Origin of the sequence: Flavitalea plasmicola (assembly GCF_030546645.1) — a bacterium.
GTDB lineage: Bacteria > Bacteroidota > Bacteroidia > Chitinophagales > Chitinophagaceae > Puia.
The window spans coordinates 115,343-230,685 of the sequence record NZ_JAUOTO010000010.1 but is presented as its reverse complement, the minus strand read 5'-3'; the positions used below and the strand labels follow the sequence as shown (position 1 = coordinate 230,685).

At 53.4% G+C, this 115,343-nt stretch carries 78 protein-coding genes (2 of these 78 running past the window's edge); 32 read left to right on the top strand and 46 right to left on the bottom strand.

Going from position 1 to position 115,343, the window contains the following annotated elements; all coding sequences use genetic code 11:
• A protein-coding gene (locus Q4E93_RS31875; RefSeq protein ID WP_303592001.1) for a rhamnogalacturonidase crosses the window boundary here: on the bottom strand, positions 1-491 show its 5' end (the start). It extends 1,027 nt beyond the left edge of the window; only the first 491 of its 1,518 coding nucleotides appear in the window; its start codon is at positions 489-491; its stop codon lies off the left edge, out of view.
• Positions 492-495: 4 nt separating this feature from the next.
• Positions 496-2,388 (bottom strand): glycoside hydrolase family 97 protein, encoded by a 1,893-nt coding sequence (locus Q4E93_RS31870; protein ID WP_303592000.1) that lies wholly within the window; start codon positions 2,386-2,388, stop codon positions 496-498.
• A gap of 197 nt (positions 2,389-2,585) precedes the next feature.
• Between Q4E93_RS31870 and Q4E93_RS31865 the strand changes: the two genes are divergently transcribed.
• From Q4E93_RS31865 to Q4E93_RS31855, 3 genes are read left to right on the top strand one after another with little or no spacing between them, the layout of a single operon-like run.
• Complete coding sequence (locus Q4E93_RS31865) at positions 2,586-4,238, top strand: hypothetical protein (RefSeq protein ID WP_303591999.1); 1,653 nt, start codon at positions 2,586-2,588, stop codon at positions 4,236-4,238.
• Positions 4,239-4,248: 10 nt separating this feature from the next.
• Positions 4,249-5,508: a glycoside hydrolase family 88/105 protein gene (locus Q4E93_RS31860; RefSeq protein ID WP_303591998.1), complete on the top strand. Its 1,260-nt coding sequence runs from the start codon at positions 4,249-4,251 to the stop codon at positions 5,506-5,508.
• 7 nt (positions 5,509-5,515) lie between these two features.
• Positions 5,516-6,715 (top strand): PQQ-dependent sugar dehydrogenase, encoded by a 1,200-nt coding sequence (locus Q4E93_RS31855; protein WP_303591997.1) that lies wholly within the window; start codon positions 5,516-5,518, stop codon positions 6,713-6,715.
• Between the two features lie 45 nt (positions 6,716-6,760).
• Here Q4E93_RS31855 and Q4E93_RS31850 read toward each other — a convergent pair whose 3' ends face one another.
• Complete coding sequence (locus Q4E93_RS31850; RefSeq protein WP_303591996.1) at positions 6,761-7,948, bottom strand: serine hydrolase domain-containing protein; 1,188 nt, start codon at positions 7,946-7,948, stop codon at positions 6,761-6,763.
• A gap of 283 nt (positions 7,949-8,231) precedes the next feature.
• Between Q4E93_RS31850 and Q4E93_RS31845 the strand changes: the two genes are divergently transcribed.
• Positions 8,232-9,932: an alginate lyase family protein gene (locus Q4E93_RS31845; protein WP_303591995.1), complete on the top strand. Its 1,701-nt coding sequence runs from the start codon at positions 8,232-8,234 to the stop codon at positions 9,930-9,932.
• A gap of 474 nt (positions 9,933-10,406) precedes the next feature.
• Positions 10,407-11,174, top strand: a complete 768-nt coding sequence (locus Q4E93_RS31840; protein WP_303591994.1) for an ATPase — start codon at positions 10,407-10,409, stop codon at positions 11,172-11,174.
• Here the strand turns inward: Q4E93_RS31840 and Q4E93_RS31835 are convergent.
• From Q4E93_RS31835 to Q4E93_RS31765, 15 genes are all read right to left on the bottom strand, one after another.
• Positions 11,143-12,192 (bottom strand): NHL repeat-containing protein, encoded by a 1,050-nt coding sequence (locus Q4E93_RS31835; RefSeq protein ID WP_303591993.1) that lies wholly within the window; start codon positions 12,190-12,192, stop codon positions 11,143-11,145. The genes Q4E93_RS31840 and Q4E93_RS31835 overlap by 32 nt on opposite strands.
• An 83-nt stretch (positions 12,193-12,275) precedes the next feature.
• The gene (locus Q4E93_RS31830) at positions 12,276-14,000 is read right to left on the bottom strand and encodes a RagB/SusD family nutrient uptake outer membrane protein (RefSeq protein ID WP_303591992.1); all 1,725 of its coding nucleotides are present in this window, start codon (positions 13,998-14,000) and stop codon (positions 12,276-12,278) included.
• A gap of 19 nt (positions 14,001-14,019) precedes the next feature.
• Positions 14,020-17,121 carry a SusC/RagA family TonB-linked outer membrane protein gene (locus tag Q4E93_RS31825; protein ID WP_303591991.1) on the bottom strand — a complete coding sequence of 1,034 codons (3,102 nt, stop codon included), beginning with the start codon at positions 17,119-17,121 and terminating at the stop codon, positions 14,020-14,022.
• Positions 17,122-17,247: 126 nt separating this feature from the next.
• Complete coding sequence (locus Q4E93_RS31820; RefSeq protein WP_303591990.1) at positions 17,248-17,952, bottom strand: fasciclin domain-containing protein; 705 nt, start codon at positions 17,950-17,952, stop codon at positions 17,248-17,250.
• 17 nt (positions 17,953-17,969) lie between these two features.
• Complete coding sequence (locus Q4E93_RS31815) at positions 17,970-19,406, bottom strand: RagB/SusD family nutrient uptake outer membrane protein (RefSeq protein ID WP_303591989.1); 1,437 nt, start codon at positions 19,404-19,406, stop codon at positions 17,970-17,972.
• A gap of 17 nt (positions 19,407-19,423) precedes the next feature.
• On the bottom strand, positions 19,424-22,582 hold the full coding sequence (locus Q4E93_RS31810) for a SusC/RagA family TonB-linked outer membrane protein (RefSeq protein ID WP_303591988.1): 3,159 nt from the start codon (positions 22,580-22,582) through the stop codon (positions 19,424-19,426).
• 127 nt (positions 22,583-22,709) lie between these two features.
• Entirely contained in the window at positions 22,710-25,343 is a 2,634-nt protein-coding gene (locus Q4E93_RS31805) for a hypothetical protein (RefSeq protein ID WP_303591987.1), read from the bottom strand.
• Between the two features lie 47 nt (positions 25,344-25,390).
• Positions 25,391-26,764, bottom strand: a complete 1,374-nt coding sequence (locus Q4E93_RS31800) for an alpha-L-fucosidase (RefSeq protein ID WP_303591986.1) — start codon at positions 26,762-26,764, stop codon at positions 25,391-25,393.
• Positions 26,765-26,781: 17 nt separating this feature from the next.
• Positions 26,782-29,880 carry an alpha-L-fucosidase gene (locus Q4E93_RS31795; RefSeq protein ID WP_303591985.1) on the bottom strand — a complete coding sequence of 1,033 codons (3,099 nt, stop codon included), beginning with the start codon at positions 29,878-29,880 and terminating at the stop codon, positions 26,782-26,784.
• A gap of 5 nt (positions 29,881-29,885) precedes the next feature.
• Complete coding sequence (locus tag Q4E93_RS31790; RefSeq protein WP_303591984.1) at positions 29,886-33,182, bottom strand: alginate lyase family protein; 3,297 nt, start codon at positions 33,180-33,182, stop codon at positions 29,886-29,888.
• A gap of 1 nt (position 33,183) precedes the next feature.
• Entirely contained in the window at positions 33,184-35,721 is a 2,538-nt protein-coding gene (locus Q4E93_RS31785; protein WP_303591983.1) for a glycoside hydrolase family 95 protein, read from the bottom strand.
• A 2-nt stretch (positions 35,722-35,723) separates the two neighbouring features.
• On the bottom strand, positions 35,724-38,114 hold the full coding sequence (locus Q4E93_RS31780) for a glycoside hydrolase family 2 TIM barrel-domain containing protein (protein WP_303591982.1): 2,391 nt from the start codon (positions 38,112-38,114) through the stop codon (positions 35,724-35,726).
• An 80-nt stretch (positions 38,115-38,194) separates the two neighbouring features.
• Positions 38,195-39,793 carry a T9SS type A sorting domain-containing protein gene (locus Q4E93_RS31775; protein WP_303591981.1) on the bottom strand — a complete coding sequence of 533 codons (1,599 nt, stop codon included), beginning with the start codon at positions 39,791-39,793 and terminating at the stop codon, positions 38,195-38,197.
• Entirely contained in the window at positions 39,793-45,144 is a 5,352-nt protein-coding gene (locus Q4E93_RS31770; RefSeq protein WP_303591980.1) for a beta strand repeat-containing protein, read from the bottom strand. Before Q4E93_RS31770 ends, Q4E93_RS31775 begins: the two co-directional genes overlap by 1 nt.
• A 27-nt stretch (positions 45,145-45,171) precedes the next feature.
• Positions 45,172-46,821: a hypothetical protein gene (locus Q4E93_RS31765; protein WP_303591979.1), complete on the bottom strand. Its 1,650-nt coding sequence runs from the start codon at positions 46,819-46,821 to the stop codon at positions 45,172-45,174.
• Positions 46,822-47,066: 245 nt separating this feature from the next.
• Here Q4E93_RS31765 and Q4E93_RS31760 point away from each other — a divergent pair, with 245 nt between their 5' ends.
• The gene (locus tag Q4E93_RS31760; RefSeq protein ID WP_303591978.1) at positions 47,067-48,644 is read left to right on the top strand and encodes a putative Ig domain-containing protein; all 1,578 of its coding nucleotides are present in this window, start codon (positions 47,067-47,069) and stop codon (positions 48,642-48,644) included.
• A gap of 512 nt (positions 48,645-49,156) precedes the next feature.
• Here Q4E93_RS31760 and Q4E93_RS31755 read toward each other — a convergent pair.
• The 3 genes from Q4E93_RS31755 to Q4E93_RS31745 form a co-directional block, all read right to left on the bottom strand.
• Entirely contained in the window at positions 49,157-49,540 is a 384-nt protein-coding gene (locus Q4E93_RS31755) for a hypothetical protein (RefSeq protein WP_303591977.1), read from the bottom strand.
• A gap of 153 nt (positions 49,541-49,693) precedes the next feature.
• The gene (locus Q4E93_RS31750; protein WP_303591976.1) at positions 49,694-50,056 is read right to left on the bottom strand and encodes a hypothetical protein; all 363 of its coding nucleotides are present in this window, start codon (positions 50,054-50,056) and stop codon (positions 49,694-49,696) included.
• Positions 50,057-50,545: 489 nt separating this feature from the next.
• Positions 50,546-51,136: a hypothetical protein gene (locus tag Q4E93_RS31745; RefSeq protein WP_303591975.1), complete on the bottom strand. Its 591-nt coding sequence runs from the start codon at positions 51,134-51,136 to the stop codon at positions 50,546-50,548.
• Positions 51,137-51,389: 253 nt separating this feature from the next.
• Here Q4E93_RS31745 and Q4E93_RS31740 point away from each other — a divergent pair, with 253 nt between their 5' ends.
• Both Q4E93_RS31740 and Q4E93_RS34510 read left to right on the top strand, forming a co-directional pair.
• Positions 51,390-51,653, top strand: coding sequence for a RidA family protein (locus Q4E93_RS31740; RefSeq protein WP_303591974.1), 264 nt, complete (start codon positions 51,390-51,392; stop codon positions 51,651-51,653).
• Positions 51,598-51,777, top strand: a complete 180-nt coding sequence (locus tag Q4E93_RS34510) for a RidA family protein (RefSeq protein WP_368501910.1) — start codon at positions 51,598-51,600, stop codon at positions 51,775-51,777. Before Q4E93_RS31740 ends, Q4E93_RS34510 begins: the two co-directional genes overlap by 56 nt.
• 7 nt (positions 51,778-51,784) lie before the next feature.
• Here the strand turns inward: Q4E93_RS34510 and galA are convergent, their stop codons facing one another.
• On the bottom strand, positions 51,785-54,238 hold the full coding sequence (gene galA / locus Q4E93_RS31735; RefSeq protein WP_303591973.1) for a beta-galactosidase GalA: 2,454 nt from the start codon (positions 54,236-54,238) through the stop codon (positions 51,785-51,787).
• A 7-nt stretch (positions 54,239-54,245) separates the two neighbouring features.
• A complete protein-coding gene (locus tag Q4E93_RS31730; RefSeq protein WP_303591972.1) occupies positions 54,246-56,384 on the bottom strand; it encodes an alpha-L-fucosidase in 2,139 nt (712 codons plus the stop codon).
• 83 nt (positions 56,385-56,467) lie between these two features.
• Between Q4E93_RS31730 and Q4E93_RS31725 the strand changes: the two genes are divergently transcribed.
• A complete protein-coding gene (locus Q4E93_RS31725) occupies positions 56,468-56,785 on the top strand; it encodes an ArsR/SmtB family transcription factor (RefSeq protein ID WP_303591971.1) in 318 nt (105 codons plus the stop codon).
• 60 nt (positions 56,786-56,845) lie between these two features.
• Here the strand turns inward: Q4E93_RS31725 and Q4E93_RS31720 are convergent, their stop codons facing one another.
• Positions 56,846-57,727: an inositol oxygenase family protein gene (locus Q4E93_RS31720; RefSeq protein ID WP_303591970.1), complete on the bottom strand. Its 882-nt coding sequence runs from the start codon at positions 57,725-57,727 to the stop codon at positions 56,846-56,848.
• 152 nt (positions 57,728-57,879) lie between these two features.
• Here Q4E93_RS31720 and Q4E93_RS31715 point away from each other — a divergent pair, with 152 nt between their 5' ends.
• Complete coding sequence (locus Q4E93_RS31715; protein WP_303591969.1) at positions 57,880-58,890, top strand: LacI family DNA-binding transcriptional regulator; 1,011 nt, start codon at positions 57,880-57,882, stop codon at positions 58,888-58,890.
• On the opposite strand, the gene Q4E93_RS31710 is transcribed toward Q4E93_RS31715, so the two are convergent.
• Complete coding sequence (locus Q4E93_RS31710) at positions 58,850-60,289, bottom strand: glycosyltransferase family 39 protein (protein WP_303591968.1); 1,440 nt, start codon at positions 60,287-60,289, stop codon at positions 58,850-58,852. The genes Q4E93_RS31715 and Q4E93_RS31710 overlap by 41 nt on opposite strands.
• A gap of 322 nt (positions 60,290-60,611) precedes the next feature.
• Positions 60,612-63,590 carry a DUF2135 domain-containing protein gene (locus Q4E93_RS31705; RefSeq protein WP_303591967.1) on the bottom strand — a complete coding sequence of 993 codons (2,979 nt, stop codon included), beginning with the start codon at positions 63,588-63,590 and terminating at the stop codon, positions 60,612-60,614.
• 207 nt (positions 63,591-63,797) lie between these two features.
• Between Q4E93_RS31705 and Q4E93_RS31700 the strand changes: the two genes are divergently transcribed.
• Entirely contained in the window at positions 63,798-64,580 is a 783-nt protein-coding gene (locus Q4E93_RS31700; RefSeq protein WP_303591966.1) for a hypothetical protein, read from the top strand.
• Here Q4E93_RS31700 and Q4E93_RS31695 read toward each other — a convergent pair.
• Positions 64,564-65,418: a DUF6515 family protein gene (locus Q4E93_RS31695; protein WP_303591965.1), complete on the bottom strand. Its 855-nt coding sequence runs from the start codon at positions 65,416-65,418 to the stop codon at positions 64,564-64,566. The two genes, Q4E93_RS31700 and Q4E93_RS31695, sit on opposite strands and share 17 nt — an antisense overlap.
• 124 nt (positions 65,419-65,542) lie before the next feature.
• On the opposite strand from Q4E93_RS31695, the gene Q4E93_RS31690 reads away from it, so the two are divergent.
• Positions 65,543-65,986, top strand: a complete 444-nt coding sequence (locus Q4E93_RS31690; protein WP_303591964.1) for a YHS domain-containing (seleno)protein — start codon at positions 65,543-65,545, stop codon at positions 65,984-65,986.
• A gap of 38 nt (positions 65,987-66,024) precedes the next feature.
• Here Q4E93_RS31690 and Q4E93_RS31685 read toward each other — a convergent pair whose 3' ends face one another.
• A complete protein-coding gene (locus tag Q4E93_RS31685; protein ID WP_303591963.1) occupies positions 66,025-67,551 on the bottom strand; it encodes a glycoside hydrolase family 32 protein in 1,527 nt (508 codons plus the stop codon).
• A 146-nt stretch (positions 67,552-67,697) separates the two neighbouring features.
• Here Q4E93_RS31685 and Q4E93_RS31680 point away from each other — a divergent pair, with 146 nt between their 5' ends.
• The gene (locus Q4E93_RS31680) at positions 67,698-68,483 is read left to right on the top strand and encodes a PhzF family phenazine biosynthesis protein (protein ID WP_303591962.1); all 786 of its coding nucleotides are present in this window, start codon (positions 67,698-67,700) and stop codon (positions 68,481-68,483) included.
• A gap of 32 nt (positions 68,484-68,515) precedes the next feature.
• The gene (locus tag Q4E93_RS31675; protein ID WP_303591961.1) at positions 68,516-69,649 is read left to right on the top strand and encodes a DUF3472 domain-containing protein; all 1,134 of its coding nucleotides are present in this window, start codon (positions 68,516-68,518) and stop codon (positions 69,647-69,649) included.
• Here the strand turns inward: Q4E93_RS31675 and Q4E93_RS31670 are convergent.
• Positions 69,634-70,269, bottom strand: a complete 636-nt coding sequence (locus tag Q4E93_RS31670; protein ID WP_303591960.1) for a DUF6624 domain-containing protein — start codon at positions 70,267-70,269, stop codon at positions 69,634-69,636. The two genes, Q4E93_RS31675 and Q4E93_RS31670, sit on opposite strands and share 16 nt — an antisense overlap.
• A gap of 164 nt (positions 70,270-70,433) precedes the next feature.
• Between Q4E93_RS31670 and Q4E93_RS31665 the strand changes: the two genes are divergently transcribed.
• Positions 70,434-72,443, top strand: coding sequence for a T9SS type B sorting domain-containing protein (locus tag Q4E93_RS31665; RefSeq protein WP_303591959.1), 2,010 nt, complete (start codon positions 70,434-70,436; stop codon positions 72,441-72,443).
• Here Q4E93_RS31665 and treS read toward each other — a convergent pair.
• From treS to Q4E93_RS31650, 3 genes are all read right to left on the bottom strand, one after another.
• Positions 72,383-75,766, bottom strand: coding sequence for a maltose alpha-D-glucosyltransferase (gene treS / locus Q4E93_RS31660; RefSeq protein WP_303591958.1), 3,384 nt, complete (start codon positions 75,764-75,766; stop codon positions 72,383-72,385). The genes Q4E93_RS31665 and treS overlap by 61 nt on opposite strands.
• A 199-nt stretch (positions 75,767-75,965) precedes the next feature.
• Entirely contained in the window at positions 75,966-77,033 is a 1,068-nt protein-coding gene (locus Q4E93_RS31655; RefSeq protein ID WP_303591957.1) for a mandelate racemase/muconate lactonizing enzyme family protein, read from the bottom strand.
• A complete protein-coding gene (locus Q4E93_RS31650) occupies positions 77,030-78,118 on the bottom strand; it encodes an N-acetyltransferase DgcN family protein (RefSeq protein WP_303591956.1) in 1,089 nt (362 codons plus the stop codon). The genes Q4E93_RS31655 and Q4E93_RS31650 overlap by 4 nt, the downstream gene beginning before the upstream one ends.
• Positions 78,119-78,794: 676 nt before the next feature.
• On the opposite strand from Q4E93_RS31650, the gene Q4E93_RS31645 reads away from it, so the two are divergent.
• The 4 genes from Q4E93_RS31645 to Q4E93_RS31630 all read left to right on the top strand — a co-directional run bounded on the left by Q4E93_RS31645 (position 78,795) and on the right by Q4E93_RS31630 (position 83,949).
• Positions 78,795-79,643, top strand: coding sequence for a MurR/RpiR family transcriptional regulator (locus tag Q4E93_RS31645; protein WP_303591955.1), 849 nt, complete (start codon positions 78,795-78,797; stop codon positions 79,641-79,643).
• 5 nt (positions 79,644-79,648) lie between these two features.
• Positions 79,649-81,829 carry a serine hydrolase gene (locus Q4E93_RS31640; RefSeq protein ID WP_303591954.1) on the top strand — a complete coding sequence of 727 codons (2,181 nt, stop codon included), beginning with the start codon at positions 79,649-79,651 and terminating at the stop codon, positions 81,827-81,829.
• A 103-nt stretch (positions 81,830-81,932) separates the two neighbouring features.
• Positions 81,933-82,766, top strand: a complete 834-nt coding sequence (locus tag Q4E93_RS31635; RefSeq protein WP_303591953.1) for a hypothetical protein — start codon at positions 81,933-81,935, stop codon at positions 82,764-82,766.
• Positions 82,767-83,304: 538 nt separating this feature from the next.
• Positions 83,305-83,949, top strand: coding sequence for a 3-keto-disaccharide hydrolase (locus Q4E93_RS31630; protein ID WP_303591952.1), 645 nt, complete (start codon positions 83,305-83,307; stop codon positions 83,947-83,949).
• 13 nt (positions 83,950-83,962) lie between these two features.
• Here Q4E93_RS31630 and Q4E93_RS31625 read toward each other — a convergent pair whose 3' ends face one another.
• From Q4E93_RS31625 to Q4E93_RS31615, 3 genes are read right to left on the bottom strand one after another with little or no spacing between them, the layout of a single operon-like run.
• On the bottom strand, positions 83,963-84,736 hold the full coding sequence (locus Q4E93_RS31625; protein ID WP_303591951.1) for a LytR/AlgR family response regulator transcription factor: 774 nt from the start codon (positions 84,734-84,736) through the stop codon (positions 83,963-83,965).
• Entirely contained in the window at positions 84,733-87,774 is a 3,042-nt protein-coding gene (locus tag Q4E93_RS31620; protein ID WP_303591950.1) for a ligand-binding sensor domain-containing protein, read from the bottom strand. Before Q4E93_RS31620 ends, Q4E93_RS31625 begins: the two co-directional genes overlap by 4 nt.
• A 22-nt stretch (positions 87,775-87,796) precedes the next feature.
• Positions 87,797-88,207 carry a globin domain-containing protein gene (locus tag Q4E93_RS31615; RefSeq protein WP_303591949.1) on the bottom strand — a complete coding sequence of 137 codons (411 nt, stop codon included), beginning with the start codon at positions 88,205-88,207 and terminating at the stop codon, positions 87,797-87,799.
• 352 nt (positions 88,208-88,559) lie between these two features.
• On the opposite strand from Q4E93_RS31615, the gene Q4E93_RS31610 reads away from it, so the two are divergent.
• The 6 genes from Q4E93_RS31610 to Q4E93_RS31585 are packed head-to-tail and all read left to right on the top strand — an operon-like array spanning position 88,560 to position 93,765.
• Entirely contained in the window at positions 88,560-90,017 is a 1,458-nt protein-coding gene (locus Q4E93_RS31610; protein WP_303591948.1) for a tail fiber domain-containing protein, read from the top strand.
• Between the two features lie 34 nt (positions 90,018-90,051).
• Positions 90,052-91,410 carry a T9SS type A sorting domain-containing protein gene (locus tag Q4E93_RS31605; protein ID WP_303591947.1) on the top strand — a complete coding sequence of 453 codons (1,359 nt, stop codon included), beginning with the start codon at positions 90,052-90,054 and terminating at the stop codon, positions 91,408-91,410.
• Positions 91,411-91,421: 11 nt separating this feature from the next.
• On the top strand, positions 91,422-91,790 hold the full coding sequence (locus Q4E93_RS31600; RefSeq protein ID WP_303591946.1) for a hypothetical protein: 369 nt from the start codon (positions 91,422-91,424) through the stop codon (positions 91,788-91,790).
• A gap of 43 nt (positions 91,791-91,833) precedes the next feature.
• Complete coding sequence (locus tag Q4E93_RS31595; protein ID WP_303591945.1) at positions 91,834-92,454, top strand: hypothetical protein; 621 nt, start codon at positions 91,834-91,836, stop codon at positions 92,452-92,454.
• 8 nt (positions 92,455-92,462) lie between these two features.
• Positions 92,463-93,122: a hypothetical protein gene (locus Q4E93_RS31590; RefSeq protein WP_303591944.1), complete on the top strand. Its 660-nt coding sequence runs from the start codon at positions 92,463-92,465 to the stop codon at positions 93,120-93,122.
• A 4-nt stretch (positions 93,123-93,126) separates the two neighbouring features.
• On the top strand, positions 93,127-93,765 hold the full coding sequence (locus Q4E93_RS31585; protein ID WP_303591943.1) for a hypothetical protein: 639 nt from the start codon (positions 93,127-93,129) through the stop codon (positions 93,763-93,765).
• Positions 93,766-93,774: 9 nt separating this feature from the next.
• Here the strand turns inward: Q4E93_RS31585 and map are convergent, their stop codons facing one another.
• Positions 93,775-94,539: a type I methionyl aminopeptidase gene (gene map / locus Q4E93_RS31580; RefSeq protein ID WP_303591942.1), complete on the bottom strand. Its 765-nt coding sequence runs from the start codon at positions 94,537-94,539 to the stop codon at positions 93,775-93,777.
• Between the two features lie 68 nt (positions 94,540-94,607).
• Complete coding sequence (locus Q4E93_RS31575; RefSeq protein ID WP_303591941.1) at positions 94,608-95,456, bottom strand: haloalkane dehalogenase; 849 nt, start codon at positions 95,454-95,456, stop codon at positions 94,608-94,610.
• Positions 95,457-95,532: 76 nt separating this feature from the next.
• Here Q4E93_RS31575 and Q4E93_RS31570 point away from each other — a divergent pair, with 76 nt between their 5' ends.
• Together Q4E93_RS31570 and Q4E93_RS31565 are read left to right on the top strand one after the other, a co-directional pair.
• A complete protein-coding gene (locus tag Q4E93_RS31570; RefSeq protein WP_368501911.1) occupies positions 95,533-95,958 on the top strand; it encodes a GntR family transcriptional regulator in 426 nt (141 codons plus the stop codon).
• 88 nt (positions 95,959-96,046) lie between these two features.
• Positions 96,047-96,574, top strand: a complete 528-nt coding sequence (locus Q4E93_RS31565) for a GNAT family N-acetyltransferase (protein WP_303591940.1) — start codon at positions 96,047-96,049, stop codon at positions 96,572-96,574.
• A 22-nt stretch (positions 96,575-96,596) separates the two neighbouring features.
• Here the strand turns inward: Q4E93_RS31565 and Q4E93_RS31560 are convergent, their stop codons facing one another.
• Complete coding sequence (locus Q4E93_RS31560; RefSeq protein ID WP_303591939.1) at positions 96,597-97,952, bottom strand: glycosyltransferase; 1,356 nt, start codon at positions 97,950-97,952, stop codon at positions 96,597-96,599.
• Positions 97,953-98,142: 190 nt separating this feature from the next.
• On the opposite strand from Q4E93_RS31560, the gene Q4E93_RS31555 reads away from it, so the two are divergent.
• Positions 98,143-99,003, top strand: coding sequence for an SDR family oxidoreductase (locus tag Q4E93_RS31555; protein WP_303591938.1), 861 nt, complete (start codon positions 98,143-98,145; stop codon positions 99,001-99,003).
• Between the two features lie 11 nt (positions 99,004-99,014).
• Complete coding sequence (locus Q4E93_RS31550) at positions 99,015-99,941, top strand: helix-turn-helix domain-containing protein (protein WP_303591937.1); 927 nt, start codon at positions 99,015-99,017, stop codon at positions 99,939-99,941.
• A 164-nt stretch (positions 99,942-100,105) separates the two neighbouring features.
• On the opposite strand, the gene Q4E93_RS31545 is transcribed toward Q4E93_RS31550, so the two are convergent.
• A complete protein-coding gene (locus Q4E93_RS31545; RefSeq protein WP_303591936.1) occupies positions 100,106-100,528 on the bottom strand; it encodes a putative quinol monooxygenase in 423 nt (140 codons plus the stop codon).
• Between the two features lie 249 nt (positions 100,529-100,777).
• The gene (locus Q4E93_RS31540; RefSeq protein ID WP_303591935.1) at positions 100,778-101,620 is read right to left on the bottom strand and encodes a dienelactone hydrolase family protein; all 843 of its coding nucleotides are present in this window, start codon (positions 101,618-101,620) and stop codon (positions 100,778-100,780) included.
• 190 nt (positions 101,621-101,810) lie between these two features.
• On the opposite strand from Q4E93_RS31540, the gene Q4E93_RS31535 reads away from it, so the two are divergent.
• Complete coding sequence (locus tag Q4E93_RS31535) at positions 101,811-103,058, top strand: PepSY-associated TM helix domain-containing protein (RefSeq protein ID WP_303591934.1); 1,248 nt, start codon at positions 101,811-101,813, stop codon at positions 103,056-103,058.
• Positions 103,059-103,102: 44 nt separating this feature from the next.
• Here Q4E93_RS31535 and Q4E93_RS31530 read toward each other — a convergent pair whose 3' ends face one another.
• Together Q4E93_RS31530 and Q4E93_RS31525 are read right to left on the bottom strand one after the other, a co-directional pair.
• Positions 103,103-103,891: a DUF5602 domain-containing protein gene (locus Q4E93_RS31530; RefSeq protein WP_303591933.1), complete on the bottom strand. Its 789-nt coding sequence runs from the start codon at positions 103,889-103,891 to the stop codon at positions 103,103-103,105.
• A 59-nt stretch (positions 103,892-103,950) separates the two neighbouring features.
• Positions 103,951-105,288: a glycosyltransferase gene (locus Q4E93_RS31525; RefSeq protein ID WP_303591932.1), complete on the bottom strand. Its 1,338-nt coding sequence runs from the start codon at positions 105,286-105,288 to the stop codon at positions 103,951-103,953.
• Between the two features lie 129 nt (positions 105,289-105,417).
• Between Q4E93_RS31525 and Q4E93_RS31520 the strand changes: the two genes are divergently transcribed.
• Positions 105,418-106,353 carry a TolB-like translocation protein gene (locus tag Q4E93_RS31520; RefSeq protein WP_303591931.1) on the top strand — a complete coding sequence of 312 codons (936 nt, stop codon included), beginning with the start codon at positions 105,418-105,420 and terminating at the stop codon, positions 106,351-106,353.
• A gap of 2 nt (positions 106,354-106,355) precedes the next feature.
• On the opposite strand, the gene Q4E93_RS31515 is transcribed toward Q4E93_RS31520, so the two are convergent.
• Positions 106,356-107,690 carry an alpha-L-fucosidase gene (locus Q4E93_RS31515; RefSeq protein ID WP_303591930.1) on the bottom strand — a complete coding sequence of 445 codons (1,335 nt, stop codon included), beginning with the start codon at positions 107,688-107,690 and terminating at the stop codon, positions 106,356-106,358.
• Positions 107,691-107,927: 237 nt separating this feature from the next.
• Between Q4E93_RS31515 and Q4E93_RS31510 the strand changes: the two genes are divergently transcribed.
• Entirely contained in the window at positions 107,928-110,285 is a 2,358-nt protein-coding gene (locus Q4E93_RS31510; protein WP_303591929.1) for an ABC transporter permease, read from the top strand.
• A gap of 6 nt (positions 110,286-110,291) precedes the next feature.
• Here the strand turns inward: Q4E93_RS31510 and Q4E93_RS31505 are convergent, their stop codons facing one another.
• From Q4E93_RS31505 to Q4E93_RS31495, 3 genes are all read right to left on the bottom strand, one after another.
• Positions 110,292-112,958 carry an alpha-L-rhamnosidase gene (locus tag Q4E93_RS31505; RefSeq protein ID WP_303591928.1) on the bottom strand — a complete coding sequence of 889 codons (2,667 nt, stop codon included), beginning with the start codon at positions 112,956-112,958 and terminating at the stop codon, positions 110,292-110,294.
• A 66-nt stretch (positions 112,959-113,024) separates the two neighbouring features.
• A complete protein-coding gene (locus tag Q4E93_RS31500; protein ID WP_303591927.1) occupies positions 113,025-115,250 on the bottom strand; it encodes a c-type cytochrome domain-containing protein in 2,226 nt (741 codons plus the stop codon).
• A gap of 8 nt (positions 115,251-115,258) precedes the next feature.
• Positions 115,259-115,343, bottom strand: the end of a protein-coding gene (locus tag Q4E93_RS31495; RefSeq protein WP_303591926.1) for a DUF1501 domain-containing protein. The gene runs 1,361 nt beyond the window's last position; only the last 85 of its 1,446 coding nucleotides appear in the window; its start codon lies off the right edge, out of view; the stop codon is at positions 115,259-115,261.

Sequence of the window (115,343 nt, the reverse complement as noted above, 5' to 3'; positions counted from 1 at the left end):
TTATAGCACAGCTTTAAGCCGATGGCCTTATTGCCGCCTCCTTCCGGAACATTGGTGCTCCTCGTCAGGTCCTTCCCCCAGATGCGTCCCGGTCCCAGGATAGAAATATCGTGCAGGCCTTCTCCATAGATGAGGCTGTTCTTCCAATGGCTGTGCCCGTAGTCCTGGTATTGATCGAAGGCATTGGGCTCCGGCTTGTCATAACCCACTTTGTTCACCGGGGCGGCGGCGATGATGGTAGCGCCCTGGTCGATATACAGCGATATATTGTTTGCCAGCCGGATGGTGTAGGTAAGATAGTTGCCGGCAGGGAAATACACCGTGCCGCCGCCGGCCCCCGCAGCTGTCGAGATGGCCTTGTTAATAGCGTCGCCGTCGATGGCTTTCCCATCGCCTTTGGCGCCATAGTCCAGGACATTGTAGACAGGGGGGGCGGCAGAGGCTGTATAACTAACAACAAAAAGAAGCAGGATGATCAGGGATCTATGCATATCATTATTTTAACACCAACAAATAACCGCCCCCGGCGGCCAGGTCGAGGTCCACCGTGTCGGCGGGCCTGAAAGAAGCCTGCGCCAGCTCCACGGCCACCGGATTGCCGGGCGTATCCTTCACCATAGTCGCGGCGGCGGGGTTCTTCAGAAAGCCGAGTGAAATTTTTATTTTGCGGGGAGCCGTCCCATTCATAACGGCGACGAACCATTGCGTTCCTTTCCGCCGTGCAAAAGCAGCCAGCTCCCCTATTTCGGAGCCGGGGAGGACGATGGTCTCATCCCACGCTGCGGGGATCTCTTTGATGATATTCACCGCGGGATTGGCGAGCAGATTTTCCGGACTGGCGGCATAGGTCAGCATGGGCTCTCCTCCCATTACGACGGCGCTGGCGATCTGGTGCGCCCAGCTGGTATTGCGGCGCCGTTCTCCGAAATGCACGACCGTATATTCTGCCGGCCCCGCCAGCATCCGGGTGAAAGGTATCGTGGTCTGCAGCGTGGCCCTGTCCTCCAGCTTGCTGGATTCCATGCCTTTCACCGCTTCTCTTGTCATCTCGTTCGGCCAGGTGCGGGAGAGTCCCGTGGGCTTATTGCTTCCATGGAAATCCACCAGCAAGTGCTGCTCCGCCGTCTCCTTCAGGATCGCATCATACAGATCGATGACGGCTTTGGCCTCGTGGTCGAAGAAGTCGATCTTCAGTCCTGCGATGCCCAGGTCATGGCAATGTGAAAAAAGCGTGGCACGGGTGGCCGGATCATGCAGGTCTTTGGAATGCATCCAGAGCCAGATGCCGACATGCTTTTTGCCGGAGTACTCTACCAGGTCCCTGATCTGCGCGTCTGTCCATTTGCGCCAGAACCCTTCCAGGATATTGTATTCAAAGCCCAGCTCGGCCGCCTGATCGGTGAATTTCTTCATGACTTCCGGCGTCCCCTCTCCTCCCCCGTCCAGGTACTTCCAGACGGCGCGCCCGGGACGTATCCAGCTGGTGTTGATGCCCTGGGGGAACAGGGAAGGATCAGGCGCGGGGCAAAGGTCCTGGAGGATGTCATTATTTACCATCGTATTCAGGTCCTTTCCTACCATCACCACCCGCCAGGGCGTGGTGATGACGCCCCTGACGGCCGCGGGTTTGGAAAGCCGGGCCACGTCCTCGGCGCTGTAGCGCAGCACATATGGATGGGAGGCGGGCTGATGCTGTGCCATTCGCAACACCAACCCGTTGTTCCCATCTGCCTGTAAAGCCATGCCACTATAGCCCCAAAGGGCCGCCTCAGTAACGGCAATATATACTCCTTGCGGCAGTCGCAGGGTGGCAGGGGGCGCCACCCACTGTCCTGCTGCCAGCTGGGATAATTGTTTTTTTATGTGTACGCCCTCGTAATGTCCCACCATGTCATGGTACCAGATGGAAGCGGCGCCGGGAAAATTAAATACGGTGGCCTCATCCGGCGTGCGGGCGGCGGAGTCGGCGCCGGGAACGATGATGCGGAAAGCCGCCCCGTCATTGAATACACGAATATCAAGCCGATAGGCCACTGCGCCATGCGCCAGCTGCAGCTCCAGTCCATTGCATTCATTGACGGCCACGGCATGCACGCCCCGCCAGGGATATTTTTCCCGGACCTGGTATTTGCGATCGCTGCTGATCACCGCACCTTCCGTAAGTGAAACGCCGTCCAATGAAAACCTAAGCGGGGACTGGCCGACCACCGGCAGTCTGCCGGAACGGATCGTAAAAGTCAGCTCCTTCCCCGGCATCAGCTCGAAGGTGAGGAGGCCATCCGGACTTTTAACGATATAGGAAGGAACGGAAGCTCCCAGGATGGAGAAGTGAAAAGATAATAGGAACAGGAAGAGCATAAGGACGCGCAAACGCCGGGACTCTATCATATGGCTGTCGGTTTCATCAGTGAAAAATAGTTATTCGATCCGCCCGTAGCGGTAATGCAATTGAATACTATTTTCGGGGCGATTAATTTGTGTAATTAGCAAAATATTCAACAATTCTGGCATAAGCTTCCCGGTGATTCAAATTTATCGGAATATTATGCTGAAATAGCTTCACTAATAATTGTATTGCCATGGATATGCCCGGTCGATCTGCCAAGAATATCCCGCTGCTGCTGGCGGCGGTGCTGCTGTCTTTCCAACCATTGGTTCCGCCAGCGGGCCGCCCCGGTCGCCAGCGGTCGGACGCCACCTCCGGGCCAAAAGTATGGCAGTCAAAGCTCCTCCATGTGGACAAGGATGGCAAGCTGCAATATATCCCCGACGAAAAAGGGAATATCCTTCCTGATTTCAGCCGGGTAGGCTATGAGCAGGGGGATCAGCCCGTTCCCGACCTGCCCGTGGTAAAGACAGTGTCCCCGTCTGAGGTAAAGACAGTGTCTCCGTCTGCGGTAAAGACAGTGTCCCCGTCTGAGGACGCACAGCAGGCCATCCAATCCGCCATCGACGAAGTATCGGCGCGAACGCCCGATGGGAATGGCTTCCGGGGCGCCATTCTTTTAAAAAAAGGATTGTATACAATACCAGGCGCCCTCCATATCCGGGCCAGCGGCGTGGTGCTGCGCGGGGAAGGGAACGAAACGAAGCTGGTCGCCGCGGGAAAAGGACAACGGGCGCTGATCGACGTATCGGGCAGTGGCGGCATCGAAGAAGAAGCGCATAGCCACGTACCCATTATCGATGATTATGTACCGGCGGGGGCTACCTCTTTCAAGGTGCAGGCCGCGGAGGGTTTCAGGGTTGGCGACCGGATCATTGTCTTCCGTCCGGGCACGGATGCCTGGATCAGGGACCTGAAAATGGATGTCATCGAAGAGCGGCAGGGCACCAAACAATGGCAGGCCCATGAGTTCGACTTCCGATTTGAAAGAACGGTCACTGCCGTCCGGGGCAACACCATCTTCATAGACAATCCCATGGTGATGCCGCTGGAAAAAAAATACGGCGGCGGCGAGATCTTCAAATACCGTTTTGACGGTCGCATCACCCAGGTGGGGGTGGAACGGCTGTATTGCGAATCAGAATATGCCAGCGACACGGCCGAAGACCATGGATGGGACGCGGTCTCCTTCAATAAGGTAGAGAATGGATGGGTAAGGGAGGTGACATCCCGGTATTTTGGCTATTCCTGCGTCAACCTGGGGAGCCTCGCGCGCAATATCTCCGTGCTGCGCTGCAGCTGCCTCGACGCAAAGTCACAGATCACGGGCGGGCGGCGTTATTCGTTCTGCAACACGGGACAGATGAACTTCTTTGCCGATTGCCATGCCACGGAAGGCCGCCACGATTATGTGACGGGGGCGCGGGTCTGTGGTCCCAATGTATTTTATCACTGCAGCGCGGAGAGAACACATGCGGACATCGGCCCTCATCACCGGTGGGCCATGGGCACGCTGTACGATAATATCGCCACTGATGGCGAGATCAATATCCAGGACAGGGGCAATTGGGGCAGCGGCCATGGCTGGTCGGGCGTGTGGCAGATCTTATGGAACTGTACGGCAAAAAGAGCGGCAGTGCAGAGTCCATGGGTCTCCGGCAGGAACTATTGCATAGGATTGAAGGGAGATAAATACGAAGGCCGGCTCAAAGGCCGGCCCGATGGAGAATGGGAAGGACAAAACCAGGATGGGCTGGCGCCGGCGTCCTTGTACCTTGCGCAGTTGAAGGCGCGCACCTCTCCCGGCAAACCGCCAGGTGACCAGGAGAACAAACAACTGATCAATAAATAAAAACTGAAACATGCAAGTGAATCATCTCAGGCTTTTAGTGTTCGCATCCCTTCTTTATGCAGGCGGCGCACGGGCACAATCATCCGTCGCAACGGACGCAGAGGCGCTGGTGCGCAAAGTGGCCGATCATATTATCCAGACCACCAGTTTCCGCTTTGTCAACAGCAAGACGGGCGAGAAATTCGAAACCCTGAAAGGGATCACATCCTCCCCGGATGTCAAGGCTGAAAGCAAGTTCAATAAATGGCAATATGTCAATGGCGTGCTGACGGTGGGCATGGTGCAGGCATCCGCCGCGCTGAAGGACCCGAAATATGCCGCTTATTCCCGGAAGAATTTCGACCTCATCTTCAGCAATCTCGATTTCTTCAAAAAACAATTCGATGCAGGTGTAAAGAACGTGGAATACCGGCCGGTGTTCCGCATCGGCTCCCTGGACGACTGCGGCGCCATGTCGGCGGGCTTGCTGGATGTCTATGCCTTCGACAAGCGGAAGGATTATATGGACTACCTGGAACGGGTAGGCGATTATATTTTGAACAAGCAGATCAAGTTGCCCGATGGCACCCTGTCCCGCGACCATCCGCATAATATGACCCTCTGGGCGGACGACCTGTACATGAGCGTGCCTTTCCTGGCCCGGATGGGGAAGGTCACGGGCGACCGGCGGTATTTCGATTTTGCCATCCAGCAGGTGGAAAACTTTAACAAGTACCTGTATGACAGCACCACCGGTCTCTTTTTCCACTGCTATTACAGTGACGAAGGTCTCAATGGCGTGGGACGCTGGGGACGCTGCAATGGATGGCTCGCCCTGGCCCAGACGATGCTATTGGACTACCTGCCCGCGAATCATCCCAAACGCGCCGCCCTCACGCGGCTGCTGCTGCGGCAGATCAAAGGCTTCGCCCGGTACCAGGATAGCAGCGGTCTCTGGCACCAGGTGCTGGACAGGCCCGACTCTTACCTGGAGTCTTCCGTCACCGCGATGTTCACTTATACCGTAGCGCATGCCGTCAACCAGGGATGGATCGACAAGAGCTATATCACCATTGCCCAGAATGGGTGGGAAGGACTGGGCACGAAGGTAACGGCCGAAGGCGAGCTGCAGGATGTCTGCATCGGCACCAATATCGCTGAAGATATCCGCTTTTATTATACCCGTCCCCGGGAGACGAATGACACGCACGGACTGGGCGCTTTCCTCCTGGCAGGCACGGAGATCGTGCTGGCGAAAGATAAATTGGTGGACCTCACCAAAAAACGCTGATCCCTTTATGAAAAGAACCTGCCTGCTCCTCGTTGCAACGACAATTTTAGGTATCGCCCATGCCCAGCAATTGCCGGAGCCCTATGCCACGACGCCCACCAAGCGCAGCAGTAAGGTCATCGGATGGCCTGAAGGCAAAACGCCCATTGCTCCCGCTGGTTTCACCGTCACCCGGTATGCCGGCCGGCTGAACAGCCCGCGGTGGTTCTATATCCTGCCCAATGGGGATCTCCTGGTCTCGGAGTCACAGACGAGCCGTAAAAAGAGCGCCAACGACATCCTTCTATTCCGGGATGCGGACCAGGACGGCGTGCCCGAGCTGCGGGACACGTTCATGACGGGCCTCAATCAGCCGCTGGGCATGTTGCTGCTGCATGGCTGGTTCTATGTGGGCAATACGGATGGCGTCTACCGCTGGCCTTATACGGCGGCCCAGCTGCACATCACGGGCAAGGGACAAAAGATCATGGACATGCCGCCGGGCGGCTATAACAATCACTGGACGAGGAACCTGATCGCTAATGCGGATGGATCGAAGATCTATGTGTCGGTGGGGTCCGGCAGCAACAATGCGGAGCATGGGATGGCCCAGGAAGCGAGAAGGGCGGATATCCTGGAGATCAATCCCGACGGGTCAGGAGAGCGTATCTTCGCATCCGGCATCCGCAACCCCGTGGGCATGGACTGGCAGCCGGGGACAAAAGTTTTGTGGACGGCAGTCAATGAAAGAGATAGTTTGGGAGACGACCTGGTGCCTGATTATTTCACCAGCGTGAAGGACAGCGGGTTTTATGGCTGGCCTTACGCTTATTTCGGTCCGCATGAAGACCCCCGGCTGAAAGGTCAGCGACCGGACCTGGTGGCCAAAACGTTGGTACCGGATGTATCCGTAGGCGCTCATACGGCCTCGTTAGGGCTGGCTTTCTATACGGGCCGGGCTTTCCCGGAGAAGTATCGGGGCGGCGCTTTCATCGGGCAGCATGGATCATGGAACAGGAGTGAATTTTCAGGATACAAGGTGATCTTCGTGCCTTTCCGTGACGGGAAGGCCGGCAGGCCGGAGGATTTCCTCACGGGGTTCATTGCGGATGCTGCTAAGAACGAGGCGTATGGCCGGCCGGTGGGGGTCATCGTGCTGCGCGATGGGTCGCTGCTGGTGGCGGATGATGCGGGCAATACGGTGTGGCGGGTGCGTGTAGGGAAATAGGCTCTCCGCACATATGTGCCAGCTTCGAAGGATCTCCGTGCTATGTTAAAATTGATCTCTATCCTCCCAGGGGGTTGATGTACCATTCACCGAGGGCCAAAGCAGATTGTCGAGATCGGCATCCATCTGGCTGTCAAGGCTTCTTGTATTGCAGAGCATGACCCAGCAAAAGCCATTGCTGGCCCGGACGATCTCAGTAAGCGTACCCGGCAAACTGCCATTGTGCCACCAGTTATTCTGGTTGTTCACAGCCCAGCCGCAAGCATAATTCGGGTTGCCGGAGGAGGGTGTCGTCATTGTCGTTATCGTTGCCGGATTCAGGATATCCGCCACCCCGGAAAAACCATCGACATGCGCCAGGAACCGTGCAAGGTCGGTGGCTGTTGCAATCCAGCCTCCATGACTATCCATACGGGTGACATTCATACTGTATGGATCTTCGTTGCTCTGCCCGTTATAGATCACTTCGCCGGACTTTCTATCGGCCAGGGTATTGCCGCCGATTACCATATCCGAAATACCGCAGGGGCTAAGTACGACGTCCTTGCAATACTGTTCATAGGACTTCCCGCTAAGCTTCTCGATGACCCGTCCCAGTATGCAATAACCGAAATTGCTGTAATAATACTGGCCCCGCCTGTTGCGATCGGTATAATTATTAAAAGTCCAGTTGATCAGCTGCGGCTGGCTATAAGATGTATGTTGAAACATTGGGTCAGAACCGTCATTCGGCCAATTGCCGGTGGTGTGATGTAATAGTTGATCGATGGTGATATCATTTAACTGGCCCAGGTAGGTTCCTGCGTAATCATTCGCTAATATTCCGCCCGTACCGAATACTTTGGAGTCAAGCGTTAGTTTGCCGTCTTGTAATAGTTTCATGATCGCCGCGGAGGTGATCTGTTTAGAGACGCTTGCCAGGCGGAACAGGCTGGTATTCTTAATTGAAGTGGTATCTGTTGCGCTCATTTTACCGTAAGACTTAACATATATCAACTTGTCGTTATGGATGACCGCGATGCTCATTCCGGGAACAGACCAGGTCGACATAAATGTCTTAACCGCATTATCCACTGCCGGGACATCCTTCTGAACCGGGGGTTGGGTGGGATTCGTTGTCCCACCGCCAGGGTTAGTGCCTGTTGCAGGGGTTCCGCCGCTTTTCGAGCACCGTACGAAACAAGCGATAAGAAGAAACATGCATCCCCATTTCAATAAAGGCGCCTTTCTCATATTTAGAATTTAGTTGCCGCAAAATAAGCCGGAGCATTGCAAAAAAAATGGTCATTTAGCAGTAGGTGGAATTCACTACGCAATTCCCAGAAAAAGCCGCCGAAAAGGCAGCCTCTTTGCCCCTTGTCAGACAGAGATGCAATGGGAGATAACTCCGGACGCCCATTATTTCTGGCACATTAGTTGCCACTACCCGTCTCAATATTTTACACATCTTTTTAATGCCATGTTCCTACGCTTACACAGTCAGCGGTAGGTGAACCCGTATAATGTATTGTACCTTATGAGAACAATTGTATACCCGCTTCTTTTTTTGATGGCTTTTCCCGCACTGGGCCAATCCTTTATTCATCCCGGACTCCTGCAGAAGCAGTCCGATTTCGAGCGCATGCGGGAAAAGATCAGACAGGGCGCAGAACCCTGGGTTTCGGGCTGGAATATATTACAGGCCAACAGGCACGCCTCTGCTGGTTATATCGCCCGCCCCACCAGCATCGTATACAGGGGATTCGACGGTGTCCATCCTGAAAATTACAGTATCCTCTACAATGATATTGCCGCAGCATATGCGCTGGGCATTCGCTGGAAAATATCCGGCGACACCGCCTACGCCAATGCATCCATCCGGATACTGGATGGGTGGTCGGACTCCCTGAAAGCCCTCGGAGGTACCAACGACCGGGTGCTGGCGGCAGGTCTTTACGGATATGAGATGGCCAACGCGGGAGAGATCATGCGTACTTATTCAAGCTGGGATACGGCTGCATTTGCCCGGTTCCGGCAAATGATGTTATCTGTATTCTATCCCGTCTGCCATGGGTTCCTTACCCGCAAAGAGCGCTGCATGACACATTTTTATGCCAACTGGGATCTCTGCAATATGGACGCTGTCATGGCCATCGGCGTGCTCTGTGATGACCGCAGCATCTACAGGGAGGCGATCGACTATTTCAAGAATGGCCCCGGCAATGGGAATATCCTGCGGACCATCAGTCCCGTTTATGGGGACAGCCTGGGGCAATGGCAGGAGAGTGGAAGGGATCAGGGGCATACCACCCTGGGAATAGGTGAGATGGGAGCCCTTTGCGAGATGGCCTGGACCCAGGGTGACGACCTGTACAGTTATGATTCCAGCAGATTTTTAAAAGGCGCGGAATATGTGGCCAAATATAACCTGGGGGATTCCGTTCCCTATACCACTTACACCAACTGTGTGGGGGTGAACCAGCCTGTGATCAGCTCCGGCTCAAGGGGAAATATCCGCCCTGTCTGGGAACTCGTCTATAACCACTATGTGAGACGGAAGGGATTGCAGGCGCCCAACTGTGCGAAGATGGCCGCTGCTTTACGGCCGGAGGGCGGCGGCGGCAATTACGGCCCCAACAGCGGAGGGTATGACCAGCTGGGATATGGGACCCTGTTATATACATTGGATCCCACCGCGGCTGCTCTTCCTCTCACCCTCCTCGCTTTCGACGGTCACCGCCAAGGCACGGACGCGCTGCTCAACTGGACCACGGCCGACGAGATCAACGTCAGTCGCTTTGAAGTGCAACGCAGCCTCCATGGCGGCAGCTTCGCCTCCATCGGAACGGTCGCGGCAAAAGCAGATGTGCACAGCTATACCTATACGGATGCCGCCGCACAGGATAGGGCCTGGTTCTACCGGCTGAAGATGATCGATATGGATGGGAAATACAGCTACAGCAGGATCATCGCCCTTTCCGCCAGCAGCAGCCTGGATGGCGTGGGCCTCTTCCCCAACCCCGCCCATGGCTTTGTGACCGTGCGGCATGCATTGGCAACAGACAACAACGCACTGGCACAGGTGCTGGATATGAGCGGGCGTGTGCTCCGCACTGTGAAGCTGGCTCCCGGCGCCTCGCAGACCACGCTTACCCTGGATGGGCTGGCGGAGGGCCTCTACCAGGTCCGCTGGACCAATAAGAGCCAATCGGTCACAAGATCGTTGCTGGTGCAATAGTTTTTTTTCTCTCTTTGGGCAGGGCAGCCAGGATTTGGCTGTCCTGCTTTTTTTATAGGGCCATGGCTTCTTTAGGTGGCTAGGGCTTCTTCTGGGATACGATCGTCTCATATATCTCTTCAAAATTAAACGCAATACAACAAATTGACTAACAAATATTTACATCATCATCCTCTCGACGTTTAAATTCAATATCAAATCCTTTTTTATGAAGATTTGAAACTTTTGGCCGAGAACTGAACCAAGGCTGAAAGCAGATGTAATTATCTTATAAAAATGTTTAAATTTGAAATATGAATCGTCGCACAAATATAAGTTTTAGGGAAGCTATTGCAGGAGCCGGAACTTCCGCCAGGAAAAAGGCATTTCGCAAAAAACTTCCAGTAGCGATCTCCGAGAATGGTAAGACAATTCTCGTCTATCCGGATGGCAGCCGTAAACCTTTTACAAAAAAGGCCTTACAGGAACTTCAGTATGCCCAAGCCTAAGTTTCGGTTATTTGGAGGCCCAAATGGATCTGGCAAAACCCATTTGTTCAAGAAATTCAAGCGCCTGGGTTATATTCATACAGAGATCTATGTGAATGCAGATAAAATTGAAGCGGAACTCAGGAACAAACGAAAGTTTAGTTTTAATGCCTATCGCGTAAAAGCAGACAACGAAAGTTTCAAACAACATATTGTTGATTCGGGCCTTTATCAAAATAAACTTAAAGATAAAAGCTTCGTAAACCATTTCACCATTCGGTCGGGCGTATTACGCATTGATCGGCTCGTGGCGGTTAACTCCTATCATGGATCGTTTGTTGCCACTTATCTCGCAGAAAAATTAATCGAAACCAAACAGCCATTTGCCTTTGAAACTGTAATGTCCCATATCTCAAAAGTAGAATTGATGCGGGCTGCCAGGAAAGCAGGATATAAAACATATCTCTATTTCATATTTACGGATACCATTGAAACAAATGTTGCAAGAGTACAATTAAGAGTATTAAGGGGCGAGCATGCCGTAAACGAAGAGACAATAAAAAATAGGGCTCCCAGGACTTTTGATCTTTTACCAGCGGCATTTAAAGAAGCAGATAGCGCATACATAATTGACAACTCAGATGAGGCAAAAGCAATTCTGATAAAAGAAGGACATACTATACATAAGGCCGGGGTAATTCCAAGAATTATAAAAGAACCGCTCCGAAAAATAATAAGAGCTTTTAAAGGTGAGATTCTAGAAATGAAAAATTAACTTCATCCAGCACCTGTATACACGACGAAGGCCCCAGATCCGGCTCCTTCCACTGATAAAGCGCCCATACAACTTTTTTATCCGGCGTCACCTCGATGACCTGCACCACTTTATCCCAATCCTCTTTCCGGAGAAATCCTCCCCAGTTGGAGATCACGGTATTGCCGTTGGAGAGCCGCGCTACGCCATGCACGGTATAGAGTGGGAATCCGGGCAGGTCGTCCTTGTTGATCTCCCAGACGATGTCGCCTTTGGGGTTTACCTCCCGCACATATCCATGCTGGTTACCGCTGATCAGCGTATTTCCATTGCCTAGCCGAACGGCGCCCCAGGTGGAAGGCGCCTCCACGGACCAGATGGAGTCCCAATTCTTATTGTACTCCACTACCCTTCCCAGGTTGAGATGCGCAATAAGATAAGTACCTGCCGGCGTCATGCGGATATGACGGAATTGTCCATGCACGCTTTTGGGGTCGTCGGGGCGGGCAGTAGGCAGCTCGTGCTCCATCTCCACCCTGCCCGTGACCTTATTCAGCAGCAGCGCTCTGGCGGGCGTGCCATTGAGACAAAGGAATACTTTATCTGTTCCAATCGGCTGGGCCGAATGGCATTCCACGCCGGGCGGGCATTCGTAGCTCCATACGATCTTTTTCTCCGGGCTGACCTCGGCGGCGCCCGTTTTGCAGGCATAGAGCACGTGCCCATCCGGCAGCAGGTGGATATCGCTGAACTCCTGCAGCTGATTGCGTGTATCCTTGTTGGGTATGCGCCATGTCCAGGCAACTTTTCCGTGACGGACCAGGAATACTGTTTGAGAATCCTTTCGCGTGTCCCATTCCCCCGCATAGAGGAAATCGTGTTGCGCCATGCCTTTGCCGGGCAGGAAGGCAGGCGCGGGAGCGCGGGCGGCCGGGCGTGAAGGCCTGGGGGCCGCCCGCGATGAGTCCTGGGCATAAGCGCAGGTAAGGAGCGGCCCCGAGAGCATAGCCAACAAATAGCAACGGCCTGTGAAGTGCATTTTATATCAATTATACATTTCTCGACTATAACCCAATGCCATAACACCACTAATTCCTCCACTACAAACCATACTGTATCCGATTAATTCCACAACGGATCCCCCATTGGTCCATATGGATCGCCGGACGTCACCGCATTCATCTGTGTCTGGGGTATGGGCCGTAAGGTATCCTTCGGTACGATGTTGAATCTCCCGTCGGAATTGTGCGCGATGACACGGGGCAGCAGCTGGTGCGTCCTCACGAGGTCCCACCACCTTACCATTTGTCCGCAAAGCTCGCGGGAGCGTTCATTCAGGATAAAATCCAGGGACAGGTCGGCTTCCGTCACATCCATTGCCGCCGCATTACCCGTGGGATAGGCGGCCCTTTCGCGGATGGTGTTGATATATCCCAGGGCTGTCGTGGGCTGGTTCATCATGTAGGCGGCTTCCGCTGCGATGAGGTAGGTCTCCGACAAGGTCCATACGATGACGGGACGAATGGAAGGGGAATTCATATCGGGCCGTTTGGTATCCACATATTTCCGCATATAGGGAGACAGCTTGATATTATATTTCCGGGGGGGTATCAGCAAATAGCGGGTAGCCTTGATCGTTGCATCCGAAACATCGACACCGGGCATATAGCAGGCCGTATCGCCCAGGGCGAACCTGGGTTGGCCTGCCAGGGAGGGGTCGACGCCGGGAGGGACGGGACTGGGCCATTTCGGGATACCGGGACCATTATTGGCATACCATACGGTCTGGAAGGTCTTGCTATACCGGGTATCGTTGACCCTTTCCTTAAACACGGTGTCTGTCAGCCAGCGAGTGGGGACGGCGCGGATATAGGGCCTTCCGTCCAGGATATCCCGCTGCATGCCCGGGACTTCCGTCTCATATTTCGGCACCCACATATGCACCAGCACATTGTCTGGGCCGCTGCTGTTCTGCGTGGCGGAGCCGTTGTAGGCGATGTTGGACGTATGCTGAACGGTCCAGAGCACTTCCTTATTGGTTTCATTGCCTTCCTGGAATACGCTGCCGAAATCGGGGAGCAGGTCCAATCCCAGGGAGGCCCTGTCGTTGATCAATCCGGAAGCCATCGCATAGGCATTCTGGTAATCATCCGCATGAGCGGCGGGGGAGCTGGCCCTCGTCAGGTACACTTTCGCCAGGATATGCCTGGCGGCGGCGGCGGTGGCCTTACCCGGCGCCACACCACCCAGCGTTGGGCTGGCGGGGAGACCGGCGATGGCATCCTTCAGGTCCTGAACTATGAAATCATAGACGTCCGACCGGGGATCCCGCTTGGCCGCCGTGGTGGGTGTGCCCTGAAAATGTTTGTTCAGGGTGACGTTGCCCCAGAACTGCACGAGGATAAAATAATAATTGGCCCGGAGGAACTTGGCTTCCGACAGCATTACCAGTTTCTTGGCGCTGTCGATGCCCGGGATAGCAGGACCGAAGTCGATCAGCCCGTTGCACGTGTTGATGAAGGTATAAGCGTTGTTCCAGAGCGGCGTCAGCTTGCCATCGGAGGGCGTATAGCCGCTGCTGTAATAATTGCTATTATTCCCCGTGCCGTCATTGCCCGTGATGAACTCATCCGTGCCGATGCAGGTCATGGTGAAGAGGTTTTCCGTACCCCAGTTATTGCGCATGCCGGCATAGGCAGCGTCGAGGCCCGATTGAAACCCTTGCGCCGTCTTGAAAAAATCAGGCGTCACAATGGACTGTGGATTTTCTTTCAGCTGTTTGTTGCAGGCAGGTCCCACGATGGCCGCTGCCAACATCAGCACGTATATTTTTTTATGCGTATTCATATTCGTTGATTTGACAGGTTTAAAAAGTTACGTTCAGGCCGAAAAGCATGGACCAGGATGGCGGCGTATCCAGGTTCAACGTCACCGTCGGATCGGTGGATGACTTGGAGCCGCTGGCTTCGGGATCCAGGCCATGGTATTTATTCCTGTATGGAGAGAAAAGGATGAAGGGATCTTTTGCCGTGGCATAGAATCGCAGCGACTTCATACCCCATTTTTTGACGATGTTGCCAGGTATGGTATAGCCCAGTCCCATGCTCCTGATCTTCAGGAAGGTGGAGCTAAAATAGCCGAAGGTCGAAAGGTTGGGCGGATTGGTCTGTGCCGAGTTGGCTTTGGGCCATAAATTGGTTGGATTGTTGGGCGTCCAGTAAGCGACGTTCAGGTTGTTATAGTTCGCCTGCATGGTGTTGGTGAAGCCGGCTCCGAATAAGGCGGAAGAGATCATACCACCGACCCGCGCGAATGCCACGATGGTAAAGTCGAAGTTACGGTAGCTGATCCGCTGGGTAGTACCGCCCTGCCATTTAGGCTCCGGCGTGCCGATGATGTATTGGTCGCCGGCATCGATGACGCCATTCCCGTTCCTGTCGACGATCCTTGCCTGCCCGATGACGGATTTGGTGCCCGTGATGGTCAGGCCCAGCGCCTTGGCGGCAGCTGAATCTTTGCCGGTGGCCTGCCAGATGCCTGACCGCTGATAGTCATAGATCGATCCGATGGGCCGTCCGACGAACCATTTATTGGCGATGTCCGCCGGCCGGCCGTCCACCTTCGTATTGATGCTGGGCAGCAGCTGGGTGATCTGCCCCCTGTTGATAAAGAAATTGACATCCATCGACCAGCCGATGTCATGGCTGCTCTTTGCCTGCAGGATGTCGGCTGCAAGATGCAGCTCGACGCCTTTGTTCTCGCTCTTCCCGATGTTGGTCAGTATCTGTCCGGGGATGCCGGAAGTGGCGGGCAGGCTAACGGGCATGATCATGTCCTTCGTATAGGAATGATACAGGTCGATGGAGCCTGAGAGCCTGTTCTGGAAAAAGCCGAAATCCAGGCCGACGTTGGCCGTGGCGGTGTACTCCCAGGATAGGTTTGGATTGGCCACGGTATAGGGATAAAGCCCTGTCGTCACGGCGGAGCCATAGTTATAGGAAACGGTCGTCAGTGAGCCCAGCGTCTGGAAAGGATCGATCGCCGGGTTGCCCACTGATCCGTAACTTCCTCTCAGCTTGAGGTTCGAAAATGCCGCCATGTTGCTCATGAAAGGCTCTTTGATGATATTCCAGGCTGCGGCGGCGGAAGGGAAGATATGGTATTTATTCCCCGGGGCCAGGCGGGAAGACCCGTCCGATCGCATGGTGAGGGTCAGCAGGTACTTATCATTGTAAGTGTAGTTGATCCTGCCCATATAGGAAATAATGGACCAGGGCAGCAGGGCGCCTCTTCCCGTGAAATTAGTGCCCAGCGCCGGATTGTAATATTGCGCCTGGTCGGACAGGATACCAGTGTATTTGAAGTCCGTGCCCTGCGGGGTGAATTTCTGGAAGCTGTACAGGCCCGTGAAATTGAGCTTGTGCTTTTCGGCGATGGTCTTATCGTAGATGATGAGGTTTTCCAGGGTATAGCTGGTGGATTGGGAAGTGGAGTCCTCGCCTGCGGAGGTAACGCCCAGGTTATTGGTCGTATTCTTGGCGTAAAAGCTACCGTATACACCTGACCGGATCTCGGCGCCGCCGTTGAAGCGATATTTCAATCCTTTGACGGGACTGAACTCCAGGTAGAAAGTAGAGAAGGTGCCGAGCCTGCTGCTATTCTCCGCCGTGGCGCCGGGTAAAAAGTCCGCCAGGGGATTCCAGACCTGGTTGGCGCTGCCCGGCAGGAAGCCATTGATCAGCTTGCCTGTCGTATCGTAAGGGGACGCCAGGGGGCTGGCCCGTAAGGCCTGTCCCATCGGATTGACACTTGCCCCTTTGGTGACGTTGTAGCTATTGAGGGAGCTGAGCCCTATTTTGACATAATTTCCCAGCTTCTGATCGACGCTCATTTTTAAGGTGTAGCGCTGGAAGGCCTGACCGGGATATACGCCCGTTTCGTCATAGTAGCCGGCGCCCAGGGCATATTGTGTATTCTCCGAGCCGCCGGAAACACCCAATTGATGGTTGGTGCTGACGCCCGTCTTGTACACGAGCTTCTGCCAGTCCGTGTTGCGTCCCAATGCGACGCCCTGTCTTTCTTCGGGCGCCAGGGCCGAGGTCAGTATGGCCGGATCATCGACCGAGGTATACGTCCCGGGATTGCCGATGTAAGTGGCCCATTTCTTCAGCTGCAGGTATTGCGTAGCATTCATCATGGGATATTCTCCCATCCAATTGGTGAAGCCCGCATACGCGCTGTAGGTCACGGTGGGTTTTGCACCTGCCCTACCCCGTTTGGTCGTCACGAGAATGACCCCGTTGGCGCCGCGGGAGCCATAGATGGCTGTGGAGCTGGCGTCTTTCAGCACTTCCACGGAAGCGACGTCGTCCTGATTGATATCGTCTATCTCTCCCTGGAAAGGGATCCCATCGATGACGAAGAGGGGACCATTGTTCGACTTTACGCTCCGGGTGCCCCTGATAAGTATGCTGGGGGACTGGCCGGGCTTGCTGTTGCCATTCCTTTTCTGGATGTCGATGCCGGCGCCCTGGCCCTGCAGCGCCTGGCTGAGGTTGGCGGCCGGAACATCCTGGATGGACTTCTCCGTGATGGAAGTAATGGAGCCCGTCACATCGGATTTTTTCCGGGTGCCGTATCCCACGACGATCACCTGGTCCAGGTCGTTCTTATTCTCTACCAGGGCGATGTTGAGATCGGAACGATCGGCCGCGCCGATCTTCACTTCCCTGGTGAGATAGCCGGTGTAAGAGATGACGAGTGTGCTGTTGGGGGGCGCGCTGATATGGAAGCTCCCATCGCCTTCGGTGGCCGTTCCGCCACTTTTTGATTTAATGACGATGGAGACCCCTGACAGCGGCTCGCCCGAGATGCCCGTGACCTTTCCCCGGACCGTTATGGCCGGGGCCTGGGCTTGCAGCATGGCCGCATAGAGGAAGAAAATGCAGACGCAGCGTAATTTTTTCATTATGGCAGTGTTGTTGTAGAAATCTAGTTTTGATCCTACTGCAACTAACCAATTTTTACCATATGTGTGTTTTGCTAAAACTGCTATTTATTCAACTATTTTGGCATATAATGGCTCCGGGAGTATTTACAGGAGCTTATACACCACACATTGATCCACCACATGGACGGGGCCATTGGTGGTCAATATGCCCCCGGTGCGCACCTCCACATAGTTGGAAGAGTTGACAAAGTTATTGATCCTGATCTTGCCGTCACTGGTCTTTACTCTTTCCAGGACCATGATGCTCTTCGGGTTCAGCGTATCCGTCCCCGGCGGCAGCAAGGTATTCACCGTCACTTCGGTGGGGGTCAGGTTGTCATAGGAATAAGTCCCCTGCACGATGAGGTACTGCAGCCAGCTTTTCACCTGGGCGGGCGTATAGTCGCTCCAGGATTTGGCGGGACGGATCGTATCCCCCGTCGGGTCCGTCACCGTGTAGTACCCCCAGTAGCAGGCGCTGGAAGGCACGATGGGAACCGTAGCGGTATAGTTGATGACGGCAAGGTTATGCAGGAAGATAAAGGTCCTGTCGGTCTTTGTATATTCATTGGTATCGATGCCGGAATACAGCACGGCCTGGTACATCAGGTAAAGCACCGAATCGGCACCGGGGGCGTTGTCTCCCCCACTTCTGTGCCGGAGATATTGCCAGGCATTCATCTTCACATGCGGGTCCAGTAAATAAGGATGGTGCTGGGTGTCCTCCTGCAGGCCGAGACCGGCAAACTTTTTACACCCGGTGAGCAGCAGGAGCAGTAAGGCTGGGATCAGGAACAATCTTTTTGTCATATCATTTTTTTTATCGGTCAGTTATAGGGCTGGTTTTGAACAAGCTTGGGGTTGGCGTTGAGCACGGTGATGCTCAGCGGCCAGAGAACGGTCCGCATGTCGGCGCCGAAGCCCTGTGCATCGGGCTTACGGATCCTGATCAGCGGATCCATCACCTTCGCCACGACGCCGTTGCGCACCAGGTCGAAGAACCGGCGGCCTTCGGCAAAGAACTCATACTGCCGCTCCTTCAGGATGGCGTTGCTCATGGTAGTCGAGTCAGTCAGCGTGGTGTCTGCATACGCCGTAAGGCCGGCGCGGGTATGTATCTGGTTCAGCAGGGCCAGGGCCGTGGGCAGATCATGCAGATTGTTGGCCGCTTCGGCTCGCAGCAGGGTCATATCCGCAAATCGATAGATAGGGAAATAAACGTTGGCCTGGTTGTTGGCGGGATAGAGCTGGTTGCCGGAGCCATCCAGGTTCACGGGATAATATTTCAGGGTCTTGTCATGGGCCTTTACTTTCAGGTCGATGGACTGTGCGCCCCGGATGTCTTTTGCATTGGCGGCGGCGGAAAAATAATTCCAGATGACATCGGAGATCTTGAAGGTGCTATTGGTATTGCCGGCGCCGATCTGGCCGGAAATGCCGGCGCCTCCATCCGTCGTCCAGTCCCAGTAGATGCTCCAGATATTCTCCACTGTCTTACTGGGTGCTATGAAAAGATTTTTCCAGGTGGCAGTGGGCTCGATCTTGTATCTTTTCAGATTGGTCAGCTTGTTATACCATTCGATGGCCCCGGCATTGTCGTGTCTCCACATGCTGATATCCATCAGCAAGGCATAGGTGAGACCCAGGTTGGCTTCCCATACTGTTTTCTGATCGGGATTCGTCAGTGACTCCGCTGTGAGCAGGTCGGGAATGATCAGTTTGTCCAGCAGGTCGTTCACCGGGGTCCTTGCCTTATAGGGATCCATCCCGATGCTGTCGAAGGGGACGGTCCAGAGCGGCGCGTCTCCCCATACTTTCACCAGTTGGAAATAGCAGTAAGCTCTTACATTATAGGCTTCGGAAAGGTAATAGTTGATGAGCTTCGGATCAATGCCGGGCTGCAGCGCTTTTACCTCCGGTACATGTTTGAGCAGGTCGTTCGCCCTTCCGATCACCGTATACAAGGGACTCCAGTCGGAGCCATTGATGGAGGAGGTGAGGCCATTCGTGTAGTAGGATACATTCCCATATTTGGGATTGTCAAAGTAATTATCGCTGCGGGCGTCCCCCCAATATAAAAAGTTGGTGCCGCAGACATCCTGCATGCCGCTGTACATTCCGGCAATGGCGGCTTTGATATCGTCCTCCGTCTTCCAGAAGGAGCTGGTCCTGATCTGCGTCTGGGGCTTCTTGTCGAGGAATTTGCTGCATCCGGACATGGCGATGGCCGATGCCAGGATCAAAAGACAAAATAATCGGTTCATGTCAGTATAATTTTTTTTCAGAAGTAAATGTTGATGCCCAGGCCTATTTCCCTGCGACGGGGATAGTTCCCCCCGTCCTGTCCCAATTGCAGCGGGTCGGAGGAAGTGAATTCCGGATCATACCAGGTGTAGTTGGTCCAGGTCAGCAGATTGCTGCCGTAGATATAGCAGTTGGCGCTCTGCGCAAACATTTTCCGGGAGAGTGCGGGCGGCAGTGTATAGTTCAATTGTAAATATGCCAGGCGGATAAAAGAGCCATCCTCGATGAAGCGGTCGCTGACGCGCACATTGCCTACGCTGCTGGACCTGTATACCGGTACGTCCGTGACGTCGCCTTGTTTTCTCCACATATTGTGAATGACATAAGGCTGAGGGATGATGTTGGAAGTGCCGTAGTCATCCAGCACCCTGGCCGCGTTGTTGTAGATCTTATTGCCCCACTGGGTATTGAAAGTGAAGGAGAGCGTGAACTGCTTATAATGCAGGGTATTCATCAGGGCCAGGTAAAATTTGGGCTGCGCATTGCCCAGCACTGTCCTGTCCGCATTGTCGATGACGCTGTCTTTCGTGAGGTTGGCGAACTCGACGTCCCCGCCTTTCAGCTTTGTCGATCTGCCGTAAACGCTGTGCACGGCGCCTGTGTACGGCTGGCCTTTGAAAGTATATCCCTGGAAGACCCCATTCTTGTCAAAATTCGGCGTAAGCCGTTCCCAGTTGTCATTGTAGGCATTGGACTGGTCGTAAGCATAGACGCCCACCTGCTTCCATCCATAGAAATCGCCCAGCGCGCCGCCTTCCCGGATGAGCCATGCAGCATTGCCCGCATCGCTGCTGTTACCCGAAATGAAGGATTGTCCGCCGTTGAGCTTTTTCACGACGCCCCGCTCGATGGAGAGGTTGGAGCTCACCAGCCAGTCGAAATCCCGCCGCACCAGCGGTCTTCCCGTCAGGGTCAGTTCGAAGCCTTTGTTCTGGACAGTGCCCACGTTCACCCGGACACTGGAGTATCCCGTCTCTCTGGGCAGGGGCCGGCTGTACAGCATGTCGCTGGTGGTCTTGACATAATAATCGGCGACTACCAGCAACCGGCCTTTAAAAAAGCTGAGGTCGAGGCCTACATCGCTTTGGAGCGTGCTCTCCCATTTGAGGTTGGGGTTGCCGACTGCGCTGTTGGGAGCGACGCCGGACTGCGCGTTATAGAAATAGGTGCCGAAGTCATATTTACTCTGTGCGTCGAAGTTACCGATCCGTTCATTGCCCGTCTGGCCGACGCTGACCCGCAGCTTGCCGTCGTCGAGCACATTACCGGACCAGTTCATGAAACGTTCGTCGGTGAAGCGCCAGGCTACAGCTCCCGAAACGAAATTGCCCCAGCGATTGTTGGCGCCAAACCGGGAAGAGCCGTCCCGTCTGACGAGCGCGTTCAGGATATACTTCCCTTTATAGCTGTACGATGCCCGCCCAAACAGGGACGCCAGGGAATTGCCGGTGGCGCTGGTCGTTGTCCCCGAAGGCACCAGGGTACCCGAATTGAGGGTGAGGATCTCTTCGCTGACATAGTTGACATCGGCCAGCGTGGCGCTGTTGGTCTGGGTATTCTCGGCGCTGAAACCGGCAAGACCCGTGACAGCATGATCCTTTCCGAAGGTCTTGTTATAGTTGAAGAACGCCTGATATTGCCAGTTGACTGTCCGGGAAAAACCTTCGCTCCCGGCGTTGGTAGTCGGATTGGCCGAGCTCAGCAGCTTAGGTAAAAAGCCCTGTGTCCTCGTCTCGCTGTAATTGACCACGGCGTTGGTGGTAAACTTTAAGGAAGGGATAAAGGTGTATTCAATCTGGTTGAAGAGCCCGCCCTGGTAATTCTGGTTGCGGTTGACCTGCAGCAACGCTACTGACAGCGGGTTCCGCCGGCCGCTGATATAGCCCGTCAGGGTGCCGTCAGGGAAGAACACGGCGTAATTGGCCGGCCGCTGAAAAGCCTGGAAGATCGTATTGCCCTCATCGATCTTATTGCCTGTAGTATACCCGAAATTAAACCGGCTGGTGTATTTGAATTTTGTGGAAGGTGAGAATTCGATATTCGCTCTCAACAGCAGGGACTTGGCATAGCTGTTCACCACGAGGCCCTGGTCGTCCAAAGCCCGGATGCTGGTGAAATAGTTCATGTTCCTGGCGCCGCCGCTGATCCCGAAGTCCACCTGGTTCTTCAGGGCCGTGCGGGTGAGCAGGTCCTGGTAATCGTTGTCGGCATTGAAGCTGGGGTTCAGCGAATCCGTGTTGCCTCCGGCGGTGGGGCTATTCGACTGCTCCTGCCGGTACAGACGGACCTCCCGGGAATTGGCCTGCGGCAGCTTGTGGGCCAGGATACCGGAAGTATGCAGGTACTGCACGTTGATCCTCGGCTTACCTTCCACCCCTCTTTTGGTGGTGACGATGATAACGCCATTGGCTGACCGCGAACCGTAGATGGCGGCCGAGGCGGCATCCTTCAGGATCTCCACGGACTGGACATCATTGGGGTTGACCCAGTCCATATTGTCGGACAATACGCCATCGATGACATACAAGGGGTTGTTGCCCGCGCTGGAAAAAGTGGAGTAGCCGCGGATACGGATACTAGGCTGGGCGCCCGGGACGGCGCTGGTAGTCACCAGCACACCGGCAGCCATACCCTGGAGGGCATCTCCCAGGCTGGCAGGATGGCGCTCTTCCAGCTGTTTGGCAGAAATCGAAGTGATGGAGCCGGCAAGGTCCCTTTTCTTAGCCGTTCCATACCCGATGACGACGACATCATTGAGGCTGTTGGCCGCCTCGTTCAAGGCGATGACCATCTTCACTTTTCTGCCGACTGTCTCTTCCTTATTCTCGTAGCTCACCAGGGAGAATACCAGCACGGATTGCGGACCAGGCACCGTAATGCGAAACTTGCCGCTGCTGTCCGTGGTAGTGCCCATGCCTGTCGACTTGATGGTGACGCTTACGCCGGGCAGGGGGTTCCCCTTGGAATCCAGCACCGTGCCGCCGACCCTGTTGATTGGTTCGCCCCTGGGTGGTAAGGGCGTCTTCTGTGCATTGGTTAAAAAAGTAAACAACTGTAAGAGCAGGAGAAGATAGAAAATACGGTTTCTTCCAGGCGAAAGACGCCCGGGATGGGAATGACAAAGCTTTTTTTTCATACAGCGGTCAGTTAAGAGTATTAGGTAATCTCACCGCAATTACGAATAAGTTGTCCAGGGGTCATTCCGCTTAATTACCCTTATAACAAACAATTTTGGCCTACGCCTGATTGTTGGGTAGTAACATTTAGTTGGAGATAACTATTTTCTTTACAGCGACGCCTATATTTCCATTCATATCGCTGCCCTGAATGATCAATGTATAGGTGGAAGCGCTGCCCGCAGCATAGAAGGAAGTCATTGCTTGCCCCTGCTGATTGGTCACGAGGCTGGGCTGCCAATGAATGGTCGAACGCAGGTCAGGCGGCAGGGCGCTGCTGCTGACGGCATTATAACGAGGACGGTAAAATGTCGCCGGCCAGCTCATGGGCAACGGCTTGTACGTGGACACGCCAGGCGTCTTCTTCATAAAGACGCCGTTGCCTGACCGGGTGGTAATTTCCAGAAAAGCATACTCCACCATCAGGTTCGCCTGCTGGGTCGGGGATAAGAATGCGCTCTTGTAATTGTTGCTGTGCCTGGCAGTAACCATCACTTCGATGCCAGTTACGTCCTCCGCCGTGAGGAATTCCAGGGTCTCTTTTTCCGGTGCGAACCGGCTGAGATTGACGCCGTCGATGATAATATGGGCGGGGTTCCGGAAGATCATGTATCGTTCGACGCCATTTCGCGCATACACGGTGTTGAACCCTTTTACTTTCTCCTGCAGCAACTGCTTCAGGCTCAATTTCCCTGCTGCCGAGATGCTAGCCTCATCGATGACCTGGTCGGCCTGACCGGGGCCATTGAGGTTACTGGAGCCTTTTATAGCTTTTGTTGTCCTGACGGTCACTGCCTGGAGGACCGTGCCCCGACCGGCTGCATAGGGGCTTTTTTCTTTCAGGATGGCCGCATTGTTCCTGACATACCGCCGCAGGATGCTATCGTCTGCCGCATAACCCGGCGCCGGAATCCCGTTGGATAGCCGGTCTGCGGGCGGAGGTTCATACGCGTCGATGGTGATCCCCATGCCGCCGCTGTTGCCTTTAGCGTTCCTTGCCTGGAGGACGAATGCGATGGTGTCCACCGGCGGAAAATCCGTAAAGCAAAACCTTCCTTCAGCATCTGTCACTGTGTCCATCACCAGCCGCAGTTTTCCGGTGGTCATCAGCGTTACCCTGGCATCATGCACGGGCCGGTTCAGCAGGTTCGTAACCTTTCCCGTGACCTTTCTCTTATCTTCAGCTGTAAAAAGAGGCGTGCGGGGCTCTTTTAAAAGATCCTGCCATTTGTAACCTATCCAGCCCTGTGTTAACATCAGTGCATCCATCGCCGCATCGCGCTGTGCGGAGGATACGGGTCCTTCCTGACGAAAATACCAGCCGGGCGTTTCCACCAGCCCTTTCAGGTCCGCCGTCAGCAACATGTGCGTGAGAATATCATCGGCCAGCAGACTATCCGTCCTTATCTGGGCGTCATCTGTCACTGCCAGGGAAAAGCTTCCCGCTACCGGCTGACCTTCATGGTCAGTGACCTGTATGTGTAAGGAAATGCTATCCCTGGCGGCATAGCTGTCCTTATCGCTTGTCACCCCGATCCTCAGTTCGTCCCTGTGGTTGATGAATAGGATGCGTTCGCTGACAGGCTCACCTGAATGGTTGAATAAAGTGAAATGCGTGATGCCTGAAGGGAAAATACTTTTAGCCAGGACGCCCTCGATCGCTGGCCTGTTTAGCACGAAATTAGCACCATAGACAGGCGCCCCCCTGGAAAGGCCCAGCAGGTGATAGACTTGTCCATTGATCATATCCGGAGATGAAAGGATCGTAACGTGCAGGGAATCTTCCCGTGTTTGATTGTTCACCCGCAGCACGATGCCCTTCTTTTTAACTGCAGGCAAAGGGTAACGATCCATCCGGCCATCCGGCAGCCGGACAAGCGCGGAATAGGTCTCTCCTGCAACAGGCGTCATACTGCATACGCCCATTCCTTTGTACAGGGACTGGAAGGGAACTACTTCCCTGTCCCTGCTGTCTACGATCGTCCCCTGTATATCCACGCCAAGACCGTCGTCCCCAATGGCTTTAAAGCCCACCCGGGATGGGATGCCGGCTACCAGCCAGCCGCTTTCCGGCATGAACTGGACGTCCGTCTTCCGGAGGTCTGATTTCCCTGAGTGCAGATCCATCTTCCCTGATTGCAGGTCCGACTTCCCTGATTGCAGGTCCGTCTTCCCTGATTGCAGGTCCGACTTCCCTGATTGCAGGTCCGACTTCCGGGTGCGTCCGCTACCCTGTCTTCGTGGCTGCCACTCCTTTTCCGCGGCCGGGGCTATTACAAAATGCCGGCGAAAAAAACATTCCTCTCCGAAGTTCCGCATCCACCGGGTATAGGCGCAGACGGTGTAGCTCCCATCCCTCATCTCCTCTTCCGTCAAAGGCAATTGCCCCCAGGAAACGCCGAAGTTAACAGGGACAGACATACGCCGGACCTTTTTGCTGCTGTCGTTGATCAGGTCCACATAGAGCAATCCGCTGAAAGGGGAATAGTCATGCGTAGCTGCCCGAAACAGGTAGGCCTTGAACCAGATGGTATCGCCGACGGCATAATATGGCTTATCGAAATGCAGGAACAGCGCTTCGGCAGGCTGCCGCGTATTAAAGCTGTCGACGGCGGCAATGAGCTGCTTTGCGTTTACCTTGGCGGCAGGCTGTGCTGCCGCCGGGAAACAACCGGCTAAACAGTACAGCAGCCCAAAAAATATTCCTATGCGCGGAGACATACATCAGTGGGTTTATATCTAATGTCGCATGACGAACCGGAGGTTCGTTACAGGATCCCGCTCACCTCCATCCGGATGACAGTAGCAATGGTGTCAGGCGCTTTCTCCGGGACATGGATGACGAGCCCGTCGGCAGTCGCCTCGGTCTTCAGGGCGCTTCCTCCTGTCAGCAGCCGCGCGGATACGACGGTATTCTTCAATCCCGGCACCGTGAGCCTGCCGTCCTTCGGCCAGTCGAACACGGAAAGGTAGAGGATCGTGATGCCCTTCTCTGCTTTTTTTGTACAGCGGCCCCAGGGCAGCAGGCCGAAAGGGCTGGCTTTTGTGCCGTAAATGGCCTCGCCATTGACCTTCATCCAGGCGCCGATGGCTTTCAACCCGTCAATGCTGCCCTGGGGAAATTCCCCTTCGGCCGTAGGGCCTACGTTGAGCAGGTAGTTGCCGCCTTTGGATGCGATGTCCACCAGGTTATGGATCAGCGTCGCGGGTGTTTTCCATTTGTTGTCATAGCTCTTATAACCCCAGGTGCCGTTCATGGTCATGCAGGTCTCCCAATCTTTGCCATCCAGGTCTGCCAGATTGGGTATCTTCTGTTCGGGTGTCTTGTAGTCGCCGGGGAAATTGGGACGCTTCAGGCGGTCGTCGGTGATGATCTTCGGCTGAAGGGACAGTACTGCCTGGAGCTTCTCTGCGTATGCATCCGTCATGCCCGTGGGCGTATCCCACCAGAGCACGGCTACGTCGCCATAGTTGGTCAGCAGTTCCTTCACCTGGGGTACGGCCACCTTATCGATGTAGCTGCCCATGGAGTCTGTCGTCTGGGCGGGGTCCCAATGTCCGCTGTGTGCCAGCGTATAAGCGTCGATGCGGGCGGAGTCGGGGTTAGCCCAGCCTTCCGATGCGATTTTGCGGGCCGCGGCGCCGCCGGGGTTGTTCCAATCCTGTGCGTGGGAATAATAGAAGCCCAGCCGGATGCCATATTTACGGCAGGCTTCCGCCAGGGGCTTCAGCAGGTCTTTCCCGTACGCCGTGGCGTCCACCACATTCCACTTGCTGGCATTGGTCTTAAAGAGGGCAAAGCCGTCATGGTGCTTGGCCGTGATCACGATGTATTTCATGCCTGCCTCTTTCGCCATTCTCACCCATGCTTCAGGGTTATATTTTACGGGATTGAACCCGCGGGCCATTTGCTGATAATCGGCCACGGAGATCTTCCCCCTGTTCATGATCCATTCTCCCCCGTGCCCCACCTCATGACCCTGCCAGGTGCCGGCGGGAAGGGCATAGACGCCCCAGTGGATGAACATGCCGAACCGGGCGTCCCGCCACCATTCCATCCGCTGATCACGGGTGAGGGTTTGCGTGGATGCTGTCGCGTGCAAAAGAAGGAGAGTGAGTGATGCGATGATAATTTTTTTCATATACAAGATTTTTTAAGTTATTCTTTTGATCGTAAGAGTGCTTCCAGGTAATAATAATCTCCGTAATTGATAGGCACATCCACTTCGCTGTTGGAAGGTTTCGAGCCTGTGCTGTGTGAAAGGATAAATCCCCTGTTCGTGCCGATGGCAGACCGGTAACGATGGGTCAGGCTTTGCAGGATCTGTCCGGCCACGGACCGGTATTCGTCCCGGTGCGTGCTATACCCGCTCAATTCGTAGAGGGCGGAGGCCATGACGGCGCCCGCCGAAGCGTCGCGGGGCTCATCCGGGATGCCGGGCGCATCGAAATCATAATAGGGCACTTTATCCGCCGGCAGGTGCGGGTGGTGTAAAAGAAAGCCGGCAATATGCTCCGCCTGCTGCAGATAGCGGGGGTCCTTTGTCTCACGATAGCACATCGTAAAGGCATATAACCCCCAGGCCTGACCGCGGGCCCAGGCCGAAGCGTCGCTGTATCCCTGCCAGGTCTGCTTCTTCACCACCTTACCCGTGACAGTATCATAGTCTACTACATGGAAGGAGCTGTAATCGCTGCGGTAATGGTTTTTCATCGTCGTATTGGCGTGCGTGACGGCGATCCTGTAGAAGGAAGAGTCGCCGGTGAGCTTCGTGGCTTCGAACAGCAGCTCCAGGTTCATCATATTGTCGATGATGACGGGAAAGCCCCATAGGTTCCTGTGATGGTCCCAGCTCCGGATGCAGCCGATGCGGGGGTTGAAGCGGGTGATCAGCGTTCTGGCGCCCTGGATGATCACCTGCTTATATGCTTCGTCCTTTGTCAGGCGGTAGCCAGTGCCATAGCTGCAGTAGAGCTTGAAGCCCATATCGTGGGTGCCGGCGTTGAATTTTTCTTTTTCCATGCGGGCCGTGAAGGCCTGCGCTTCCTGCTTCCACTCTTCCTTCCCCGTGTATTGATAGAGCATCCATAGCTCGCCCGGGAAGAATCCGCTGGTCCAGTCCCTGGAGGGCACCAGCTTCAGCCGCCCGTTCTCCAGCGTACGGGGAGAGAAGGGGCTGTCGGGTGCAGGGCCTGTTCCGGCACTGCCGGGGCCGCCCGCAGCGGCGATCTCCCGCAGCAGGAGGTGCGTCTGTTCCTCTGCGTCGGCCATGAGGGGGGGAAGGGGCAAAGTCGGGCTGGTGAGAGGACCATGTGTCGCATCAGCCGATTGTCCGGGAGAGGCCGTCCCATTTGCCGGTGAAGGGGGCGCATCCGTCTGCCAGGAGCGCACCATCCTCACTTCCAACAGCCGCATCAGCTGGCGCCCCGGAATATCCACGGGCCGAATGCTCAGCTCATGGACGCCCGGACTTAAGGAGACGATGCCGAGGTCTGCCGTGCGGACGGAATCCCTGCCGCCCGTGTCTAATTTATTTTCCCCCTGGTAGCCGTCAGCCTGCCATTGGTAAGTTCCGCCCAGCCCCTCTCCTGCCCTGTATGTTATCCTCATATGGTAAGTAGCCGGGGCCACCGTCCTGAAACTCCAGCTGAGGTATTGTTCCTTGCTGCTCCAACCGTCCACATAGAACCGGCCCGCTTTGCCATCGCCGAAGCCAAAGCCGCCGCCATGCTGCCGGGCATCAAAAGCCAGCAAGCGCGTCAGGGGAATATTGGGAGCGATGAAGCGCACGGAGTCCGTCTGCCAGCCCTTTTTCAGCTCCACCACGATGACGGTGTTGGCGGTATCCGGCGCCTGCCGGGGCAGGTCGATGACGAGGTCGTTTTCATTCGAGGGCGCGGCGCGCAATGTCTTTCCGGCATCGGAAAGCAGGTAGGCTTTGCCGATGGGACCTTTCAGTCCGCCTACGTACAGTTTTCCATCAGCAGGCCAGTCGAAAACATGGAGGTAGAGCTTCTCTCCTTTCAGGGTGGACACGCCCCAGTTCTGTAAGGGCAGCGGTCCCGCAGCCGTACCATAGATGCTTTCCCCATTGACATTCATCCATTTCCCAATCCCCTGGAGAATGTGCAGATCCCTGTCGTCGAAAGTCCCATCCCCTTTGGGTCCGATGTTCATCAGCAGGTTCCCGCCCCGGGAAGCTGCCTTTGCCAGCAGTTGTATAAAAAAGGCGGGAGGCTTGTGGCTGCTGTCATACCGGTGATACCCATATGATTCATTAGTGGTGGGAATGGCTTCCCAGTCGCCCGTGACCGGGTAAAATTCTGCGGGCCTGTCTGCCGTGTTCTTATAGTCTCCGAAGTTGTTATCCCCCTCCTTTGCCAGGCGCCCATTGACCACGACTTGCAGGTCCACGGACCGGATGGCCTGCAAGATCCGCAGGTTCTCGGAGAAAGGCAGCTTGCTGGGCGTGTCGAACCAGAAGATATCGGGATGATATTTCCGGATCAGTTCTTTGATCTGGGGGATCGCTTTTTCGTCGACATAGGCTTGCGCTTTGGGCAGCAGCTCGGGATGGAGATCGTACCAATGCAGGCCGCCATACAGCTGCCTGTCGCCGGCAGGGTTCTTGTATTCCCAATCGTTGCCGGGCGCTTTGGGATACTCCCAGTCAAACGCATGCGAATAATAAAATCCGAATTTGATCCCGTATTTCTTACAGGCGGCGGAGAGGGCGGCCATGGGATCTTTTTTCCAGGCCGTCTGCCGCATGATATTAAAGTCGGAGACTTTCGAATCGTACATGGCAAAGCCGTCATGGTGCTTGGAGGTAATGATCATATATTTCATACCTGCCTGCTTTGCATGCAGGACCCACTGCTCTGCATTGAACTTTACGGGATTGAAGCCATGGGCCAGCTGTAAATACTCCGCCCTGCTGATCTTCTCTTTGCTCATGAGGTGCTCGGCATAGCCTTCGACCTTATGGCCTTTCCATTCGCCTCCGGCCCTGGAATAGACGCCCCAGTGGATGAACATGCCAAAACGAGCCTCGCGCCACCAGGCTATGCGCTGGTCGTGATCTTTCATCGTGGCGGGCCACCAGCCTTGCAGGGCTTCTTCGGCCGCATGCCTGTCCCGCTGCTGTCCCCTGGTCAGCATGTCTTTTTCTTCGTCGCCGGCAGTCTGTGCTTTTACAGCGGCCGAAGCGAAGAAGATGCTCCCAAAAAATAAGGCAATGAAAATTCGAATATTCATAGTAGTTATTTGTTTATCCATATAAGCGGGTGGCGTACGGGCAGATTGCGGATCACTTCCCCGTTGGCCGGCGCGTGATCCAGCCTTTCCCAGGTGCGAAGCCAATCCTTCCTGCCAAAGGCGTTGGCGCCGAAGGCAAGCGCGGGCTGCGCTACGGGCCACTGGTCCCAGTACATGACGTCGTGCGCATAGGGCCATTCCCCTTTGCCCGCGATGTAGGGGGCCATGAATGCAATACCTTTCTCTATGCTGCGGCCGTCCGGGGTCTGGTAATGCCAGAGATCGTCCTGGGGGGTGGACAGCAGCTGACAAATAGTGGCCATGGCATCCAGGTTGAACAGCGAATAGCCATAGGGTTTAGTCCTTTTCAATTCGCGCGGGAAGCTGCCATCCACGTCCATTTGCCCGGGCAGCAGCACCTCCTTGTACCTGCGGCTGCAAAAAGCCATCAGGTCTGTATCGCCGGTGAAGCCGGCAAAGGCGGCCGCCTGCATGACCCAGCAGGTACCGTGATTGTTGGCCGCATTCATCTCCTCTTTTCCATAGGGGTGGGTGGTGAGCCACCGCAGGTATTTTGCGAACCATTGCCGTATGCGGTCCAGCAATGCCTTATCCATGGCGTCCGATCCTTCCATCGCCTCCAGTCCCTGTACCACTTCCATCAGCTGGATGGTGTCGATGATACCGATGCCCCTGCCCGTGGCCCGGCCTTTGATGGCCTGTGCAAACTGGAGGTCAGGATGCATGCAGGTGGCGGTATCCACGAACCATGCCTTGCAGTGGAGCAGGGCGGACCTGACATATTTCGCGTCGCCGGTGATCTTATAGGCGGTAGCCAGCGCGCCTACGAGGCGGCTGAAGCGGATCATGGCTACCCGGTGATCGGTGAAGTTGGCGGGGTTGGTCATGCCGTCCCGCTGGATATAAGGGCTGTCGGGATGCTGCGGGTCAGGCCACCAGTAGTCGCCTTCGGAATAAAAATCGTGGGGGCCGCCCGCGCTGCGGGGGCAGAAGCTGGCGGTCACGGTGACGGGCGCCTGCTGTAGAGCCTGTGCGGCTTCTGCCAGCGCTTGTTTTTTCAAGGTGGCGACGATGGCATCATAGAAGGGAGCCGGGGTCCCGCCGGTCGAGGGAGCCGATGCCGCCGCCGTCCGTAAAGGCGTCATGAATTTCCAGGTGACCTTGCGGAGGGTGTTGGGCTTGCCTTTCTCCGGTGCGGAGATAGCGCCCTGCCATTGCCCGTGCTTATCTTTCGTGACCGTGAGGGTGCGCCAGGAATAAGCGCCCCGTTCATACGCATAGGTCTCTCCGTCATCATCATACAAACGCGAAGCGCCGTCCTTTTCGCCGTAGTGACGGATCTCCAGGTCGGTGGGTTCGCCGGCCTTTGGCGCATGCAGCGCCGGCGGCATCAGGGGGATGAGGCCGCCATCCTTCACATAGACGGGTATTTTATCCAGGCCGGGGGTCACCGTGATCACCTGTCCGTCGCCGGCATATTCGCCCGTGTAAAAATCGTACCATCTTCCTTTGGGCAGGATGACCTTACGGGTCTTCTGTCCTGTGAACAGCGGCGCCACCAGCAGGTATTCGCCCGCCATATACTGGTCCTTCACCTCCTTCATGGCGGCCTCCGCATAGGGGTTCTCCTGCAGGTCGGCTTCCAAACCGTCCCTCTTTCCTTCCGGCAGGAAACCTGGTTCCAGGTCCATGGCCCTGAAGGGCGGCGTGCCTTCGAAATGATATTTGGCAAACTCCGTATACCAATAGGGGATCATCCGCATGCGTAGCAGCGCCATCTGCCGCACCTGCTCCGCCACTTCCGGGTATGACCAGGGCTTGGTGCCGCTGGCCCAGGCATTGATCATGGCCATGGGTGAGAACACCACCGTCTGGAAGCGGCGCAGCCATTCTTCCCCTGATTTGGAAGCCCTTACTTCCGGCGTCCATAATACGCCGGCAAAGCCGCTGTTCAGCAGCGCCGTGATAAAGTCCTCGTGGTTGTAATAATCGTTGTAGATGACATAAGGGAAGGAGACGCCGCCGCCATTGGAGCCACGGACAAGGCCGAACGTACGCCGGTCTTTCGCATGATACAGGTCCGTGCTGTAGCGTTGCAGCAGCAGACCGAAGGTCTGCCGCATCTGCTCCGCGCTGACGCCCGAAGGGAAGGTGGCCACGTCGGGCCAGAGATAGCTGTCATAGCCATCCACTTCGTCTATCTTGTACCCGCTGACGCCTATGCCCACCTGGCTTTTCTGCAGCTGATCGAAAAATAATTTGCGGGCAGGCGCCAGGGTGAGATCCGGGACGAGGCCTACCCACACCGTGTGGGAGCCTGTGAAGGGCAATATGTCTTTATAGTAAGCCGCTTCCGGGGAAATATACGGGTTGGTCCAGAGGTTGACCCGGATGCCGCTGTCCGCCATGCTCCTTACAAATTTTGCCGGATCGGGGAAGCGCGTCCTGTCCCATTCGAAAGTGCAGGGATATGATCTGCTCTGCCATCCCGGCTCCAGTCCGATGAAATCCAGGGGATAGTTTTTTTCACGGAAGGCGCTTACCTCTTTTTCCGCGTCGGCCGCATTGGACAATTTCTCCAGGCGTTGCGTAAAACCCAATCCCCAGCGGGGCGGGAGGCATCCGCCCCCGTTGAAGAGGTTGAACCTGCGGATGGCGTTGAGGGCACCGGGACCCGCGAATACATAGATCTCCACTCCTGCTGCCGGCACGAGGATCTCCACCGCATCCGAATAGGGACGAGCCGTCCAGGTCTTGTCCGTGTTGCGGTCCAGGGCAGGCGGCGGGTTGCGGCTGTCCTTTCTCACGGCGCTGCCTGCGTATATCTCCAGGTACCTGGCCGTATTGATATAGACGCCATAGCCTTTGGAAGAAACATAAAATGGCGTGGGCGCATGGGTGCGGCCGTTGTCTTTACCGCCAAAATGGTCTACATGCAGCTGCAGGATCTTCCCCCGCTGATGCACCGTCTGAAAGTTCAGCCCGAAGCCATAGAGCTGCTCGCCTTTTTCCAGGGGCAGGCGCAGCGAGGTCTTGCTGTCATGGAGGGAAGCCACTATCTCTTCCTGCGGCAGGGGAAAAGCAGCGCTGCCCAGTTGTCTCAATCCGGGCTCATAGGGTTTTGCACCGGAGGCCGTCAGCAGATCGTAGGCCTCGGGCTTGCCGGCAACGCCTTTCCAGACGCCAGGCCCGACTTCCGTCCAGGTGATGGTTTGCGCCTGCAGCGTGGAGGTGGCGGCAAACAGCAATAACAGGGGCAGCAGGATCCTGGCGTTTATCATGCTATAAAGGTATTATGGTATAAGTTGTTCCTTTCACCGTCGCAAATGCTACGGTATATTTTCCGGATGCGCTTTTACTGCTGCGGGCATTCACCCCGACGACCTTCACGGGCTGCAGTGTGGTGACTGAGCAAGGACCACCCGAGCCGGAGGTCAGGGCAGCCTTTGTCAGTCTTCCGTTGTTCCAGTACAGGGCGACGGTGAAATTGCCCCGGGCCCTTATTCCTTTGACGGAGCCGGAAGCCCACGGATCGGGAAGCGCAGGCAGCAGGAGGATGTTCCCGTTGTGGCTCTGGAGCAGCATCTCCGTCATGCCGGCCGTGGCGCCGAAGTTACCGTCGATCTGGAAAGGCGGATGTGCGTCGAAGAGATTGGGATAGACCCCTCCCCCGCTCATTTGCCCTTTTTCTATAGTGGGGTCGATGTAATTAAAAGCGTCACTCAATATTTTATAGGCATGATTGCCATCCTGCAATCTTGCCCACCAGTTGATCTTCCAGGCCATGGACCAGCCGGTGGAGACGTCGCCCCGCATCACGAGGGATTGTCTGGCGGCCGCCGCCAGGTCAGGCGTGGCATCCGGCGTGATCTGGCTCCCGGGATAGAGACTGAACAAATGCGAGGCATGCCGGTGCTTGTCATTGGGATCATCCCAATCCCTGAACCATTCCTGCAGCTGTCCATACTGGCCGATGTGAAAAGGATACAGCTGGTCCCTGGCGGTGGTAAGCGCTTTGGCATAGGCGGCATCCATGTGAAGGACCTGCGCTGCCATTGCGACTTCCGTGAACAGCTCGCGAAGAATGGACATGTCCATGGTAGAGGCCATGGTCAGCTGGTATTCCTTCCCTTTTATTTTGATGGTGTTCTCAGGAGACGTGGAAGGGTTGGTGACGAGCAGGCCCGTCGCAGGATCTTTTATCAGCCAGTGCTGCATGAACTGCGCCGCGCCTTTCATCAGCGGGTAAGCTTTTCGCAGGAAGTTCGTGTCGTTGGTGAAAAGGTAATGCTCCCACAGGTGCGTGCAAAACCAGGCGCCGGCCATCGGCCAGCATGACCAGCGGGGCATGCCTTTGGGATCCCAGTCATATCCTCCGGGCGGAGAGGTCTTCGCCCAGCAGTCCGAATTGTGATGCGCCACCCATCCTTCCCGTATGCCATAGTTCACCCGGGCCGTCTTTGCGCCGTTGACCGCCAGGGCTTTGATAAAGTCGAACAGGGGCTGATGGCATTCGGAGAGATTGGTATTCTCCGCCAGCCAGTAGTTCATCTCCGTATTGATGTTGGTGGTGTAGTTGCTGGCCCAGGGCGGTTGCACGAGCCTGTTCCAGATGCCCTGCAGGTTGGCGGGGAGACCGCCGGGACGGGAGCTGGCGATCAGCAGATACCGGCCGTACTGGTAATATAAGGCCTGCAGCTGAAAGTCCTTGCGGGTGCTGTCAAACCGTAAGATACGCAGGTCAGTGGGGAGCTTTGCGGCGGCGGTATCCAGTCCCAGGTCCAGGCTCACCCGTTGAAAGAGGCGGCGGTAATCGTCCAGGTGCTCTTTGAGCAGGGTGCTATAAGGAGTAGCCCAGGCTTTTTTCATATGGGCGCCGGCTTCTGCGGCGGGGTCTTTTCCGGCATGCCCCGGAGAATGGTCGAAGCCGTTGTAGCTGGTGGCTTCTGTCAGCAACAGGGTGGCATCATCGGCGCCCGAGACGTTCAGCCTGTCGCCAGTGGCTGTGACTTGCCCACCCGTCGTCCTTACTTTCACCTGCACTTCGAAGCGCATCCCCTCTCCTTTCGGGTCCTCGTCGTATACGATCTGTTTCGGCTCGTATTCCCGGTTGGCCACGAAAGTGGGGGCCTTGCCTTTCAGGATGAGAGAAGGGCCGGACGGCGGGCCGAGGGAAGTACCCGAGGGCGAGCTGGGCGCAAGGGAAAGGTTCCCGGCCGAAACCTGGTAATGCAGCAGGCTGCTCAGTCCGACGGAAAAATTCAACGCATGCGCTTTACTGGCCGTCAGGTGTATCACCATGACCTTGCCGGGGTAGCTGATAAAGCTGGTCCTGCGGAAGGTGATGCCGCCCTGCGTATATTGCACGGTGGTAGTAGCCGTATTGAGATCGAGGTCCCGGTGATAATGCGCAATGCTCGTATCCCCGGCGCCATTCGTAAGATCCAGCCGGAGGTCGGCCAGGGGAAGGTAACGGGCCGAATAAGGACCTTGCATCTTTTTCCATAATGCAGCGGCGCTGTCGTAGTCGCCTTTGAAGATGGCTGCACGGACCAGGGGCAGGATAGCAGGACCGGCAGGATTGTTGCCGGATTCGGGGAAGCCGGACCAGAGGGTATTGTCATTCAGCTGGTAGCTTTCTTCGAGAGGCCGTCCGAAGACCATGGCGCCTGTCCTCCCATTGCCCAGGGGCAGGGCTTCTTCCCAGGCCCTGGCAGGCTTGTCATACCATAATTTCAGGTGGGGGTCCTGTGCCTCCGACAGGAGAGCCAGGTGTAACAGGAGCAGCAAGGTCGTTATAGCGCGCATCGTTCTTTTCATTTTTACATTTGGAGGAATACGGATGGCAGGCCGGCGGCTTTGACGCTGACCACGGAATGTCCGCCATGGGTGTGCAGCCGGATGATGGCCTGCCCATTAGCGGCCTGGATATAATGGGATCCGGCGGAAGTGCCCTGGTTATCGATGAGGCTGCCATCGCCGGTGAGCCCGAAGCTTATCCAATCGGTTGCATCCAGGCAAGGTATGCCATTCTCGTCCAGCAGCCGCGCCCGGACGGTGGCGATGCCATTTTCTTCTCCCGTCTTTTCTATTTTCACCTGCGTGGGCCTGCCCCATTTTTCCGTTTGGTATTGGAAACGGAGGGAGTCCTCCACCGTCACCGCTCCTTTACGGGCGATGACGCGTACGATGTTCTCGCCTTTGTTGAATTGCAGATCCCACCGCAGCCCCGCCGCCGGATAGTCCTGGCTGTTGCGACGTCGCTTGCCATAGCTTTTACCGTTGAGAAAAAGCGTGGCCTCTTCACAGTTGGAATATACTTTTATTTCCCGTTGCTGTCCTTCCTCGCCCCAGCGCACCGGCCAGGTATGACCGTAGATATGCACCATGGGTTGGCGGGCCCAGTAAGATTGAAAGAGGAAGTAGGCTTCCTTTTTGGTCAGGTCCCGCTGCACCACGCCTTTCTGGTTCACATACGGGATGGGGTTATCCGGCCGCAGGGGCGTGGAAAAATCCTTAAAGCACCACGCCGCCGTCCCGGTGAGCCAGGGCATGGAATCCTGCTCCTTCAAATGCCAGTCGACGAGGTCGCACATATACGATTCGCTCCAATCCAGCTTGACGGGCGTTTCGGTATGACGACCGGCATGGCTGTCGCCGCCCCATTCCACGTGGAGGAAGTGATTCGATCTTTCAAATTCTTCGGTTGTTATTTTCCGGTAGTCTGTATAAACGCCCCTGTACCAGCCCGCCCAGATGGAGGGAGAGTAGATGTCGGGGATGTCCCTGCAGAAGTCGCAGCGCCGGATGGCCGTCTGCCGGGATGGGTCCAGGCGATGGGCCAGGTCATTCAGCTGGCGCATGAAAGTGCGGATCTTCTCTTTATCAAATTCCGGGAAGTCACCGGGCCAGTCATTCTCGTTGCCCAATCCCCAGATGATCACCGCGGGATGGCTGAAATGCTGGCCGATCATATGGGTCAGCATGGTCCGTGCCTGTTCCTGGTAGGCAGCTCCGCCCAGCCCGCCCCGGCACCAGGGAATCTCTTCCCAGGCCAGAATGCCCAGGCTGTCGCAGAGATCCAGTATGACGGGAGATTGCTGATAATGGCCCAGCCGGATGAAATTGACGCCCATCTCCTTGATCATGATCATCTCCTGCCGCATCAGGTCTTCCGTCATCGCGGCTCCCAGGCCGGCGTGGTCTTCATGGCGGTGGGTGCCGCGCAGCAGCAGTCTGTGGCCGTTCAGCAAAAAAGGACCGTGATCGACGAAGGTAAAACGCCGGAAACCCAGCCGGGTTATTTGCGTACAGCTATCGCCGTTGGCGGCCCTGGCCGTCACCTGCAGCGTATAGCGGGCGGGGTCATCGGGCGACCAAGGATGGGGGGATGGCAATGTCACGTCGGGTAGCGCGAGAGTGTCAGAGACTGCCGCGGTCTTTGCGTTGGGAATATTCCGGATCAATTTTCCTTCCGGGGTCAGCAGTCGCATGGAAAAGGTGACGCCCCGTGCCGGCTGACGCAGCAGCACCCTGGTATGAACAGTGCCTGTACGTCCCAGGCTGTCGAACTCCGTACCCGCCAGCAGCTGATCGATGGACACCGCCGGGACGTAGGTCAGGTACAGGCGGCGGTAGATCCCGCCATATACATTGAAATCGGACATCCCTGAGGGGATCATTTCCAGGTCGCGGGAATTATCGGTGCGGATGGAGAGGGGTATCTTGCCTTTGAACTGCTGGCGGCAAATATCTGTCTGCGCGAAAACAGCGGCAGCATCGGTGAGGTCCGCCGTCCATTCATCGTATCCTCCTGTGTGAGCAGCTACCTTTGTCGTGTAAATATAGACTTCCGTTTTTTGACCAGCCCCTTCGAAATGAAGGAGAATGCGCCCCCCGGCGTAAGGATGGTGCAGCTCAAGCTGAGTACGGTACCAGGCAGGCCCCCGATAGTAATTGCCGGCAGGATCGACGGCATCTTCCGCATTGACGCAGTGGGGCAGGCGGACGGGCTGCCAGAGGGGAACAGCGCCGGGGTCATCTTTCTTTACCACGGGCCTCACGGATTCCCATACGCCGCCCAGGTCCTGCCGGAGGAATTCCCAGCCGTCTGTCAAACATATGGATTGCTGTGCGGAGGCACGAAAGCAGGTGAATAGGAACACAATGGCTACGATGCGGAATTCCCGGAAGATGCGACCCCCTGTAATCATAACTGTGTAAAATGGGAAATTCCCCGGGTATTTTATTCCTTTTATTTGCCAAAGTAGTAAGCAATTTTGGCATGCGGGGATCAATCTCCTATTACGATCAGCTTCTTCGTTTCTATGCGATCTCCGTCCATGGGGATCAATCCTATCAGGTAGGCGCCCTTCGCATCGAGGTACATTTCTATCAGGCCGCGGTTGTTCACCTGCTGGCGTTGTATCAGCCTGCCGAGGACGTCCCAGACGATGACCTCTCTCACTGCCGACGGCCTGCTGATGCCTATGAAGAACCTGCCGGCGGTGGGGTTGGGCCAGATGGTCCATCCGAAGCCGCCCGGTATGCCGCCGACGGCTACGATGTTGGAATAGGTGCTGTCCCCATTGTAGTCCACCATCATCAGGCGATAGAAGCTGGTGCCGGCGTAATTATTGGGGTCATTGAGGGCATAATCCAGGTTGACGTAGCTGTTACCCCCGATGGCCCTGGACGAGACAGTATCCCGGTTGCTGAACGCAGCCTCGGTGATGAGCCTGCGCTGTACCACGAAGTATTTATTGCGGACCTCGGGGTTGGTGGTCCAGTATACGTATACGTTCTGGTAGTCCGTGCGATAAGCGCTGAACCAAAGCTTGGTCCTGGCGCGTGCCGTATCATTATAGCCGGCCAGCTTGGTGAAATAAGATGTCTGGGACATGGTAGACTGGAAGGTCCTGGTGTTGGTTCCGCTGCCTGCGAGGCGTGGACCGGTGGTGAGGCTGCCGGAGCCGGGGCTGGACTGAGGGTAACCGGCATCCCATCCTCCGCTGGTATATTGGGATACATAGGCATTTTGCCGGCTGGCTGCGAAAACAGGGCCTTCGTCAACCAGTTGGTGCTGAAGGGTGATGTCCACGAGGTCCTCGCCGGGATGCTGCAGCTGGCCGATCTGCCAGGTCTTGTTCACCGACCAGGGGGCAAGGTCCTGTCCGCTGGTGAGCAGGGCCTTCACGCTGTCGGATACACGAACGTAAAAATCGTCGGGCAGGCTGCCGTGGTTGTGCAGCGCCGCGGGCGTATAGTGGCCTGCGGCCGTGCCTACCGGGAATACCACCAAACCATTGGCGGCTGAAAGCCTTTCCCGCAGGAGGAAACCGCCGTCGGAAGAAGAGCCGGGGGTGATGACAAAGCTCTGGTCATTATAGCCCGTGATCGTGCCGGCATTGTTATCGCCTACGACGAGGATATTGCCGTTGACATTCAGTGTCCCTGTCGAAAAACTAAGCCAGCGGCGGATCTTCATGCTACTGGAGACCAGCCTGACACCCGCGGCATTTGCGATGGTGAGGTTGGAAAAGGCAGGGCCTGTACGCGTGGCGGCATTGTATCCGGCAGTGATGGATTGTGGCTTGGTCCCCGTGTCGGGAGCAAGGAACCGGATCATGCCACCCAGGCCGTGGCCACCTTTATCATCCGTGATGTCCGCCGTAGGAGCATTTTCCCAATTCCGGCCCTTGAAGTTCACCAGGGCAAGTCTTCCTACGCCCATCTCACCCTGGACATTGACGTCGGAGTAGATCGTGGCGCCATTGCCGGAAAAAAAGATCTTTCCGGAAGGGGGAACATAGAAGCCAGTCTGGGCCATGGAGGAACAGGCGCCGGAGAGGAGCAGAAGCAAAAGGATGATATGTCTGGTTACGACCTGCATTAATATTTTAGTACCGAGACCCTGAAGGTCGCGGAAGGAGGATCAATGGTTGTTATACCGTTGGTATTAAACAATTTGACGGTGACCGTGTTGGCGGCGGAAACATAGGCGGAATATTGCGCCCCACCTATGGATGCAGCCGCGTTGGGGACACCCAGGGAAACGGCGTCGCCGTCGGCGGCGCCTGTAACGGTGATGGTCAAGGTAGCAGAAGCGCCCGGCAATGTAGCAGCAAAATTCAGCGCGGCCGTCGCCGTCAGCGTCTTGGCCAGCGTGTAGCGCGTACTGCCTGTCGAGACGAAATAGTTGGTGCCGTCATACTCCACGGCCCCATCCTCAGGCGTGGTAAGACTGGTGCCCGAGCTCAGCTTCAGTGGCGCCGTGCCGGCCGTGGCCGTGCCGGCAGCGAGATGCAATGATGCCGTGGGAGCAGTAACCCCTATCCCCACATTGCCAGACCCATCGATCCGCATCACTTCATTGGTGGTAGCGATGCCGCCCGTAAAGAAGATCATGCTTTTAGCGGCCGTGGAATTGCCTATGAGAAAATCCTGGCCGGCGCTGTACAAGTAGCCATTATTGGCGCCACTTAGTATGTTAGTGGCATTGTTATAATTTCCACCGTTGATGCCCATGTTGATATAATTGGAGGTTTCCGTTCCATTGTTGGCGGTAGCTACGATGTCCGAGCTGGCTTGTCCGCCTGTACCGGTATTCTGAATATTGAACTGCAGATAGCCATTTCTACTTCCTTTGGCAACCAGAAGATTATACGAGCTTGTCGAGCCCGCATCGATCAGCACCTTTTCCGCCGCCGCCGTATCAAAGCTACTGGCGCCAATAGCGAGGTTGCCGGTGTTGCTGAGCCGCATCTGTTCCGTGTTGTTGGTGATGAACGGAAGATCATAATTATCGAGGGTGCCGAAATTTTTGATAGCCCCTACCGTATTACCATTCAGCGCCCAGAAATTACTGGCTGATGAAAAGGTCGACATGGGGATCTTCCTCACCAGTCCGCTGGTGATGGTGAGCAGGCTATCCGCGCTGGTGCTGGTGCCCGCCTGCACGCCCGTGAGGGTCAGGGGGTTGGTGCCATTTACATGCAGGACAGTGGCAGGCGCCGTTGTTCCGATGCCGATTTTGCCCGTGCCGTTGATCCGCATGGCCTCGTTGGCGGCGGCCGTGCCTCCCGTGAAGAACAGTAAAGATTTACTGGCAGTCGAATTGCCTATGGAAAAATCATTGCCTGTGCTGTATAGGTAGGCGTTATTCGCACCGCCGATGGTGCCCGTGCTGGTGTTTGCGCTCGAGTTAATGCCCAGGTCGACAAAGTTGATCGACTCGTTGCCATTGTCGGAGGTAGCCACCAGGTCGGAGCTGGCAGCCGTGCCGGCAGAATCGTTCTGGACATTTATCTGCAGGTAGTTATTGATCTTCCCATGGCCCTGCATGAGGTTGAAGGAGGTCGTCGTCCCCGCCTGCACCAGTAATTTTTCCGGGTTGGAGGCATTGAAGGTGGAGGAACCGATGCCGAGGTTGCCCGAGGTGCTCAGGCGCATCTTTTCCGTATTGCTGGTGATGAACGGAAGATCGAAGGCATCGATGGTGCCGAAATTTTTCAGGCTCCCTACCGTATTGCCGCCGGTGGCCCAGAAGCTGCCGGAAGTGACGAAGGTAGACAAAGGGAGTTTTCGCACGAGCCCGCTGGTGATGGTAAGTAAGCTATCTGCGCTGGTGTTGGTGCCAGTCTGCACGCCTGTAAGGGTCAGGGGGTTGGTACCATTTACGTGCAGGACCGTGGCAGGCGCCGTTGTTCCGATGCCGAGGTTGCCCGTGGAAGTAAGCCGCATCACTTCTGTCCCGGACGCCATCACGTTGGCGGAGGTATAGACCAGCCCGGTACGGAAAGTGATAGGTACGGTGCTTTCCGAGCCCAGCATCATCTGGGTACCGTCATTTCCGAAGTAGGAGGTATTAACATTGGTTTTAGTAAAGGCAAACAGCATATTGCGTGTATTGCTTCCCGAGCCGAATTGAACGACACTGCCCGTTTCATTGGCGGGAACATTGGACTCGCCGAATGCCATTCGGTTAGCTGAATTATAAGCATAGTTCGGATAGGTGGTCGCAGAGGAGAGGATGGCGCCGTTGACGTCCAGTTTCCTGGAGGGACTGGTCGTGCCGATGCCCACATTGCCGGCGCTGGTTACCCTCATCCGTTCTGCCAGGGCATTCGCGTCGGCTGCAGGTACTTTTGTGGAAAAGGTAATATGGGAGGAATAAGATCCGTCATCCAATGCGCCTATCTGCGCGGTGGGGTTGGCTGCGCCCGTGTAAGTTTTGAACAGGATGTTGGCGGTGCCTGTACCCGCGCCCGTCAGCGTTTGCAGGTACAATACGGTACCATTGCTGGTTAAAACATGCAGGGGGGCGGCAGGAGCGTTAGTGCCTATGCCCTGCCGCAGGTTAATCGCATCCCAAAAGAGGTTGGCATTGTTCTGCGACAGCAACCCTCCCGTACCGATGTAGGGGATAGAGCCCTCCGTCAGGGATGAAAATAAAGGCGCTGAGGAAAAAGTTTTTGCGCCGGCAATGGTTTGAGCGCCCGTGGTCATCGCGCCGCGCGCCGTAGCGGAAGCATCAGGGATGTTGAAGGTGTGCGCAGAACCCGAGGAAGAGATGTTAAAGTCCGTTCCTGCAGTGCCGGTGGCAAAGGTTTGGGTGCTGCCGGTCAGTCCATTCAGGCTGGTGATACCTGACCCTGCCACGTCGAAAGTCGACATGGGGATCTTCCTCACCAGTCCGCTGGTGATGGTGAGCAGGCTATCCGCACTGGTGCTGGTGCCCGCCTGCACGCCTGTAAGGGTCAACGGGTTGGTGCCATTTACATGCAGGACAGTGGCAGGCGCAGTGGTGCCGATGCCGACCTTGCCCGTGCCGTTGATCCGCATGGCCTCGTTGGCGGCGGCCGTGCCTCCCGTGAAGAATAGTAAAGATTTATTAGCAGTTGAATTGCCTATGGAAAAATCATTGCCTGTGCTGTATAGGTAGGCGTTATTCGCGCCGCCGATGGTGCCCGTGCTGGTGTTCGCGCTGGAGTTAATGCCCAGGTCGACAAAGTTGGTCGACTCGTTGCCATTGTCGGAGGTAGCCACCAGGTCGGAGCTGGCAGCCGTGCCGGCAGAATCGTTCTGAACATTTATCTGCAGGTAGTTATTGATCTTCCCGTGCCCCTGCATGAGGTTGAAGGAGGTCGTCGTTCCCGCCTGTACCAATAATTTTTCAGGGTTGGAGGCATTAAAGGTGGAGGAACCGATGCCCAGGTTGCCCGATGTGCTGAGGCGCATCTTTTCCGTATTGCTGGTGATGAACGGAAGATCGAAGGCATCGATGGTGCCGAAATTTTTCAGGCTCGCTACCGTATTGCCGCCCCATGCCCAGAAATTGCCGGCGGCGGTGAAGGTCGACATGGGGATCTTCCTCACCAGACCGCTGGTGATGGTGAGCAGGCTGTCCGCACTGGTGCTGGTGCCCGCCTGCACGCCTGTAAGGGTCAGGGGGTTGGTGCCATTTACGTGCAGGGCGGTGGCAGGCGCGGACGTCCCGATGCCCAGCCGGCTGTTGGTCGCGTCCCAGAAGTAGTTAGTGTTGTTTTGAGACACCACTCCGCCCGTACCGATGTAAGGCACAGAGCCGGCTGTCAGGGAAGAGAATAAAGGCGCTGAGGAAAAAGTTTTTGCGCCGGCAATGGTTTGAGCGCCCGTGGTTACCACACCGCGCGCCGTAGCGGAAGCATCCGGTATGTTGAAGGTATGCGCAGTGCCCGAGGAAGCGATGTTAAAGTCCGTTCCTGCGGTGCCGGTGGCAAAGGTTTGGGTGCTGCCGGTCAGTCCATTCAGGCTGGTGATACCTGACCCTGCCACGTCGAAAGTCGACATGGGGATCTTCCTCACCAGTCCGCTGGTGATGGTGAGCAGGCTGTCCGCACTGGTGCTGGTGCCCGCCTGCACGCCTGTAAGGGTCAACGGGTTGGTGCCATTTACATGCAGGACCGTGGCAGGCGCCGTGGTGCCGATGCCGACCTTGCCCGTGCCGTTGATCCGCATGGCCTCGTTGGCGGCGGCCGTGCCTCCCGTGAAGAATAGTAAAGATTTATTAGCAGTTGAATTGCCTATGGAAAAATCATTGCCTGTGCTGTATAGGTAGGCGTTATTCGCGCCGCCGATGGTGCCCGTACTGGTGTTCGCGCTGGAGTTAATGCCCAGGTCGACAAAGTTGGTCGACTCGTTGCCATTGTCGGAGGTAGCCACCAGGTCGGAGCTGGCTGCCGTGCCGGCAGAATCGTTCTGAACATTTATCTGCAGGTAGTTATTGATCTTCCCGTGCCCCTGCATGAGGTTGAAGGAGGTTGTCGTCCCTGCCTGTACCAATAATTTTTCAGGATTGGTGGCATTAAAGGTGGAGGAGCCGATGCCCAGGTTGCCCGAAGTGCTGAGGCGCATCTTTTCCGTATTGCTGGTGATGAACGGAAGATCGAAGGCATCGATGGTGCCGAAATTTTTCAGGCTCGCTACCGTATTGCCGCCCCATGCCCAGAAATTGCCGGCGGCGGTGAAGGTCGACATGGGGATCTTCCTCACCAGTCCGCTGGTGATGGTAAGCAGACTATCCGCCGTGGTGCTGGTGCCGGCTTGCACGCCTGTAAGGGTCAGCGGGTTGGTGCCATTTACATGAAGGGTAGTAGCCGGCGCCGTGGTGCCGATGCCCAGCCGGCTGTTGGTCGCGTCCCAGAAGAGGTTGGCATTGTTCTGCGACAGCAGCCCTCCTGTACCGATGTAGGGGATGGAGCCCGCCGTCAGGGATGAAAATATCGGGGCCGAAGAAAAAGTCTTGGCCCCCGCGATGGTCTGCGCCCCCGTGGTCACTACGCCGCGGGCTGTTGCAGCTGCATCCGGGATATTGAAGGTATGCACGCTTCCCGAAGAAGCGATATTAAAGTCTGTCCCGGCGGCGCCTGTGGCAAAGGTCTGTGTCGTAGCTGTCAGCCCATTCAGGCTGGAGATAGCGCCTCCCGATGCCGTGAAAGCCTGCCAGGCGCCGTTGCTCCGGACCATCAGCTGCCTGGTCGGTGTAAAAAAGATCACCATCCCATCCGGGGGAGACAACGTATTGATCGAAGTGGTATCGGTGATCCGGGCCAGCAACAATCCCTGGTTAGTGGAATTTAATTCCAGCAGCGCCGATTTTTGGATCGTATATGGGTTTACCCCCAATTTCAACTGCTGGGAGAAAGCCGTATTGCCCAATAACAACAACGCGACTCCCGCCCCCAACAAGGTGCCAATTCGCATGACGATATATTTAGATCAGGAGTCAGATTATTTCTTGATGACATACCAGTTGGTTCCGTCCGTCTGCAGAGCCACATATGTGTAGTCGTTATAGATGATATAATTGCTGCCGCCATCGATGGTGCCGGAAGCAGGCGTTATCGTCAGCTCCTTGTCGATACCTCCTGTGCCTATTTTCTTGATCGTATAGATACGACCCGCAAAATTCGTGGGGGCGGGCAAAGTGATGATGATCGCTCCTGAGGTGGTATTGGCAAGGATCGTGTTATCGGCGCCTGTCACCGTATAGTCCGTCGTGACAGATTTAATGGCCAGGGACATAGAACCATTCACCTGCACGGTGGAATTGGCGCTGCTGCCCGTACCGACCAATACTGCTTTCGCTGCCGTGACACTGTCCTGGAAGCCTTTGTTGCCGGCAAAGGTCTGGGCGCCTGTTGACACCACACCTCTTGCGCCTGTTGCCGCATCCGGTACATTCAGGTACACCGAATCATTGTTGGCGGTGCTCACGGTCAGATCCGTTCCGGAATTACGGAAGGCAATGTACTGGGCTGTATCCGTATTGTCGTTGATGCGGCGGATGGCATTACCAAATGCGGCGGCGCTTACCTGTCTTTTTTGAACCAGGCCATTGCTGATCACCAGCACGGAGTCAAGGGTGTTGTTCGTAGCGACACTATCCAGGGTCGTCGTCCCTTTGATCGTGGTATTGCCATTGAAGGTCTTATTTCCCCCGAATGTCTGCGTTCCGGCAGTGACGATACCGGGATTGGTGGCATCCGCCGGATGTAATACGATGGTTCGGGTGGATCCGGAGCTATCGATGTGCGCGCCATTGGCATTTCCCACCGTTGCGACGGTGCCTATGAGCAGGCTTTGCGTTGCGCTCTGGATCTTGGTCCAGTCCGCCAATGTCAGGAACCCATATGGTTTGGTCGCCGACGCGCCATCCTGTACGGGCAAGTTAATGGCAATGGTGCTGTCCGCGGATGTATTGACGACGGTAACCGTATCCACCGACGTGTTGGAGCTGGCTGTCAGGGACAGCGTCTGCTTTTGAATACCGTTGATCGCGCGGATGGCATTCTGAAAGATAGACGTGGATACCGTGCGTTTGTAAACAGAACCATCTGGCGCCAACACCAGTACCTGGAGCGTAGTGGAGTCCGCGGCAAGATTTTCAAATTTGACGGTTCCATTTACATCGAGGTTAGCCGAGGGGGTGGCCGTGCCGATGCCGATGTTGCCGTCGGCGCTGATGTGCAAACGCTCCGCATTGTTCGTCCGCATGCTCAGGGGCTTACCATCCAACGTCCCGATGAAATTAAGGGCGGAATCGGTGCCGCTGTTGCCGGTGAGGCTCCAGTTGGCGCTGGCCGCCGCCAGATCCGCGATCTTCTTCCAACTGCCGTTGCTGCGCAGCCGTAAGCTATTGTCAGCCGTAAGGTAGATGATCATCCCATCCGGGGGCGTCAACAGATTGATAGCCGCGGTGTCCGTCAACCTGGGCAGCAAGAGACCCTGCCGGGTGCTCTCCAGTTCCAAAACAGATGACTTCTGGATGTTGGTAGGATTGTCTCCCACTTTTAGCTGGGCCTGGGTGAAGAGGGTTGAAAGGAGAAGGAGCAGCGACAGGGCAAGTTTTTTGGGTTTTCGATAGGTAAATAAGCGCATACTTTTGGATTTAAAAAGTCTAAGAATTTAGATCTACTAACCTAAAGTATACCACTATAATTGTATAACAGCGGCTTACATAGCTTCTTTAATAACAATTTAAATAATTGCGCTATGTGAATAATAGGTGGTCTCCCTTAATTTTTTGGAATTAAGGGGCGCCGGGACCCTCCGCCATTTTAGCCAGTTACTAAGCTTTCCTGGCATTCCCATTTCCGGCCCACTATTTTTCCTACTTTTCATTCATGAACACATTACGATCCTTGCATATGACCATACTGGGCTGTTTATTGACAGCCAGCGCCTTGCGGGCGCAAATAACAGCGGGCACCGTCTATGCCCAGCTGCCCGATACGCTGGCCATCCTTACCCCCAAGCCAAGTCCCATGCCCCATATCAACGGGCCCAAAGTATTCGGGGTTCGGCCGGGGCATCCCATTGTGTTCACCATTGCCGCAACGGGGACCCGGCCGCTGGTCTTTTCTGCAGACAAGCTGCCGCCGGGTGTAACCCTGGATAAAAATACGGGGCGGATCTCGGGCACCATCGCCAAAGCAGGGACCTACCCGCTGGTGCTGACCGTTAAAAATAAGGCCGGCGTCGCCAGCCGCGCTTTCCGGCTCGTCGTCGGCGAGCAGGTCTCCCTCACCCCTCCCATGGGATGGAACAGCTGGAATATCTATGCTACGAAGATCAGCCAGGAGCTGGTCCTCGCTAATGCAAAAGCAATGGCCGGCAGCGGCCTCATCGATCATGGATGGACCTATATGAATATCGACGACTGCTGGCAGGGCCGCCGGGGCGGCGCCTTTCACGGCATCCTGCCCGACAGCTCCATCTTCCCGGACATGCAGGGCCTCTGCGATGAAGTGCATGGACTGGGACTGAAGATCGGCATCTATTCCACGCCCTGGGTGGAATCTTATGGCCACCACATCGGCGGATCGGCCATGAATGAGGAAGGCCTGTTCGAAGCCACGAAGGAGAAGATCCCCCGGAATAAGAAACAGCTGCCGTATGCCATCGGCAGCTACACTTTCGTACCCAATGACGTCCATCAATGGACGACCTGGGGCATCGACTATCTGAAATACGATTGGAGCCCTATCGAAGTGCCGGAGACGCGCACTATGTATGAAGCGTTGAGAGGCAGCGGCCGCGACATCATCCTCAGCCTTTCCAACAGCGCGCCTTTTGCCGGGGCGGCCGACTGGGCGCAATGGTCCAACTGCTGGCGCACGGGCGGGGATATCCGCGATAACTGGAGAAGCCTGAAGAGCCGGCTGTTCACCCAGGATAAATGGGCGCCCTATGCCGGTCCGGGTCATTGGAATGATCCCGATATGATGATCGTAGGTTATGTTGGTTGGGGGAAGGCTCCCAGGCCCACGCTGCTGACACCCGATGAGCAATATACGCATGTCAGCGCCTGGTGCCTCATGTCCGTGCCGCTGTTGCTGGGATGCGACCTGACAAAGCTGGACAGCTTTACTTTGGGCCTCCTCACCAACGACGAGGTGCTGGCCATCAACCAGGATCCCCTGGGCAAACAGGCAACGGTGATCTCCCAGCAGGGCGAGGCAGGCGTGATGGCCAAAGAGCTGGAGGACGGCAGCAAGGTAGCGGGGCTTTTCAATCCCGGTGACAGCGCGGTGCAGCGGGTGACGCTCCGGTGGGCGGATCTGGGTATCACCGGTAGATACGTTGTCCGCGATCTGTGGAGGCAGCAGGACATCGGGACCTTCGACGGGGAGTTTGTCGCAGATGTACGCAGGCATGGGGTCGTGCTGGTGGGGTTGCGGAAGGCGGGGAAGGGTAAGTGAAGTTGCTGCCTGGATCCAAATGGTTTAATTGGTTTGGTGCAGTATTATTCCTTGGGCATCAGATGTCTTTTTGAAGAAGTGGTTTGAATCTCCACTACGGATCACCCGATTATCGTCATGGGAGTAAACTCAATATCTTCCATTTTACCACCGGCAAGGATTAAATCATTAATTACATGAAACTCACTGCTACGGCCGGCTATCTTTAAGATAACATCTTTCTCGGGAGCATTTGCAAAATAGCTATCAACCTCCTGCCAAATGAGGGCATATGCCTTTGTCTGACTAAATTGTCTTTGGTAGTTTTGCTTGTTCCATGACTGGCTACATAATATTCGTCTTTCCATTTTAGCTCAGGCAATAGTCGCCGGCAAAATGCTATAGGCAAGAACAAAATAATGTCGGTCGCATCTGTCGTGTTAATGGCGTGGAATCGAAAGATGTGCCGCAGTTCATTGTCAGATTGCTTGCCATCAAGATCGCCTATCAATAAAATTGCTTTTCTGACATTTTCAATCCTTTTTGGCATTAACAGACCAACCCGGCTTACATCCTGGTTTCAGCACCGCGGCTAAACGTCCATTAATAAGAATGCGCGCCTCCATAAGGGTTTCAAGATCGGAAGAGGTACATTCAATTTTAATATCGTCTTCATTCCTAATTGGACCAAAGTGAGGATCGTCGACTGCAAACTCTTTAGGGTTAAGGAATGGCAGGATACCCGTGCTTGCCCAAGGTGGCCTAGACGGAGTTTCATCCTGGTTATAAAGCCAGACATCACTTACTATAGATCTTTCAAGGAGCAAATAAGCGTAACATACCCTACCATCATCTTCAATGACTACTGAATACTTTGGAGACGAAACGCAAACTATTTGCTGGTAATATTCTGACATATCATTTCTTTATAGGTCTAATAGTGACGATCGTCCGTTCTGATCTTCCTATCAATTGGGTCAGGAAGTGATTTCGCCAGGATTTCAAAAAATAGCTAGTTATCTATTAAAGCAATTATGACACCGATGATTACTATGACTTCCAACGTAAGGCTACCAGTCATTAGCGATAAATAAAATGTCTTGCCCCAAATATTTGGCAAGGGAAGTTTCACCTACATCAAAATGATTAGACAAGGTTCCAATTACAAATCCATCATATGCGACAAATATCTCTTTTTGTTTCCAAAAAACTTTACATTGTTGAATAAGTTCATGAACATCATTAATGGAGATGTTTACTAAACGTTTCTTATTTTCCTCTTTCAAGATGAGTTTAACAAACACCTCTCCATTCTCATATGGTATTCCAGCTATAGCCTCTAAAAATTCATCATGCGGCGCTTGAAAGAACCATTCGCTGTCCAATGGCATTGAATTAACTATGTCAGTAAAAAATTGGCTCGTATCGCTCATTGTTTCAGAATTACATGTCCTGAATCCTGATTAGAGCTATCTACTCCTATCCATCCAAACTCAATGGGATAGTCCCGGTTAAGGATTGCAACCCAATGCTCGTGGTTTAAATTTGACTCCATGATATTTACGCTAATTTAACTCCGTCACTAATAAAAAGTTGCAGGCAAGATATCCCATTACAAGATCTTTAGTGGTTTAACAAATAAACATTGCCTCTTTCATTTTTTGAAAGTTCACGAAATTCCTTAAGTGCTCTATAAAATAAAAACATTACAAACCTTAACAATTTCATTTTATTACCATTTTCACTAGGAATCTGATTAAAGAGCACTTACCATACGCTTGACACACCACCGTTACCTTGATCACTAAGATCTTTTAAAACACTACTACAAATATCTCCGCAAGTATTGTTCAGCTTTGATAGCGTCCAGCATGGCAAGTGGCTCCGGTCTGAAACCACAAACTTATAAAGGTTTTACAAGACTAATTTCTTTTTGCCGAATCGGTGCGGGAATCTGGATATACATATTCATTCACGGTACGCAATTTACCCGCGGAATTCGGAATAATCTTGTAATTCATGTCATACATATCCATTATCACTCTTATGTAAGAGAACATTTTACCAACATCTATTTTATTTCTTTTGCAATACTCGATCACATCCTTTAAAGTTTCATCTATTTCCTGGATATCATAGATCTTAAAAATATGATCCTCTTTTATCAGAACATGTTCACGAGCATGGCTTTGAAAAACTCCAATTCTATAAATACCATTTTTATTATAACCCAATGAATTTTTCCCAACCAATTCAGTGGCAAAAACCGCATTAGGATTGGCATTAGCTTTCTCCATCTTTAAGTATCTCTCATCCACAAAAAAACTTGCAACAGCAGATTTAATCTTATTTATCAGACTGTCAGGATCTACCTTCTGCGCATTCGCAGAAAGAAAGGTCATTGATAAAAACATCAAAAGCAACAATCCATAACACCTATTTTTTTGATCATTTTTTTGTTCATTAATTTGGTCGATGATAGTATGTGATATCTTGGTAGGTTTTGCCTCCACATTCTTGGCGCCAAAAGCACATTCAAAAAGCTTTTGAACTCCTTACCAATACTAATACGGATATTGCTGAACTAGGGTAATTCCTGAAAATTTGCTATTAAAATACATCAGATTTGGCGAGCAATAATTTTATTAGCTGCCAAAAGTCTATATTTTTAACCACTTTTGGCAACTAATATATGTACAGGTTTCCTTGGTCCATTTATCGACCGTTCCGGACAGGAAAAGGAACCACTCTTTAAAAATTTTACCAATGACCACCCATCTACACAACCCGGAAGGCGTTTTTCCCCCTTATCGCAATTACAGCCATGCAGTAGAAATAAAAGGCCATTCCAGCCTTTTATTCATCAGCGGCCTGAATGGCTATCATTCAAACGGCATTGATATGCCGGATCGCTTTGAGGATCAGGCGGAACTTATCTGGAAGCATATAGGAACCATCCTTCGTTTCCGCCGATATGAACTATCAAAATATTGTTTCACTTCGTTTCTATCTGGCAGACCCGTCCTATGATGAGGCAAATGTAAAAATATTGATGAAATACCTGGGAGATCACGCTCCTGCCCGCACCGTATTCTGTTGTCAATTACTTGAAACAAAATGGAAACTGGAGATCGAAGCAGTAGCTGCAAAATAGCAGCTCGTTAGAAAGCCGCATGCACCGTCGCCGTCCCCGACTGCAGCCCCTCTCCTTCCGCACGGAACTGGACATCGCCGGAGCGAGCCCCGGACTGACCGGTGACTCCGGCCACCCGGCTATTGCTGTCGGACTGCACGATGACCTGGCATTTCCCGCCGAACAAGCGGCGCTGCCATCCATTGTCATTATATTTATCCGCCTCATGGCTGCTGGGATCGCCATTCCCCACTCCGATGATCTGCGCATTGCCCGTGACGGAAAAGTGCAGCAGGCTGGCCGCATCAGGCACTTCCATGCCCTGCTTGTCCACTACCGTGACGTTGAAAACGGCGGCATCCTTACCGTCGGCGAGCAAAGTGTTCTTTGTGGGCTTCACCACGATGCGATACGGCTCTCCCGTCGTCTGCACCAGGGCGGTGAGCTTTTTACCTTTCTTGTAAGCGACGGCCTCTAGTTTACCGGGCGCATAGTTTACGATCCATTCCAGGTGGCCATTGCGGGGCATGTCTTTTTTCCCCAGGCTTTTTCCATTGAGCAGCAGCTCCACGTTGTCGGCATTGGTATTGACCCATACGGGTATGGGCTGGCCTTCCTTTCCTTTCCAGTTCCAGTGCGGGGCGATGTGCAGCACATCCTTGTCCGTCCACCAGGACTGGTAATAGTAATAGACGGTCTTGGGAAAACCGCACATATCCATGATGCCGAAGTGCGAGTTGATGTCCGGCCATTGAAACGGCGTGGGTTCTCCGCGATAGTCGAAGCCTGTCCAGGCAAACCCTCCCATGAACCATTCCCTGGCAGCGGCTATTTTCCACCAGTATTCGGCCGTGCTGGCCCAGGGCGGCGCCACGCTGTCATAATCCGGGACATAGGCATTGACGGTATCTTTATTGAAGATGCTCCGGGTGGAGACGGTGCTGGCCACTTCGGTACCCATGATGGGTTGGTCCGGGTGCTCCTTACGGTAAGGATCCAGGCCGCCCAGGTTATAGTTGAACCCTCTCACCGGGATGACCTCATTGACGCCATGCCAGACATTCCCCACGTTGGCGGCATAGGTGGCAGTGCGGGAAGGGTCCAGCTCCTGCTGTTTGACGACCTGGTTCTGGGCGATGCGTTTGCCCCAGTTGGACGTTTGGATCATCCATTCTTCATTACCGATGGACCACATGAAAATGCTGGGATGGTTGCGGTCCCGCAGGATCAGCTTCTCCCATTCGGCGCCATATTCCGCGGCGCTGTTGAGCAGGCGGGTCTCGTCCAGCACGAGCATACCCAGGCTGTCACAGGCTTCCAGCAGCTCGGGGGTCGGGGGATTGTGGCTGGTGCGATAACCATTCACGCCCATTTCCTTCAACAGCTGGATACGATAGTACTGGAGATAATCGGGAAGGGCGCTGCCGACGCCGGCATGATCCTGGTGACAGCATACACCCTGGATCTTCACGGGCTTGCCGTTGACGAAGAGTCCTTTGTCTTTATCTACCGTGATAGTGCGAACGCCGAATTTCACCGTCATGCTGTCTACGGTCCTGCCGCCGGACCTTATGATGGCCACCAGCCTGTAGAGATAGGGATCATCCAGCGACCAAAGGTTGGGAGCAGACAGCTCCATGGAGTCCGTGATCGTGCCTGTTCCGTTGATGGCCAGCGACACCGGCTGCTCCTTGCTTTGCGTCAGCTTTTTTCCCGCTCTGTCCGTGATATAGGTAGAGACGGTGGCGGTGGCTGGCGCAAGGTTCCTGTTCTCCACCCTGGTGGCTACGGTGACGGTGGCTTTTCCTTCGCCGGATGAAGTATGTACGTATACGCCGCCATCGGGGACGATATGCAGGTTGTCGTAGACATTCAGCCAGGTATGCCGGTAGATCCCCGCACCTTCATAAAACCAGCCTTCATACTGGCTGGCATCGACGCGTACCACGATAGTGTTCTTTGCATTGAATCGGATGAAGTCGGTGATGTCGTAGGAGGAACCGCTATAGCCGCTGAAATGTCCGCCCAGGTAGCAGTTGTTGACCCAAACCTTGCTGTCGCGGAAGATGCCGTCGAATTGGATGACAAACCGCTTACCGGAATCGGCACGGCTGACGGTGAAGTTCTTGCGGTACCACCCGATGCTGTTCTCGGGGAACAGTGCTCCGACGGAACGATAGCCATGCGCATCCACGTCACCGTTGGGTACGTTGGAGAAGGGAAGCGCCACGGCCCAGTCGTGCGGCAGCTGGACGGGAGCCCAGCTCCTGTCATCGAAATCCATGCTGATGGCCGTGTGGGCAGCGTCGCCTGTCTTGGCAAGGATATTACCGATGCCGTAGTTGAAATCCCGGTGCGGGTCGGCGGCATGCCCCAGGTGGAATTTCCAGTCGTCGTCGAAGTTGAGGTGTTGCCGGACAGAAGATTGGGCAAAGCCGGCCAGGGTGAGGGCCAGCGCAAAGAGCAGAAAGAAAGGTCTCATCAGCATATTACTTTACAGTTTGAAAGAAGAAGTTATCGGGGACGGGGCGCTTGGAAATTTTGTCCGTGCTATATTGCAAGGTTAGTCCGCCCTCTCCCGAGCCATTGAAATAATCCAGGCTGAACGCGTGCAGCCCTTTTTTCAGGGGTATGCGTGCCGAACGTTCCTCCATGGCATGCAGGCCGTTGTTATCGATGACCTTCAGCTGATCCACGCTCAGGACGCTGCCGTCATCGGAAGTAAGATAAAATGTATAGACACCGTCAGCCGGAACTTTTAAGAACCCTTCGAAGACAAGGCCGGCATTCTCTTTCCGGGTGAGGACGCTGCGTGAAAGGCCCGCGATGGAGCCCTCCGTGACAGGCTTCAGCGGAACGAGGTCGGCAACGGACCTCAAGCCCGCACCTTCGAAAGCGCGGTAGTATAGTCCAGCTTTCGTCTCAATACCCTTGACCGCAGGCATCCAATCGAACACGGTAACGGCAAGGCCTGCGTCATTGGGCAGTTTGCCGGCCTGGACTCCCTGTACCACGACAATACCCGTTTTATCTGCGGTGAAAGGTTTTGTATACAAAGGTGACGATGCGGAAGGCATGGAGCCGTCCAGCGTATAGCGGTATTCGACGTTCGGCTGCGTATGGACGGTGATCAACGGGTGAATGCCGTTGCCAGGGTAGCTGGCCGTGATGACGGGCCGTGGAACAAATGCACCAGTGTTGAACACCTTGATCACATAGGCCGACGTAGCTTTGATCCGTGACGGATCGTAGGCAGGCAGCTCGATTACACAGTCGCCACCTTGCTGGCGCCAATGTAATGCCTCGTGCGTCTCCAGCAGCTCGATCGGGGTACCGGCTGCGGGCGCAAGATCTTTGATCGTAAATGTCGCGCCCGGCCATTTGGGCAGCAGCGCGTACAGGTCGTTGTGGGCAGCATTGTACGTGAAAAAACATTCTTTCACGGCATAGCCGGGGTCCGGGTCCACGGTGAGCTTCAGGAGCAGGTCTCCTCCCCCATTCGGCGGCGTATAGTCCTGCCGGCCGGCGCTCCATTGAGAAGGCTCCTTCCAGCGGGTGGCGCCGTAGATGGCTTCGCCATTGACCTTCATCCAGCTGCCGATCTGCAGCAGCCTTTCCTCCATGATGGGCGGGATCTTGCCGTGCTCGTCGGGGCCGATGTCCAATAAGAAGTTACCTCCCCGGCTGACCTTGTCGATCAATTGCAGCACCAGGGAGTTGGCCGAATTATAATCCCAGGAGTCTTCCTCCCTGTTATATCCGTAGGAGAAACCCATCCCGCGGCTCTCTTCCCAGGCATGGTCCTCAAAGTCTGCGTTGGGCTGGTATTCGGGCGTATACACGCCGCCGTGATGGAACCGGATGCCGGCGCCCCAGCGGTCGTAGGTGACGACCTTGTCCTTTACGGGACTCTCATTATAGAGCCACGCGAGGAATTGAGTGGACTTCCAAAGCGTATCGGGCCCATCCCAATCGCCATCGGTCCAGAAGACCTCGGGCTTGTAGGTATTGATCAGGTCCTTCATCTGCGGCCACATATAGTTGGCCACGTAGGCCGGCCGATCTTTTTTCCAGAGGGGGTTATACCATTCGTAGAGTGAATAGTACATACCGGGGTGGACGGATGTTTTGCGGATCGCGGTGAACAGATCGCCCAGCAGGTCGCGATGGGGCCCTGCCACTCCGGCATTCCAGGGCATATCCCATGCCTGCGCCGTCTGGGCGCTGGGCCAGTTGGCCCAGCCGTCATGGTGTTTGGAGGTCAGCACCACATAGCGGGCGCCCGACTCTTCGATGATCCGGGCCCATTCATCGGGATTGTAAAGTTCCGCCTTGAATTGACCGGAAAGGTCGTAATAGCTAAGGTCGCCGAATTTTTTTTTGTGGTAGTTGATGCGGGCCGTGTCGCCGCTGTTCAGTCCTTGCTGGTACCATTCGGCATACTGGCCTTTGGTGCTCCATCCCGGTACGGAATACACCCCCCAGTGAATGAAGATGCCGAACTTGGCGTCCCTGAACCATTGCGGGACGGGGCGCTTGTCCAGGGATTCCCAGGAGGGCTGGTATGTTTGTGCGTGCAGGAGCTGACAGACGAAAATACAGGTGAAGAGCAGTCCATACTTTCTCATGAAGGTCTCATTTTAAACAAAGCTTGGAAGGTAACCAAATAGTATCATATTTTTGTAACCATAATGTTACATAAAGTTCGACCATGAGAAGAGATGTATTCCAGGCGATAGCCGACCCCACCCGCAGGGAGATCATTCAGCTGCTGTCTAAGCAGTCCCTTAACGTCAATGCCGTAGCGGACAATTTCGATATCAGCCGGCCTGCTATTTCCAGGCATGTGCGCATTTTGACGGAATGCGGACTGCTGGTGATCCGCCAGCAAGGCCGGGAACGGTATTGCCAGGCGGATCTGCGGAAATTAAAGCAGGTGGCGGAGTGGACGGATCGTTACCGGGAATTCTGGACCAGGAAGCTGGATGCGCTGGAAGAGTTCCTGGAGAAGGACAGAAAGAAGAAATGAAAAAGGGACCCGAAGGCCCCTCTTTTCCGCATCATGTCCTGATTGGCAGCGCCAATCAGCTTAGAATCTCAACGTAGCCGGCAGATATTTGGCCACTAAATCCTCATAATAGGGTCGTAGTTTATTCCAATCCGGAGGTGTCGGATTCTTGGAATACAGATCATAAGGATTAAATAATTTTACCCAGCGGAACATCTCCCTGTCATGGTCGTCCATAAGATGGTCATACCCATTCTCCCTGTGCTGGGAATAGAAGGAATGGTACCGCAGCATGTACAAGGCTGGCTCCGGCAGATGGTCTTTCATCATGTTGTAGACGTATTCATCGTGCCCCCAGGACATATCCACGTTGCGCAGTCCGCAGCCGTGCGAGTAGACGCCGTATTTGGTTTGATATACCTCATGTGTGTAGTCGGGATTGTTGGCAAAGAATTCCGGGTAAACGATCTTGTCGGAGTAAGCGCATCCCACCGGGAAGGTATCTCCTACCACGGCCCACTGGGGCTCATCGAAAAGACAAAGTACCTTGCCCATATCATGGAACAGCCCGGCCAGCACCATCCAGTCGGGATGGCCGTCGGCGCGGATGGCCTCGGAGGTCTGCAAAAGATGCTGGAACTGATCCAGGTCGGTGTCGGGATCGGAGTCATCCACCAGCTGGTTTAAGAAATCGAAAGCGTTCCATACGGACATTTCCTTTTTGTCGAATTTCAGAAACTCGGCTTTCTTCTCCTGTACGAAATCATAGGTCTGATAGGTATGGTTCAGGCGGTAGAACTCGCGGACGGAGTCCCTGGCCGGCGCTTCATAATTGCGATATTCTTCGGTGGTCTTTTCTTTTGCGATGGTCTCCGGGTCCGGATAGCGTTGGAGCAGATCGTCTTCCCAAACGTCAAGCGAACTGAGTGGGTTACTTTCCGGAATATTATTCGCTGTGTTCATGGCATTCGTAGTTTTTATCGTTATGGATGATGGGACTATGACGAACCCGCAGTCCGTCCATAGTAAATATGATAAACTTTTGACGATTGTACGAATAAGGAACTATCTTTATTTACTTAACCGTTTTCGTAAAAATAGCCTGCCATCGCCTTATGGGGAACGTCACCATACGCATATTAGCCCGCCAACTGCAGCTGTCAGCAGCCACCGTCTCGAAAGCCCTGGCGGACAGTCACGAGATCAGCGGCCCTACCAAAAAAAGGGTATTGGAAATGGCGGCTGCGCTGAACTACACGCCCAATCCTTATGCCAGCAGCCTCCGCAGAAAAAAAAGCAAGACCATTGCCGTGATCCTGCCTGAAGTAGCGGACAGCTTTTTCTCCCAGGCCATCAATGGCATCGAAGCCATTGCGCAGGACAAAGGGTATCATGTGCTGGTGTGCCTGACCCATGAGCGTTCCCAGAAAGAGCAGGCTATCCTCCACGAAATGCTCGGGGGACGCGCCGACGGCATCCTGATCTCCGTCACCTCGGAAACCAGTGACCCGGCCTGCCTGCTGGAATTACAGGAAAAAGGCGTTCCCGTGGTCTTTTTCGATCGTACCTGCGACGGGATAGATACCGCGAGGGTTGTCACCGATGACCTTCAAAGCTCGTACAAGGCCACGGATCACCTGATCCGGCAGGGGTGCCGCAAGATCGCTTTCCTGGCCATTGCCGAAGGTCTTTCCATCAGCCATCAGCGGATTGAAGGATATAAGCAGGCCCTGGAGGATGGAGGAATAAAATTCAGCCGCGAAAATATTATTGCCTGTACGCATGATGCAGCCGAGAACCTGCGGCTGCTGAAAAAGATAATGAGCCGGAAGGACCGGCCCGACGGCGTCATCGCTTCGGTGGAGAAGCTGGCCGTACCGGTGTACCAGGTCTGCCGGGAGTTGGGATTGAACATTCCCGGGGACCTGAAGGTCATCGGCTTTTCCAACCTGGTCACGGCGGCTTTTTTACAACCTGCGCTAACCACGGTGACGCAACCTGCGTTTGAGATGGGGCGGTCGGCCGCCAGTCTCCTGTTCAAAGCCCTGGGCAATAAAAACTTTAGTCTTTCCCAGCAGGTGGAGGTCATCCCTTCCGAGCTGCAGGTCCGGGAATCCACCGGCTGAACAGCCTATCGTACGTTAACAGTGTAAAGACGAACAGCCAGATCATCGGGGCGACCTGGTAGCGGAACATATTGGGTGTTGCAAAAATGCAGAAGGCTGCATTCACGGCGAAAAAGGTCATGGTCATCAGCAATGCTTCCCGGAATCCGGACTTGTTCAGCAATGCGTCCCGGAATCCGGCACTGCCGGCGCTCCCCTTCCCCTGGATCCAGTACCATACGGCGCCCAGTACGAACGCCAGGTTGATGGCCAGGTAGAAAGCAGGGAAAGGCCCCAGCAGGCGTCCCTGCAAATCCGGAGAACAGGCGATCCGCACCTGGGTGCTGCCGTAGTGGAACCAATCTTTTGCCGTCTGGTCCACCTTGCTTTCCCCTTCGTTATAACGCATCAGCATTTCCAGATCGGGATAAAAGAAGATCCGGGCGCTGGGCCAGAGATATTCCCGGGTGAACAACCAGGGGTGCCGTGTCGTCAGGTAATAGCCATATTCCGAATATACCGGGGCGACCTTATTCCATGCGGTGAAATACCCGGTATGCTCCTTTTTCTGGCGCATCTGCATATATTTTTTCAGTGGGGACTGAGGGTCCCACATATACCAGGTATCCACCGGCTGATGCGCGGGGGTCGCTCTCACGAAGCTGTCCAGCTCCCGGCATTCGGCGGAAGGCAGACGGGACGGGTCCACCTGGATATAGGGATACATGAAGAGCGCATTGTTGGCGATCTGCCAGGCGCTGAATGCAGAAAAGATCTTCACGCCTGTCTGTTGCCGGGTAGCTTCCCTGACGATGAGCACGCCGAACACCAGCACCAGGACAGAGGAAACGATGCCGGTGAGTTTGAAGACAGCGCCTTTGCGGGTGAGCAGGACGGCGGCGGCTGCGATCACGGGATAGCAAAGCGCGTTATACCGGGTATAGAATATCAGGATCAGCAAAAAAAGCTGTAACAGGAGATGGCGCACGGAAGGCCGCCGGACGAGCCACAGCAGCGTTGTCAGCCAGATCAGGCTCAAGGCGATGAATAAAGCATCGCTGGATACCACATTGGCAAGGTATAACAGGAGGGGATCGAAGAGCAGGAAGAAAAACAGGAGATGTTGTATGCTCTTGCGCGGGGAAAAGAGCCGCACAACGGAAAAATACAGGTAAAGGCCGGCCCCTTGCAGCAGGCAATACTGTATGAAGACCAGGAAAGTGTCCGATGCCGAGATGGCATGGATCAAGCGGAGGAACCAGGAATATCCGATGGGCCGGTAGCCGATGACGTCGTGCTCCATCGCCGCATAGATATAGCTATAGCTGTCCTGGAAAAAAGAGGCGTACGGATAAAAATGCTTAAAAATGAAAAATTGTAACAGGATTGCGGGAATAGCAATGAGCCATTTTCGGGTCATGGGATAAAAATACCAAAAAAAATAAGAGGCCGACCTGTAAAAAAGATTACCTGATCGACCTCTCTGGCATGATGTTCTAAAGGGAGGGAACTCTCTTCAGAGGTGGCTCGCCAGATGGCGAGCCTTGAACAAAGCAAATTATTCAAACCTTTGTTAGGTGCAACCCTAACCTACGCTGGCATTGCCATATCATCTACCTGAACAATATTGACAACAAAAGCGCTAAGCAGGATCAAGATACCAACAAAAAGATCACCGTGGCAGATCACTTGATAACTGTGCATATTTGGCAACAGCCGTGTCGAATCGGGTCATAACCGTGTCAGAACGTGAACTCCCCTACCAGCACTGTTTTTTCATCGGACGACTGCATCTGCAGGGGAATGAGCTTGCGTGTCTGCCGGTCCGTACCATAATGGGTATAGATCTCCACCATGATCGTGGTGGGGCCTGCCAGCTTTACCTGTGTGTCTCCGTAATAGTTTACCTCTACCTTGTACCGGCCTTTTATTGCCTGTTTGAGCAGGAACTGTTCCGGGCCCAGTCCGCGGGTGAAATCACTGGAGATCCGTCCTCCCAGTGCCGTCTCCTTATGGCTGTAATAGCATTTCTCGCCGTTGGGGTCCGTCACCCAGAGGTCGATGTCCGTATCGCTCATATTCCAGTTGAGGACGACACGGATGTCCACGGGCATATTCTTCAGGAGCTTTTGGGGGATCCTGCTGAAATTGACCTTATCGCCTTTCAGCGCCACCAGGTTGTTGATCTCGGGGAGGATGGTCTCCTCGATGCCCGGGTAAAGCGCGCTGACATCGGCATCGTAATTTTTCACCAGGGCGGTGTACAGGGTATCCAGGGCCGATTGGTAATGGCCGGCGTCCTGCAGCGCCAGACCATAGTCTCTGTAGCTCTGGGGCTCGAAGGGGCGCCAGTCCAGCACTTTTTTAAAGGCGGCGCAGGCGGCGGTGGATTCTCCCAGCCTGCGCAGCTCGTATCCCAGCATCTTATACAACTCATAGCTCTCGATGTCCAGCTCGGCGATGTTGGAGAGGATCTGCAGTCCCAGCTCCTTTTTGCCCTGCCTGAAAAAGAAATGGGCCGTGTAGAAATAGAAGACGGGCGTGTAGAGCTGCGTTTGGCGTTCCTGCAGATAGACGGCATACTGTCCGCCGGCGGGCGTCTTTTTTAGCCGGGTGAGGTAGGCGGACTGTATTTCGCGGTGGAAGGCTTTGAACTGGCCGGAGGAAGGGGCGGGTTCGCGCTCCGATACTTTTTCTTCGTCTTTTTTATCGGCTGCCTTGTTGGCTGATCCGCTGGCATAGCCATAGGTGACGTTCAGGCCAGCGACACGTCCTTCCAGCGCGCGACTGGGTGGGGCGGCTTCCCAGGAAATGGCATCGGCGCGGGAAGTGGCATCGGCGCGGGAAGTGGAAGACCTGTATTGAGCGGAGATCCCGTTCCTCAGCGTATCGGCATTTGCAGCCAACGGCCTGTTCCTCACCGCCGGCGCGGGCTTGACATATTTATGCTCCGTCGTCCACCAGGTGAGCAGCTGATTAAAATATTCCTCCGCATTTTCCGTCGTCGCGCGGCGCCTGTCCCGTTCCACCCGGCCCCTGGCCTTTATCAGACGGTCATATTCCTCCCGCAGCTCGGCCGGGGGCTCGATGTTGTAGGTGACGTAGTCCTCCACGGATTCCAGCACGATGAGCGAAGTGTTCCTGGTGACGAGGCCATAACGCCGGCCCAGCTGCTGGATCTCCAGCTTATTGTCCTCATAATGCCTGTCCAGCTGGGCGATCTTCTTTTGCGCCCATACCTTCTCAAGATCGATCCGGGGCGCTTTCTGGCGGGCGTAGTCCAGGGCAACCCGGGTCTCGCTGACGACCTTGCCGCCATAGCCGAACTGCAGTACCACCTGGTGCGCCGGCTGGTAGCAGATGCCCGCCACGGAGATACTGTTTACGACGGGGGTTGCCTGGGAAGGATAGCTTTCCTGCAGGGCAGGGTCGCTCCTGACGCCCATAAAATAAAGGCTTTGGTACAACAGCTGCGCCTTCGCCTCGTCGATGGTGCCCGACTCCAGGTTGATGAGTCCGCCGCCTGTCCTTTCCGTGAGATCACGCAAAAAGGGGAAGTCGGTCTTCGCGGTGGCGACGATGGCATACAGGGGTTTGGAAGCTGCGGGCATCCGGTCGCTGCCGTAATTGCTGCGCCCATCGCTGAACAGCAGGTACTCATCACAGGGATATTCGTCCGGCCGTAAGGCGCCGAACTGCGTTGCGCCGTCATAGACGGTATGCGACAGTGAATCCTTCAGCGATTGCCACTGCCCGTTGTGAATAGTGAAGTGCGCCGCAGCTTGTGTGATATAGCTGAAGGGCACCAGGGTGACCTCCACCTCCTGCAGCTGCAGGAAATAAGCGTCCAGCAGTCGCAGCTCTTTTTCATGGTCGCGGGTGAGGCCGCTGAGGCTGGCATCCCAGAACAGCGTGATATGATGCGGAAGGGGTTTGGCAATCTTTTTCGGCTTGGGGAAGGCGCTGAGCAGATACAGGTAATGATTTCCCAGCTGCTGCATGATCACGTCCTGTTCGTCGGGCGTTTTCGGAATAAGGATGGTCAGCGTCCTATCGGCCTTGAAATGCTCCCAGCGATGGGTGGCCGACCAGGTGTCTTCCCATGCTTCAAAACGGAAGGCGTCGTCGATGTTCTCTTCTATCACGGGCCTGACGGCGCCACGAAATACCTGCACGCTGAGGTTGAATGTTTCCAGGGGATGGGAGAACGCCAGGGGCAGGCGCCAGCGCAGGGAGGATGAGCTCCCGATGGGCAGCTCCTCTTCATAGCCTATGAGCACGGTGCGTACGCCATGGGGCGTGATAGGATAGATGCGGGTGCGGAACCCATTGCCTTCTACTTTTTCCAGGAGGCCGGGGTCCACCCTGCGCCGCTCGATATTTTCGAAGACCATGGTACCTTTCTCTTTTTCCACGGGCACGGCCTCTCTCATTTTGCCGTTGATGTCCAGGGCATAACGGGCCACGGTGACGCCTTCCGCCAGGGGAAAGTGCAGCTCGCCTTCCAGTATCCGGCCAGTGCTGTTCTTAAAGGTCATTGTCCAGACGGTGGTGGCGATGTTGCCGTGGATGCGAACGTCTACGTCCAGCTGTTGGAGATAGACGAGGTTGGATTCCTTTCCGTCTACTTTCATAAAGGGCACCTGGGCACGGAGAGTGTGAGCGGCGGCCGACAATAACAGGACGGCTGCCAGCCTCACCATATTGGTTTTGGGTTGCATAAAAGCTATTTCAGGATTGGATGCAGGGGCCGGAGAAATTACATACGGTTTGCGCCCCTTTTCCACGGGCCGGGGGACTTTAACGATGTTTTGACATTTCGGCCATATGGTTTTTTTCTTTCCCGGCGTTTTTACCTGAATTTCCCTCCAAGATCCCCTGAATAGCTATCGATCCAACCTGTACATAACTTTATTAAAAATCATTGCATGAATGCCGACTATGGCCGTCACCGGCCCCTGCGTATTGTGTTGGTGTTGTTTGTGATCACGATCTTACTGGACAGATATGTAATAATGCGGGTCATCCCCTGGGTGGCGGACCTGGGCGGCATCCGGCTGATGCTTGTTTTTTTGGACATACCGGTAGCCCTGCCACAGATCGACCCGCTGCCCGTGGCCGTGCTTTTCTCCCTTTTATATTCGATGACCCCCACCGCCTCTCCCGTCCGTCAGGAGTTCGCTCCCACCGGAAGGCTCAGCACCATCTGGGGAGGTGTCATTGTACTGGCGCTCTGGATGTCGGCGGGGGCGCTGGTCTATCATTTTGCGCAGGGGCTTCTTCCCCGGCAGGTGCGCAACGGCATTGATTCCTTCGGTATCCAGGCAGATATCCATACCCCTTTTTCGGAGTACAGCATTCTTCCTTTAAGGGGTGGCTTTATCCTATTGCTATGTTTTATCATCGGCGGGCGGACCCTTGTCAAAAGGGTCAACCGGACGGCCATAGCTCGTCCGGTGCCCGGGATGATATTGCCGGAGGCGGAAGAGGTGGAGACAAGGAGAACGGTACAGACCGGAGACACCCGGAGAGCCGCCGGGTCCGCACGAGCCGCTGAGACTGTGCAACCGGCCAGATCCGCGGAGCCTGTACGGACCATGGAGCCCGTCAGACCGGCGCGCCCGCGGGTAACCGCCAAAAGCGTGGCCGTCGTAGCGCCCCGCCGCGTGGAGGTCATAGAAAGAGAAGGCAGCGCTACTCCTCTATATTGACCACCTCATAGGCCGGCTGCCCGTCCACTTCCACGGGCTGATAATAATCGCCGTTGTATTGTAAATAGGTGATATTTCCTGCCCGCACCTGGGTACATCCTTCCGGTAAATTGTAGACGATGGCGCCGGCAGGAGCTTTCACCACCTGGAAGCCATTCGGTACCTGCACGTAGAAGATGCCTCCGAAATAGAAGAAGGTATCATCCCCCACCCGCACGGCCGTCCTGTCCGGCGGCAATTCGGGGACGACGGCGCCGGGCGGAGGCGCCACTGCCTGGTAGCCGCCATTATAAGGCTGATAGAATACTCCCGCATCATAATGATAATGCATATCATTGATCACCACCACGGCCGCAGAGGCGGCCAGGACATTGACAAAAAATCCCACGGGATGCCATGCAGGGCCGTATACGTAGGGCCTGTAGGGATGGTAATAATACCGGTGGTAGGTGTAATAATGATGTCCTTCCCAAAAATGGGGCGGCCGGGTATACGGCGGACGGTGCGGTCCCCAGCCCGGAGGGCGATGGCTGATGGGAGGTCTCGGCTTATGATGAGGTGGTCTGTAATGGGGAGGACGAGTACCCGGGGGACGCGTATGGCCGGGAGGGCGTCCGCCGGCCGGTGGACGTGTATTTCCTGGCGGGCGTCCGTTGCCCGGGGGGCGTGAAACGGGCGGTCTGGCCGCCGGCGGTCTGGCATTGCCGGGAGGCCGCTGTGCGGGATTCCCGGGCCGCGTCGTCGGGCGGCCGGATGGTGTGGGACGGGTCGACTGCGCTACCATTACTCCGGGAAGCGCTATCCAAAGTATGATATATAATAATCTCCGACTGCTCATGGACACGATTTTGCGTTGAATGTAGGAAAATAATGGTTAATAATCATTTATTATGAAGCATCTGTCAAATGGTTGACGCAGGGCTGGCGAGGGGCGCCCCTACCTTTATAAAAATTATTCAATTATGAAGAAATCAATCTTATTGACAGGCTTTATCTTCACATTGGCCGTATCGGCCTTCGCGCAGAAATCGGAAATATACAAAACCTCCGACGGGGCTATCCACGGCTATGACGCCGTGGCCTATATCAAACAAGGCAAGGCGGTGAAGGGTGACGCCAGGTTTTCCTATACCTGGAAGGATGCCAAATGGCTATTCGCCAGCCAGCAGGACCTGGACCTTTTCAAAGCTAACCCGGATCAGTATGCGCCACAATACGGCGGATACTGCGCCTATGGCACCTCCCAGGGACACAAAGCGCCCACCGATCCACAGGCATTTACGGTCGTGGGCGGCAAGCTCTATTTGAATTACGATGCGGACATCAAAAAAACGTGGAGCAAGGACCAGGCAGGGTATATTCAAAAGGCGGATAAGAACTGGCCGGCGATAAAGAACAAGGAGTAGCATGCCTACCTTCCCTTGATTGGAATACGGCATCTTTCTCACCAGATGGACCGCAGCGGCGTATAAGACAGCTGCCGGATCTTCCAGGGCTCATTGGTGCCGATGTGCAACCGGGTCAGCGGTGCATCGGGAAAGAACACCGCCGTCATCACGGTGAGACCGCCATCGGCGAATAGCTCCAGCGAAGAGACATCCATCACCACCGTCAGATCCAGCGTTTTAGTGGCAGCGATCCTGGGAGAAAAGAATTTTTTCGGAAATTCCTGGTTGAAGTCCGTCTTACCGGAAAGTGCACGATCGATGTACCACCGGTTGGATGCTTTCTCATATCCCAGGGCCATCTGCTGTCCGTGCGGGTTAGAAAAAGTAATAAAGAAATCTTTGATGCTATCCGCGTGCAGCGTCAATTTGTACTGGGTGGCGGAAGCGTGGATCTTATCGGAAAGATCCGTCAAAGAATCGATGGGAACGCCGTTCATAATGACAGGCTTTGCCGCCTGGCTGTTTAGTTCTTGCACAGGCAGCGAGCTGAGATAGATCTCCCCTCCTCCCCCGGCACGCACCAGCCGCAGCTGCCTGGGCAGGGTCATGGCATTGCGCCATGCGGTGGTAGGTACCTGGTTGGCATAGATCCAGTTGCTCATCCATCCGAGGAATATCTTCCTTTTTCCCGTATTATTCCAGGTGATGCCGGCATAGTCGTCCGGTCCGTAGTCGATCCACCTGATTGTGCTGCCACCTGTGTAAAAATTTTTGCCATCGAATTGCCCGATGAAGTATTGCGTTGCCGATCCTCCGTTGGGTCCGCCGGGATTGATGCTCACCAGGAGCACCCAATGGGTGGCGCCATCCAGCTGCATGGGAAAAAGATTGGGACATTCCCACACGCCTTCATGCGCACCCTGGTCCTTCCCAAACTCGCTCTCTTTGGTCCAGCTTTTCAGGTCGCGGGAAGAATAAAATGTGACCCTGTCCTTTGTCGCCAGCGTCATCACCCATTTTTTCCCCGGCTTGTACCACATCACGTTGGGATCACGGAAGTCCGCGATGCCGGGATTTTTCAGTACAGGATTCTGCCTGTACTTGATCCATGTATTGCCATCGTCCAGGCTATAAGCGAGGCTTTGATACTGATAATCCTTATTTCCTTTTTTTTCTCCTGCGGGGTCGTGATGCGTGAAGATGGCCACCAGGGGCACCTTCCCTTTTTGTCCGAACCCACTGGTATTGGCGGAGTCCACCACCACGCAACCGGAAAAAATATAGCCCAGGCTATCGGGATAAAGCGCGATGGGCTGCTGCCGCCAATGGATGAGGTCCTTGCTGGTAGCATGGCCCCAATGCATGGGCCCCCAGATGATGTCGCCCGGGTAATGCTGAAAGAAAAGGTGATACACCCCTTTGTAATAGACGAGACCGTTAGGGTCGTTGGTCCACTTTTCCCTTGGAGAAAAATGCAGCTGAGGCCGGAAGGGCTCCCGGTAGGCGGCCGCAGGGGGCTGCGCAACAAAGATCAACGGGGAAAACATCAATCCGCCTGTCAGTATCCACCGGGCAAGGGTCATGGGGAATGGTTTTATCCCTAAATGTATGATTTATATTAGATATGAAGGCAGCATGCATTATTGAAAGTATTGTACGATTGCTGCATCTTTGCATAGGAAAATAAATTGATCGACTATCACCGCAGGCTCATTAAAACCTCCCATCGATGAACATCCCATTTTACCAGGTAGACGCCTTTACCAGCCGGCCCTTCAAAGGCAATCCCGCCGGCGTTTGTCTGCTGGAGACTCCCGTGGCGGATCACCTGCTGCAATCCATCGCAGCCGAGAACAGCCACCTGGAAACGGCTTTTTTAATGACCACTTCCGAGGGGTATCGTCTTCGCTGGTTCTCTCCATTGATGGAAATGCCGCTCTGCGGTCATGCCACGCTCGCTACGGCGCATATCCTTTGGGAGACGGGCTGGGAGCCGGCGGATAAGCCGATCCGGTTTTCAACGCACAGCGGGGTGCTCACCGCTACCAGGAATGAAGGCTGGATCGGGTTGGATCTCCCCGCAAGGCGCCATGCCGCCTGCGAGATGCCGTCAGAGTTGGAGCAGTTGTTTTCCGGGAGGTATGTGAATGTCGCGTATAGTGTCGACCGGTTTATCGTTGAGCTCTCTTCCGCGGCTGCCGTCAGGGATTTTGTGCCGGACAGCGAGCTGCTGAAAAACTATCGCTGTGTCATTACAGCCAGGGGCGAGGACGAAGGGCCCTATGATCTTATCTCACGTTATTTCGCGGTGCCTGTCGGCTTTTTGGAAGACCATGTCACGGGCACGGCCCATTGCAGCCTTGGACCTTATTGGGCGGAGCGGCTGGGCAAAAAGGAGCTCTTTGCTTACCAGGCTTCACCCCGTGGCGGGGAGCTGAAGATAACTTTGACGGGCGACAGGGTCCTGCTGAGCGGAGAGGCCGTCACCATCATTGAAGGCAGGATGACTATATAATTCACCTTTACGGCAACCTAAAAAATAACTTCATGACAAAGGCAAAAAGGTGGTTGAAAACAGGTTTGTTCTTATTGGCTGCCCTGCGGGTCCCGGCTCAGAGCGGCACGAATTCCGTCGACGTGCCCTTCGGCGGCAATGCCTGGAGCAGCGGCCCCTCCCTTCACACCGTCTATTTCCGGCTAAGGCATACCGGCAGCTTGTATGTCACAACGGGCCAGTACGTCATCTCCACCTTCAATATCAGGGACACGGGATATCAGGCTTTGAAGCTGTCCGGCCCCGCAGTGCAAAGCATCACCCTGAAAGGCACGGCCATACAGGGCGCAGCCTATGTGCCCAACAATGAAGGGAATTTCTTCTACTGGGGGCGTCGCGGACCTTCTGTACACCTGAACTATCCCCTGCCCGAAGACACGCAAGCGGAATGGTTCTACAATGAGGTCTTTGTTCCATCGGGACAGGATGTGCAAGGCTCCTATTTTATGGCGGATGGATTCGCCCAGGGTTATTTCGGGATGCAGGTGAACTCCCCAAAGGAACGGCGCATACTTTTCTCCGTTTGGAGCCCATTCAATACCGACGATCCTGCCGCGGTCCCGGACAGCCAGAAGATCCTGCTGGTGCAAAAAGGCGAAGGCGTACACATTGGCGCGTTCGGTAACGAAGGCTCCGGAGGACAGAGCTATCTCCATTTTATGTGGAAGGCGGGCAATACCTACCGTTTCCTGCTGCACGCCCGGCCCGTGGCGGGCAACTATACGGAATTCACCGCCTGGTTCTATGCGCCGGAAGAAGGGAAGTGGAGACTGATTGCGGGCTTTCGCAGGCCGCAGACGCAAAGCTGGCTCACGGGCATCCACTCTTTCCTTGAAAATTTCGACCCGGAGGAGGGGGATAAGACCCGGTACGTGCTTTTCGATCACCAGTGGATCAGGACGCCGGAAGGGAAATGGCTGCCTTTACACAAAGCGCGTTTTACGGGCGACAATACGGCGCGCAAGGGATACAGGATGGATTATGCGGGCGGGGTGAAAGGGACGGCCTTCTATCTGCAAAATTGCGGTTTCTTCTCCCAATATACGCCGCTGGACAGTTGGTGGCAGCGGCCTGCCGACGCCAACGAGACCTCTCCCACAGTGGACGTCGATCATTTGGGCAGGTGATAATCGATGCCAAAATTACGGGCATATTCTTCCAATGGTTCAAGCCCCACGGCTGCCCTCCTCTTGTTGACATTGCCCTCATCCCCGATGGGAAAGAATTCATTTTTGCCGGCTCTGTTGGTCCGCACCTGGCTGCCATAGATCTGCGGCTTCCCCTGATTTGTCAGGACCCTGTCCTCCAGCAAGGCCAGGTGTTCCGCCTTCGCTTTCCCATCCTTTACGGCCAGCCGCATCATCGGCAGGTAGGTCACCTGTGTAAGTGAATCCGCGTGCTGAATGACCAGGAACAAGGCCAGATTGGCTTTCTCGCCGATCTCATCTATGCCGAGCCAGCCATATTTATCCAGGATATCTTTCACCTTGGCCAGATTGGCATCATCTTTTTTGCGAATGACTTTCCACAGGGAGTCTGATCTCCGGGTATTGTGCTGTTTGGAAAACTCGTCCAACTTCCGGCGGGCGGACTGGTCATCGTCCAGTACGGTGTCCAGCCTTGCCTCGATGGCATGGTAAAGGGCCCAGGGGGTAGCGGGAACACTATCTTTTTTGACGCCGGCGGAATCCTGGCCATAGACGGCGAGGTGGAAGAGGGACAATGCGATCAAAAGGGTCTTTTTCATGAACGGTCGATATAGCCAAATATAGAAAAAATGTCCCGATGAAGGCGGAAATCAGGTTGTCTGCTACCCGAATAGTCCTATATTTGAAAATTACATCATTCCCCGACCAGTCGCGCGTTTGAAACTTTACCCCCTGTACCCTCTCCCGGCATTGAATTTTCAGCATGACTGCAATTTCCAGACATATATTGTTGATAGCTTGCCTGGCGGTGATTTGCGCTTCCCCGACCTTTGCGCAGTATGAGTTCTTCGCCACGCTCAATCCTTCAGATCTTTCTCTCAACCGCCTGGCCAAGATCCAGGGGGTGACATGGATAACGGGCAATTCCGCCTATGACGAAAATCATCATCGCTTTTTCTTCCAGGGTAATGCTACCGGGGCCCTACCCTTTGATCTCTTCACCGTGGACGCAACATCGGGCGCATCCATTTCCATGCCGCCGCTGCCTTCCAACTTTGCAAAGGGCAATATAAGCGGTCTGCAATATGACAATGTCAAAGACACCTTATACGCCATTTATCTCGACGGCACGGGGGCGGGGTATTTTTCCTGGATAGAGCCTGCCACCGGCGTCGTGCACACGGTGAAAAGCATACCCTTATTTTCCGGCTTCGGAGGAAGTACGTTTGATGAAAAAGACCATGTATACATCTGCCTGAGCGGGCCCACGCTTTATGCGATCGACGCATCCACGGGCAATGTCCTGTATCAGTCCGATCTTCCTGCCGGCGTAGGTCTGAACCAGATCGTCTATAACAACTCCGATGGTAAATTGTATGGCATCGACGTTTCTCCAGCGCTGCCCGCCCCACAATTCGATTCTATATCCCTTGCCACGGGAACGGTGCATGTTATCGCCGCACTTCCCCCACTTTCATTGCCTTATATCTACGCTTATGCCATTGACGAGGCTTCGGGTAAATACCTGTTCGTCGGTGAAGACCCTATTTCCGCCGCCTGCATCAATTACTACTTTTATGTGGTGGATATTCATACGGGCGCTGTCTTGTCAAAAACCCTCTACCCTTATGCCCAGAATGCCGGATCGATCACCGATGAGAATGTCATTGACTACGCTTTCGACCAACGGACAAACACATTGTACGCTTTGAACTGGCATCCCCCTTCCAGCGGAGGAGATCCATCCATCCAAATCACCGCATCCGACGACCCCGTCTGTCAGGGGAAAATGATCACGTTCACCGCGACGGCGGGGTCCACCGTAGTAAATCCTTCCTATCAATGGTTCGTCAACAGGCTGAATACGGGAATGACCGGAACGGTCTTTTCCCGGGACGATCTGGCAGGCGGAGATACGGTCTACTGCGTCATTACGGATCATTCGCCTTGTCTGGCCAACGCGACGGACACTTCCAACCGCATCGTTATTCAAAGCAAGCCAAACGCGTCCGTGGCAATTGACGCCACGCACACGAAGGTATGCACCGGGGATCCGTTGCAGTTTACCGCCTATCCAACCAACGGAGGTGACCATCCGCACTATCAATGGCAGATCAACGGCAACTACGCAGGAACTGATAGCGACACGCTTACTTCCAGCACGCTGGCAGATGGCGACATCGTAAGCTGTATTATGACGGGAAACCTCGTCTGCAGCCTGCCCGTCCCATCTACGAATCCTATCACGATGATCGTGCATCCCAGGCCGGAGATCACAATGGCAGAAAACGTCACCATTGCCAGGGGCAAAAGTATCCGGCTGACCCCATCCGTCACAGGCGCCATTACCATCTATCAGTGGACGCCGCCAGCTGGCCTGGACAATCCGGACCTGGCCGATCCTGTTGCGGCGCCGCTCGTTACAACCGATTACCAATTGCAGGTGACAGCCGACAACGGATGTACCGCATCAGGGAAGACAACGGTGAACGTATCTTCTGCCATACAGATGCCTGGTGCATTTACACCGAACGGAGATGGCCGGAACGACCTGTTCAGGATCCCGCCTTCCTCGCCCCAGAAAATCATCAGCTTTGCCGTCTATAACAGGTGGGGACAAATGATCTTTTTTACGACCAATAGCGGCAGCGGCTGGGATGGAACGTTCAACGGTCAACAGCAGCCCGCCGGATCTTATGTATGGAAGATCGATTATGAAGATGCAACAGGCGCACGCAGGCTGGTTTCCGGCACCGTCATGCTCGTCCGTTGAGCGGCGGGCGCGTCTTCGCGCAGAATATTCCGGATCAGGGTCAGCGGAATGATCAATCGGGAAGGATCGTTCCTCAATGCCTCATTAAACGCCTGTATCGCCCGTTGCAGCAGGTAGTTCTGCCACATCATCTCCAGGTCGTTCCCATCCGCGGGCAGCAAATGGGCGCCTTTTACCCCGGCCATATACGCATCGATAAAAAAGCCGCTCATATAGTGCGCCCAGAGGGCGGCAAAAGGCCGTAAAGCGATGCGGTCGGCCTCCTGCAGCTGCGGGTCATTCAAAAATCCCTCGAAAGCCACCTTATGGATGGACAGGACCATGGAAGCCAGGTCGATCAGGGGCGAACGTTTCAATCTCCTTTCACTGTAGCTGAGGGTTGGATCGCCGCTGTAGTCGCTGATGGCAAGATCCTTACCGGTGAGCAGCACCTGTCCCAGGTGGAAATTGCCATGGATACGTATTTTCAGTGCATCCAGCTTTTTCGCATAGATACGTTTGAAGATCGCCAGCAACCTGGGCCGATAGGCCGTAATCCTTTCCGTGTTGGCCTGCATGTCTGCCGGGAGCTTGCTTTTATTGCGCGAAAGGTTCTGATAGGTCTCCCTTACCAGCGATTGCAACGATGAAAAAAGTGAACGCTGATAATGGAGAGAAAAGGCTTCGGGCCTGTAATCCTTGTCCCCGGCGCCGGAGGCAAGGGCCATATGCAGCTGCGCAGTGCGAGTGCCGAGCAGGCGGGCCTGTTCTGCGGCCGGACTACCCAGCAGGGCCTGCAGGTCGGGAGGCAATACATCGAAGGATACAGGCGCCATGAGGGTACCCTGCCGTTGTTCCCAAAGCAGCACGTCCTTGCCGCCCGCCTGCACGCGTTCTATATAGTTATGGATGCGTTCCTGGAAATAGCAATAGCCATCCCCGTGATTCTCTATCATCTCCTGCATCAATCCCAGCACGATGGGACCTTTTTTGATCTTCCATTGGACATCGCCGATGAAAGCAGGGATATATTGGAATGCAGCTTCCTTCGTCAGGAACCGGGTCGTTTCAAGGTCCGGATTGATGGCAATATCCACTTTGCGGTACATCTTCAGAAAGAAAGTGCCATTGTAGGTGATGGAAGTATTGAAAAGGTCTGATGTATGTATGCGGGGAATGACTTCTCCTTTTTCCAGGCTGGTCTTCAATATGCCATTACCTGCAAATTCGATGCGCCGTCCGGTGGCGGTGATCGGCTTGTGTCCCGCCATCCTGTGGAACAGTTCCACCTGCCATTCGGGGACAAAAAATGCGTCCACCATGGCCCCCTCCCCTTCTTCGCCACGGACCCGGGCTATCAATGCTTCGGGAGAAACGCCGGCGATCTTGTCCGCCTGTTCATTATTGATAAATACTACCGGCAGCTGATAGAGGCCGGAGGTACCATTCTGCTCTGCGATCTCCAGGAGGAGCCAGAAGGCCGGGCGACCGTCAAACGGCACTTTTATGAAGTCGAAGACGCTCACCTGGAACAGGCTCCTGTCCTTGCCGGTGAACCATTTTACTTTTTGCAGGTAGCGCGGCAGGATATTGCTTTCCAGCTGCCGGAGGGCGCTGCCTTCCATCAATGCTTCCCATTGCCGGAGGATGAGTCCCGGCAACGGCTTGTCCTCATCCATTTCCGGGTGGGCCTTCTCCAGCACAAACCACTGGAAACTGTAAGGCGTTAGCGTAAAAAAGTAGGACCCGTCGTCTTTGATCACGGGAAACCGGTTTTTACTAAACACATCCACGGGAACATAACCTTTGTAGGCCAGCAGATCCACTTCCGCCGCCTGTGAAAATTTTGACAGGTTTACAACGATCAGCAGCGTCTCTTCTTCATACGTGCGCGTAAAGGTGAGGACTTTGGGGTTTTCCGTATTGAGGAATTTCAGGCTGCCCCTGCCGAAGGTCTTGAACTTTTTCCTTACGCTGATGATCCGCTTCATATACCAGAACAGCGAAGACGTGTTGCTGCGCTGGGTCTCCACGTTCACCGACTCGTAGTGATATTCGGGATCCAGGATCAGGGGCAGGTAAAGTTTCTGGGGATTGGCGCCTGAAAAGCCTGCGTTCCTGTCCGGCGACCATTGCATCGGCGTTCGCACCCCGTCCCGGTCGCCCAGGTAGAAATTATCACCCATGCCGATCTCATCGCCGTAATAGATCACGGGCGTTCCGGGCAGGGAGAAGAGCAGCGAGTTCAGCAATTCCATCTTGCTCCGGCTGTTGTCCAACAGCGGCGCCAGGCGGTGGCGGATGCCCAGGTTGATCTTCGCCTTCGGGTCCCTGGCATAGACCTTATACATATAGTCGCGCTCTTCATCCGTCACCATCTCCAATGTGAGCTCGTCATGATTGCGGAGGAAGATAGCCCACTGGCAGGTGGGTGGAATGTCGGGCGTCTGTTCGAAAATATCGGTGATGGGATAACGGTCTTCCATCTGGAGGGCCATGAACATGCGGGGCATCACGGGGAAATGATAGTTCATATGACATTCATCGCCATCCCCGAAATAGGAGACGGAATCTTCCGGCCACATGTTTGCCTCGGCAAGGAATACCGTGCCGGGATAATGCTCGTCCACATATTTCCTCATTTTTTTTAAAAAGACATGTGTCTCAGGCAGGTTCTCCCCGTTGGTCCCTTCCCTTTCATAGAGGTAAGGCACGGCATCCAGCCGGAAACCATCCACGCCCATCTTACACCAGTAGTCGATGATGCGGAGCACCTCTTCCTGCACCAGGGGATTGTCGTAATTCAGGTCGGGCTGATGATGGAAGAAGCGGTGCCAATAGTATTGTTCCGCAACAGGGTCCCAGGTCCAGTTGGAAGCTTCAAAGTCCTGGAAGATGATGCGGACGTCCTTGTACTGATCGGGATTGTCGGTCCAGACATAGAAGTTCCTTTCTTTTGAACCTTTGGGCGCCCTGCGGGCCCGCTGGAACCAGGCATGCTGATCTGAGGTATGGTTGATCACCAGCTCCGTGATCACTTTCAGATTGCGTTTGTGGGCTTCTTTCAAAAAGTGGCGGAAGCGGGCGATATCTCCATAGGACGGGTTGATGTTGTAGTAATCCGCAATGTCATAGCCGTCATCTTTTAAAGGCGAAGGATAAAAGGGCAGGAGCCAGATGGCCGTGACGCCAAGGTCCTGCAGGTAGTCCAGCTTCTGCAGAAGACCCTGAAAATCACCTATGCCATCGCCGTCGCCGTCACAGAAGGCCTTTATATGCAGCTCGTAGATGATCGCATCCTTATACCAATGCAGCTCATCGTCCAGTGGAGTTGTCGTCGCCATACCGGGAAGGGTACAAATAACATGCCCGGGAGAAAGGGACTTTTTTTCTACAGTCGGAGGTAATGGGGCTGTTGCGGTGTGTCACAGGCTGTCGTAGGGTATCACGGGGGGTATCGGTGGGCTGTCACGGGAATTTTCGGGATATGCAGGGCTGTTGCAGGGACATCCCGGGATGATCTCAGGACTGTCCCGGGCTATCTTACAGCGCTGTCAGCCCCAGGCCCGGCTTACCGGAAATAGACATGATGCCGTCCTTCAGCAGGAAGCCGCCCGCCACCACATCCCTGGCCATGTCCAGGCTGCCGTCCAGGTCGATGAATTTCGTATGGGGGCAGGAGAAGGCCGTATGCAGGGCGGCGGTGATGCTGATGATGCTTTCATCATTGCAGCCCCACATGAGATCGATGGAATGCCGGGCGGCCGTGTCGGCGATCCGCAGGGCCTGGCTTATGCCGCCGCACTTCATCAGCTTGATGTTGAAAAATCCGCAGGCGGCGGGTGCGGCAGCCAGCTTTGTCGCGTGCTCAGGCGTGACGAGGGATTCATCGGCGGCGACGAGCTTTTTGATATCATCCGGCAGCCGGCGCATCGTGTCCTCCTGTCCAACGGGCAGGGGCTGCTCGATCAGGCCGATCTGCAGGCGCCGGGTTTGCGCCGTAAAGGCCGACAGCTGCGTCCCATTATATCCCTGGTTCGCATCGATGATGATGCCGATGCCATACCCGAATGTTTCGCGTAGCCGGATCAGCCTTTCCAGGTCCTCTTGCAGCGAGATGCCCAGCTTCACCTTTAGTATCTTAAATCCCCGGTCCGTATATTCTCTTGCTTCCTCCAGCGTCCCGGCAACACCTTTGATCCCAATGGTAATGGAGGTAGGCATGGACGTGATCCGCTGGCCCAGGAAACCCGCCAGCGGCAATCCCAGCCCTTGCGTGAAAAGATCGTAAAGGGCGATCTCCAGGCCGGTGCGCGCCGTCGGACTGGCCTTAAAGGTATGCTGCACGATCGCACAGAGCGCGTCGATATCATCCAGCTCCCGGCCGATGAGGACCGAAAGATTTCCCTCGTTCAACGTGGCCAGAGCGTCGTCCAGGTATTCGCCCACCACAAAATGACTGGGATTGAATGCGCCGTAACCTTTTAATCCATTGTCGGCGATGATCTCGATGATGCCATTCTCCACGGCGTCCACGGTCTTAAAAGCGATGGTATAAGGACGGGTAAGCAGCAGGTCTTCCTTCCTGACATGGATGCGTTGGATCTTCATGATGGTGTGCTTTTAAAAGGAATGTTCTTGAATGTCGCCACATATTCCCGTACAATTTCGGAGAGGCGATGCATACCGTCTTCCAGCGGAAGGATCACGGGCAGGCCAAATTCATTTTCCAGCCTTTCCTGGTAGCCGCGGGCTTCTTCGGCCGTGAGCTTCGCCGTGTTCAGGGTGATGGCCAGCACGCGGGAGCCGTAAAGACGGATGAGCTCCAGCTCCCTTGCCAGGGATATTTTGTTGCCCGTGCTTTCCTTGCCCTTGTAGTATATCCGGCCCGGCGCATGCTGCAGGATGACGCCCTTGCATTGTGCAGAGAGCAGCAATTCCGAGCCGCAGGGACCGCTGGGGTTGCAGAGGGCCGATTGGCCTTCGATGAAAATGACGTCGGCATCCGTTTCTTTCCAGCAGGAGACCACGGCATGCTCCAGCTCACCGGAGATAAAATCGTTGTAGGTGCTGTCCAGCACAAACCCATAGCGATGTCCCTGCAGCCATCCCGTCTGACCCGTGAAGATCATTTCCGCGCGGACACCTTTTTCTTTCATGGCGCCGGTGATCATCACGGCCGTGGTCCGTTTGCCCAGGGCGCAATCCGTACCCATGACGGCTATGACCGGCGCAGTCACCTCCATAATGGCGCCTGACCAGAATTTCAGCTGGTCCTTCGGCCGTGGCTTTCGTATATCCAGCAGGGTTACTCCATTTTCCGCGGCCAACTGCCGTATGTCAGGCATATCGGAAAGAAAGTCATGGGCGCCGGACACGATGGAAATGCCGGCTTGGATAGCGTCCCTGATCTGGTCGAGTATGGGCGCCGGCAGCTTACCTCCGGCAAAGGCAACGCCAACGACGGCATATTGCGCTCTTTTATCCGAGCGTCGCTGAAAGTCGCCGAGGCTGGCGTAGATCGGGATGTCCCTCGTGATCTTGTCCAGGACCTCGCCGGCATCGCGACCGGCGGTCTTGTCGTCGATGACGCCGATGATGGTATAGCGTCCGCTGGATCGGATAAGTCCGTGGGCTGTTTTCGCGTTGGAGCCGGTGAGGGTGCCGGCGGTGAGTATGATGGCGTTGGTGTTCATTTTGTTTGTTTAGGTGCTGTGTGATTTTCGCTGAGGGTTTTCTTTTCTAGTGTGTCGGGGGCGTCTTCTCCGCATTTTCGGCGACGTCTTCTCCGCATTTTCGGCGACGTCTTCTCCGCATTTTCGGCGACGTCTTCTCCGCATTTTCGGCGACCCTAACCCTTCCACCGCTGAAATTTCTCTTTCTGTCAGCATCGAATATACTTGAGCCGACACACTATTCAACAGATGCAAAAATCCCTACCATCGAAATTTAGGCGGTTCCAGGGCAGGGTCGACCTCAAGGCCCCGGAATGGCAAGTCGCTGACTCTATCTCTGCGAACTCGTCCCGTTTGTCAAAATCCTATCTGTCAAATCCTCTTTGTTAAATCCTCTTGTCAAATCCCCTCTTGCCGCATCCGTGGGCAGCCGATCAGCTATGACCTGGAGGAGCCTTACATTCGGGTAGGAGATTCAGGTACAACTGTCCAATAGACTATCCGCTCAATAAACAACAAATGCGCAGTGGTACCGAATGTACAGCGACGGAAGGCCTATAGCTGTCGGGAATACCAATAAAGAAAAACCTAACCAAACCTAAAACTACACGCAACCATTGACAAAAATAAAAAATCAATAAAAATATTGACTTTTGCAAACTTACATTTACCTTAGAAAAAGATTAACCGTATAAATATGGATTTCTTAAAAGGACTCGACCTGGAGCTGCTGCCCAAGAAAAAATACAGAGTGATCAAATACGTCCTTGATCATCCGGAGGAGATCATATCCATGAATACATCCGACCTGGCAAAAAAGCTGAAGGTAGACCCCGTGACCATCATCAAGGCTTGCCAGGGTATTGGACTGGAAGGCTTTCACGATCTGAAAAAAAGGCTGAAGGAAAAGCTCATGCGCACGGATAGAAAAAGTTCCTTCAGCCAGGTCCTCAGTGAATTTGCCGTCAGCACCAGCACGGATGAGGCCATTCGCAATGCCTTGTCCAGGGACCTGGAAATGTTGAGCAGGACCATTGAAAAAGTTTCTTTCGAAAAGATCATGCTGGCCTGCCAGGCCATCATCGGCTCCCGGCAGACCTATATCATCGGACTGGGATACATCGGCAACGTAGCCAATTATCTGCAAAGCCTCCTACGCAGCCATCTTCCCCAAACCCATGCCATCACGGAATACAATGGCATGCTGTTCGATTACATGGGACATTTTGGCAAAGGCGATGTCGTGCTGGCCATTGGATTTGACCAATGCCAGAACCAGACGATCAAAGCCCTGAAGAAAGCAAAGGAAAAGGGAGCGACGACCATCGCGCTGACGGACAGTGAATATTCTCCCCTGTGCGCCTATAGCAGGCATGAGCTCTTTGTCCATCCGGCGCCCAATTATTTTCTCAGCCCGCTGATCGGGGCTTTCAGCATCTGTAACGCCATCAAGCATTGCATCGTGGAAATGACAAAGCCGCAATCCACCCGGCAGTCGGCCGCTTATAAAAAGCTGGTGGAAGAAGAGAACGTTTATTACAACTAAACACCATGACCAGATCCAAACTCATTATCCTTTCGTGTTTTCTCTCTGTCAGCGCCGTCGGACAAAACCTGGAAGTAGCCTTTCCTGTCATCGACAGCCTGTATAAAGCCTATGCAGAAAAGCACCATATTCCTGGTCTCGCGTACGGCATCGTGGCGGGCGGGCAGCTGGTGCACACCGGAACTTTCGGCTATGCCGATGTTAAAAAGAGAACGCCCGTGACGGCAAAGTCCGTATACCGCATCGCTTCGATGACCAAGAGCTTTACCGCCATGGCGATCCTGTCGCTGCGGGATGCCGGCAAGCTGGACCTTGACGACCCGGTGTATAAATATATCCCGGAGATGAAGCAGATACGGCCGCTGACAGACGACAGCCCTCCTATCACCATCCGTCACCTGCTCAGCCATTCAGCCGGCTTTCCAGAGGACAATCCCTGGGGCGACCGGCAGTTACAGCGCACGGATGAAGAGCTGATCAACTTTATAAAAGGCGGTGTCTCTTTGTCCAATACCCCCGGGCTGGCCTATGAGTACAGCAACCTGGGCTTTACGCTGCTGGGGCACATCGTTACCAAGGTTTCCGGTGAGCCCTTTGAACAATATATCCGCCGTACCATCTTCAAGCCACTGGGCATGGAGCATACGTATTGGGAATATACAGAGGCAAAGCCGGAAGATCTTGCGCATGGCTATCGCTGGCTCAACAACCAATGGAAAGAGGAAGCCATGCTGCACAGCGGGGCGTATGGCGCCATGGGCGGCATGCTCACATCCCTGGAAGACTTCAGCCGCTATATGAGCTTTCACCTTTCGGCCTGGCCACCCCGGAATGGCGCAGAGACAGGACCGTTGAAACGCAGCTCGGTGCGGGAGATGCATCAGCCGGGCAAGATCAGCGGCTTCTATACACAGAACCGCAATGCCGCGGGGGAATTGTGTCCCCGTATATCGGCTTATAATTTCGGTCTTTCCTGGAGCAGGAACTGCACGGGCAAAGAGTTCATCGGTCACAGCGGTGGGCTACCCGGATTTGGCAGCAACTGGATCATTATGCCCGAATATGGCATTGGTGTCGTCTCCTTCTGTAACCTCACTTATGAAGGTACAGCAGCCTTGAATGCGCAGGTCATGGAGGAGCTGATAGCGCTTGCGCAGCTCAGACCCCGGCAGCTGCCGGTGTCGGACATTCTCCGCCAAAGACAGCAGCAACTGATGGCTTTATTGCCTGACTGGAAGAATGCACCCGCCAGCGGGATATTCAGCGAGAACTTCTTTGACGATTATCTCATCGATTCACTGCGGAAAGAGGCTACCACGCTTTTCAATAAGGCTGGCAAGGTCCTTCGTGTGGAAGAGATCGTTCCGGAGAATCAGCTGCGGGGGACCTTCCGGATCGTGGGAGAAAAGGCCGACCTGGAGGTACATTTTACGCTGTCACCAGAGAACCCCGCCCTGATACAGGCCTACCATATCAAAGAGGCGGCGGCCAGACAAGGATATGGACGGTCCACTCCCGGGCAGGGATCGGACGCGTCATCGTCTCCGTCCATCTTTGCGAGATACGGACTGAAAACCATTTCCTCCGTCGCGGAATACCGGCAGCTGGTGGTCGCCCATCCCCGGCAGGAGATCGTGGCCCTGGACAAATTCATCCCGGACGTCCGGCTCGACATCCGCTATGCGACGAATAACAATATCATGCATCGTCCCATGTACAGGACCGCGGCGGCTTTCCTGCGCCTCCCCGCTGCGGAGGCTTTGCGGGATGTTGCACAGGAGCTGAAACCGATGGGCTATGGCGTGAAGGTCTATGATGGCTACAGGCCCTACAGGGTGACGGTAGATTTTTGGGAAGCCTATCACGATTCCAACTTTGTCGCTTCGCCCTATACCGGCTCGCGCCATAACCGGGGATGCGCGGTGGACCTGACGCTGGTGGATCTGAGAACAGGTAAGGAGCTGGACATGCCGACATCTTACGATGATTTTACCCGACGGGCTGCCGCCGATTATGCCGGCGTCACCGAGACCCAGCGGAAAAACCGGCAGTTATTGCAGGATGTGATGCTGAAGCATGGCTTTGTCATCTTTCCCAGTGAATGGTGGCATTTCGATTTCGAAGGGTATAAGGCGTACCCGGTGATGGATATAGCTTTTGAGGAGCTCCTATCAAAAATCTACTGAATACTATCCGGTTCAAACTTAATCATTATCCCCCAAGCCACTTTTTTCAATATAGCGCTAAGTGTCAAAATTATTACCGTTGCCGCAGATCAAACAATCAACAATGCAGACTCTCGTTGGACGAAAGGAAGAACAATCTATTCTAAATCAACTACATATTTCCCATTGGAAGAACATTAACAATATGGGACGCCCCGTGATATTCCTTATCCTATTCTCAGCTTTTAACAGCTGCAACTTTGGACATACTTTTTCAAATATTAAACCTCAAAGTCTATATAGACAGCGGATACCCGATAGTCGGCTTGTAATATATGACTTCAGCTATGCGGGAGCATTCGCAACTACTTCCGATTATAAAGGCTATGCGGTGCTCGACTCAGCTACCCCGTTTTCAGCGGATAAAATCAAACAATTGCCCTGCACTTATTTTTCCAAGCCTCCCATGAAGTCGAATTTCAACATGATCCATCTGGACCGTAGTCGAAGAAAACCGGCAGATACATTATTGGTGCCCATCGGACGATATACAAGTCAGACCAACGACGTCCAGATAGAAGTTGTCGAATACAACGACACTTATGGCAACGCTTCTATGAGTACTGGTCAAATGGAATATGCGTTCGATAGCGTGAAAGAATCCAGGGACAGCCTGACATTTTACAATATAACTACAAAGTCTGGTGGGAATCCACTGTCATCAATTCCTTCATTTGCAAAAGGCAATATTAAAATTATAGATGCTGCCGATACTATCATTCGTATAGAGATCGAACAGCTTATTATTGGAAGAGGTTCAATCTACAAACCTACTGCGCCTCTTCTTTTAGTACCGGACCAGCCCATTGTTGGCATGGCAACTTACTACTTTCACCCTAAAAAAACTATCAGGATGAATGCCTTAAGTGATTATGGAATTTTCAAGAGAATTATTTGATCCCGGCGACAACAGTAGTGCAATGCAATGGTTCTGTTTAATACGGTATATTTGTAACGCATTAGGCGAGAGAGGCGGGTTTCTCTCCAAAAATATTCTATTGAGCACAACCGATATTCAGTAAACGATGCGCTACAAAACCAAAACAATAGCACTCCTGATTTTAGCCATTTACTCTCAGGGTTGCGGGACCGTAAAAAGAAATATTCAATCTGGCGTTAATGCGATAATCGATAGGCGCTTTGTTGTTCCTATGGCGGTTGCTCAATCGCTCAAAGACGCTTCGAAAAAAATATATTCGGATCATTCTCTCAAAGACGGAACCCCGGTGTTGATCGAAACTTTCAATGTGAAATTTTACAGTCAAAGGGATTCCTTTCCGCTCCAAATGAATAATATGAGCTTTTACTATCTGGGAGATTCGGTATATTTTAAGAATTTTAATTTCCCTAAATGGGATATCAATAAATATGCGGACACTATGCAAAGTGCATTTAACTGTTCCTATCGAATCTCAGATTCGACTGAAATTCAATGCATGTCAGGCGAGTATTCGATCAGAAATGCCAAGATCGACAAGATCGGAGCATTCAAGCCTTGCCCGGCAGATCCTTCTTTCATTGGCGATCCCCCGCACAATGAAGAATTCAAGAAGATCTTCAATGCCAAAGACCTCACTGGCTGGAATATCCACGGTACGGAGAAATGGTATGTTGATAATGGAGAATTGGTTTGTGAAAGCGGACCGGATAAACAATACGGATATCTGTCCACGGAAAAATCCTACGACAATTTTATCCTGGAGCTGACATTCAAACAGGAAGCCGATGGGAATAGCGGTGTATTCATTCGATCGGGCATTGAGGGGACCAAAATCAGCGGTTGGCAAGTGGAAATAGCGCCGCCGCAAAAACACACAGGTGGCATTTATGAGTCCTACGGCCGGGGTTGGCTGATCCTGCCAAAACCAGCGGATGAAAGCATCCTGAAAATGGGAGAATGGAATACCATGCGGATCAAGGTAATGGGGGATGAAGTGACCAGTTGGCTAAACGGCCATCAAATGGTCCAATTAAAAGACGAAAAGATCGGGGCGGGAAAAGGGTTCATTGCATTACAGATCCACAGCGGCGGCGGGATCAAAGTCCGTTGGAAAGATATCCGGATCAAGGAACTGAATTGATGCAACATCCCCCCTATCTGTCCATCCATTTTTTAAATGCAGGCGCCTTTTCCCGGCTCATGTCGACCTGTATCTTCAGGGGCGCCTTTAAAGTAAGCATTACCTTCTGGTTCTCTTTGGGGGTCACGCTTTGTATAGCCTCTATGTGGACAATATACTGCCGGTTCGCCCGGTAAAATACGGCAGGATCGAGCATATCCTCGATCTCTTCCATGGAAGCGTAATCAATAATGTGCTTTTCGCCATTGAATGTATAAATATAATGAAGGCCCTCCTTTGTAATACATGCAATATCTTTTGTATTGACGGCAAACCACTGGTTGCGGAAATTTACGATAAATTTTTCCTTGTAGAAAACCTTGGCTCCATTGGGGTTCTGCAGGTTTTGGATAAGTCTTGGCATATCCACCGGCAAACTGCTTTTATACTCAATGATATTCCTGCATTTATCGATCGCGGTCTTCAGCTCCTCTTCATCCACGGGCTTTAACAGGTAGTCTACCCCGTTGACTTTAAAAGCCCGGACCGCATATTCTTCATAAGCAGTCGTAAAAACCACCGGACAGTTGATCTTATAGCTGCCGAACAGGTCAAAGCTTACACCATCGCTCAGCTGGATATCCATGAAGATCATATCCGGCTCCGCATTTTCAAAGAACCATTTCCTGGCAACCTTTAAGCTGGGCAAAACTTCCGTAATATGCACATCTTCCGCTACCTGCTTTATTTTAAGTTTCAGTTCGGCTGCTATCAATTCCTCATCCTCTATAATCAATGCCTTTATCATAATAGTGGGATTTTAACAGTGAAATATTGGCCGTCGTCCACCACTTCGATCTGCCTGCCGCTGAGAAAATAATACAGCGACCGCATGCTTTCCAGTCCCTGCTTGTTGCTGGTCTCCACGATACCCTTTCGCTGCAGGTTGTTCCTTACCATCAGCCAATCTCCTTCGGCGATGATCTCTACCACCAGCGGCGACGATATGTCGATGATATTATGCTTGATGGCGTTCTCTATTAGGTTCTGCAAGGTCACAGGCGCAATGCTCCTGTCGAGACATTCCTCGTTTACCTTAACCTCCAGCTGCAAGCCATCCTTAAATCTCGTCTTTTGCAGTTGCGTATATGTTCCGGCAAGATTGATCTCCTCGCTCAATATAACCTTTTCGCTATCACGGCTTTTTAATATGTACCGGTATATTTTTGACAGCCGTTCCAGGAATTTCTTTGCGTCGGCGGGGCTCGAAGTGATGAGGCTGCTCAGCGACGTGAGGGAGTTAAATAAAAAATGCGGGTTAAGCTGTTGCTTCAGGCTCTCATACATCACCTTAGCCTTTTCCCTTTCAAGGGAATAGGCCTTTCCCTGCAGGGAAAGCAGCTTTTCCTTCTGGTGGATGCGCCAGGCATAGAACCTGTAAATGCCAAAGCACACCAGCACGAGGATCAAAGTCCGGAACCACCATGATTTATAATACACCGTAGCCACATGGATCCCCATAAGCTTTTCCGGGATATTCCAGCTGTTGCCATCCACCGAGGTCTTATAATGAAAGGTATAGTCGCCGCCCGGCACATTGGTGTAGCTTGCCTTCCGGTCCTTTGTGTATATCCACTCTTTATCGAAAGGGTCCAGTTTATAAGCATACCAGTTCTTCGCTGGCGTCTCGTAATTGAGCGCAGTGACTTCAAGGGAAAAGAAGTTCTCGTCCGGGGAGAGATGCAATTCCTTTATTTCTTCCGGATTTAGGTCTTCCGGGCCTGCGTTGCCGGATATTTTAAAGGAGGAAATATAGAAATCCCTGACAGTATCCTGTTCGATACGGCTATCGGGATTAAAAATGACGAACCCCATCAGGCTTGGGTAAATAAAATAGCCGTTACGCATCCTAAAAGCCGACTGGTTGTTAAAATCCAGGGTAGGCAGGCCATCACTGATATCGAATGATTTGAAATATTTTCTCCCTTCATCCAGCATCATGATCCCCTTATCCGCAGCGAACCATATCCGGTTGTGCTTGTCCACCAGGAGGGCAGATGTCTTCTCCGAAGCGCTGCCAGACCCGTTCAGGTATTGAATGAACAATCCCGTGGAAGGGTTATAGGCGTTTAGACCGCCCATTGTGCCCACCCATATTATACCCGTGCTATCTTCGGCAATGGATGTAACATGATCATCGCTCAGCGAACGGCTGTCGCCTTCTTTTTTAGCCCAGCATTTCGTCCTGCCGCTGGCAGGATCGAATTGCATTAATCCCTTATAACCAAACCCAAACCACAGCAAGCCTTTGCTATCCTTGTATATACAGTAAGTGTTATTGTCACAATAGGCCGACAGATGCGTATTCCGATGAAGGTTCTCAAATTTATGCTGTTTAGCGTTATAGCAATAGAAGCCGTCCCTGCTGCCGAACCAGGTATTTCCCGCCGCATCCTTTGCGATGTTCCAGAAGAAAGAAAGAGGAACAGCATCTTTTATACCGAACCTATCCATTTTCCCGGTGGAAAGATGGTAAAGGTTGAGACCCTGGGCGGTGCCTATCCAAATATTATCGTCATCGCAAAGTACAGACCTGACGGAGTTATATTGGATCGATCTGCCTTCTCCGCTGGTATCCTGGAATAGCTTAAATGTTTTCCCGGCCGGGTCGCACCGTGCAATACCGCTTGCCGTACCCAGCCACAGGTTGCCATTCTTATCCTCCCCCGCGGCCCTGCCCCAGTAATGAGGCAAGGTGGGATGCTGATAACAGGACGGCTGAATGGCGGTGAAGAATGACGCAGCCGGGTTGAAATAATTGACCCCGGAGGTTTCCGTACCCAGCCAGATATACCCCTTCTTATCCTGGAACAGGCATGAGGTCAGATCCCCGCTGATACTCCCCGGCTGAAAAGGGTCGTGGCGGTATGGGATAAAAGAATTGGAATATTTGTCAAAAAGACAGAGCCCTGTCCGCGCGGTGGCGGCCCACAATCTTCCGGCATCGTCGAAAAGCAGGGATACGATACGGTTGTCCCTGTAGCTGCCCGTTGAAATGTTCCCGGGATGATAAATATCCACGGAAGAAAAAGTGCTGTCGCATCTGAAAAGCAGCTCCCCGTTGATGCCCGATACAGCCCAAAGGTTTCCGGTCGTATCAAAAGCCAGCCTGCTAACGCCTCGCCCGGCAAATGCTTTAATAAAAATGAGTCGTGCCTTGTGCGTTCCGGCGTTATAGACCACAAGTCCCGTGTCGGTGGCAATATACATGTTCCCGCCGCCGCCCAGGCAAATATCGTTTACTGACCTGGACATCAGCAACTTTGATCCTTCGTCGCATTCATCTTCCACAAAAGAATATGCCATTGATCCCGTATTGAATGATACAAGACCTTTGGATGTGGCCAGGAACAGGACGGATGTTTTGCCCCGGATCATCTTATAAATGGAGAAGTTCCTGCCGGCTGGCGCAAAAAGAAACCGGGAACCCGTGTAATCATATTGGCAGATGCCGTTGGGTTGGGCTATCCAAAGCCTTTCCTTATCGTCGGTGACCAAAGCAGGTGTATAATTGGCCGCAAGGCCCCATCTGTCGTTCGCCTTATGTTTAAATACCTTCACCTCATATCCGGAAAAGCGGTTGAGCCCATTTAATGTTCCAATCCATATATAGCCGTATTTATCCTGGGCAAAACACCTGACACCAGGATCGCTCAGTCCCGCCCCAGTACTAAGCTGGTGAAAATTGAATGAAACAGGCTGTGACAGCAAAGGACCACAAAGCAGGCAAATTAGCAGTAGTTGCAGCGTTCCCGGCAGGAACATTAACCGCATTAAGCGTATCATGATTTCGAAAATAACAAAATTTCTAATAATCGGAGGCCGCGATCATTGCGTCCGACAGCGTCCGGTAACAAAGTGTCCATGCCTCTCTTATATCCTCCGTCCAGTCCTTGCCCAACCCTTGCTCCAGCGTCCACAATAATGCATCCCCCACGGCCTTATAATGCGCGGCCTTTACCCCGTATCCCTTATGCCGTACGGCCATATTCCGGATGTCGTCCGTAATCTCGTCTATTCTTTCGAGCCTGGCCACAATAATGCTTATCATATCGATCAGCTTCTTGTACTGTGCCGTCATCGGGCCTTTAAAAAGGCGCCTTGCAGCCGGAACCTCGGTAAATAACTTGCTGTAGAAGACATCTCCTACTACTTCAACATTAATGTTCCGAAATATTTTCCACGTTTTTTGTACCAGGAACACTTGGTTTACGGTCATTTTGATCCTGTTTAAACTTGAACTTTCGAAAGTTATAGATTCGGTTGCATGCATGGCATAAAAAGTTTATCGAAGTGTATAAAAAGAGGCCTGAAGTGTGTTGGTACCTGGAAACACCTCTGCTCCGGCAGGTTGACAAAGTGAAGTTGGGAAACGGCCTCCGCCGGAGCAACTTTATCCTGTCCAGGTGTGTGAATCAGCGGCCGAAGTGTTTTGGAGTCCCGCCAGCGTTTCCCAGTCGTTTAGACACACTTCGAAGATCCAGTTAGCCCCCTGGCTATGATAAATTATGCCGCCTTTCTGTTCCTTCCCATTTTTGCGGCTCATTGGTCAAACACCTAAATAAAATTTCATGAAACGAATTATCCTCCTTACAAATCTTCTGTTTTTGATCGCCGGGACCTTACATGCACAAAATGTTGGCATTAACACCACCGGATCCCAGCCGCATGCCAGTTCTATGCTGGACATCAGCAGCACCAGCAAGGGATTGCTGATCCCCCGTATGACCGCCGCGCAACGCGCTGCCATTCCGGCGCCGGCCACGGGCTTGCAGGTATACCAGACGGATGGGGCGGCGGGGTTTTATTATTACAATGGCAGTGCCTGGCAACCAATGGCCGGCGGCGCCGGTTGGTCTCTGACAGGCAACGCGGGTACCGACACCGTCCACAACTTCCTTGGCACCACCGATGCCGTCAATGTGAGGCTGGCCACCAATAACACGACAAGAATGACGATCACCAAGGATGGTAACATCGGCATCGGTCTTAACAACCCTTATGGAAAAGTCCATATAACCCGTGGGGGTAATTATACTGATCAATACCTGCTGAACCTGGATGACAACAGCAGCGGCACCTTCCCGACGATAGGCGTGTATAATTCCGGGAATGCAACGCTCATATCCGGCAGTAAAACAGGGGACGGCAGCATGTTAAAACTGGAAAGAAGCAACGATGCCGCGCTATCCAACGGTTTGGAAGTGCTTGAAGATGGAAGTGGCGCCGCGGTTTATGGGTCCAACACCAACCCCACCAATGGTACCGGTGTAAAAGGCGTTTCGGCGAATGGGTATGGCGGGTATTTTGAAGGCGCTGCCGGGTTAGGAGTTTTTGGTAACGACGGGATCAATTTTCACCAGTTTGGAGCAAAAAATGATGGGGACGGCATAACCATCACTATGCCTTCCTCTCAAAAGAACAGCTTTTTTCCAAGATATGGGATAAATACATCCATAACCGCCACGGGAACCGCAGGAGTCATCGGATATTATAGCAATGTAAACCTGACGACGCCGGGAGCAAATACCAATGTAGTAGGTTTCTGGAGCTCGCCACGCGGCACGGCAGGCTCTTTTATCAGTTGCTTTTATGGCGAAGGCAATATCAATATCACCGGTTCTTACTATTCCTCCTCCGACAGGAAACTGAAACAAAATATCAGGCGCATGCCCGAAGGTATGATGGACAAGCTCATGCAGCTTACGCCCTCCAACTATGAATACAAGACGGCGGAATTTAATATGAACCTGCCGGCCGGCAACCAGTATGGTTTGGTAGCGCAGGATGTACAGGCCGTATTCCCGGAGCTGGTGAAAGAACAGGTGCAGCCTGCCCGGGTCGACCCCAAAACAAAAAATGTCCTCAACGAGGAAATAAAGTACCTCGGCGTCAATTACCAGGGGCTCATTCCCATCATCATCCGGGGTATGCAGGAACAGCAGCAGGAGCTACAGACCCTCCGGGAGGAAAACACACAGCTCAAAAATGACCTGGCAGCCATAAAGCTCAAGCTGGGCATTCAGTAACGCAAGCCGAAATTCATCCACCATCAAGCTGATTATGAAAAAAATATTAATGCTCGCCCTCCTTGTGACGGTAGCCGGCATCGCAGTAAAAGCGCAATTGAACATCACCGGCGGCACACACCTGGTCACTTCCGGGAATGCCCACGTAGTAGTAAATGACCTGGATTTGATTGTGCCGGGTACGCTGGACGCAACGGGATCCGTCGTACATTTTTCCGGGTCAGGCGATAACAGTATTACAGGCGCCGGAAGCCAGCTTACATTCAATAGCCTGGCAATTAATAAAAGTATGGGGGGGAAGCTGGTCCTGAAGAGCGATGTCATGGTGCAAGACACGCTCCATTTCATCTCCGGGATGATTGAGCTGAACCAGCAGTCGGTGAATCTGGGTAATACGGGCACACTGGCAGGCGAATCGGAAACATCCCATTTCACCGGCCAAAACGGTGGCGTTATACTTGCCAACGCCATCCTGAATGCGCCCAACGCTGCGAACATCGGCAACCTGGGGGTCACCATCACCTCCTCACAGAATTTAGGCACCGTGTATGTCAATCGTTACCACTCCTCGTCCAATATCCCCGCGTCCAGCGGAAAAAGCGTGCTGACCAGGTATGACATCAACCCGGGCGGACCGGCCATTGACGGTGTGCTCACATTTCATTATTTTGATGCCGACCTCAATGGCATCGGGAAAAGCCATCTTACCATCTATGCGACGCCCGATGATGTCACTTTCACAGATCTGCATTATTCTGCAAAAGACACCATTCTAAACACGATCACCCAAAAAGGCCTTTCAAATATCACCGGCACTTACACGCTGGGCAGCCAGGCGATCGTCTTACCCGTCAGGTTTACCGACCTTACAGCCCGGTGTAAGGGAAAATATATCGAGCTCACCTGGCGAACGGCGGCAGAGCAAAACAGCGAGCGATTCGATGTACAGCGCAGCCAGGATGGTCGTATGTGGGAAACCATCGGCAGTGTAAAAGCCGCCGGCAACAGCAGCAGCATAATGGATTACGGGTACAAGGACCTCACACTTAACATGCCATCCGCCCTCTACCGCCTGGCGCAGTATGACATCGACAACAGGATCAGCTATTCCTCCATACTGGAAGCCGGCTGCGCTCTTTCGACGGAATTCAGGGTAATGCCCAATCCCGTTGTTGAAACTGCCAGGGTAACAATAAGCGGCGCTTCCAGCGGCAAGGGAGAGCTGGTTTTATCCAATGCGGCAGGATGGATCCTATGGCGGCAAGCGGTTACCATAAACACGGGTATCAATCAATACCCGATCAATACATCCGCACTCGCCCGTGGCGTATACTACCTGGCATTGTTGAGAGGCGGAGCATCCACACAAACAATTGGTATTATCAAACAATAAACTTTCATTTTATGGCTAACATTAAAACACAGGTGGATGCATGGGAAGTCACCGATCTGGCTGACAACAGCACCATCACCGTATCCGTCTTCAGCAACACGGAAATGGGAAACCGATCCAGGCCAGGCATACAGATCATTTGCCAGGGAAAAATTGCGAATTATGAACCCCTGAGTGCGGAGCGTTGGGCTTACCAGGCCGCGCAAGAGAAAAAGAATGAGCACCTCGTAGAGGAGGCCAGCTGGACCGAGTATGAAGACACTTACATCAGGCAATGGCTTGTCCTGGGCGAGAAGCCCAAAGCCAAAATAGAAGTAAAGGTCCGGAGTAAGCAAAAGCCGGTGGTTAAAGAATACGACCTGCCCTTTACGCTCGATTGATCTGCGATCAGGGCTATTATAAAGCGTTCAAATTAAAAGAACCATGCAATCCCCCACGTCTAAAGAACTATATATGAACAACGGCGGCAATAAGTTGTACATCTGGAAAGATGGCTATTCCGATGTATATCATGCTTCGGCCGAAGAAGAAGCTGAATGGGATAAGGAAATAATCGCCACTTCCCTCCTGCAGCTTGAAAAGGAAAGGAACGCGGTGACAATAAAGCTTTCCGTGAACACCCTGATGTTCCACCAATACGGGACTATAGAAGGATTCCTCAAAAGCAAGCTGAACGATAAGGACCCCGTGAGGAAGATCGCATTCGCCAACGCGCTATGGAACGTTTCCAGGGACAAAGGTAGCTTCAGCGTTCTAATGGAATACCTGCCGGAGCAGGGTGGCAAATATATCGATGAAGTATTTGCGGCGTTAAACGATTTTAAGGACTGTAAAGAAGCAAGGGATTTTCTCGTGCACTGTATAACGGGAGCGAACCGGCTCTACAAAAAGAAAGCCTGTACAACGATTGCGATGTGGGCATATGGCGGAATGCCAGCGTTAAGGGATAAAAATCTGCTCGCAGCGTTACGGTCTCCGGATGCGTCCGTCCACCAGCCCGCAATTGAAAAATTAAGGAAAATATTCTCTTCACCAAACCATTGATACGACAAATGAAATATTTGAAACCGCTGCCTTTCTCCTGGCTGCTGCTAAGCAGCTGCCTGCTAGCCGCCCATCCCAAAGCGGCTTTTATCCGGAATCCAATGGAAGCTACGCATACCAGTAGTTCAAGGAGCCTCACCGACTTCACTGAGCCGTCGGCTCAAAAAATATCTATGAAAGAAAATAACGGCAATATGGATACAATCGCTACATTTAAATCGCAAAACCAATTCGGAGAGAGGGTTTTCAAGGCTATACAACAAAAAGACGCAGGCGCCTGGATCGCGCTGTACCCGTCGAATGAAGAATATAAGGCGCTGCTGCAACTGATGCTTACCTCAAAAGTGGACGGTCTAACACAGGAAATGATCGACCAGATGATGGCGCACAGGGAGAAAGAGGCGGTAACCGTCTTCACAGAGGAATTTATGACGTACCGGGACCAGGCCATCAGCCTGAAGATCGACTGGAACGAAGCTGTCCTTGAAAAATTCGATTTCATTGCCGCTCCCGCTGAGAAGGTCCCCGTCAAATATCTCACAGGTGAAATACGTTTTAAATGCGGTGATCGTCATTTTGCGCTGAAAGGGCTGGAGGCGGTTGAAATGTTTTATGGATACAGGCTGCAGGCGGTGAAAGGCATCGGCAGTCTAACTACCGGCGAATGAAATAATGAGAAAAATAACAATTACCATATTTTCCTATCTAATGGCACTTACCATGCAGGCGCAAATAAAAACCGCTTCACCAGCGGGTGAATACTATTTACGGGGCGTTATGGAGACTGCCGCGGGATTTAAGCTCAACGAGGACAGCTCCTTTCAATTCTTCTTCAGCTATGGCGCCCTGGACAGGCAGGGTCACGGGAAATGGAAAATGGAAGGCGATAAGATCATCTTCGACAGTAACCCTAAAAACCTGCGGGATTTTAAGCTGACGGCTTCGAAAAAGGATGAGCAGGAGGGTATCACCATTATATTCACCGGAGGAAACGCTGCCATCAACAAATACCTGCATACCATCGTCAGAACAGGAAGCAAGGAAGCGCATACAGCAGCCGGAAACGATGGGATCGCTATGCTGCCGGCGATGAAGGCCGATACCATTATCCTCTTTTTTGAATGGTGTGCCGAAAAGCAATCCGTTTTTACACCTGGGAGGACGTCGGACAACCGTTATACATTCGAGCTGCTGCCAACCATCTTTGATGTTGTTTTTGACAATTTTAAAATGTCAGTACAACCAGGTAAAATAACAGGTGTTCTCCCCTTCTCCGGGGATCTGGTTTGCAACTTCGTAAAAGAAAAATAGCAGGGATCCCTAATTCCAAATCCCATTCATCTCCGTCAGCACTATCGGCTTGTCATCGGTGATCACAATGGTGTGCTCGTGTTGCGCCATAAAGCCGCCCCTGTCTCCTACCAGCGTCCAGCCATCCTGCAGGGTGGTGGCAAGGGTAGATCTGGTGGATATGAATGTTTCGATGGCTACTACCGAGTTCTTCCTGAAGCGCGTATAATTAAAACGGTCCCGGTAATTTGCAATCTCCGTAGGCGCTTCATGGAGGCTTCTGCCAATGCCATGGCCGGTGAGGTTTTTGATCACCTTATAGCCCCGCTGTTTCGATTCGGTTTCTATCAGGTGGCCAATGTCCGCAATGCGCACACCGCCTTTAATATGATTGATGGCTTTTTGAAGGATGGCTTTGGATGCCTCGATCAGTTGCTGGTGGTGATGAATGTCCTCACCCAGCACAAACGAACCGCCATTGTCCGACCAAAACCCGTCCAGTTCTGCCGAAACATCTATATTAATAAGGTCGCCTTCTTTAAGGATGGTTTTATGAGAAGGAATGCCATGGCAAAATTCTTTGTTGACGCTGATGCATGTCCAGCCGGGAAATCCATAGGTTAAATAAGGTGCCGACTTTGCGCCCAGCGCATTCAGTATCTGTGCACCATATTCATCCAGGTGTTTGGTGGTCATGCCCGGAGCCGCATATCGGGTCATCTCCTTTAGGGTCAGGGCAACGGCTTCACTGGCTTTTTTCATGCCGGCCAGTTCAGATTCTTTAGTAATAGACATAGTTGCGTTGTAGTTATGGATCTGCCGGAAAATCCGCCAAGATCGGGGCAAAGATAAGCAAATGGCGGTTAGGGCAGGCCAGCGATGAACTGCGATATGGCCTGACCAATCTCGACGGGCGAATCCTCCTGTAAATAATGAACACCCCGGACGGATGTTTCTCTCTGATTGGGCCAGGTGCGGCAAAAAGCCAGATCTTTACCCGTGAGCAAGGCGCCCGGTTCGGCTACGATAAGCAGCTTTGGCAGGGGACTTTTTGCCAGCCATTGGCCATAACGGGTGACGATGTCGACGATATGAACGGGTTCCCCTTCGATAGGAAGTTCACGGGCAAGTGCCAACGTAGGCATCCTATCCTCCGGAGTCAGAAAGGGGCGGCGGTACGCTTCCATCTCTTCCGGAGCCAGTGTCCGCAAAATGCTTTTGGGTAATACCGTCTCCACAAAAAAATTATCGTCACGGACCATTGATTCCCCTTTGGGTGAACGCAGGGCCTTGAAGATCATATCCCTTCCATGCGGGAAATCTTCCCAACCCCGCGGGCGGACGATGGCCTCCATATAACAGATCGCCCGCACTTTCTCCGGATTACGGAAAGCCCAATAAAAGCCGAGAGCGGACCCCCAGTCGTGCAGAACAAGAACAACCTTATCGAGGCCGAGGGCGGCAAACCATTCGTCGAGATACCGGGAATGATGCATAAAGGTGTCATTCCCGGCGGGTGGTTTGCCCGAGGCGCCCATGCCGATGAGATCGGGGGCGAGGCAGCGCCCCTGACCGGCGACAGAGGGGATCACATTCCGCCAGAGATACGATGAGGTTGGGTTGCCATGCAGGAAAACGATGGGGTCTCCCGAGCCAGTGTCAACGTAGCTCATGGGAATACCCTGGATCTTGATGCTTTTATTGGGTGTCATGTTGCAGTTTTTAATATGATGTTCTGTTACAAAAATCTAACTTTACTGGTATAGTTTACTATACCAGTTTCTATAAATCAGCTATACCAGATTTTTATGCATCTTTTGCAAGAACTTATCACTCTCAATAGGAAAAGCAAGACACCGTCTGCGCAAAGGTTTTAAGCTACCGGGATCGAGGGAGATGACGGTTCTTTTCGGCATCCAGCGCAATACCGTGCTGGCTGCGTATGAAGAATTGCTATCACAGGGCTGGCTGCAGACCTTTCCAAAAAAAGGGACCTATATTTCCGGGAACCTCCCCGAAGTAGCGGCAGTTCCGCTGCGAAAAGACGGGACGCCTGAGCATTATCCGGAAAAGGCCCGGTTTACCGCAATGGGCAAGTACGCGGGGCAGTCAACAGGACTAATTAAAACAATAAACAGCTTAGAAGGTACCCGCGATTACTCCCACGTCATCCTAACAGATCCAGCGACTAAGGAAACGGTGTTATTTTATTGAACTTTTTCATTTTTAGCCTTAAAGAGAACTTTACCTTTGTGCTGATGTTCATGATCAGGGGTCCTGTCCAGGAATTCATTTATTAAGCATGACAAAAGAGCCGAAATACAAGATTTGTTCGGAAGATGATATCCCCCAGATCCTGGAGATATACAAACAATCTTATATAGAGCATTATACTTATTTATGGAGTGATAAGGGCGAGAACTATATGAAGACAAGCTTCACAAAAGAGAGAATTTTGTCGGAGATGAATGAGGCTCATAGCAAGTTCTTTCTTATTTACGAAGATGATCTCCCGGTCGGAATCTTAAAAATTAATGATGGGAGATCTACCGATGGCGCAAGAGATCCGGCGTACCTGGAAGTTGAAAGGATATATTTTTTAAAGAAAGCAGCCGGGAAGGGTTTGGGAAAACTTACGCTCCAAATGGTCGATCGATTAGCCAAAAATGCAAATAAGACGATCATTTGGCTAAAAGCAATGAAGGGGGCCGATGCCGTAAAATTTTATGAAAAGCAAGGTTTCGAAGTGATCGATGAAACTGAATTGTCCTATCCTTTCATCAAAGACGAGTTTAAAAGAATGGTGGTAATGCAATTGCGTATCAAATAAACGAAATCCGTCAGAGCGGGTTTCAAATAGAGGAGAATTTTTCGATCAGATCGGACGCTTTTTGTACCCCACCATATGATCGAAGCTTCTCGCCATACCGGACAGCATTTTCCTTATACAGCGGATGTCCAAGCAACTGGTCAACCTTATTGCGGATCTCTCCGGGATCAAAATACTTTTCATTTGCCCCGTCGCGCCGAGGTAATACGTATTCTCCGGCTCCTATCTGCGCTATCCGTCTAGCATTACTTTCACGTTCAGAAAAAGTAGGTATGATCAGTGCGGCTGTTCCGGATATAAGCCCTGTCTGACAGGAGCCATACCCACCGTGATGGATCATCAGGTCGCATCGGGCGGCCATGGCAAGCCCCGGTACGTAAGGGACACATTGAAAATTGGCAGGCAGTGAAGCAAGCTTGTTTGACAATGGATGATACCCTAACGACAGCACCACGTGGAAAGGCCCATCTGCCAAAGCGCTGCAACAGGCGCTTAGCATCGTCTCTGAATCAAATACCCTGCTTTTACCACCATAGGAAGGGTTGCCTGCATAAAGCCAAATGATGGGTCTATCATTGGGCAGATGGTCAAACCATTCGGGTATTTTAGCATGAGGATCCTGCCATAGCACCGGTCCAATATAATAAAACCCATGTGGGCCATTCAATGGGTCAGTCTCAGGAATGCCTGTTACCAGCGTAAGACCACCTACATTCAATGCGTCGATCTTTTTCACCTGCTGCAGATGAAAGTAATGCAGCGTCTTATTAATAGCAGGAGTCACGGTAGGAACGCCTGCCGGCTTTTGCTTCCACCAGATAAACCCGTTGCCGTTGGGCAGGGCGTCCGCTTGATTTACGGTTATCAAAGGTTTGCCCGCTATCCGACAGGCTATACAGGCAAAAGGATTCCAAAAGTCAATAACTACATCTGCGCCACTTCCCTCGATGACTTTCAGATAGGCCTTGCACTGTGCTTTTATAAAATTGGCATTTAACAATCCCGTAATGGCGAAAGCATGATCCATGTCCCAAATGTCCGTTGCCGGCCTGGCATATTTTAAAGGAACAGACCTTATCAATTCCGCCAGGAAGATAAAAATATTGCCATAATCCTCCTTAAAGCGAGGCTGACTTATCAGCTTTCTGAATTTACGAAAGGACAAACCTGAAAATGTCAGCTCATATAATGGGTGCCGGGGAATAAGATTTTCAAAACCAGCCTCCGCAATGATCTTTCCCGGAGCCTTGGCCGGATGGGAGAATAGGACGGTGTGTCCCCGGTCTGAAAGCTCCCTGGCAATAGGTAAAGACCGGGTAAGCAGACCCAAGTCATTCGTAGGAAGTATAGTAAATAAGAATCGCTTTTTTACACTCATTTAGAAAGACAGTGCATAAATATACGACACTCGCCGCCGCCCCCAAAACAGCCTGGTTTTGATGGCTTACTTTGAAGAGCAGGAAAGCAGCGTATGGGTCAGACATATTTTTTGGGCTACAACAACCGTGGATTGAGCTATATTCTTCTCTGGCCAGATAGGGAGCTTTGCAGAAGTAAAAAAGCAAACCATGAAAATTGTCATTACAGGATCTTTGGGAAACATCGGCAAGCCGCTGGCCATCAACCTGGTGCAAAAGGGACATACCGTCACGGTCATCAGTTCTAACACGGAAAAGCGCCAAGCCATCGAATCACTTGGGGCCATCCCTGCAATCGGTACTATCCAGGACGCTGACTTCCTCACCAGCACCTTCACCGGCACAGACGCGGTGTATTGCATGAATCCGCTTAACTTTTCGGATCCGGATTTGAATGCCTGGTCTCGGAATATCGACAACTACATACAGGCTGTCCACCGGTCCGGCGTACAACGTGTAGTAGTACTCAGCGGCTGGGTCGCGCACCTGCTCCGGTCGCAGCACCCCGAAGACAAATGGAACGACCTCCCGGGGGTCAGCATCACCCTTATGCGCCCCGGCTCCTTCTATACCAACTTCTATAGTCTCAAAGGCATGATTAAAAACCAGGGATTCATCGCTGCCAATTATGGCGGAGAGGACATGATCGCATTCGTCTCCCCCGATGACATCGCCGACGCCATTGCCGATGAGATCGTCACCCCGGTGACCGGGAAAAAAATTCGCTACGTCGCCAGTGATGAGCTGACCTGCAACCAGGCGGCAAGGATCATCGGGGAAGCCATCGGTAAGCCCGATCTTCAATGGATCATCCTGTCAGACGAGCAAATGCTTCAGGGGCTGGAAGCCATGGGTATAGCCACTCCGTTTGCACATTTCATGGTGGAGATGCAATCCCTTAACCATAGCGGGAAACCGCAAAAAGATTACTACCTTAACAGGCCCGTATTAGGGAAAGTCAAGCTGCGGGACTTTGCAAAGGAATACGCCACCTGGTATGCCACCGACTAAACAACGCGCTTATGGCCTATAATCCGCCTTTCAAAATAACGTCTATTAGTCAGTTGCATCAGCTGAGAGGGTTTCCTAAACCGGAGCATCCGCTGATCAGCGTGATCGATATTGCCCCCATCAAACAGCTCCCCGGGGATGTGCCTAAAGTCCTCGTGACCGACTTCTATTTCATCGCATTAAAGCGGTGCCTTCCTCCTAACACGAAAATGAAATACGGCCATCAGGAATATGACTTCGACGAGGGCGTGCTGAGCTTTATGGCGCCCGGTCAGATATTTGGCTTTGACCCGGCTCGGTATGATGGCGCCGACATGTCGGGATGGGTGCTCCTGGTCCATCCCGATTTCCTCTGGAAGACTTCCCTTGCGCGTAAGATCAGGCAATATCCATTCTTCGATTATTCGGTCACGGAGGCGCTGTTCCTGTCGGAAAAGGAGGAAGCAACGGTCACCGGACTCATTCACAACATTCAACAGGAATATCGCACGAATATCGATCAGTTCAGCCAGGACATTACCATTTCCCTGATCGAGTCCCTGTTGAACTACGCCGATCGCTTTTATCACCGGCAGTTCATCACCCGAAAGATCAGCAACCATACCCTCGTCGACCGGCTCGATCAGTTCCTGGAAACCTCCCTCACAGCCAGGGATCTGACGCAAAAGGGAATTCCCACGGTGAAATATATTTCCAGCGAGTTGAACGTATCGCCCAATTATCTCACAGGCCTCCTGAAGATGTTGACCGGTAAAACCACCCAGCAGTATATACAGGACAAAATAATCGAGAAGGCCAAAGATAGGCTTTCGACTACCGACCTCTCCATCAGCGAGATCGCTTATGAGCTAGGTTTTGTGTATCCCCAGTCATTCAGTAAGCTGTTCAAGTTAAAGACGAACCTTTCTCCTTTGGAATTCAGACAGTCGTTTAATTGAAGAAGCTTTAGTTTTATGGTCTCTTCCCACCCGCCTTTCAACCTTACATCGTCTGATGGTGGCTGGTGGAAAAAGCGATGATTTAGTAACACACCCGGTCGACTCATCCATTTATTCACGGACCAGGCGATCTTGCGGGCCAGGTTAAGGTGTCTGTTAATGTTCTATAACCCCGGCTGCTTTGCACTCCCGATGAGGTTAACGTCTACCAGTTCCAATTTCTTTACCATGTGTTCGACGGTAGCCTTGTACTTTTTAAAGTGAGGCGTAACAATGTGTTTTTGGTAAGCAGCGCTGTCGGCGTAGATCTCCAGGATAGTTATACGCGAAGGGTCTTTTTTGTCGGCGACTGCATAATAAGTCAACACCCCAGGCTCCAGCCGGACAGCCGTTTGCATCTGCTCTTTCAGAGCTGCATTATATTCCTTGAGTTGTGTCGAATCAACTTCAATTTTGGCTATACGGATCATGCGCTTATCTGTTTGTGCTTTGGCATGTAAAATAGAAAGGAGTAACATTCCGCAACAGCCAAGCATCCTTAATGATGCCTGAACAGTCGTTCTATAAAGATGATTGTTGACTTTCATAGATCCTGGGTAATCTTTATTTAGTGACCTTGAGCTAGTCAGTTCTGTCCGGGCAAGCAATTTACTTTAAAAAATTATTATTGTCCGGATAAACCCGGTTTAAAAATGCCTCAGTGAGTACGCAATAGACCGTCTTAAAAGAACTGGACTATACCTACCAGGCTGGCGAAAAATAAAAAAGGACAAAGCGGGGATATTCCTGCTTTGTCCTCCCCGGTGGAAAGCCGGGATTACCTTCGGCCTATCGGCCTATTTCAGCGTCGCACTAAAAAAAGTCTCCATTTCCTTCCAGGACGCGGTGTCCGCCTTGGCATTGTATGCGATGGGCATCTTGAACTTCTTCCCATTTTCTGTAGAGGCCGGGTTGGTAAAAGCATGCGTAGCACTGTCATAACCGATGAACTTATAATCTGCGCCGATGGAGTCCATCTGCTTTTTGAACTGAGCCACCTGGGGATTGACAAACGAGTCCGCATTGCCATGCAGCACCAGTAGCTTTGTCTTCAGCAGCTCTTTCTTCGCAGGGGTACCCAGCAGGCTGCCGTGGAAGCTGACGACGGCTTTCAGCTCATCGCCCAGCCGGGCCGTATTGATAAGGATGCCGCCGCCAAAACAGTAACCGATGGCGCCAATGTTCGCGGTGTCCACCTGGGGATAGGTCTTGACTTTGGCAATGGCCGCGTCGATGCGCGCCTTGGCCTTTTCAGGGTGCATATAGAAAGGCTTGGACCAGGCGCCGGCGCTATCCGGGTTGTCGGCGATCTTCCCGTCGCCGTAGATGTCCACGGCCAGGGCCACATAACCCAGCTTTGCCAACTCCCTCGCACGCATCTTAGGATAGTCATTCAATCCCCACCATTCGGGGACCACCAGCACAGCCGGTCGTTTGGTCTTAACGGAATCGTCATACACAATGTAGCTGACAAGGGAAGCGCCATCGGCCTGGATGGTCACGGTCTCTTCCTTTAATGCCGGGGCAATCACCTTCGTCGAATCAGAAGACTGGTCTTCCTTTTTGGATTCGCTGTTGCTACAGGATGTGGCTAGTGCAGCCGTTATGATCGCTGCTGATAGAAGCTTTACACGGTTCATGGAAAGATTATTTATTTTAATAATAGCTAAAGCGCCGTAATGTAATTATTTTATGACAAATACCGTTTACTAACCTAAAAATCAGCGGCTAACCATTAATTCCCTATCGCGAAAGTCAATTTCCGTATCCGGGCTGACTTTTCTCCGGATTTTAGCTTTTTTTGCCCGTCTTTTACGGCGCAAAACATATATGAAGAAAAGAACAAGCTTTAGGAAGATCATACACGTCATGCATCTCTGGGTTGGTATCCCCTGTGCCCTCTTCCTTTTTATCATTTGCCTGACCGGGACCATTTATGTTTTCAACCGTGAAATAACCCAATGGGTAGACGAGGACAAGTTCCACGTCACCCTTCCTGCCAACGCATTTCCTTTGCCCATGGCGACGCTGACCTCCCTCCTCGAAAAAGAGCAGAAAGGACTTACCACCACCGCCGTCACCATTCCTTCCAGCAAAACACAGGCCTGGATCTTTAGCATGCAGGAGAAGGAGCCGGGCAAGAAAGGAGGAAAGGGGAATATGGCGAAAGGTCCGAAAGCAAAACCTAAAATCTCGAATTTCCTCGTCAATCCTTATACAGGCCGGGTCCAGGGCGACGCCCAATCGACCAGCTTTGTATTTTTCAACACCGTTCTGCAATTGCATCGCTGGCTGCTGATCAGCAACCACGATATTGGGACCGCCATCACCGGAACAGCGGCCATCCTGATGATATTTTTACAGATCTCCGGCATTATCTTATGGCTGCCTGCCAAGTTAAGAAGCTGGAAGAGCCGCCGTGCCTGGAAACAGGGGTTCAGGATAAAATTCGACGCTACGCCCAAACGGTTGAACTTTGACCTCCACAAGGCAGTCGGATTTTATACCTTTCTGTTCATCACCATCATGGCTTTGACGGGACCTGCGATGGCCTTTGATTGGTACAAGGCCGGTTTCTCCCGGGCCCTGGGCGTGCAGCCGGTGAAAAAAGGCGCCGACAACGAGCTGACTTCCCGTGTCGCCTCCGACACTGCCAGGTCAATGACCCTTGAGACCGCCCTCGCCAGGTCTGAAGCGCTTTTTCCTTATGAAGGCATAACCAGGGTCACCTTACCGAAGAACGCAACGGGTGTATTCAACATCCAAAAAATGCAGGAAGGCTTCTTTGCTTCAGCGGCCATCGACCGTATATTCCTCGACCAATACACCGGCGCCATTGTAAAGCTCGACCGTTTCAGCGACAAGACGCTGGGACAGAAGATCGTCACGTTGATCAAGCCCATCCATACGGGCGAATTATTTGGCACTCTATCCAAGATCTTATACTTCATTGCCTGCCTGATAGCCACCAGCCTGCCCGTAACAGGGGTCATCATCTGGTGGGGAAGAAGGAACAAAAAAGGTAAAACGATCGCTGTGGTGAAGAACAGACAGGAATTACAGGAAGAGCCCGCGTAAGCGGGCTCTCAAGTGCATCCATCCAATCAGGCGGATCAGACAGATCACAGGGACTGACTGCGAAACTCAAATTCTTCCAGAACAATATTCAACGTGCCGTCCGAAGCCGTCTCCAGGCGCATCTTCGTTGGATAATAGCCGTTCTTCTGCACTTTGGCAGGTCTTGGCACGGGCCGTACAAAGCTGCTGTGCGTGTCAATGAATTCCTTCGTGATCATCGGCTCGTAGAAGATCACCTGTCCGTCATAGGAGCCCATGAGAAAGGTTTGGGAAAACCCCTGGCCATTGAACTCGGGAGAGGTTACATCCACCCAGTGCGCGCCCATCTGGGGTACACCGCCGGGAGTCGGTATATAGTTCTGCGGCATGAAAGATGCATCAGGATAATGATCGAATTTTTCGGGCGCATCTTCGTACAGGGGGATGGCATTCGTTTCCGCCTCGCTGATCATATAGAAGTGGAAATCGAAATGAGGCTTATCATAGATACCTGCAGGTTCGTGTCCGTGCGGGTTCCAATCTAATCCGAAGTGAAGGAAAGGTACGGTATCCTTCGCCTGGGAAGGGAAGAGCAGGGAGATCATGTTCTCATGATGATGATCGCCGTCCCCGGAATGGCTGGTGTCCAGGGAGTTCATCGCCGCAGCATCGATAGAGACGCCGAGACGCAGCGGCTTGTTCTTTCCATCCACTTCATACCAGGTCCATGCGGAGCCGTGCTGGAATTTGGAAACAGGGCCCTTAAAAATTTTCGCCTGTGGATGGTCATGGTCCTTTTTACAGGAGACGATCCCGAGCGCTCCGGCGATCAACAGTAAGACTACTTTTTTCATTGTCTGTAAATTTAATATTGGTGTTTTTTTAATGATGAGGCAAAAGTATCTCCGGCTCCTTAGCTGGAGAAGGGGATGACGTATGAGCTGTGCAGTTTGGCGGATGGATTGTTGTTCGTCTTCTTTGCAAGGCTTGCGATACAGCGCGCCGAGCGTTCGTAGGGATTGAACCGGGCAAACTCAGCGGCCAGCTCTTTTACATTGGCCCTGTATTCGTCGTCCATGATGATCCTGTTCACTGCATCCTGGATCTGCCGCGGCGTCGGGCGTTCCGTCCGCAGGTTGATCCCCAGTTTGAAATAACCCACCCGGGCGCAGATCTCGTTCTTTCCTTCATGCACACCCGCTACCACCATGGGCAGTTTGTTCATGATCCCCAACATGGTGCCGCCGTAGCCCCCGTTGGTGACATAGGCCGTCACATAGGGCATGACGTCGGAGAAAGGAATGAAATCCTCTATGATGATGTTCTTATAAGGATAGCGATCACGCAGCTGCTGGGTACCGCTGCCGCCTGTAGTGGCAATCACCAGGGTGTCGGAACTCTTAAAAGCCTCCAGCGTGGGGACGATGATCTTGGTGACGTCTTTCTCCACGGTGCCCTGGGTCACCAGCACTATCTTCCTGTATTCCCGTAATTTTTCATTATACCAGCGGGGACGCTGCTTTGTCCCCGTGTGCGGCAGCAGCGCTCCGACGAAGCGGATGTTCTCGCCCAGGTCGCTGCGGTAATACTCAAATCCCGGCGTGCCGATCTGTAAAAGCAGGTCGGATTTCCGGATGATCATATCGAAGAGTGATTCGCTATTGTGCGGTATCTTGTATTCATCCAGCAGTTGATAGAGCACCCGGTTGGGCTCGCGGAAGATCACCGTGTTGGCAAACCGGCGAAGCAGCGCCTGGCGGGCTTTTCCGATGAGGGAGCCGGAGGGCGTCATGCCCAGACCGGCCGGAGGCAGATCTTTGGAAGTTTCCGTCAAGGGGAATACCCCGATGGATACGGTGGGGATCTTCATCAGGTCCTTTACGAACGGCGTGCCCGTGAAAGCGCAGTCGGCCACCAGGAGATCGAAAGCGTATTCCTTTCGGATCTCCTGAATATCCGCGTAATATTCGGGGCCTCTTAAAATAAAGGCATTGATAAGGTCGAATTTCAGCTTGCTGAGCTGGGAGGTCTTCTTGTTGCGCTCGGGGAAGAGCTCTTCCAGGTGATCACCGGAGAGGTCCATGGCTCTTTTGAAAGGATAATGGGCGATCTGCATCTGCCGGAGCTTCGGGGCATAGACCTGCGAGGTATACCAGCGCACTTCGTGTCCCTGCTCCTGCAGGTGGATGGCCAGTCCTGTCAGGGGGTTGAAGTGACCGTCCGCAGGGAAATTGGCGAAAAGGATTTTCATATCTTTTTTCCGCCAAGCTAGGATGCCGGCGCGGGCCGGGGAAGGATGGGGTGTATCAGTTGGGGAAAGAGAGAGATGGATTGAGGCAGATTTCCCGGCAATCACTACTTTTAATCACAAATTCCATTCATGACCCAAAGAACCATCCTCCTCCTGCTGGCCGTCCTATTGCTGACTGGCTATAGCGAAAGCGCCCTGTCACAACCCCGTATATTTGAAGAAGGGATTATCTCCACAGGCGATTACGAAACCCATCCGGCATTTTCACCCTCAGGAGATACCTTGTATTTTTTAAAAGGCCTTCCGGATGCAAATTTCTTCTCTATTTGCGTGTCCTATAAAAAGAATGGCAAGTGGTCGGCGCCGCAAATCGCTTCGTTCTCCGGAAAATACCTGGATGCAGATCCTTTTGTGACCAGGGATGGCCAGACCCTTTATTTTGTTTCCAACCGGCCCGTCAATGAGGGCGAACCGGTGAAACCCGACTGGGATATCTGGAAAACGACCCTTACGCCCAATGGCTGGGGAACGCCCGTACATTTAGACAGCACGATCAATAGCAGCAACAGCGAATACTTCCCCACCCTGGCGGATAATGGCAATCTCTATTTCGGCTCAGGCAGGAAAGGTGGCAAAGGCCGGGGGGATCTGTATGTTTCAAGATGGGTCAATGGCAAATACGCTCCACCCGAGAATTTAGGAGATTCCATCAATACGGTTGACAATGAATACGAGCCCTATATCGCCCCGGACGAAAGTTACCTGATCTTTATGGCGACCTATCCAAATGGACTTTACAATGCGGATTTTTATATAAGCCATCGCGTCGACGGCAAATGGAGCAAAGCCAGGAAGCTCCCCGAGCCCATTAATTCATCGGCAACAGAATGGGGAGGAAAGGTAACCCGGGACGGTAAATATTTTTTCTTTGGCAGCAGCAGGAATAAAATTACGGATGCGCTGCCACAGCGGGAAGACATAAAGCAATTTGAGCGGAGGTCGCGCAGCGCCGGCAATGGACTGGGCGATATTTATTTTGTCGAGGTCAGAGCTATGGAGCCTTAAACCTATTTGAGCTCCAACTGAACAATCGTATCGATGTCATCCATCGTAACCCCCTCCAGATAGACCGTCACGCCTGTCCCGTCCTGCTTGAATTTTAATTTCCCTTTACCCGCATAGGCCGCCACAGCGGATACCTTTTGCGCTGTCAGGGGAATGAAGATGGACGCACCTGCCCCGGAAGGCTTAATGATATGGGCGTACAGCGTTTTACCTTTCCCTGTCACCACGCCCCATTGCTGAGGAGCGACCAGGTTGCCTGTAGTACCATAGATGGTCTGGCCATTTTGCTGCAGCCATTTGCCCGTGGCCGCCAGCGTATCCGTAAACTCCGGCTGGATCTTACCATTCGGCATGGGACCTACATTCAGCAATAAATTGGCGTTGCGGCCCGCGGCATTGACCAGGTAATGAATGATCTGTTTGGCGGACTTGTAGTTGGTGTCCGTGATGTTAAATCCCCAGGAGCCATTCATGGTCTCACAGGTTTCCAACGGCAACTGTGCGGAGGCTTTCTGAAAGCTCAGGCCGGATTTGTTCTCTCCCGGAAGGTCTCTTTCAAACATTTGAAAATCTTCTCCTGCAAAGGGGGGCAGGTGATGGTTATTACCGATCATGCATTGGGGCTGCAATCGGTGGATCAGGCCATATATTTCATCATAATGCCAGTCGATCCTGGACGAGCGATCGGCAGATCCTTCAGGGGCTGTCTGGTCCCAATGGCCGTCAAACCAGATGCCGGCGATCTCGCCATAGTTGGTGAGCAGCTCTGTCAACTGATCTTTCATGAATTGCAGGTAATGGGGATAGTCGCCTTTACCTGTCCGGCCGGACTTCTGTCCCGTACGCCCGGTCTCATGGGGATAGTCTTCACGCCGCCAGTCCAGTAAAGAATAATACAAGAAGAGTTTGATACCTTGTTTGTGGCATTCATCGGCCATCATTTTCACAACGTCTTTCTTATACGGCGTGTGCATGATGGAAAAGTCGCTGTATTTCGTATCCCACATGCTGAACCCGTCGTGGTGCCTGGTGATCAGGGTGATGTATTTCATGCCGGCGTCCTTCGCCATGCTTACCCATTGGGCGGCATTGAATTCGATGGGATTGAAGAAGTCCATGAGGCGGGTGTAGTTCTTCACCGTGATGCCCCTTTCATTCATGACCCATTCGCCGGAGCCGGGTATACTAAACGGTCCCCAGTGGATAAACAGCCCAAACCGGGCATCATTGAACCATTCGCGGGCTTTTACATTTGCTTCGGCCGGTGTGTAGGTCTGTGCGGTGAGGTGGACGGATACTATGAGATATAAGGAGGCAACGAGAAATCTTCCCATCATGTTTGATTTAAAGGGGCTAATATATGGATTTATCACAAATATCATTGGTCTGTCTTTCGATGAAGGCGGAAGGAAGTTCATCCGTAAAGGGTAAATGGAGGGCTCCCTTCGTGATAGGGTGCCCCGTCTGCGGACGATGATTGTACGGATTCGTACATAGGGGCAAATGCCCGAAAAATATTACTCACTGAAAATCAATCAACTGAATGAACGGCATGGTTCTTAGTAAAATCTGTCATGATCAAAAGCTTTTTCAAAACCGCCTGGCGGAACATGACAAGGAACAAGCTCACCGGATTCATCAATGTTTTCGGTCTGGCGATTGGTTTATCCTGCAGTTTGCTGATCTGGCTCTGGGTAAGCGATGAATTGAGCTACAACCGCTTTATACCCGGCGTAAAAGACATTTATGAGGTGCATGTAAATGCGCCTTTCAATGGCGACACCTTAACGTTGACTGCAGGTCCGGGACCGCTGGCGGAGGCGATCCAAAATAACATCCCCCAGGTGGAGCAGGCTACTAAAATGATCTACACCCGGGATGTTTTGCTTACTGCCGGCGATAAGTCGTTGAAAGAAAAAGGAGCCTACGCTACCTCAGGTTTTTTCAAAGTGTTCCCGTTTAAAACAATCGATGGCGATGCTGACAAATCGGTTGCCTCCATCGATCAAATCGTTATTACAAGAAAAATTGCCGAAAAATATTTTTCTACTTCCAAAGCTGTCGGCAAAACAATAAGGATCGATAACAAAAAGGACTACAGGGTGGGCGCCGTGATAGAAGATATTCCGCATAACAGCACGATACAATTCGGCTGGATGATCAACTTTTCAGAGCAGGAGCAGGACTGGATGAAGACCTGGGGTAATATCTCTTTTTCTATTTATGTCAGGTTGAAACCCCATGCAGACCTGTTAAACACCGCCCGGGGTTTGCGTTCTATTTATCCCAAGTTTGCGCCCGAGGGTTTCAGGCGCAACTATCCAACCTTGCAGGCCATCACGGATGTGTATTTGTATGCCGACTATAAGAATGGAAAGCCCACCGGGAGTGGCCGCATTGAATATGTAAAGATCTTTTCCGGGATAGCTATTTTTATTTTGCTGATCGCATGCATGAATTTTATGAACCTGGCTACGGCAAGAGCATCCCTGCGTGCCAAAGAGATAGGCATACGAAAAGTTTCCGGCGCCGGAAAAAGATCGCTGGTCGGGCAGTTTATGGCTGAGGCGCTTTTCACCTGCCTGCTGGCAACACTGCTTTCCATAGTGATGACATCGCTCATATTGCCTGCTTTCAATCACGTATTCGACAAGCAAATTCAATTAGACTTTTCCCGGCCTGCCCTATGGGTTTCCCTGATAGTTCTTGTAACTGTCACCTCCATCATCGCCGGCAGTTACCCATCCTTGTTCCTGGCTTCTTTTAAGCCAATCCGCATATTAAAAGGGAATATGGTTGCTCAAAGCGGCAATGTCGCATCGGTGCGCAAAGGCCTCGTCATTGTTCAATTTGCTTTATCTGCCTTTTTGATCGTTGGGATGCTGGCCGTATCCAAACAGGTGAATTATATTCAGAACAAGAATCTCGGCTTCGACAAGGACCATATTATTTATTTACCACTCGAAGGGGATCTCTATAAGAAAACAGATGCCTATCAAAATGAGCTGAATAACCTGTCGTATGTGGAGGCTTCAGTCCCCGTCAATTCACTCCCGATGGATCTGAATTCCACCTCCGGGGATCTGTCGTGGCCGGGCAAACCGGATGACCTGCAAACGGAGATCGTTGCCACCTGGACCGGTTATGGGTTTACAAAAACACTTGGGATAACCATGGCGGAAGGGCGCGATTTCTCAAGAGATCATAGCGACTCCTTAAGCTATGTGATCAATGAATCTGCCGCCAGGATGATGGGCATGCAAAATAATGCAGTGGGCAGGCAGGTACATTTCTGGAATGGCGATGGAAAGATCATAGGAGTGATGAAAGATTTTCACATAGCCTCCCTGCATACACCTATAAAGCCATTGATCCTGTGCCTGGTGCCATCCAACACCAGCTACATGATGATCCGTTTGCATACGGCGAAAATAAAAGAAGCGCTTGCTGCCATCAATAGCGTTACAAGAAATTTCAATCCTGCGTATCCTTTTGAATACCATTTTGCCGATGAAACTTACGACCAAATGTACAAAAGCGAAATGCAGGTGAGCGCCCTGACGAAATATTTTGGATTACTGGCCATGGTCATTTCCTGTTTGGGGTTGTTTGGCATGGTTGCCTTCAGCGCCGAAAGGCGTACGAAAGAGATCGGTATTCGCAAAGTGCTGGGCTCGTCCGTCGCTGGCATTGTCAGGCTGCTTTCCATGGAGTCATTGAAAACGATCATTATTTCAATGGCCATTGCTTTTCCGCTGGCTTACTGGGCAGTGCATGAATGGCTGGCATCCTTTGCCTATCAATCGCCCGGAGGCGCCTGGATATTTATTATAACGGCGTCGGTGATGTTACTTATATCCTGTGTCACCATTAGTTTCCAGGCAATAAGAGCGGCAATGGCCAACCCGATGGAGTCGCTTCGTACGGAGTGAGTGCACTTACTGTACCTTCACTTTATAGGTATACTCCCCCGCCCCCAGCTCGATCACCTGCGCCGGCTGACCAGGTTGCACGCCCGGAATGGCCGCCTGCCCCGGCAATTGCAAGGTCGCCGACGTATTGGGCGGGATCACTGCCTTGTAGACGATGACACTCCCTTCGCGCTTCCAGGACGAACTGATCGTCCCGTAAGGACATTCATGCGAAGCCTCGAACCTGTCCAGCCCCTTTACAAAATGCGGACGCAGGAGCACATGCTTGAATCCCGGCTGTGCAGGATCGGGCAGGATGCCGGCCAGTCCTTTATACATCCACGCTCCTATCTCGCCGAACATGATATGGTTTAACGAAATATCGCTCTTTGCATCGATGGGCCAGTTCTCATATAGCGTAGTAGCACCATTCACGATCCACCATCCCCAGGACGGGAATGTCTCGCTGGACGCGATGCGGTAGGCCACATCGGCATATCCGTTCTCACTCAGCGCTCCCAGGAGCGCCTTGGTTCCCAGCAATCCCACATTGAGATGATTGCCGTCGGCCGCTACTTTCGCCGCCAGGTTGCCGGCCACCTTGTTTTTCATATCCTCCGGGACAAGTCCCCAATACAGGGGCATGGCCAGCTCCGTCTGCATGCCCTGGCCATAGCTACCCGTGGCGGGGACCAGGAACTTTTCGTTAAAGGCCGTTTTGATCTTTTCGGCCAGGGCCGTATACTTTGCCTGGTCCTCCGACTTACCCAGCAATGCAGCTGCCCTGGCAAGAATGCTGGCATCCACATAATAATAAACCGAAGAGGTGAAGATCACCGGCGGCTTTGTGCTGACGGGTATCCAGTCTCCCAGCCCCCATGTGGTAAGCCCCGAGGGACTGATATCCGTGATATGGTCCACATAGCGGCGGATGTTATCGTAGCAGTCCGTCAATAATTTCTTATCACCGTAAAAGAGATAGATATTCCAGGGAATGATGGCGATGGTGCTGGTCCAGTCCGGACCGTTGCCCCATTCATAGCCCCAGCCGCCGGTGGGAATGATGGAGGGCAGTACGCCATTGGGCTGCTGTTCGTCCCGATGGTCGGCCAGCCATTTCTCATAGATGGTGATGCCATCGAAATTGTAGAGGCCGGTCTCGGAAGCGATGTGGGCATCTCCCGTCCACCCGTTCTTTTCCCGCTGGGGGCAATCGGTGGGATAGCCGAAAAGATTGGATAAATAGGAGTTGTTCGTGGCCTTCCAGATCTTGTCCAGCACCGGGTTGGAAGAGCTGATCCTGCCCACGGGCGGCACATCGCTATGCATGAAATAAGCTGTCAGGCTTTCTTTCGTCAGCTGGATGCCGGGAGCAGTGATGATCTCCACATACTGGAACCCCTTGTAGTTGAAGCGGGGCATAAATTCCTCTTCTCCTTTCCCATTGAGCGTATAGATGTCGGTGCCGAATGGATCGGTGTCATCCGTGGGACGATAGTGTACGGAGATATTCGACTGGTCCACCCTTCCATTGGGATAGAGGCGTTCGCCATGTTTCAACACCAGCTTTGTCCCCGCAGGACCATGCACCTGAAGGCGGCTGACGCCGGCGATATTCCTTCCCAGGTCGAATACCCAGACGGAATCGCCGGGGTGTTTGACGGACACGGGGCGGATCTCTTCCACCTGGCGGATGGGATGCATGGATTGGGAGACCACATTGGAAGACGGCACGGGACGATAGATCACTTCTTTCCATGCGCTGTCGGCAAAGCCGGTGTTGTTCCAGCCAGCCTGCTCCAGGCGATCGTCGACATGCTCACCCGTGTAGATGCTGTTGAGGACGATGGGACTGAGCGCTGTCTTCCAGCCCCGATCGGAGGAGATGGTCTCCATCGAGCCGTCCTCGTAGGTCACACGGATGTCGAGGCAAAAAGAGGGCCGGCTCCGCCAGGGAGCCTCATGAAAATACCATACGGCAGTGGACTGGTGGTTGTACCAGCCATTGCCCAGCAGGACGCCGACGACATTATCGCCAGACTGTATATTTCCAGTGACGTCATAGGTGACATAGAGATTGCGCCGGTCAAAGCGGGTGTACATCGGGTCCAGGCGGTGATCGCCTATTTTTTTTCCATTGATATACAGTTCGTACAAGCCGGCGGCGGCTATATAGGCCCGTGCTGAGCGGATCTTTTTCGTAGTGACAAAACCTTTCCTGAAATAAGGGGCGCGACGCAGGTCCCTGTCACGCGAATCGCTGATCCAGGCGCCTTTCCAGCTGGCGGCATCCATCATGCCCGTCTCGAAGGACGCGATGGGACCGGCGGCACGTACGCCATCCTTACCCCATATGTCCACCCGCCAGTAGTAGCGGGTGAAAGGCTGCAGGGCGGGACCTTCATAGGACGTCAGCTGGTCGGGGGAATCGCGGCGGCCCGTGGACCAGCTGCCGGTGGCGCCACCGGCAAGGGCCAGGGAATCCGTGCCTACGGTGACGACATATGCTTTCTGCAAAGCGCCGGGCCGGTGGTCTTCCAGCTGCCAGGACAGGCGGGGATGCGGAGCGTCGATCCCCAGCGGTTGCTGCAAGTATTCGCAGCGAAGAAAAACAGGCTGACAGGGAGGTGTGGCGGCCGGCGCCAGGCTGGAAAGCAAATTACCCAGCGTAAAGAGGAATATGGTTCGCATCATAGGGCCCTAAGATAGGACATCTTACGTGGATGATCCATCCTGTACCTCCCTGCCCCGGCGACTCCCTTAATTCACAAACAGCTCATCGACAAAGAACCACCCTTTGTCATTCGCCGGCTTTGGTTTTTCCTTTTTCTGTGCCAGTGACGGCGCCTTTTCATCTTTTTTCGGTGGCGCCGGCTGTGACGGCAGCATGGACACCGGCAGTTTGCCGACGGGTTCTACTATTACCCGGATATATTTAGCCGAGACGGGCGGGAATTTACATTCATAGGGAATGAGATAATTGGAGGTAAGCAGCGTATCCGCGGGGGGAGCGAGCTGATAGAGCAACCGTAGGTTCGAAGGATCATTTCCCCCCATGATACGGATGTTCTTTGGAGGGAAGATCATCGCGCCTACATTGACCAGGGAGCTGACCGTAATGCTCCGCGTGCGTACGGGTTTTGAGAATTGCAGCATACATTCCATTCGATTGCGCCGGAAGGCGATCCATTTGCCGTCCCCGAAATTCTGCGATCCTTTCTGCAGGTCTTTCAGGGTCGTTCCCCCCTTTCCCATATAGGATGAATCGGCGGGCGTCATCAGGATGATCGTGTCGGGTTTAAAGGTCGCGCGGTAGAACTGTGCCTGGACCACTTCACTGGGACGCCATCCTTTCCGGAAGGCCCGCGCCTTCATCAGCACCTGGCTGTCGATGAACGTCCGGCCATCGTACACCATCGAGTGAAGGCTGTCCGGGTCCGTGCCGTCCAGGGTATAGCGGATCGTTGTGCCCGGAACGAAGTGCTTGAGCCGTAGCTGGATGGGCGTATCGCTGATCACCTGTGCGCTGGTCTGATTGAGGGGTGGATTTATTTTCAGGGACATTGTATCCGTGCGGGCGCCTGTCTGGATATCCAGCATGGGGTATTTCCGCTTCAGCTCATTTGCGTCGGCGAAGCTCAGGCCTGCGTTCCAGACGTAGATCTGACGAAGCTCCTTCAGCACAAGCAATTTAGCAATATCCTCCCGGCGCACGGTTGTATTGGTCAGCGAAATGCGTTTGAGGTGGTGAAGTTTTTCCAGGGCCGACAGGGTGCGCCCCGTGATCCGCGTGAATGAGAGATCCAGTTCCCGCAGGTTGGCAAACTGGCCGATGACGGACAGCTCATCGTCGGTGACAGGCATGCGGGTCAGGTTTAAAGAGACCAGCTGCGTCTTTATCGCGAGCAGGTCTTTCAGCTGGCCGGGCTTATAAAAAGACGCGCCGAAAAAGTCGGCGGCAACGGCCGGGGAGCCCGTTGCCAGTGGATACACCGCCCGGTAGTCCGTATTCAACTGCCGGACCTTTTCCTCGCCGGCTGCGGCGAAGTCATACGTTTCCTGATCCCCGGAAGTCCTGAAAATATTGCTTGCGATGGTCCGCAAGGTATCTGTCGGCTCCAGCGAATCCACTTTCACGGTGAAGCTCGCTCCCCGCCTGATCCAATTATATAAAACGGCCATCTCCTGGTCATTCAGTTGCGGCCGGCCTCTTGGCGGCATATGCTTGCGGTCCTCTTCCGGCAGGTGAATGCGTTGTAATAACAGGCTCATATTGGCATCGGACGTATCGAGCACCGGGCCGTTCCTGCCTCCTTTGAGCAGCAGCTCCGGCGTGGTCATCACCAGTCCGCCCTTTGCCTTGCCGCTGTTGTGGCAGCCCAGGCATTTTGCATCCAGGACGGGCTGCACCATGTCACGAAAAACGATGGCTTCGTCGAACGGCACTTTTTCCTTTGCCCGGTCCTTATACACGGGGGCCAGCAAGAAATTATCTCCATGCGTGATGGTCGCCCCCTGGTGGCCGGCAATGACCAATAGCAGGAGGCTTGTCAGGCTTACTGCCGCCAATGACGGCCGCGACCTGTTCAGCCGCCGGTGAAACAAATACCATACAAAAACGATGAATGACAGACAGGCGCCGCTCCATTTATGCAACCAGAGAGATTCTTCGTTATAGCCCGGTTCCCTTGAAAGAAGGACACCCATCAACGCGGTGATGGCGGAAGTAAAAGCCACCGACAGCAGCAGCCATTCGCCGACTTCATCCGACAAACCAACAGCATGCAACCGTTGCTTTGGAATGACCCATATCCAGATGATGAACAAAGCAAACAGAACGATGGGAAAATGTAGGAACAGGGGATGCGCCCGTCCCATCACCTGCAGAAAGGAAGGTACGACCAGGCGGTCATAGAAAAGCAGGAAAAAACAAAGAAGACAGTTGGCGGCCAATGTCAGGCCGCTGAGCATATTTTTCCAGTTCATGTGTGTCGTTAAGCAATCAATCCGTTGACCACCTTGCCTGCCACATCCGTCAGCCGGTAGCGCCGTCCCTGGTGCTTGAATGTAAGCTTTTCA

Excerpts from the sequence above, each read along its gene's own strand:
- Q4E93_RS31870 (WP_303592000.1), bottom strand. The coding sequence starts at position 2,388 with ATGATAGAGTCCCGGCGTTTGCGCGTCCTTATGCTCTTCCTGTTCCTA.
- Q4E93_RS31865 (WP_303591999.1), top strand. The coding sequence starts at position 2,586 with ATGCCCGGTCGATCTGCCAAGAATATCCCGCTGCTGCTGGCGGCGGTG.
- Q4E93_RS31860 (WP_303591998.1), top strand. The coding sequence starts at position 4,249 with ATGCAAGTGAATCATCTCAGGCTTTTAGTGTTCGCATCCCTTCTTTAT.
- Q4E93_RS31855 (WP_303591997.1), top strand. The coding sequence starts at position 5,516 with ATGAAAAGAACCTGCCTGCTCCTCGTTGCAACGACAATTTTAGGTATC.
- Q4E93_RS31850 (WP_303591996.1), bottom strand. The coding sequence starts at position 7,948 with ATGAGAAAGGCGCCTTTATTGAAATGGGGATGCATGTTTCTTCTTATC.
- Q4E93_RS31845 (WP_303591995.1), top strand. The coding sequence starts at position 8,232 with ATGAGAACAATTGTATACCCGCTTCTTTTTTTGATGGCTTTTCCCGCA.
- Q4E93_RS31840 (WP_303591994.1), top strand. The coding sequence starts at position 10,407 with ATGCCCAAGCCTAAGTTTCGGTTATTTGGAGGCCCAAATGGATCTGGC.
- Q4E93_RS31835 (WP_303591993.1), bottom strand. The coding sequence starts at position 12,192 with ATGCACTTCACAGGCCGTTGCTATTTGTTGGCTATGCTCTCGGGGCCG.
- Q4E93_RS31830 (WP_303591992.1), bottom strand. The coding sequence starts at position 14,000 with ATGAATACGCATAAAAAAATATACGTGCTGATGTTGGCAGCGGCCATC.
- Q4E93_RS31825 (WP_303591991.1), bottom strand. The coding sequence starts at position 17,121 with ATGAAAAAATTACGCTGCGTCTGCATTTTCTTCCTCTATGCGGCCATG.
- Q4E93_RS31820 (WP_303591990.1), bottom strand. The coding sequence starts at position 17,952 with ATGACAAAAAGATTGTTCCTGATCCCAGCCTTACTGCTCCTGCTGCTC.
- Q4E93_RS31815 (WP_303591989.1), bottom strand. The coding sequence starts at position 19,406 with ATGAACCGATTATTTTGTCTTTTGATCCTGGCATCGGCCATCGCCATG.
- Q4E93_RS31810 (WP_303591988.1), bottom strand. The coding sequence starts at position 22,582 with ATGAAAAAAAAGCTTTGTCATTCCCATCCCGGGCGTCTTTCGCCTGGA.
- Q4E93_RS31805 (WP_303591987.1), bottom strand. The coding sequence starts at position 25,343 with ATGTCTCCGCGCATAGGAATATTTTTTGGGCTGCTGTACTGTTTAGCC.
- Q4E93_RS31800 (WP_303591986.1), bottom strand. The coding sequence starts at position 26,764 with ATGAAAAAAATTATCATCGCATCACTCACTCTCCTTCTTTTGCACGCG.
- Q4E93_RS31795 (WP_303591985.1), bottom strand. The coding sequence starts at position 29,880 with ATGAATATTCGAATTTTCATTGCCTTATTTTTTGGGAGCATCTTCTTC.
- Q4E93_RS31790 (WP_303591984.1), bottom strand. The coding sequence starts at position 33,182 with ATGATAAACGCCAGGATCCTGCTGCCCCTGTTATTGCTGTTTGCCGCC.
- Q4E93_RS31785 (WP_303591983.1), bottom strand. The coding sequence starts at position 35,721 with ATGAAAAGAACGATGCGCGCTATAACGACCTTGCTGCTCCTGTTACAC.
- Q4E93_RS31780 (WP_303591982.1), bottom strand. The coding sequence starts at position 38,114 with ATGATTACAGGGGGTCGCATCTTCCGGGAATTCCGCATCGTAGCCATT.
- Q4E93_RS31775 (WP_303591981.1), bottom strand. The coding sequence starts at position 39,793 with ATGCAGGTCGTAACCAGACATATCATCCTTTTGCTTCTGCTCCTCTCC.
- Q4E93_RS31770 (WP_303591980.1), bottom strand. The coding sequence starts at position 45,144 with ATGCGAATTGGCACCTTGTTGGGGGCGGGAGTCGCGTTGTTGTTATTG.
- Q4E93_RS31765 (WP_303591979.1), bottom strand. The coding sequence starts at position 46,821 with ATGCGCTTATTTACCTATCGAAAACCCAAAAAACTTGCCCTGTCGCTG.
- Q4E93_RS31760 (WP_303591978.1), top strand. The coding sequence starts at position 47,067 with ATGAACACATTACGATCCTTGCATATGACCATACTGGGCTGTTTATTG.
- Q4E93_RS31755 (WP_303591977.1), bottom strand. The coding sequence starts at position 49,540 with ATGTCAGAATATTACCAGCAAATAGTTTGCGTTTCGTCTCCAAAGTAT.
- Q4E93_RS31750 (WP_303591976.1), bottom strand. The coding sequence starts at position 50,056 with ATGAGCGATACGAGCCAATTTTTTACTGACATAGTTAATTCAATGCCA.
- Q4E93_RS31740 (WP_303591974.1), top strand. The coding sequence starts at position 51,390 with ATGACCACCCATCTACACAACCCGGAAGGCGTTTTTCCCCCTTATCGC.
- Q4E93_RS34510 (WP_368501910.1), top strand. The coding sequence starts at position 51,598 with ATGAACTATCAAAATATTGTTTCACTTCGTTTCTATCTGGCAGACCCG.
- galA (WP_303591973.1), bottom strand. The coding sequence starts at position 54,238 with ATGAGACCTTTCTTTCTGCTCTTTGCGCTGGCCCTCACCCTGGCCGGC.
- Q4E93_RS31730 (WP_303591972.1), bottom strand. The coding sequence starts at position 56,384 with ATGAGAAAGTATGGACTGCTCTTCACCTGTATTTTCGTCTGTCAGCTC.
- Q4E93_RS31725 (WP_303591971.1), top strand. The coding sequence starts at position 56,468 with ATGAGAAGAGATGTATTCCAGGCGATAGCCGACCCCACCCGCAGGGAG.
- Q4E93_RS31720 (WP_303591970.1), bottom strand. The coding sequence starts at position 57,727 with ATGAACACAGCGAATAATATTCCGGAAAGTAACCCACTCAGTTCGCTT.
- Q4E93_RS31715 (WP_303591969.1), top strand. The coding sequence starts at position 57,880 with ATGGGGAACGTCACCATACGCATATTAGCCCGCCAACTGCAGCTGTCA.
- Q4E93_RS31710 (WP_303591968.1), bottom strand. The coding sequence starts at position 60,289 with ATGACCCGAAAATGGCTCATTGCTATTCCCGCAATCCTGTTACAATTT.
- Q4E93_RS31705 (WP_303591967.1), bottom strand. The coding sequence starts at position 63,590 with ATGCAACCCAAAACCAATATGGTGAGGCTGGCAGCCGTCCTGTTATTG.
- Q4E93_RS31700 (WP_303591966.1), top strand. The coding sequence starts at position 63,798 with ATGAATGCCGACTATGGCCGTCACCGGCCCCTGCGTATTGTGTTGGTG.
- Q4E93_RS31695 (WP_303591965.1), bottom strand. The coding sequence starts at position 65,418 with ATGAGCAGTCGGAGATTATTATATATCATACTTTGGATAGCGCTTCCC.
- Q4E93_RS31690 (WP_303591964.1), top strand. The coding sequence starts at position 65,543 with ATGAAGAAATCAATCTTATTGACAGGCTTTATCTTCACATTGGCCGTA.
- Q4E93_RS31685 (WP_303591963.1), bottom strand. The coding sequence starts at position 67,551 with ATGACCCTTGCCCGGTGGATACTGACAGGCGGATTGATGTTTTCCCCG.
- Q4E93_RS31680 (WP_303591962.1), top strand. The coding sequence starts at position 67,698 with ATGAACATCCCATTTTACCAGGTAGACGCCTTTACCAGCCGGCCCTTC.
- Q4E93_RS31675 (WP_303591961.1), top strand. The coding sequence starts at position 68,516 with ATGACAAAGGCAAAAAGGTGGTTGAAAACAGGTTTGTTCTTATTGGCT.
- Q4E93_RS31670 (WP_303591960.1), bottom strand. The coding sequence starts at position 70,269 with ATGAAAAAGACCCTTTTGATCGCATTGTCCCTCTTCCACCTCGCCGTC.
- Q4E93_RS31665 (WP_303591959.1), top strand. The coding sequence starts at position 70,434 with ATGACTGCAATTTCCAGACATATATTGTTGATAGCTTGCCTGGCGGTG.
- treS (WP_303591958.1), bottom strand. The coding sequence starts at position 75,766 with ATGGCGACGACAACTCCACTGGACGATGAGCTGCATTGGTATAAGGAT.
- Q4E93_RS31655 (WP_303591957.1), bottom strand. The coding sequence starts at position 77,033 with ATGAAGATCCAACGCATCCATGTCAGGAAGGAAGACCTGCTGCTTACC.
- Q4E93_RS31650 (WP_303591956.1), bottom strand. The coding sequence starts at position 78,118 with ATGAACACCAACGCCATCATACTCACCGCCGGCACCCTCACCGGCTCC.
- Q4E93_RS31645 (WP_303591955.1), top strand. The coding sequence starts at position 78,795 with ATGGATTTCTTAAAAGGACTCGACCTGGAGCTGCTGCCCAAGAAAAAA.
- Q4E93_RS31640 (WP_303591954.1), top strand. The coding sequence starts at position 79,649 with ATGACCAGATCCAAACTCATTATCCTTTCGTGTTTTCTCTCTGTCAGC.
- Q4E93_RS31635 (WP_303591953.1), top strand. The coding sequence starts at position 81,933 with ATGCAGACTCTCGTTGGACGAAAGGAAGAACAATCTATTCTAAATCAA.
- Q4E93_RS31630 (WP_303591952.1), top strand. The coding sequence starts at position 83,305 with ATGTCAGGCGAGTATTCGATCAGAAATGCCAAGATCGACAAGATCGGA.
- Q4E93_RS31625 (WP_303591951.1), bottom strand. The coding sequence starts at position 84,736 with ATGATAAAGGCATTGATTATAGAGGATGAGGAATTGATAGCAGCCGAA.
- Q4E93_RS31620 (WP_303591950.1), bottom strand. The coding sequence starts at position 87,774 with ATGATACGCTTAATGCGGTTAATGTTCCTGCCGGGAACGCTGCAACTA.
- Q4E93_RS31615 (WP_303591949.1), bottom strand. The coding sequence starts at position 88,207 with ATGACCGTAAACCAAGTGTTCCTGGTACAAAAAACGTGGAAAATATTT.
- Q4E93_RS31610 (WP_303591948.1), top strand. The coding sequence starts at position 88,560 with ATGAAACGAATTATCCTCCTTACAAATCTTCTGTTTTTGATCGCCGGG.
- Q4E93_RS31605 (WP_303591947.1), top strand. The coding sequence starts at position 90,052 with ATGAAAAAAATATTAATGCTCGCCCTCCTTGTGACGGTAGCCGGCATC.
- Q4E93_RS31600 (WP_303591946.1), top strand. The coding sequence starts at position 91,422 with ATGGCTAACATTAAAACACAGGTGGATGCATGGGAAGTCACCGATCTG.
- Q4E93_RS31595 (WP_303591945.1), top strand. The coding sequence starts at position 91,834 with ATGCAATCCCCCACGTCTAAAGAACTATATATGAACAACGGCGGCAAT.
- Q4E93_RS31590 (WP_303591944.1), top strand. The coding sequence starts at position 92,463 with ATGAAATATTTGAAACCGCTGCCTTTCTCCTGGCTGCTGCTAAGCAGC.
- Q4E93_RS31585 (WP_303591943.1), top strand. The coding sequence starts at position 93,127 with ATGAGAAAAATAACAATTACCATATTTTCCTATCTAATGGCACTTACC.
- map (WP_303591942.1), bottom strand. The coding sequence starts at position 94,539 with ATGTCTATTACTAAAGAATCTGAACTGGCCGGCATGAAAAAAGCCAGT.
- Q4E93_RS31575 (WP_303591941.1), bottom strand. The coding sequence starts at position 95,456 with ATGACACCCAATAAAAGCATCAAGATCCAGGGTATTCCCATGAGCTAC.
- Q4E93_RS31565 (WP_303591940.1), top strand. The coding sequence starts at position 96,047 with ATGACAAAAGAGCCGAAATACAAGATTTGTTCGGAAGATGATATCCCC.
- Q4E93_RS31560 (WP_303591939.1), bottom strand. The coding sequence starts at position 97,952 with ATGAGTGTAAAAAAGCGATTCTTATTTACTATACTTCCTACGAATGAC.
- Q4E93_RS31555 (WP_303591938.1), top strand. The coding sequence starts at position 98,143 with ATGAAAATTGTCATTACAGGATCTTTGGGAAACATCGGCAAGCCGCTG.
- Q4E93_RS31550 (WP_303591937.1), top strand. The coding sequence starts at position 99,015 with ATGGCCTATAATCCGCCTTTCAAAATAACGTCTATTAGTCAGTTGCAT.
- Q4E93_RS31545 (WP_303591936.1), bottom strand. The coding sequence starts at position 100,528 with ATGAAAGTCAACAATCATCTTTATAGAACGACTGTTCAGGCATCATTA.
- Q4E93_RS31540 (WP_303591935.1), bottom strand. The coding sequence starts at position 101,620 with ATGAACCGTGTAAAGCTTCTATCAGCAGCGATCATAACGGCTGCACTA.
- Q4E93_RS31535 (WP_303591934.1), top strand. The coding sequence starts at position 101,811 with ATGAAGAAAAGAACAAGCTTTAGGAAGATCATACACGTCATGCATCTC.
- Q4E93_RS31530 (WP_303591933.1), bottom strand. The coding sequence starts at position 103,891 with ATGAAAAAAGTAGTCTTACTGTTGATCGCCGGAGCGCTCGGGATCGTC.
- Q4E93_RS31525 (WP_303591932.1), bottom strand. The coding sequence starts at position 105,288 with ATGAAAATCCTTTTCGCCAATTTCCCTGCGGACGGTCACTTCAACCCC.
- Q4E93_RS31520 (WP_303591931.1), top strand. The coding sequence starts at position 105,418 with ATGACCCAAAGAACCATCCTCCTCCTGCTGGCCGTCCTATTGCTGACT.
- Q4E93_RS31515 (WP_303591930.1), bottom strand. The coding sequence starts at position 107,690 with ATGATGGGAAGATTTCTCGTTGCCTCCTTATATCTCATAGTATCCGTC.
- Q4E93_RS31510 (WP_303591929.1), top strand. The coding sequence starts at position 107,928 with ATGATCAAAAGCTTTTTCAAAACCGCCTGGCGGAACATGACAAGGAAC.
- Q4E93_RS31505 (WP_303591928.1), bottom strand. The coding sequence starts at position 112,958 with ATGATGCGAACCATATTCCTCTTTACGCTGGGTAATTTGCTTTCCAGC.
- Q4E93_RS31500 (WP_303591927.1), bottom strand. The coding sequence starts at position 115,250 with ATGAACTGGAAAAATATGCTCAGCGGCCTGACATTGGCCGCCAACTGT.